We start from the raw sequence: 115,343 nt of genomic DNA, 5'->3' as shown, positions 1-115,343 counted from the left end.
CAGCGAGCCAGGGCACCCGAGGTGCGCGCCCGTCTCGACGAGACCATCGACGACGTCCAGGCGATCGTGCAGGACATCCGGCATTCGATCTTCGACCTGCAGTCCAACACCGCCACCGATTCCTCGACCTACCGCAAGCGCCTGCACAACATCATCGCCGAGATGACCGACGACACCGGACTACGCACCACGGTGCGCCTGGCCGGACCCGTCACGGTATTGGAGCCGCCGCTGTCGGACCATGTCGAAGCCGTGTTGCGAGAGGCACTGAGCAATGCCGTCCGGCACGCGAAGGCCACGACCGTCTCGATCGAACTGGTGGTGCGCGACGAGGTGACCATCGAAGTCGCCGACGACGGCGCCGGCGTCGACCCCGGCGTCACCCGGCGCAGCGGCCTGGCGAATCTGGCCGCCCGCGCCGAGGAATCCGGCGGCACGTTCACAGTGAACCCCCGTGACGGCGGTGGCACCGTCCTGCGCTGGTCGGCCCCGCTGGCCTAGGCCGTCAGGTGGTGGTCGAGGCGTGGACGTCGGCCATCACCCGCGCCGTGCGCAACGACCGCCAGTACAGCGCCGGCAGGGCCGCCGCGCATTCGGTGGTGCGATCGATCTCGCGCGTGCAGCAACAGCGTCCTCGATCGCGGCAGCCGACTCCCACGACCAAGGACCCTCCGGCGCGGGCCCTGTGACTCTGCCGCACGGCCTGTGACCGGCGCACAGTGACAGAAACGGAAAGGAAGCCACCATGACCACACCCGGAACTCCGAAGCAGCCGGTCGTCGTCGGTGTGGACGGATCGGAACAGTCGCGCCGAGCGCTGCGCTGGGCCGCCGAGTTCGCCGCGCGCCACCGGGTACCGCTGCAGCTCGTCTACGCCGCCGAGGTCCCGGTCGACTACGGACCAGGCATGGCGGGGCCTCTCTACGATCTCGAAGCGCTGCGCAAGCACGGCGAGTCCGTCGTCGACGCCGCCGCTGTGGAAGCGACCGAGGTCTCCACGCCGATCGCCGAGATCACCATCTCGACCGACGCCGTCCTCGGCTCCGCGGTCCAGGTGCTCCGGCTGCGCAGCGAATCTGCGCGCCTGGTGGTCGTCGGCAGTCGGGGACGCGGCGCCTTCCGTCGTACCCTGCTCGGCTCGGTCAGCACCTCGATCGCCCGGCACGCCGGGTGCCCGGTAGCCGTGATCCCGGAGTCGGAGACGCCGCCCGACGGCCCGGTGGTGGTCGGTGTCGACGGCTCACCATGCAGCGTCGAGGCGGTCGCCATCGCCTTCGACGAAGCCGCACGGCGCGGTGCCCGCCTGATCGCGGTCCACGCCTGGTCGGAGTTCTACCGCTACGAGGCCCGCTCGACGATGCAGACCGAGGCCGAGGCGGTGCTCGCGGAAGGACTCGCCGGGTACGCCGAGAAGTATCCCGAGGTCTCGGTCGAACGGAACGTCGTGGAGGACCGCCCGGCGAAGGCGATCCTCGCAGCCGGTGCCGGGGCCCAGCTGATCGTCGTCGGCAGCCACGGTCGCGGCGGCTTCGTCGGCATGACCCTCGGCTCAGTCGCCCAGACCGTCCTGCACGGCGCCGAGGGCCCGCTGATCATCGCCCGACCGACCACGAACCACTGATCGCCACGATCGACGGTGGGGCCGGTCATGGCACCAGAACCGCCGCACCGTCGAAGCGGCCGAGGGACAGATCGCTCAGCGCGCGATCCGCGTGATCGAGCGGGTAGCGGTGGGTCGATACCGCGAGCCGACGGTCCTGCGCCAGCTCGAGGAACTCCCTGGCCTGCGCCCGAGTGTTCGAGGTGACGCTGCGAATCTGGCGCTCCCGGAACAGATGTCGCTGATAGTTCAGCGGCGGCACATCGGTGAGGTGGATGCCGGCCACAGCCAGCGTGCCACCGGCGTCCAACGCCGCCATCGCCGGCAGTACGAGGGCACCGACGGGGGCGAACAGAATCGCCGAATCCAGCGGTTCCGGTGGTGCGTCGGCGGCACCCTGCACCGAATCCGCGCCCAAGGCCAGCGCCAGCTCCCTGGCCGCCGCGTCCCTGGTCATCACATGCACCCGTGCTCCCCGGGCGAGCGCGATCTGCGCGGTGAGATGGGCGCTGCCACCGAAGCCGTAGATGCCGAGCACCCCGCCTTCGGGGACTTCAGCCCGTATCAGCGCGTGGTAGCCGATGATGCCCGCGCACAGCAGCGGTGCCAGCTCGTCGTCGCGGTAGCCGGTCGGCAAAGGCAGTGCGAAATCAGTCGGGACGGTCGCGAATTCGGCATAGCCGCCGTCGGCATCCCAGCCGGTGTAACGCGACCGCGGACACAGATTCTCCGCACCACGCAGGCAATATCGGCACTCACCACACGTATACCGCAGCCAGGGGACACCGACTCGATCGCCGACCGCGACGCTCGTGCATCCATCCGGAACCGACACGACCTCGGCGACCACCTCGTGTCCCGGTGTCACATGCTGCCGGTGCACCGGCAGGTCGCCTTCGACAACATGCAGATCAGTCCGGCACACACCGCACGACAGCACCCGCACCAGCAGCTCGCCGGCGGCGGGGACCGGAATCGGTTCATGTCCGAGTCGCAGCGGCGCCGAACCGACCGGACCCGGATGTTCTACTCGCCATGCACGCATCATCTCGCTGCTCCCTTGATCCGCCGAGCCGTGCTGATGTCCACCCTGACACGCCCCAGGCGACGGCGCGTGGAGCCGCACAGTCTGGTGTCGCCATTCGACGGTCAGTTCGCTGTAGACGGCGGGCTCGAAGAGCGCCACTGACTCGACCGTTGATCGGCGAGCGCCCTCAGCCGGGCGCGATTGCCAGGTGTGTCCGAACAGACCGCCGCCGAGCGGGGCCGCCGCCTGCTGATCGTGCACGGACTCGACCTGGCCCGCGCCGCGGCAGTCACCCCCTACGCCGTCGGCACACCGGCGGTCATCGACGCAGTACGCGCCCACGGCGCAGCAGTCCTCGCCGCCGCCGAGCGCATGACCCGGGACGTAGCGCCCGGACTCGTGGTCAGTACCGAGCGCGTTGCGGGTCACCCGGCGCAGATGGTGGTCGTCGGAAGCCACGGAGGGGGTGGGCTGCGTGGTCTCGTCCTCGGTTCGACCGGCAATTGGCTTGTCCAGCATGCCCACTGCCGCCGAGGACCTGCGATGAGGAACACGACAGCTTTCGCGGTCGGTGCCGCGACCTACTTCGCCGGACTCGGACTGGGGTATTCGTTTTCTCCTGCGCAAACGGTTCGCGACTTGGGGCGCGACCCGCGACGAGGTCGAGCGCACGATGCCCGGCGACGAATTGCTCCCGGCCCCTGATATTCGCACAACCAGGGCGATCACCGTCTCAGCCGAACCGGCGGCGATATGGCGTGGCTCGTGCAGATCGGCCCCGGGCGCGGCGGCGCGTACACCTACGACTGGATCGAGAACCTGTTCGGCCTCGACATGCACAGCGCCGACGAGATCCTGCCCCGATTCCAGCATCCGGCGCTCGGCGACGTGATCGCGCTCGGCGCGCAGGGCCCCCGAATGCGTATCCGCGTGCTCGAACCCGACCGGTCGCTCGTGTTCGGCTCCGAGGACGGCGCCTGGGTCTGGTCGTTCAACCTCTACCCCGAACCCGCCGGTACCCGGCTGATCAGCCGCAATCTCATCTCGATGACCGGGTCATCGCTGCGGACACGGTTGTTCACCCGCCTCGTCGCTGAACCGGGCAGCTTGGTCATGGAGCGAAAGATGCTCTCGGGCATCCGAACCCGTGCCGAGTCACTCGCCCGCCCGTCGGCGATCTGAAAGGAGTCTTCGATGTTCGCCATGGTCTACGACGGCCCGGGACGTCCGCACCGTCGCGACGTACCCGATCCGAGGATCCTCGACAGCACCGACGCCGTCGTCAGAGTCGGCACGGCCACCATCTGCGGAACCGACCTGCACATTCTCCAGGGTGATGTGCCCGAGGTCGAGCGCGGACGGATCCTCGGCCACGAAGCCGTCGGAACCGTCGCCGCCATCGGCAGCGCGGTGCGCACCTTGCGGGTCGGGGATCGAGTTCTCGTGTCTGTATCTCCGCATGGGGAGCCTGCGCATACTGCCGAGAGGCCCGCTACGGGCAGTGCACCGGGCGGCGGATGGCTGCTCGGCCACGAAATCGACGGCACCCATGCGGAATCGGTGCGCGTGCCGTGCGCCGACATGTCGACCCATCGGATTCCGCCCGGCATCAGCGACGAACAAATGCTCATGCTGGCCGATATCCTGCCCACCAGCTACGAGGTCGGGGTTCGCAACGGCAGGGTGCGGCCGGGCGATACCGTGGTCATCGTCGGCGCGGGACCGATCGGGCTGGCCGCGGTGATGACCGCGCGGCTCTACAGCCCGAGCCGCATCGTCGTCATCGACCTCGCCGGCACCCGGTTGGCAGCCGCGTACGCACTCGGTGTCGATCCGGTGCTCAACAGCCGCCGCGACGATGTGCGTGGCCGGCTCGCCGAGCTCACCGGTGGCCGGGGTGCCGATGTGACGTTGGAGGCGGTCGGTGCAGTCGTAGGCAGGATCGTCATGACCACCGCCCAGCATGGGCCCGGATACCCGTCCTCGGATCGAACTCGCCCATGTCCTTCCTACCGCGCGCGTGCCAGTAGTTCCGCTATGCCGTCCTCGATACCGGCCGCGATCAGGTCGATGTCGGGTGTGGAGTCGTAGTCGCCGGTGATTCCGAAGACCAGATTGTCGCCGTAGCTCAGGATCGCGATCGTGGTGCGCAGGCGCATCGCGAGAGGAATGCAGGGCCAGATCTCCGCCACCGCACGACCGTCCAGGCTCAGTCGTCTGCGGGGTCCCGGCACATTGGTAGCCAGCGCGCCGACGCTGCGCTGCGGAAAGTGGCCGGCCAGCCGGAATGCCCACGCCCCGACAGCGAACGGCAGCAGCTCCGCCACCTCCAGAATTGACTTCTCGGCCTCGGCTTCGCCCCGCGCGCGGTGGCGCGCGACGCGCTCATGGACGGCGCTCAACCGCTCGACCGGATCGGCGAACTCCACCGGGAGATGCGGGAGAATCGCCGAAACACGGTTGTCCAGAGCGAATTCGGCATCGGTGGCACGCATGGACACCGGGACCAGAATTCGTACTCCGCCCGCCGTCGGATCCTCGCCGCGGTCGTGCAGAAGTCGCCGATAGGCCGCGGTGACGGCGGCCAAGGCCACGTCGTTGACCGAGGTTCCGAATGCCGTCTCGACGGCGCGGATATCGGTCATCGACACCCTCGCGACGGCATAGCGGCGCTGGCGACCGAGAGGTCCGTTCAAGGACGACGGGCTGCCCGGAGCCACCGCCGCGGACACCACGGGAACGAGCGCGCGCATCATCGAGAGGGCGAAGCGCGGTGCCGTGACCGGTAGCCGAATCGCCCTGGTCACCCACTCGACGAGACCGGCACCCGATGTGCTCGATGTGCGCGTACTCGCCGGTGCGACGCGGTCTGCGGCGGCATCGCACAGCTGCTCGAACAACGCGATTCCCGACATGCCGTCGACCATGCTGTGGTGGGCTTTCACGATCAATGCCCATCGATCGCCTGTCAATTGTTCGACGACCACGCACTGCCACAGCGGATGGTCCCGGTCGAGCCGTTGCTCCAGTTCGGTGGCGACGAGCTCCCGCAAGGCCGACTCGTCGTGCGGGCCGGGCACCGCGGTCCACCGGATGTGGTGCGCCAGGTCGAAATCGGGGTCTCGCTCCCACACCGGTGCGGACAGATTCAGCGGCTTTCTGCGTACTCGCCGGCGCAGAAGCTCGACGTGATCGATCCGCTTCTGCAGCCACGCGACGAACTCGGCGCGTGTCGGCGCCGGCCCGGCCACTATCGCGACGGCACCGATTCCCAGGCTGATGTGGCGATCGGTGTCCTCCAGTTCCATGAATCCCCAATCGAGGGGGTGTAGCTCTGTCATCGGTCGACCTCGACGTAGGTGCTGTGGTGGCCGCCCCGTTGCCGTGTACGCGCGACCGGTGATCTGATCCTCGCCGGTGCGGCCGGGGACGGCGAGAGAACATGGTCAACGATCACCGGCCGAACTGCCCTTCCTGCCCGACGGCCAGCGGTCCAGCCGGTGCCATTGGACCCTGCGTTACGGGCACCACGGCTCTGACCGGCGACGATTCTCGCGTGGGGACATGACCGAGCACAGCGTGCACTGCACCAACCCGGCCGCCGACCGAACACCACGCGGTGCTTACGACGCGTTCATCTTCGCCACGATGCAGGACATCCGGTCGGCCGACGAGCACGTGCTGGCCGCGGCCCGCGAGGACGCGATCATCGCGGCACCGTCGGTCACGGTGACCACTGAACTCGCGACCGGCAACCCCACCCGCACCCTCATCGATGCCTCGGCGCACGCGCATCTGCTGGTTCTCGGGGCGACAGCGTCGGTCGGTTCGATCGCCCACCTCGGCTCGACGCTGCTGTCGGTGACCGCGCACGCGCACGGCGAGGTCGTCATCGTGCGCGGGCCCGATCCCGATCGCAACAGCGGACCTGTCGTCGTGGTGTCGACGGCAGCAGCGTCGGCGAGCCTGCCGTCGGCGCCGCGTTCGCCGCGCTGGTCACGAACCGCGCAGCTGCTCGTCGTCGGCAGCCGCGGTCGCGGCGGATTCCGGGGTCTGATGCTCGGATCGACCAGCAACTGGCTCCTGCCCGCGGTCGGTCTGCCGGTCGAGAATCGCTGCGATGGCGTCGAGCCCCAGGTCCAGCTCCCGCAACACCAGGATTTGCTGCAGCTGTCCGGCACCTCGACGCTCAACATTGACGCAGCGTCAACCTGGCGACCTTCGGATGCCGAAGAGCGGCAGGCATTCCGCCAGAGCCCTGGTTGTCTTCGAAGGCGCCGGAGACCGCCGAGTTCGCTCCGAGATGGGCGAAGCCCAGCTCCAGGACCGCGGCACTCATTTCCGTTCCGATTCCTTGGCCGTGGTGGGTTCGGCCGAGCCAGGAGCCGGTGTTCACCTCGGCGCAGATCGCGAAGTTCTTGGCGGCGAGCGTGTCCACTCCGCGGTGAACGGTTGCACAGCCGGATCGTGCACCCCTCGGCGGCCAGCCCGGCCAGTGCACCCAGGTCCTCCAGGCCGGGCAATCTCAGTTCCAGTCGTGGTGTCGCACCTGCAATCCGGCCAGGGGCCGGTGCGTCCTCAGGCTCATACCGGTCATCATGACCATCGGGCGGCCGTCGCGGCCATCGATTTGTCTGGTGCTGGAAGTGCATCAGAGGGCGTTGATCCGGGCGAGCGCGTCGAAGGACAGGTCGCCTGCCTGCCACAGGGCGGTGACCTCCGCGCGCACGGCGGGCGCGAGGGCGGGGTCTTGCAGCGCAAGGCCATTGGTGAAGATGACGGTATTGGCGCCCAGGTCGGCGGCGATGAGCATCTGCTCGGTGGCGACGCCCGCGCCGAACAGCTGATCGAGTCCATCGCCTACGAAGTAGAACCGCCACAGTGGACCGAGGTCGGCGCCGTAGACCGCTTTGGTGCGGTCGATGATCACGTCGCCGACGGCGGCGATGCTCGCGACGATCTTGAAGTAGTCCGGGGTATTCTCGGTTCGACTGCGCACTGCCGCAACCGAATACGTCAGGTCGACGGTGAGATGGGCGTTGTAGCCCGCCATCGCGGTGCGAGCCCTGGATACGCCGCAGTCCTGGGCGAGGGCGAAATAGTGGGCCCAGTGGGGTTCGGTGACGCCGCCGGTGAATTCGGCGTGCAGATTGTCCAGGAACCGGCGCAGGAGTTCCGTGCTGATCGCGTGCGCGTATTCGCGGTTCGCGAACGCGGCGGGGTCGCGCTGTAGGGGCATGACGGCCGCGTATTCGACGCCGTCGAGGCCGATGGCGAACAGACCGCGCAGATCCCGGTGGGCGACGAGGATCTCGGTGATCCGGTCGTGCCGGTCCACCGCGTTCTCGAGTCGCGCGAGACTGTCGGCGCCGGCGATCGTCGAGGTATCCGACAGCCGTGCGATGTCGGCGATATCGGCAGAAGACAGCGTCGAACCGCACGCGGTGTCGCGAACAGCGCCGGTGGCCGGTGCCGCGACGACCGCGGGCAGGGTCATGATCAGGGCCGCAGCGACAGCAGCTATTCCGCTCGATACACGCACCCGCAGATTCCACCACCCGTGAGTGAGAACCGCAGCATACGACACGGCGCGAAGCGGGTCGTCGAACCGAGCGAACGGTGCGATAGCCTGGGCGAATGCCGGAAACCATTGCGATTTCAGGGACCGGCGGACACATCGGCGGGCGCGCCGCCCGGATTCTCGCGGACTCGGGCGCGCCGTTGCCGCTGCTGGGGCGCACTCTCGACGATCTGCCCTCGATCCAGGGCGCCACGGCGGCGATCACTGGTACACCGAGCAGGCCATCCGCGAGTCCGGCCTGGATTTCACGTGCCTGCGCGACAACCGGTATCAGGGCATCATCCCCCACTTCGCCGACGCCGACGGCGTGATCGCCGGCCCGGCGGGCGACGGCAAGGTCGCCGCCGTGACCCGCGCGGATGTCGCCGACTGCGCTGCCGCGGTACTCACTTCGACCACCTACACCGGTGCCGTCCCTCACCGATCACCCGGCCACCGATTCCACCGACTATCTGGCCACGCTCCCGAAACAGTCCTGACCGGGGCTCACACCAGGCGCAAGCTGGTGATGATCTTCTTGGCCTGGTCGGCAGTGAGTTCGCCGGTGGCGTTGCGGTCGACGAGGAGGGTCAGCACCAGCAACGTGTCGGCTGCGTTCTTGAAGGCGAAGGTGTACACCGAGTAGGAGTCGGCGGTGCAGCCGGCGATCGCGGGCTTCCAGGGTCCGGTGCTCTCGACGAACTGGCCGGTGACACCGCTCTGGGTCGTCAGCGCGGTCGGCGAGGTCAACTTTCCGCCGGTCGGATCCGAGTATCCGCCTGCCGCAGCGATTTTCGCGACAGCTTTGGCGGCGGAAGCAGGATCGGATTCGGTGGTCGTGGTGACGCCTGCCATGGCGCGATAGGCCGATCCGGGGCAGTAGCTCTCGCCCTCGGTCGCCTGGCCGCGGCCGTTCATCGAGCCGAGCGCCGTGGTGAAGGATATGGTGTCGTACTCGGCGGAGACCGACCATGCAGACGGCACGTCGTAGGCGACGCGGTAGGAGGCGACGAGCACGCCCTTCGAACCCGGCGTCGCCGGTGCGGTGGTCGTGCCGGTCAACGGTCCCGCTTTCACCGTCGTCGCGGTGGTCGAGGTCGCCGCGGCGGTGGTGTCGTCGGAGCTGCTGGCGCCGATCACGACGGCGGCGATCCCGACGACAGCGATCAACGCGACCACGACGACCACCGCGATGATCACCCCGGCGCCAGTGTTTCGGCGAGGCGGTCCCGGATTCGGTTGCGGCGCATACCCGTACGGCTGCTGCACATAGGGCTGCTGACCGTAGGGTTGTGGCGCATACGGCTGCTGACCATACGGCGGTTGCCCGTACCCGGGCTGCGGCGCACCGTACTGCGGCGGCGGATATCCACCCGGCTGCTGCGGGATGGCAGGCTGGGAGTACGGGTCGGCTCCGGTCTGCGGGGTCTCCCCCGACATCCCCGGCGCCTCCCACCAGCGATCGCTGTCGTTTGCCACGTCGAGTCCTCCCTCGCCACCTGCCTCCGCGACCGTCCTGCGGGTCAGGCCAGGTTCACCCGTCAGCGTAATAGTGAACCGTTCTCGACGGGCGGCGTGGGCTGGTCGGCTACAACGCGCTGATCCGGTCGGCGGCAGCGACGGTGGCGGAACCGAGCTCGCTCAGCGCCGCCGCCGACAGGCGGGTGTCGGGGCAGCTGACGACCGCGGCCACCACCGCGCCGCCCGCATCACGCACCGGCGCGGCCAGGGTGACGACGGCGTTCTCGGGTCCGAGCTCGTCGGGCAGATAGTCGATGGTGATCAGTTCGGTGATGACCGAGCCCAGCTGCGCGCGCAACGCGGCGGTGATCGGCGAATCACGCAGGCCCGCCAGCACTTCCAGCATCGGCGTCGAATCGTCGACCAAACGTTCGACCGAGTAGCCGCGGGCACGGATTTCCGCGAGGACGAGGGCCAGCCGGTCGCGGTGGACCGGATCGGCGGTCGCGAGCCACGCCTGCCGGGCCGGTTCGGGCGCCCAGGCGACGAATTCACGGCAAACAGGCGGCGCGAGTGGGAGCCTGCGGCCCGTGCGGATCCAGCCCGCGGACGGGTTCCCGACGACCTCGGTGACCACGATGCTGTCGCCGTCGCGTTCGGCGAGAAACACCGGATCGCCGGTGCGCTCGAACAGGGCACGCAGGTGCGGCGCAGCAGTGCGGCGCAGCGGAAAGGCGGCCTCGGCCCGGCGCGCGACGGTGAGCAGGCGCAGACCGATGCCGTAGCAGCCGTCGTCGTCGCGCACGGTCCAGCCGTCCGCGGTGAGCTGGGTGAGCACCGCGTGCGCGGTGGCCCTGGACAGTCCCGCTTCGCGAACGATCCGGGCCAGCGACAGCCGGTCCGTCGGGTGCCGCGAGAGCAGCTCGAGCACCTTCACGACCCGCTGCGTCGGCGGCGACGCGGCACCCACCTCGCCCACCGAATCAGCGGTCGCCTCTTGACCGGCGCCCACGGCCCGGCTTATCGTCGGTGTCACAATATCGAACAATAGCGTCGAATATTCGACAATGCAACCCGGCGGTGGAAGTCCGACCGCCGGAGCAGCGAACGAAGTGGGTGAACAGTGCAGACGGGGTACGAGCTGTCGCATCTGGCGGCCTTGGAGGCCGAGTCGGTGCACATCTTCCGGGAGGTGGCGGCCACGTTCGAGCGGCCGGTGCTGTTGTTTTCCGGCGGCAAGGATTCGGCGGTGCTGTTGCACCTGGCGCGACGGGCCTTCTGGCCCGCGCCGCTGCCGTTTCCGCTGCTGCATGTGGACACCGGGCACAATTTCGACGAGGTGATCGAGTTCCGCGACCGGACCGCCGACCGCACCGGCGCGCGGCTGCTGGTCGCGCGGGTCCAGGACGACATCGACGCCGGCCGCTCGGTGGAGCGCCCCGGCGGGACCCGTAATCCGTTGCAGACCACCACCTTGCTGCGGGCGATCGGCGAGCACCGCTTCGACGCCGTCTTCGGTGGCGCGCGCCGCGACGAGGAGAAGGCGCGGGCCAAGGAGCGGGTGTTCAGCTTCCGCAACCGTTTCGGCGAGTGGGATCCGCGGGCGCAGCGCCCCGAGGTGTGGAACCTCTACAACGGGCGCCATCAGAAGGGCGAGCACATCCGGGTGTTCCCGCTGTCGAACTGGACCGAGCTCGACATCTGGGAGTACATCGACCGCGAGGCCGTCGAGCTGCCGACGCTGTACTACGCGCATCGGCGCCAGGTCGTCGAACGCGACGGCATGCTGTTGTCGGCAGGCCGATTCATCACCCCGCAACCAGGTGAGCACACGTTCGAGGCGACTGTGCGCTTCCGCACCGTCGGCGACGCCACCTGCACCGGGTGCGTGGAGAGCGAGGCGGACACCGCGGCGAAGGTGATCGCCGAGACCGCCGCCACCCGGCTGACCGAGCGCGGCGCCACCCGCGCCGACGACCGGATCTCCGAGACCGGCATGGAAGACCGCAAGCGAGAGGGCTACTTCTGATGAGCCGCAACCTGTTACGCCTGGCGACCGCGGGCAGCGTCGACGACGGCAAGTCGACCCTCATCGGCAGGCTGCTCTACGACTCCAAGTCGCTGTTCGACGACCAACTGGCCGCGATCGAGCGGGTCAGCACCGAACGCGGCGGCGACTCGGCAGATCTCGCCCTCGTCACCGACGGGCTGCGCGCCGAGCGCGAGCAGGGCATCACCATCGATGTCGCCTACCGCTATGTGACGACACCGCGGCGCAAGTTCGTCATCGCCGACACCCCGGGCCATGTGCAGTACACCCGCAATATGGTCACCGGCGCGTCCACCGCCGACCTCGCGCTGATCCTGGTCGACGCCCGCACCGGGGTGTCCGAGCAGACCCGCAGACACGCCTTCCTCGCCACGTTGCTCGGGGTGCCGCACCTGGTGGTGTGCGTGAACAAGATGGATCTGGTCGACTGGTCGCAGGAGCGGTTCGAGGAGATCCGCACCGAATTCGCCGCCTTCGCCGCGAAATTGACGGTCGGCGACCTGAGCTTCGTGCCCGTCTCGGCTCTGCTCGGCGACAATGTCGTCGAAAGCTCCGAACATATGGACTGGTATCCCGGACCGCCGTTGCTGCGCCACCTCGAGGACGTGCACATCGCCTCGGACCGCAATCTCATCGACGCGCGATTGCCGATCCAGTACGTCATCCGGGCGCAGCAGGGCCTCGATCATCGCAGCTACGCGGGCACCGTCGCAGGCGGCATCTTCAAGCCGGGTGACGAGGTGGTGGTGCTGCCCGCCGGACATTCCTCGCGGGTGCGCGAGATCTGGGGGCCGGGTGGCACCAAGGTCGACGAGGCGTTCACCGGGATGGCGATCTCGCTGACGCTCGACGACGAGATCGATATCGGCCGCGGTGATCTGCTGGCCCGGCCGGGTAATCGCCCGCAGCAGGGCGCCGATCTGGACGCGATGGTGTGCTGGTTCTCCGAGACCACGCAATTGCGCGAAGGCGCACGGTATCTGGTGCGCACCGCGGCGCAGACCTCGCCCGCGGAAGTCACCGCCATCGAGTACCGGCTCGATGTCAACACCTTGCACCGGGTCGAGGACGTGGAAGCGTTGTCGCTCAACGACATCGCCCGGGTCCGGCTGCGCAGCAGGCAGCCGCTGCTGTTCGATCTGTACCGGGAGAACCGGCGGACCGGCAGTTTCATCCTGATCGACCCGGTGACCGATCAGACAGTCGCCGCGGGCATGGTCACCGGCCGCGATACCGGGGCGCACGCCGCACCGGCGACGGTGGTCTGGCACCGCTCGGCGGTGACCCGCGACGATCGCGCACACTCCGGGGCCACGATCTGGCTGACCGGCCTGTCGGGCTCGGGGAAGTCGACCATCGCGGTCGAGGTGGAACGTCAACTGGTCGCGGCGGGTCGCGCCGCCTATCTACTCGACGGTGACAATCTGCGGCACGGCCTCAACGCCGGTCTCGGCTTCTCCCCCGCCGACCGGGACGAGAACGTGCGCCGGGTCGCTGAGGTCGCGGCACTGTTCGCCGATTCGGGTGCGATCGCCATCGTGTCGGTGATCAGCCCGTTCGCCGAGCAGCGCACCCGCGCGCGCACCACGCACGCCGAGCGGACGTTGCCGTTCCACGAGGTCTTCGTCGACACGCCGCTGCCGGAATGCGAACGGCGTGACCCCAAGGGGCTCTATGCCAAGGCGCGCGCCGGTGAGTTGCCCGGTTTCACCGGCATCAGCTCGCCTTACGAACGACCCGAGCACGCCGATCTCGTCATCACCCCCGATCTCGGCTCTCCCGCCGACATCGCCGCCCATATCCTCCGAGAGCTAGGAATCGCAGACCGTTGACCCACTCCAGTACCGCCACCGAAGCCGGGAGCACCGCGCCACCGGAGCCACTCACCGCGCCGTTCACGGCCGCGGTGGCCCAGGCCGAAAAGCTCATCGCCGGCGCCGAATTCGTACGTAGCGAGGCCGATCTCGCCGAGGGCTACGACTACCTCGCCGCGAGTGTCGCCGCCTGCCTGCGGCTCTCCGGCGCGCACGGCACCAGCCATCCGTATTTCGTGTCCTCGACCGGGCCGTACGCCAAGATGGGCTTGGACAATCCGGACACGCTCTACTACCACGCCAACATCGAACCCGACGCCGAGTATGTGGTGAGCGGCGTGCGCGGCACCACCGTCGACCTCAGTTTCCAAGTGCTCAAGGGCGATTACACCGCGACCGATGTCCCCGGCGGTGAAGACGCCTTCGACGATCGGCGGATTCCGATCGCCGAGGACGGCAGCTTCTCGATCCGCTTCGGCCCCGCCAAGCCGGACGCGGGTCCCGGCTACTTCACCCTCGGCGAGGGCGCGTCGATGCTGGCCGTGCGTGAGGTCTACAGCGACTGGACCGAACGCAAGGGCTCGATCCGTATCGAGCGGGTCGACACGATCGGCACCGCGCCGGTCGAGCCGGATCTGGCGCGGATGCGCAAACGCTACGGTGCCGCCGCGAAGATGCTGCTCACGCGGGTGCACACCTGGTTCAACTTCCCGAAGTGGTTCTATCTGGACCTGCCGGTGAACACCCTCACCGCGCCCAGGTTGACCCCGGGCGGGCTGAGCACCCAATACTCCTCGGTGGGCCATTTCGATCTCGCCGACGATCAGGCGCTGGTGATCACCGTCCCGAAATCGGATGCGCCGTATCAGGGTTTCCAGCTGGGCAGCCTCTGGTACATCTCCCTGGACTACGTCAACCACCAGACCAGCCTCAATCACGCACAGGCGCAGGTGGATCCGGACGGCATGATCCGGATGGTGGTGAGCAAGCAGGATCCCGGCATCGCGAACTGGATCGAGACCACCGGCCGCACGCGCGGCATCCTGCAGTTCCGGTGGCAGCGCACCGACCGGCCGATGACCGAGGCCGACGGCCCGACCGTCGCCCTAGTGCCGGTCACCGAGGTCGCCCAGCACCTCCCCCATATCGAACACAACCGGATCGACGCCGCCGGCTGGCGTGACCGGATCGCCGCCCGGCAGCGGGCTTTCGCCGAAAGGATGTTGGGATGAGCGGGGCACTGTTGGATGGAAAAGTCGTCGTCGTGTCCGGGGTCGGCCCCGGGCTCGGCCGCTCGATCTGCCTCGAGGCCGCTGCCGCGGGCGCGACGGTCGTGCTGGCGGCGCGGACCGAATCGCGGCTGCTCGAGGTGGCCGCCGAGATCGAGGCTGCCGGTGGCGCCACGCTGAGCGTGCCGACCGATATCACCGACGAGGCGGCGGTCCAGAATCTGGTGGCGAAGACCGTCGAGACATTCGGGCGGGTCGACGCGCTGGTGAACAACGCGTTCTCCGTGCCGTCGATGAAACCGCTGGACCGCACCGACTTCGACCATATCCGCTCGAGCCTCGACATGACGGTGCTGGGCGGCCTGCGGATGACGCAGGCGTTCACGCCCGCTCTCGCCGAGTCCAAAGGCGCTGTGGTGATGATCAATTCGATGGTCGTGCGGCATTCCGAACCGCGGTACGGCAGCTACAAACTCACCAAGGCCGCGCTGCTGGCCATGTCGCAGACCCTGGCCACCGAGCTCGGCGGCAAAGGCGTGCGGGTCAACAGCGTGCTGCCCGGCTATATCTGGACCGATCAGCTGAAGTGGTACTTCGGTCAGGTCGCCGAGAAGTACGGCATCACCGTCGAGCAGGTCTACGAACAGACCGCCTCGAAATCCGACCTGAAGCGGTTGCCCGAGCCCGACGAGATCGCCCGTGCCGTGGTGTTTCTCGCCTCCGACTGGTCGTCGGCGATCACCGGTCAGACCCTCGACGTCAACTGCGGCGAATACCACAACTGAGCAAGGAGTCTCCTTCGATGACCGTGCGCACCGATGTCGGCACCGTGGCCGACCTGCACGCCTCAGCCACCAAACTCACCGGTCTCACCGATTTCGGGACCGACGACTACACCGAGGCGTTGCAGGTGCTGCTCGACTCGTATCGCGACGAGGCCGGGCTCACCGAGCTCGGCAGCAAGATGTCGCGATTCTTCCTGCGCGGCACGCTTGTCGCTCGCGCGTTGAGTGAGGCCGCGTGGGCGGCCAATCCCGGTTATGTCGACACACCGGTCACCCGGCCGATCTTCGTCACCGGTCTGCCCCGGACCGGTACCACCGCGCTGCACCGTCTGCTGGCGGCCGATCCGGCCAATCAGGGGCTGGAGATGTGGCTGACCGACTTCCCGCAGCCGCGTCCGCCGCGCGAAACCTGGGACAGCAATCCCGCCTACCAGCAGATCGACGCGGGCCTGCGGCAGCATCAGGTGCAGAACCCCGAATTCATGGGCCTGCACTACATGAGCGCCTCCGACGTGGAGGAATGCTGGCAGCTGCTGCGGCAGTCGGGCACCTCGCATTCCTACGAATGCCTGGCCTACGTGCCGAGCTACTCGCAGTGGCTGGCCGGCCAGGACTGGACGCCCGCCTACGCGCGCCACCGTCGCAACCTGCAGCTGATCGGCATGAACGACACCCGCCGCTGGGTTCTCAAGAACCCCAGCCACCTGTTCTGTCTGGATGCCCTGCTCGCCGTCTACCCGGACGCCGTCGTCATCCAGACCCACCGCGACCCGGCCACCATCATCCCGTCGGTGTGCAGCCTCAACGAACACGCCACCCGCGGCTGGTCGACCACCTTCACCGGCGAGACCATCGGCCGCACCCAGCTCGACCTGTGGGCCCGCGGCCTCTCCGAATTCACCGCGGCCCGCGCCCGCCACACCGACGCCACCTTCATCGACATCGAGTTCGACGACCTGCGCGCCGACCCGTTCGGTGTCGTCGAAGGCATCTACACCCGAATCGGCACCGATTTCACCGACGAGGCCCGCACCGCCATCACCGCCCTCGACAACGAGAGCCGCACCGGCGACCGCAAACCCACCCACCACTACTCACTCGCCGACTACGGACTCACCGAGGAGATGGTCGCCGAACGCTTCGGCGCCTGACCCACCGAAGGATCCGTGCCCACCCGCTCAGCCGATCAGCGGGTGGGCACGGACAGCGCTGTCACGATCACGAACGCGGTCCGAAGAACTCGGCTCGCGCGGCGTCGATGCGGGCTTGGGCCTGTGCGGCGCCTTGAAAACTCACCGCGGCCGATCCACCGCCGGCGAGCCCCAGTGCGATGAGGCCGCCGATCACCGAGAGCAGATCTGGCGCCGGGAGGACGTCCGTGTCGCCGGCGGGCCTGACATTTTGCACGGGAACCGACGCACCACCGGCCGGTATCTGCGCCGCGGGTGGATCACCTGCTCCGCCGGGCGCCGGTGCTGCGGGTGACTCACCGCCCGGTGCCGATCCCGCGGGCGGTGCACTGCCGCCGCCGGGTGAACTCCCCGGTTCCGACGGACCCCCCGGTTCGGTAGCCTCCGGGTCGGTGGTCTCCGGGTCGGTGGCCTCCGGTTCGGGTTGTGCCGGCGCGGACGGCGCATCGGGGGCCAGACCTTCGGGAGCAGGCTCTTCGGCAGGCGCTTCGGGCTCGGGTGCATCGCCCGGGTTCGGGTTGTTGCCCTGGTTACCGCCCCCGTTACCCTGATTACCGTTTCCGCTACCAGGGTTCTGATTCCCGTTGTTGCCCTGATTGCCTTTCCCGTTACCCTGATTGCCATTGCCGCTGCCGGGGTTCTGATTCCCGCTATTGCCGTTGTCTCCGCCCCCATTACCCTGATTACCGATGCCACTACCACCCCCATGGCCATGGTCTGGCGGGTCGGCAACCAACCGGGCACCGTCGCCGTTCGCGAAACGATCTCCGCCGGGAATCCCCGCCATGTTGATCTCGCCACTGGTAACGCGGGTCGGCTCAGCGTCCGCGACCCCGCCGTATCCGAGCAGGCCGAGGAAACCCGCGGCCCCTGCCACCACGACTGTTCGTCTCATTCGACCGACCATCACGCGCCCGCCGTCCCGTCCTCGATAGTCCAGCCCACACCATTGCGGTCGGCTCCGGCGTCCAGCACGTTACGCACCGCCCCTCCCCGCGCCCGGATGTATGCGGCGCGCACCCTCAGACCGAGCCTGATCAGGCTATCCAATAGCAACGTCCCGCGACCGCCTGAGTCGGCCCCATGGGGCAAGACCAGTTCCGACGCACCTTCAACGAATCAGAACCACCTGGGACACGGTCTCAGGCTGGTTCGGGTAGCTCAGCGACGGAACTGGGCGTACCAGTCGAGCAGGGCCGGGTGGTCGATGGCGGTGGTGTCGAGGACCTGGGATGGTGTGGCGCCCTGCAGGATTCGCTTGATGGGGACCTCCAGCTTCTTTCCGGTTTTCGTGCGAGGCACGCCGGGTGCGGCGATGATCTCGTCGGGGACGTGGCGAGGGGACACTTCGGTGCGGATGGTGGCGGCGATGCCGGCTTTCATCGCATCGGTGAGGGTGGCGCCGGTGGGGAGAACGACGAACAGCGGCATCCAGTAGCCGCCGTCGGGTTGTTCGGCGCCGATGACGAGGGAGTCGACGATGTCGGGGAGTTGTTCGACGGCCTGGTAGATATCGGCGCTGCCCATGCGGATGCCGTGCCGGTTCAGGGTGGAATCCGAGCGGCCGTGGACGATGACGCTGTGCCGGTCGGTGACCGTGATCCAGTCTCCGTGACGCCAGACATCGGGGTAGTCCTCGAAATAGGCGGCGCGATAACGGGATCCGTCGGGGTCGTTCCAGAAGCGGATCGGCATCGACGGCATGGGTTTCGTGACGACCAGTTCACCGACGACACCGTGGACGGGTTTACCCTGGTCGTCCCAGGCTTCCAGGGCGACGCCCAGATACGGCGCGGACAACTCGCCCGGCCGGACGGGGACGGTCGGTGCGCCGCCGGCGAAGGCCGAGACGACGTCGGTGCCGCCGCTGATCGAGGCGACCGGGATGTGGGCACCGACATTGTCACGCAACCAGATCGACGAGCTGGCAGGCAGCGCCGAACCGGTGATGCCGATCAGGCGCAACGCGGACAGGTCGTGGTCGTGCCGCGGGACCGCGTCGGCCTTCGCACACGCCAGGACATAGCCGGGGCTGGCGCCGAGCACCGTCGCGCCCAGCTGGGCGGCCAGCTCCCACAGCGCATCCGGCCTCGGGGCCGTCGGGCTGCCCGGATAGCAGACGATGGTCGCGCCGACCAGCAGCCCGGCGACCTGGAAGTTCCACATCATCCAGCTCGGGCTGGTGTACCAGAAGAAGGTGTCCTCGGGTCCGATATCGAACTGCAGCGCCATCGCTTTGAGGTGTTCGAGCAGCACCCCGCCGTGGCCGTGCACGATGCCCTTCGGCAGGCCGGTCGTACCCGAGGAGTACAGGACCCAGAGCGGGTGATCGAACGCCACCCGTTCGGTGCGCCACTGCGCGCCGTCGTCGGCACTCGCCTCGTCCCAGTCGAGCGCACCGTCGATGCCGCCACCCAGCCGCGACACCAGCACCGTCGCCCGCAGTCCCGGCAGACCCTCGCGCAGTGCCTCGATTTCGGCGACCTTGTGGTGCTCCTTACCGCCGAAGCGGTATCCGTCGGTGGTCACCAGCACGACCGGTTCCAGCTGACCCAACCGGTCCAGGGCGGCCTTTGCCGTGTAGTCCTGCCCGCAGGCGCTCCACACGGCACCGAGGCTCGCGGTCGCCAGGAACGCGATCACCGCCTCGGGAATGTCGGGCAGGTAGCCGACTACCCGATCACCGGGCCGGACACCTAGTTCGCGCAGCGTCCGCGCGAATCCGGCTGCCCGGCCCAGCATCTCGGCCCACGACAACTCCGTGACCGTGCCGCCCTCGTCGACCGACACGATCGCGGGCCGATCCGTCCGCGCCTGCCGGATCACCTGGTCGACGTAGTTCAGCCGGGCACCCGGAAACCACCGCGCCCCAGGCATGTCCGCGTCCGCGAGCACGACCGCAGGCCGCTCCCCCAGCGCGAAGTAGTCCCATACGGCGCTCCAGAACCCGGCCAGATCGTCGACCGACCACTGCCACAGCGTCCGGTAGTCCGGGAGCGAGACCGCGTGCCGCGACTCCACGAACCGTGCGAAATCGGTGATCCGCGCCTGGGCGATGTCCTGCGCGGTCGGCACCCACTGCGGCGCCACGGTCACGCTCGTCATCGCGCGCTCCACCCCCCGTCCATGACGTAGGAGGAGCCGGTGATCATCCCCGCCTGGTCGGAGGCCAGCCAGGCGACCAGGCGCGCGACCTCCTCCGGTTCGATCAGCCGTTTGATCACGCTCTCGGTGAGCAACACCTTCTCCACCACCTCCTGTTCGGGGATGCCGTGCGCGACGGCCTGCTCGGCGATCTGCTTGTCCACCAACGGTGTTCGCACATAGCCGGGATTCACGCAGTTGCTGGTGACACCGTGCGGGCCGCCCTCGAGCGCCGTCACCTTCGACAGCCCTTCCAGTGCGTGCTTGGCGGTCACGTACGCCACCTTGAACGGAGACGCGCGCAGCCCGTGAACCGACGAGATATTCACGACGCGGCCGAATCCCTGCTCGTACATGTGCGGCAGCGCCGCGCGGATGAGCAGGAACGGCGCCTCCACCATCAGCGTCTGGATGAGCCGGAACCGCTCGGGCGGGAAATCCTGGATCGGGCTCACGGTCTGCACGCCGGCGTTGTTCACCAGAATGTCGACCGACAGACTCAGCTCCGCCAGCGCGCCGACGTCGAGAAGATCCACCGCCCAGGCGGTTCCGCCGATCTCGGTGGCCACGGTCTTCGCGCCGAGCTCGTCGATATCGGCGACGGTGACCTCCGCACCGCGCGCGGCCAGCTCGCGCGCGCAGGCCGCGCCGATCCCGCCCGCCGCGCCGGTGACCAGCGCCTTGCGTCCGAGGAGATCGGTCATGCCGACACGACCTTCGCCGGCGTCGGCGCGGCCACGGTGGCGGCATCGGCGGCGTCGAGGGATTCGAGGTCGATGCCCTTGGTCTCCTTCGCGCACAGCACCGCGATCACCGTCACGACCGACGCCACCGCCAGATACACCGCGATCGGGACCGAGGAACCGTAGGAGTCGAGCAGCTTGACCGCGATGATCGGCGCGAGCGAACCCGCCACGATCGAGGTGACCTGATAGCCCAGCGACACACCGGAATACCGCATCCGCGTCGGGAACATCTCCGCCATGATCGCGGGCTGACCCGCGTACATCAGGCCGTGGAAGACCAGGCCGATTATGATCGCCGACAGGATCAGCGCGCTGTTGGCGGTGTCCATCAACGGGAAGGCGAAGAAGCCCCAGGTGCCGGCGGCCAGCGCACCGACCAGGTAGACGGGGCGGCGCCCGACACGGTCACCGAGACGGCCCGCCAGCGGGATGACCGCCATGTGCACGGCGTGCGCGGCCAGCAGCCACCACAGGATCGTCGTGGTGTCGGCGTGCACGTGCACCTTCAGATAGGTGATCGAGAACGTGACGACCAGGTAGTACATGATGTTCTCGCCGAAACGCAGTCCCATCGCGGTGAAGACGCCACGCGGGTAGCGGCGCAGCACCTCGAACACGCTGAACGACGTCGCCTTGGCCTGTTCCATGTGCCGCTGTGCCTCGACGAAGATCGGGGCGTCGGTCACCTTGGTGCGCACGTAGTAGCCGACCAGCACGACTACCGCCGACAGCCAGAACGCGACCCGCCAGCCCCAGCTCAGGAACGCGGCATCGGACAGCGTCGAGGTCAGCACGAGCAGCACGACGGTGGCGAGCAGATTGCCCGCGGGTACACCCGCCTGCGGCCAGCTCGCCCAGAACGCGCGGCTGCGGCTGGGACTGTGCTCGGCGACCAGCAGGACCGCACCACCCCATTCGCCGCCGATCGCGAAGCCCTGGATGAACCGCAGCGTCACCAGCATCGCCGGGGCCCAGTAGCCGATCTGGGTGAAGGTGGGCAGACAGCCCATCAGGAAGGTCGCGCCGCCGACCAGGACGAGACTCAGTTGCAGCAGCTGCTTGCGGCCGTAGCGGTCGCCGAAGTAGCCGAAGACGATGCCGCCGAGCGGGCGGGCCGCGAAGCCGACGGCGTAGGTGACGAAGGCCGCGAGGATGGCGTCGAGATCGCTGGTGCCCTTGGCGAAGAACACCTTGCTGAAGACGAGGGTGGCGGCGGTGCCGTAGAGGAAGAATTCGTACCATTCGACGACGGTGCCTGCCATCGAGGCGGCCACCACCCGGCGCAGACCACTGGGTGCCCCGCCCGGGTCGTCGCCTGCCTGCTTGGTCGCGTTGCTGACGCTCATCACTGCTCCTTGGTGATCACGACCACATCACCGCCCATATGTGACGTGGCCCACTAGCACTGGGGAGAGTATTCGTGCAGATCGAATTCGGTCGCAATGGCCAAGTTTGCACCGCGTATCTGCAAAGATGCAGAAATGAGCGCGACCTCGCCTGATCCGGGCCGACGTCCCAGCGCCGATGACCTGCTGGTACTGCTTGCCGTGGGCCGGTCGGGGCGCTATGTCACCGCCGCGGAGGAGCTGGGAATCAACCACACGACGATCTCGCGGCGGATCGCCGCGCTCGAGCGGGCGGTGGGCGGCCGGGTCCTGGCCAAGGCCACCAGCGGCTGGGAACTGACGGACCTGGGGCGCGCGGCGCTGTCGGCGGCCGAGACGATCGAGGCCGCGGTGCGTTCGCTCGGTGCGAGCGGTGGCGAGCGGGAACTCGAAGGGGTGGTTCGGCTTTCGGCCACCGACGGGTTCAGCGCGTATCTGGCGGCCCCGGCCGCCGCGCGGGTGCAGCGCGAGCATCCCCGGGTGGCGGTGGAGATCATCGCGACCACACGGCGCGCGTCCACGCAGCGCAGCGGGCTCGACATCGAGGTGGTGGTCGGCCGGCCCCAGGTCCATCGGGCCGAGGCAATCAGGCTGGGCGACTACAGCTTGGGCCTCTACGCCGCGCGCGACTATCTCGCCGATCGCGGAACACCGGAGACGATCGAGGACCTGCGTCGCTACCCGCTCGTCTACTTCATCGAATCAATCTTGCAGGTCGACGATCTCGACCTGGCCACCAGCTTCGCACCCGCCATGCGCCAATCCGTCTCCTCGACCAATGTTTTCGTCCATGTCGAGGCCACTCGGGCGGCCACCGGGATCGGCCTGCTGCCCTGCTTCATGGCCGACCGCCACGACGATCTGGTGCGCGTGCTCGGCGAGCAGGTGCGGGTGCAGCTCACCTACTGGCTCGTCACGCGCGCGGAGACACTGCGCCGCCCCGAGGTCGCCGCGGTCGTCGATGCCTTGCGCGCCACGGTCGACGAGCGGCGCGCGGAGCTGCTCGGGGATCAGCGCGGGTCGGGGCAGCGTCCGGCGTAGTGGCTCAGACCGAGGCCGTTGCTGCTCTTGCTGCGGCCGACCGGACCGTTCTTGGCCGAGCGCAGCCAGGTGCCCGCGGTGTCGAGGACCGGCATCTTCTCGCTGAAGGCGCGGCTGTAGCGGGTGGTGCCGTCGACGGTGAGGATGCCGTCACGGACATCGATGTGGGCGACGGTGGCCCAGAAGGAGTTCTTGCCGTTGCCGATGACAACGGTGATCTGGTCGGCGTCGGGGCCGGGGAACCCGTCCGGGCCGGGGCGGCCGTAGCGCACGCGCACGCGGGGCCGCCCGAAGGTGTCGATGGCGCCGGCACCGTTGTCGACGGACTGGTAGACGTTGAGCAGCAGATCGCCGTTCTCGGTGGGGCGCACGACGACCTGCTCGGTCGCGGGGAGGTTGCTCGTGCCGGGACCGCGGCTGTCGCCCTGGTGGTGGATGAACGGCCAGGCGGCGAGGTCGCCCTGGTGGCCCTTCTCGCCGCTGATCACCACGTAGTCGCCGGTGATCTCGTTGCGGCAGAAGAAGTACACGTCGAGGTCGCCCTTGCCGAACTTCGTCACGCGCCCGGACGGGTCGTACTGCGCGCCGCGCCCGTCCCATTCGAGACCGACGGTGAGTACGAAGCCGGGGTCGCCCTTGCGCAGGTCGATGCTGGCGCGTTTGTCGGGCGAGTCCTTGGTGAGGACCACGTCGACCTTGCGGAGGTCGACCGCGGGCGCGACCGGAACAGGTTGCGGCGCAACAGCGGGCGGCACGGTCGGCTCTTCGTCGACGACGATCCCGTGCTCGGTCGCGAAGGCCGCGAGCCCGGCGCTGTATCCCTGCCCGATCGCGTCGAGCCGCCACCCGCTCCCCCGCCGATACAATGCGACGGCCTGCAGCACGGTCTCCGAATCCAGGCCGGGTGGTAGGAAACTCAGCGTCTGCGCGGTGCCTGCGACCGACACCCGCAACCCGGTGACCTCCCCGAACCGGAGGCCCTGCGCTTCAGTGCTGCCCGCGATCACCACGCGATGGATATCGGCGGGAACGGCCGAAAGATCCACCGACACCACGGCATCGGACTCCAACCGCACGCCCGGCGCCGCCGGATTGTTGAAGAACACGAAATCGGCGTCGGAACGCACCCGGCCGTCGGCCGTCACCAGCACCGCCGACACATCGACCGCTCCGGCCGGGCCGTCGAGGTCGATGCGCACCGTGTACCGGCCGTCGACCAGATCGGTCTTGGACCCTTTGGCCACCTCGACCACCGTTGCGCTCCCTGTCATGACCCCGCCCTCCACCGGTCGATTGTCGCGCCGAGCAGCCGCTACCAGCGCGATCAGACCCACGGTACCCGCGCGGAGCGCGATCGACCCGGCATCCGCACTAGTGAGCTCGCAGCTCGTTGGCTGCGATCACAGGAATCTCGGAGAACGGTGGCGATGCGCAGATGTCTGTCGTTCACTGGTCTGTATGGACGTCCGTGAACTGATCGACCGCAAGCTGGGTCGCCGGATCTCGGTGGTGGTGCCCGCACTCGACGACGAGGACACTGTCGCCGGGGTGATCGCCGCCGCGCGGCCCTGGCTGGGCGGGCTGGTCGACGAACTACTGGTCCTCGACGCGGGCTCGGCCGATCGCACCATCGCGCGGGCGCGCGCGGCCGGCGCCACGGTCTATACCAGGGAGGAGGCGCTGCCCGCGGTGGTCCCGAGACCGGGGAAAGGCGAGGTGCTGTGGCGCTCGCTGGCGGTGTGCACGGGTGATCTGATCGTCTTCCTCGATGCCGATCTCGTCGAGCCGAACCCGTCGTTCGTGCCCGCTCTGCTCGCACCGTTGCTCGACGATCCCGGTCTGGCGCTGGTGAAGGGGTACTACCGGCGGCCGCTGGCGAGCGCGGCGGGCGTGGACGCCGACGGCGGCGGTCGGGTGACGCAGCTGGTGGCCCGCCCGCTGCTCACCGCCCTCGCACCCGCCCTGGCCGAGATCGTGCAGCCGCTGGGCGGCGAATACGCCGCCACCCGAACGTTTCTCGGCGACATCTCCTACGCCAGCGGCTACGGCGCGGAAATCGGGATCCTCATCGACTGCTGGCAGCGGCACGGGCTCTCGGCGATCGCCCAGGTCGACCTCGGCACCCGTGTGCACCGCAGCAGGCCGACCCACGAACTCGCGGTGATGAGCAGACAGGTCGTGGCGACCCTGCTCGACCGGCTCGGCATCCGCGACTCCGGGATGGGGCTCGTGCAGTTCCAGCCCGGCGAAACGGGCTGGGAGCGAACACCGTCCGAGGTCAGCCTCACCGACCGCCCACCGATGACACAGCTGATCGCGGCCCAGCGCGAAAGCGCCTGAAAACCATGAACGCCGGTCCGGCCCGTACGGACCGAACCGGCGTTCGTGGTGTGTGAACTACACGGCGACCAAGCCGAAATCGAGCTTCACCAACTGGTCGGCGCAGTCGAAGTACCGGTCGTCGTGGGTGATCACGATGACCGTCTTGCCGCGTCGCTTCAGGTCGGTGAGGATCTCGCGGTAGAAGACCTCGCGGAAGCGGGGCTCCTGGTCGGCGGCCCATTCGTCGAAGACGTAGATCTGGCGGTCCTCGAGCAGGGCGGTGAGCAGGGCCAGGCGCTTACGCTGCCCCTGCGACAGGTCGACGGTCGACAGGCGCCCGTCCTGCACGGTCACCTTGTGCGCGATCTGCAGCTCCTCCAGGTACCGCTGTACTTCGCCGTCGATGCCGGGACGGTCGAAGCCCAGGTAGTCCTCGAACAGATGGAAATCGGTGAACACCGCCGACGAATTCTGCCGGTACCACTCGATGTTGTCGTGGTCGATCCTCTCCCCGTTGAGCGACAACGACCCCGAGCGTGGCACATACAGACCGGTGATGAGCTTGGCCAGCGTCGACTTACCGCTGCCGTTGCCACCGACGATGAAGGTGATCTGCCCCGGTTCGAAAACCAGGTCGATCGGACCGAGGCGGAAGCCCGCGTCCTCGGACTCGTCGCGTCCCGGCGGTGGCGCCAGCGGCCGAACATCGTTGCCGCCGTGGTCGACCCAGGCCTTGCCGTTCACATCCAGCTGAGTGGCGCCCGGATGTGCACCGGGGTGCGCCGGATGCGGCCCACCGGGACCGGGGCGGCCGTTGCCTGCCCGCGGCGGCATCCCGGGACGCGGCGGATGCCCACCACGCTCGGGCGGCCCGTCCGGGTGCGAACCGGGCGGCGGCGGAACCGGCGACGGAGCCTCGGAGCGGTACACATAGCTGACATTGGTCAGTTCCAGCTTGGCCTCCCCTGCCGCTGGACGCTCGGTGTACGGCAGGAGTTCCTCGTTGTGCAGGGTCTCCATCGACAGGTTCATCGCCCGGATCTTGGCCAGCGCCACATCACCGCGCAGCAGATCGGGAATGCGATGCATGAAGTTCTGCATCGGCATCGCCAGGAACGTGGTGACCAGCACGTAGCCGACCATCGTGTCCCGCGGCAGATTCAGCGCCGCCGCGACGACGAACAGGATCAGCGCCATCGTCGCCAGCTGCAGCGCCTGGCCGAAGCCCTGCGCGTAGGAGAACTTCGAGCCCGCGTCGGTGTTCTGATCGCGCAGCGTGCCCGCCGAACCGAGCAGATGCCGGTCCATGAAGTCCCGGCGACGGCCGCGGTGCAGCTTCAGTTCCTTGATGCCGAGCGTGACGGCCTGGAACGAACGCAGCAGCGCGTCCTCGTTCTCGCGAGCCTCGCGGTAGATCCCACGCACCCGCTTGAGCACCAGTTCGACACACGCGATACCGATCAGCGTGCCCGCCACCGTCACCGCGAAGATCGGACCCGACACGATGAACAGGAACACGAAGCAGCCGATGATGGTCGCCACGTCGACACAGATCGACGGGATGGCGGTCACCGCCTGCGACAGCGAACGCACGTCCTCGGTGAGCGTCGCCATCAGGCGGTGCATACCGAGCCGTTCCAGGTGTTCCAGCGGCGCGGAGACGATGCCGGAACTCAGGTCGCTGCGCAGCCGGTAGATCGCGTCCTGCGACAACCGGATCAACAGCACCTGCGAGGCGACACCACTGACCAGGATCACCAGGCCGGTCAGCCCGAACCGTAGCAACAGCTGATCAGGCTGCGGCTTCGGCGAGACGACCGCGTTGATCAGCGTCACCAGGTAGGTGTTGGCCACACCGCAGATCAGGCCCGCGGCCACCACGGCAGCGATCCTGGCCGGCGAGAGCGCGGCGAGAAAACGGAGTAGATGCATGACGTGTGCTCTCAGCTGCGGATGACATCGAACACGATGCCCTCGAGGGTGACACCGGGCGCGAACGAGAACGCCACCCCGGTGGAAATCGGTGCCGCCGACTGCGCGTCGCGGATCATCCGCTCCAGCACGAAGATCAGCGAGACACTCAGCATGTTGCCGTGTTCGGCGAGTACGTCCCAGCTCGGCGCCGCCGCCTCGGCCGGGATGCCCAGCGAGTGGGCCGACTCCTCGATGATGCGGGGACCACCGGGGTGGATCGCCCACAGATCGATGGCGCTCTTGTCGAGCCCGTTGCGCGCGAGCACCTCGGTCACCACCGGATCCACCCCGCGGTAGATGTAGTCGGGCAGGCTGGTCGCCAGCTCGCAGGTGACGCCCGCGTCCTTGATGCCGAGCACGATGCCGTCCTCCGCGTCGTCGAACAGGTGGCTGAAGCTGTCGCGGATCACGATGCTGCCCGGCGCCAGCGGCTGGTGCACCTGGTTGGCGCCGATCACCACCGCGCCGCAGCCGTCACCGAAGAGGCTGTGGGTGATGACATCGTTGACGTCGTCGTCGAACACGGCGTTGACCGAGCTCAATTCGATGCACAGCACCATCGCCTTCTTGTCCGGGTTCGCCCGGACGTAGTCGGTGGCGGCCCTGATGCCGTTCATCGCGGCGGCGCACCCCATGAAGTTGATGACCATGCGGCCGACCTTGGGCGACAGGCCCAGCTGCTTGACGACCGCGACGTCGACGCCGGGGGCGATGAAGCCGGTGCTGGTCACGAAGATCAGCTGGCCGATGTCCTGCGCGGGGTTGTCCAGTCCGGCGACGGCGCGGCGGGCGACGTCGACGGCCAGCGGCACCGCGTGCTCGAAGAACAGGTTCATCCGCTCCCTGATGGTGCCGGGGCGGCGGCTGAACTCGAGGAACTCCGGATCGAGCGGATCGATCGCCAGATGTCGGGTGTCGATCCTGGTCTTCTGGTAGATCCGCGGAATCCGCTGGCGCTGAGCGGGATCGGAGAACAGCTCGGCGACCCTGCCGGCGTTCACGGACTGGTCCACCACGCGCTCGGGTGAACCGGTGGCGACCGCTTCGATCACACCGACCGTGGTCGGCGGGGCGGGCGGTAGCAGGTCGTGCCCGCGCTCGACGTCGGCCGTGCGGAGCAGGTCAAAGGAAACAGACACGGGCACAAATCCTTTCGAAACAGATGTAGACGTGGCAACGGAAGGTGGGTCAGACGGTTCCGATGCCGGTGAAGCCCTGCACCGTGTAGGTCACACAGGTCTTCAGCGCTGTGGGTGCGCAGTGTTCGCGCACGAATCCCCACCGGTTCTCCTCGGCGTCACGCGACGGCGCGAGCAGATAGGTCCGGCACAGCTTGGGGAAACGATCTCCGAAGAAACTCTTCGCGGGCAGCCACTCCACCCCGAACTTCGCGGCCTCCTCGCGCACCACGTCCTCGGTGGCGATATTGGCGAAACCGCTGCGCTGGAACGGAAGTACGTGATGCACCCGGTGTGAGCTCAGCCCGGCCGAGAGGAAGCAGTCGACGTACTTGTTGCCGACCACGGTCAGGTCGTAGGCCTGCTCGAGCTGGTTGACCGCCCAGTCCTCGGTCTCGGTGTGCAATTCCTCGGTCGGCACCTCGAAGTCGTGGCTTGCCACCACCATGAAGGTGCTGATCCACAGCGTGATCACGAATTGCAGTGCCCAGGCCCAGAAGTCGCCTGCGACGGTGAAGACGACGAACTCGGCCACCAGCAGGAACCGGACACCGAAGGAACCGATGAAGTGCGGCAGCGCCCCACCCCAGGTGCCGTACATGTCCTTGATGCCCACCTTGCGGGTGAGCCGGCAGACATCGAGCAGCCGAATGATCATGCCCGTCAACAGATGTCCGAACTTGTGCACCGTGTGCACCGGCACCCGGTACAGGCGCGGCACCTGCATCATCATCGTGAAGACGTTCTTCTTGATGTCGACTTCACTCTGGGTGTGCGGGTGGTGCAGCAGCGCGTGGCCGTCGGCGGTGACGAAAGACAGTGCGACATAGTTCATGTCGAACGCGTTCACCGCGTACTTGTTGAGCCCCTTCTGCGCCCGGTGGATCGCGTAGTGACCGAAGCCGGCCAGCGAGCTGCGCAGCAGCACCATCGCGATCACGAAGACCGGCAACGGCATCCAGCTGGTGTCCCACAGGCGCAGGCCCTGCACCGCGAAGTACAGGAAGATCAGCACCGCGACGACGATGTCGAACGCGCGGTCCATCCGCTTGAGGCGGGCCGCCAGCTCGGGTTCCTTGATCCGGGCCTTGACCTTGTGCAGCAGGTCGTTCTTGTTGTCGAACTTGTACTTCGGGGTGTCGTCCCAGCTGTTGAAGCCTTCCTTGAACAGGAAGTCGGGCGCGTTGTTCTTCGGGTGGATGTCTTCGGGAGTGGCATCGCGACCGAGGCTGTAACGCTCGATCATCCGCGCGATTTTTTCCGGATCACGGTGGTAGGAACCGATGATCGAGGTGATGTCACGGTTCTTCGTGCGGCCGATGAAGAATTCACCGCCTGGATGCTTGGAGATCCAGTCACTCAGGTCGTAGGCTCTGCCGTTATAAACCCATACGTTGTTGACGGGAGGCCGACCCCCAGGGCCGGGCGGTGGCGGGAGCTCGCGCTCCTCTTCATCAGGTCGATCATCGATCGTCATTTGTTCTTCCTCCGTGTCGATCGGCGTTCGATGCGTGTTGCCTGCCGACCAGCGTCCCGACACGTATAGTCCTTGTGGCGCCTTGCATCTCGCTGAACATTCTCTTATTGGTTGTGCGTGCGTGCGTTCGGAGCTCGAGTTGCCGAAGACGACACCCAGACGACACACCGGCCCGGGGCTGCGGACGGCACTGCGTGCCAGGTTCCGCGGTCCCCGGACCGGTGTGGGTTGAACCGGTTCGACCGGTTCGGATCAGCCTGCGGGCTTGACGATGTTGACCGGCTTGGCCCAGTTGGACAGTTCGACGGTGACCTCGCCCTGGTCCTTCTTCACCACGGCGCGAACAAGATTCGGGCCCTCGCCGGTGGACGCGGCGTCCGACGGCTTGGTCGAGTCGGAGGCGGGCGGGGCGGTGTCCTGGATCCACAGGGTGATCGGCATGGTGCCCGCGTTCTCACCGACGCGCGGCACGATCGGGTCGATCACGGCGGCGTCGATGGTGCCGGTGATCTTGACGGTGTTGATGCCGTCGATGACCTCACGGCTCTCGGCCTTGGGGTTCTGGACGTTGGCGATCACGTTGGCGATGCCCTTGTCCTTGTCCAGGATGACGCCCGGATCGTAGACCTTCTCGGCCGGGCCCGCGGGCACGTAGCGGCCGCCGGTCTGGGTGTACAGAACCTTGTCCACCACAAGGAACTTCGCCTCGGTGAACTGGGACTCCGGCGTGAGCTTGACCTTCGCCTCACCCATCGCGGCGCCGGAGCCCTGGGTCTCGTTGGTGACGTCCGCCGAGACGGTTTCCACCGGCAGGTTCGGCAGGTTCTTCACGTCGATGTCCAGGTGCACCGTGCGCAGGGTCTGCGTGGTCTTCGCCGACTCCTTCACGAGCTGCGCACCGTCGGGCAGCTGCCCGGTCGGCGGCGCAGCCGTGGTGGCGGCGTCATCCTTGGTGCAGCCGGTCACGAGGGCCGCGCAGAGGGCGGCGGCCGCGACGATCGAGGTGATGCCGGAGCGCCGCGAGAAGCGGCTCCGGGGGGTGGGGTGTGGTGTCATGTCGATCAAGTTTCATCCCCTGGAGATGTCGTGTATGGCGTTGGTGAGGCAGCCGAAGCTGCCGGTGCCTGCGACATACTAAGCAGACCATCGGACATCTCGCGCTCCCCCGACGGCGATAGTACCCGAGGTTCGCAGATTGCGACTTGCAAGGGGCGGTAGAGTTTTCAGCTCTGAAAAGGCCCAGGTAATCGGCCGTCCGCGCAGGTCAGCCGAGCGCGTGCACGCTCTCGATGTGCTGATCCATCGGTACCGGCCGCTGTTCCTCGGACATCGCGAGCAGTCTCGGCATCGTCTCAGTCGCCGCGGCGTCCGCCGGGGCACATTGACCAGATTCACCGGGACCGAGGGGCCGCGCCTGATTCCGCATCGGCCAGTACAGCAGCCAACGAACAGTGACACCGACGACATCGCGTATCGGAAGGTCGCCGGATTGAGCGGTGGCCGTCATTTCACCGTGCGAGGGGCAGCACTGTCGCCAGGGTGCGCAGGGCAGCGAGGTAGTCCTCGTTCAAGACCTGGATCGCGACGTGGCCTGCCCCCGCAGACAAGTGCTCGGCCAACCCCGCAGCGACCCTGCCGGGTTCGCCATGGAGCGCGAGCACGTCGATGAGCCGATCACTGCCCGGAGTTGCCAGGTCCTCCTCGGTGAAGCCGAGCCGGCGCAGATTGCTGACATAGTTCACCAACCCCAGATACATCGGGACCATTTGCCGGGCGAGGGCTCGTGCCCGGTCGGGGTCACCGTCGAGGACCACCTTCTGCTCTGCGACAAGAAGTGCGTCCGCACCGACGATCTCGTGGGCGATTCGGGTGTGCTCCGGCGGGGCGAGATAGGGCAGTGCACCGGCGGTCCGGTCGCGTGCCAGTTCCAGCACTCGCGGCCCGAGTGCCGCCAGTGCCCTGCCACCCTTCGGCACCCCCGCCGCGTCGAGTTCGTCCAAGTAGCTCACCAGGGCGTCATACGGCTTGATCGCATCAGCACCATCGGCCTCGCGATGACCGGCTCCGATGCCGAGCAGGAACCGACCGGGAAACCTCTGTTCGATCCGGTGGAAGGACTCCGCCACCTCATCGGCCCGCGCTGTCCAGATGTTGACGATGCTTGTTCCGACGATCAGCGATTCCGTCGATTCCAGCAGCGATTCGGCTGCCGACAGATCCGCCGGCGGCGAGCCTCCCAGCCACAGCGCCCCGAATCCCAGCTCTTCGATCTCCCGCGCGGCCTGCGGGGTGAACCCCTTGTATCCGCGCCACACACCGTATTTTCCGGCAACCTTTGTCATGCCGGACGCAACCGTCCGCCCGCCCCGTCCTATTCCCATCACTCCGGCAAGGTTCGGCGGAATCCGGGCAGCTGGTGAGGACGCCCTCGAGTCGGGATTCAGGGTCAGAAGCGGCGGGTCGGCAAGCGGCGGCGACCGTCAAGTTCGTCGCGCAGCGCCTCGCATCCGACGAGCAGGGCTTCGAGGTCCAAGGCGGCGTGCAGGTGCGCGGTGCTGTCGCTGACTCCGACGTCGGGTGGCGCGCCCGATTCCCGGCCGGCGGTCCCGCGAGCCGCGGCCTCGGGGAAGGGTGGACAGCCCTCCTGTGGACGTGGCTCGGCGACCGATCGGGGCACGACAGGCCCGCGGCGGCCACACTGGGCAACGCCGAGTTCCGTCCCCTCGGTGTCGCCCCGGGTGCCTACGTCATGGCCGACTGACCGTCGGCCGTTGGGCCTATGCCAGGCTCATCGCCCCTTCACGACATCGACCGCGACGCCGATGACCGCGACGTTGTAGAAGAATCCGATCACCGAATGGAGCAGTACCTGCGCCCGGAGGTGACGGGTTCTGGTCGTGACGTCGGAGACGGCGAACGAGACCCCGATGGTGAAGGAGAAGTAGGCGAAGTCCAACAAATTCGGCCGAGGGGTATCAGGGAACGACAGTTGTTCTTCTGGAAGCCGCCGGTAGTAGGCGCGGGCGTACTGTTCGGCGAACCCCAGGTGCAACAGGAACCAGGCCAGCAGCGCAACCGCCACCGCGATGACTTCCGTGGACACCGCCTGTTCCTCGTCGACGTCGCCTGCCACGATCGACAACACCGTAGCCAACCCGACGGCGCTCGTGACCACCGTCAAGACCAGTGCGGTCCAGCTATCGGGAATTTCGTCCAGCCACTCCGCGGGGTCGTCGGCGTGCCGGTTCCGCAGTAACCGCACCAGCCAAGCACCGATATACACGGAGGAAAGCAAACCCCAGCAGAGCAACCACCCACGAGGTTCACCTGCCCACAATGCGGCAACGCCGACCACAACCAAACTCGCCTCGAGTACTCGACCGGCGATCACCCTCATGCTGCTCATAGCGAAGGCTCCTTTAACGTTGGGATCCACCGACTGCGAGCAGCCGACCTCCCTCGATGAGTACGAGTTCGCCCGTTCCATCTCGACGCGTCGTCCTAGGAGACGAGGAGTGCGATCGCCGTAGCGATGTCGTCCAACTCGGCATGGCCGACTCGAATGCCGCCCTGCGCGAGAGCATTACCCCACGGACGGTGACAGATTCGACCGCCAACTGCTCGGCGTGTGGATCAGTGCTGCGTCGAACGAACTGTACAACCCGAGGTCGGCAGGCGACTCCTCACGTTCATCCCCGCGCGCACCAGACCCGCGGCCGCCACCGCCTGCACCGTTCCGTCCACACAGCCTGGCCCCGTGCCTGCTGACGCCCCTACGCCTGTTGACGCTGTGCCGCTACTCGCGCCGCGATCTGTGCGCCGTAGAGATCGGGGTAGCCACCCGCGGCCTGTATCGTCGCGCTCCACCGTCCGACGGTGCAGATCAGCTCGTCGGCGTCCTCCCCCAGCGCCTCGAGCGCTGGTCGCAGCTGACGGTCGGTGGCCGTCTCGATCTCCTCGCGCGCGGCCCGGCCTGCCGGTGACAGCAGCTCACCGTCGAGCAGGCGGCGTTCCTGCAGGCGACGCGTCGCGGCGTCGAGCTGCGCATCCGACCATCCCCTGGTGTAGACGTAGGTGCGCGGTGGCAGGTCCCATCGCTGCTCACTGAGCAACCCCATCTCCACCGCGTCGAAACCCGCCGCGATCCAGGCCGCGGTATGGGAGTCGCCGCGGTATTCCCGGAGCCGGTCGGCCAGCGCCCACGCGCGACCGAGCCGATCGTCGGGCAGGTCGATGGCACACAGTCCCGCGAACAGTGGCCGCCCCGCCACCTGCAGGGGTTCGGTTGCGCGAGTGAGTAATTCGACCACCCGCCTGAGGCCCTCCGGTTCCTCTCCGAGCATCCGGCGCAGCGAGTCCGTCGCCCCGCGGCGACGAGCGGCGGCGAGCGAGGCGGGATCGGTGACCGCCCAGCCGCGCTCGACCGCCGCGGCGACCATGCCCGGCTCGAACACCGCGAACGCGGCAGCGACGACCGCATCGCGCGCGTGCCCGAGTGCCGAGCCACGGCTGGCGTTGTAGGCATCGCGATTGGAGGTCTGTGCACCGCCGCCCAGCGACCCGCGACCCGCGCCGAAGCCGAGCGCGGTGTACTCGGCGTTCGCCTCGGTGGAGAAGTACACCTGTCCGGCGAACGGCTCGATCGCGGCCCACAGGGCGCGGGCACGGGCACTGCACACGGCGTCGGTGATCATCGGCTCACTTCCTTCGGGTAGTTGACGATGCGGGCCGCGTCGCACCGCTCCGCGATGGTCAGAGCGGGATAACTGGCCAACATCAGGGCCGCACTCCACGGTTCGAGCAAACCGATGAGCTCGTCGAGGTCATCGCCGAGTGCCGCGATCGCGCCACGCGATTGCTGGTCCGTCGCGACCTCGACAGCTTCTCGTGCCCACGTACCCTTCGCCGTGAGTCCCCTACCGTCGACGTGGCCGCGCGAGCGCAGTCGCTCCTGCGCCGCGTCGAGCTGTTCGGTGGTCCAACCTCGGGACCGCACATAGGTGCGAGCGGGCAGCCCGCGCGCCAACTCACCGACCAGACCGATCTCGGCGGCATCGTAGCCTGCCGCGTTCCAGGCGGCCGTGTGCGAGTCGCCACGGTACTCCCGCACGCAGTCGGCAAGGCGCCAGGCGCGGCCGATCGCGCTGTCGGGCAGATCGAGCGCACGCAGACCGGCGAACAGCGGGCGCCCTTCCGACCGGAGCGGTTCCAGCGCCCGCGTCAGCAGCGCGGTCACGCGCTCGGTCCCCGCCGGGCAGGGTCCCAGCACCCGTTCGAGGTGCGCGATCGCGCCCGCAGTGCGCGCGGCGGAGATCGTCGCCGCGTCGGTGAGCCGCCACCCGTATTCGACTCCGGCCTCGACGACGCCCGGCTCGAACACGGCGAAGGCCGCCGCCACCACTGGGCCGTGGACCTGACCCATCGCCGCGCCGCGACTGGTGAAATACGCTGCAGCATCCGGTGTCGCGACGTTGCCCAGCGTTCCGGGCGGCGCGAAACCGAGACGCTCGTAAGCGGCATGGCACTCCGGCGCGAAGTACACGTGCCCCGCCAAGGGTTCGATCGCCTGCCGCAGCGCCCGCGCGCGTCGGCTCGACTCGTCGATCACCATCTGCATCACTGTTTCGCCTTCCCTGACGTAATGGCTGTTCGTGCCGTCGAGCCCGATCACAGCGGGCCGCAGCCACGCGCCGCGTTCGAATCCGCGCTGCGCGCTGGTTACCTCTCGGCGCGCTCGGGAAGCCCGCCCGCCCACAGTGCCGCAGCGATCAGCACAGGCTGACCGAACAGCCGGAGCAGGCGCTTGGTGTCGGTGTCGAGGCCGAACGCGCTGGTGCCCTCGACGTACTGGGCGATATTGCCGGGGAAGATCGCGACGAAGAACGCGGCGAGCGCGAGCCCGACGATCCGCCGCTTGCGTGGCAGGGCGAGCAGTGCGAGGCCGAACCCCACCTCGGCGACACCGGAGCCGAGCACGGTGAAGTCGGCGTCGAGGGGGAACCAGTCCGGCACCTGCGCCTGGAACTCGCCGCGCGCGAAGGTGAGGTGCGAGACGCCGGCAACTGTCATGAGGCCGCCGAGCGCGAGCCGGGTGACACGCTGCGAGCGCCGCTCGGACGGCGGGCTGGTGAGCGAGAGCATGGGTGTCCTTCCAGGTAGATTGAGATTGCGCACAGGGGGCGACGGCGTCGGGACGCGCCGGTTGTGGAATCAGAGTTGATATCCGCGCCGACGCTGAAGCTCCAGCACAGTGCGACCACCGTTTCGGCCGCGTCGCTCTTGGAAATCGGTCGTCCGGCATCGAGCCAGTCTCTGGCCGCGAGATGGCTCGCGCCGACGAGGCCCGACGCGCACATGCCAGCTCGGGCCGGGTCGACACCAGCACCGCGCAACTGGTCACTCACCAGCGTCGTGCATTCCCTCATGGCACAACTCACCCGCCACGCGATGACTGGTTCGCTGGGCACCGGGGTCTCGAACACGAGCACGTGTCCACCCTCGTCCTCGTCGACGAAGTCGAAGTAGGCCATGACCGCACGCCGCACACGTTCGCCGTACCCGGCGTCCACAGCCACGCCTCGACGAACACCGGCCACCATCCGGTCCAGATACTGCTGCAGGACAGCGACATACAGATCGAGCTTGTCAGGGAACTCGGTGTAGAGCACCGGCTTGCTTATGCCCGCCCGGGAGCTGATGTCGTCCATTCGAGCACCGTGGTACCCAGCGGTCGCGAACACTCCGCGCGCCGCGGCCAGAAACGCCTCGCGACGACATCCTCGATCATCCACGTCACCGATGGGTGAAGTGCGCGGTGCGCTTGTCGACGAAGGCGTTCATGCCTTCCTTCTGATCCTCGATCGCGAACAGCGAATGGAAGACACGGCGCTCGAAGCGGATTCCCTCGGCGAGGGTGGTCTCGAAGGACCGGTTCACCGCCTCCTTGGCGATCATGGTGACCGGCAGCGACTTGGCCGCGATGGTCTCGGCGACCTCGGCGGCGGTGTCGAGCAGGTCGTCGGCGGGCACGATGCGCGAGACCAGACCCGCCCGTTCGGCCTCCTCGGCGCCCATGTTCCGGCCGGTCAGCACCAGGTCCATCGCCTTGGCCTTACCGACCGCGCGGGTCAGCCGCTGCGAACCGCCGATGCCCGGGATCACGCCGAGTTTGATCTCGGGCTGCCCGAACTGCGCGGTGTCGGCGGCGATCAGGATGTCGCACAGCATGGCCAGCTCACAGCCACCGCCGAGGGCGTACCCCGCGACCGCGGCGACAGTAGGCTTGCGGAACTGGGCCAGCCGGTCCCAGCGCGCGAAGAAGTCGTCCATGAACATGTCCATGTACGACTTGGGCTGCATCTCCTTGATGTCGGCGCCCGCCGCGAAAGCCTTGGCGGAGCCGGTGATCACCACCGCGCCGATCTCGTCGTCGCGCTCGAGTTCGTCCAAGGCGGCGACGATGTCGTCGAGCACCTGGGTGTTGAGCGCGTTGAGAGCCTTCGGCCGATTCAGCGTGATCCAGCCGACCCGGTTCTTGCGCTCGAGCAGGATCGTCTCGTATTCGGTCATTCGGTGCCCTCCCCGGAACGCTCCCGGATGTCGGTGACGATCGCCGAGAAGTCCCGGCGCGCGTCGGTCTGGTTGAACCGCGCGTAGAGCGCGGCAGCGAGCGTGCGGTATGTGGATACCGGAAACCGACGACACACTGACCGCCTGTACGGCCAGTATGTCACAGGCAGCGGGACACCACTAGCCGCCCAGCCCCCTCGAAAAGTTTCACGCCCGCCGATGCCCACCAATTTGCCCACCTGCTAATTGAACACATTGTATGTTTAGTGTTGTGATCCACGTAACACACCCCGATATCCCGGAGGCCCGGGCGGAGGTGCCCTCCTCAACCAGTCAGCGCGGTTCGAGACCACGACTCACCTGATCGCGAACAGGTCGCTCCGGCAACGGAACCGGCCCGCGCTCCTCACTCCACATACCGCCTGTCGACTCTCTCCCCGCATTCTCGAACGGCTGCCGTAACGCCGGTGCGGGCGAAATATTCAGGTCTCCGATTCCCCGCCGCACCGGCCCCTGTCCGCCCGGTTGCGATCAAAGGCCCTTCACCCTCGTGGGTCACCGCCTGCCACGCAGGCACCGCCCACAACTCGACGTTGCCGCTATCGCGCGGCCAGCACACTCAGCAACACCCGAGAACGGATCAAGATGACCACGAAACAATCCACCGCACCCACCGGTGTATCCGGGACCGATCCCGTCTACTCACACGCACGCGCCTGGGGCATCACCGCCACCGTCGTCGTGCTGTACGTCATCAACTACTCCGACAAGGCGATCCTCGGCATCGCCGCCAAACCGCTCCGGGATGAGCTCGGTCTCACCGCCTCCCAGATCGGCATGATCGGCAGCGCCTTCTTCGTCACCTTCGCCGTGGGCGGCCTGCTCGCCGGGCCGTTGGCGCGCCGGGTGAGCATGCGCTGGCTGCTGATTCTGATCGCGCTGTCCTGGTCTCTCGTCATGCTGCCCACAGTCGTTGCGGCATCCTTCGGCGTTCTGCTGGTGAGCCGAATGCTGCTCGGATTCTTCGAGGGACCGGCCCTCGCCGTTGTGTGCACGGCGATCTTCGCCTGGCACCCCATGGAGAAGCGGGCACTGCCCAGCGCCTGCCTCACCGCCAGCGCGCCGCTGACCAAGATCCTGGCGGCACCGGCCCTGGCGGCCATCGTGGTCCACTGGGGATGGCGCGCCGCCTTCCTCACCCTGGCCGGCCTCGGCGCCGCATGGGTGCTGCTGTGGCTGTCCACCTGGAAGGAGGGACCTTACGGCGCGAAGGCCGTAGCCGCCGCCGAGGCCGAGGCCGAGAACGCCCCAACCATCAAGGTCCCGTGGCTGCGCATCTTCCTCACCCCCACCTTCATCGCCGCGACACTCGCCATCTTCAGCGCCTACGCGCTGTCCACCACCGTCTTGACCTGGCTCCCCTCCTATTTCGAAGAGGGACTCGGCTACAGCCGACTGACGGCAGGCAGCCTGTTCGGTGTCCCCAGCATCGCGGGCCTCTTCTTCATATTCAGCACGACCTTCATCGCTGACCGGATGATGGCGAAGGGCACCTCAGGACGTGCCATGCGGGGCATTCTGCCCGGGTGCACACTGCTGGTCACCTGCGTGAGCCTGCTGGCGCTGCCCTTCCTGAGCACGCCCGCGCAGGCGGTGGCCGCGATAACCCTCGGTTACGGCATCAGCAACTGTGTCTACGCGTTGTTCATCGCTGGTGTCTCCCAGCTGTGCCCGCCGAGCCAGCTGGCGGGCACCCTCGGCCTGTTCACCGCCCTCATGTCGGTGGGCGGCCTGATCGCCCCCTACCTCACCGGTGTCATCGTCGACGCGGCGGAGACCAAAGCCGACGGCTACCTCCTGGCGTTCCAGATCTACGGCGTCACAGCCGGTATCGGCGGCCTCCTCGCGATCGCGTTGATCAACCCCGAGCGCGACGCACGTCGCGTCATGGGCTGACAACCCAGCGAAACGACGGCAGGCTCCGGTGGATTCATCCACCGGAGCCTGCCGCTGCTGCCGTTCGCCTCGCGGAGCCTCAGAACGCCGTATCGGCGAGGTCCATCACAGCATGATCGATACTGTCCAGCACGCCGCGCACTGCGGCGAGCCCGGGCAGGATGTCGGCGGCGAAGAAGCGCGCCACCGCCACCTTGCCCGCCCGGTAGTCGGGGTCGACGGTGCCCGATGCCAGCGCCACGCTCGCCTGCCACAACAGCAGCCAGCCGATGACCAGATCGCCCACCGCCATCAGGAACCGCACCGACCCGAGCCCGACCCGATAGACCTCGGCCGGGTCCGTACCGGTGGCATAGCCGGTCAGGACCGCCGCCATCGCTCGCGCATCCACCACCGCCGCGACCAGCAGATCGGCTTCACCGGCCAGCTCCGACGGTACTGCCGCCGCGAATTCGGTGATCTTGCCGAGCAGGAACTCGAACGCGACGCCCTTGTCCCGCAGGATCTTCCGGAAGAAGAAGTCCTGAGCCTGGATCGCCGTGGTGCCTTCGTAGAGCGAGTCGATCTTCGCGTCACGCAGGTACTGCTCGATCGGGTAGTCCTGCAGGTAGCCCGAGCCACCCAGGGTTTGCAGCGACTCGGTGAGCATCGCGAAGGCGCGTTCGGAGCCGACACCCTTCACGATCGGCAGCATCAGGTCGTTGACTCCGGCTGCCATCGCGGGGTCGGCGCCAGAGACGACCTGCGCCGCCTCCTCGTCCTGATGCGCCGCGGTGAACAGGTAGACCGCGCGCAGCCCTTCGGCGTACGCCTTCTGCATGAGCAGCGACCGGCGCACGTCCGGGTGGCGCAGAATGTTCACCCGGGGTGCCGATTTGTCCGCGATCGCCGTCAGATCCGCACCCTGCACGCGATTGCGGGCGTAGTCGAGCGCGTTGAGGTAGCCGGTGGACAGGGTGGCGATCGCCTTGGTGCCCACCATCATCCGCGCGGTCTCGATAATCTGGAACATCTGTGCGATGCCGTTATGGGTATCGCCGACCAACCAACCCTTGGCGGGCGTGCCGTGCCCGCCCAGGGTGACTTCGCAGGTGGCCGATACCTTCAGCCCCATCTTGTGCTCGAGGCCGGTGACGAATACCCCGTTGCGATCGCCCAGCTCGCCCGTTTCGGAGTCGAAGTGGAACTTGGGGACATAGAACAGGCTCAAACCCTTGGTTCCCGGCCCAGCGCCTTCGGGTCGGCCGAGCACCAGGTGCACGGTGTTCTCGAACAGATCGTCGGCGTCCGCGGAGGTGATGAAGCGTTTGACACCTTCGAGGTGCCAGCTGCCGTCTTCCTGAGGGATCGCCTTGGTCCGGGCGGCACCCACATCGGAACCGGCGTCGGGTTCGGTCAGCACCATGGTGGTGCCCCAACCGCGCTCCACCGCGAGTTCGGCCCACCGCTGCTGTTCCTCGTTGCCGATGCCGTACAGCACGCCCGAGAACGCGGGACCGGTCAGGTAGAAGAAGATGCCGGGCTGGGCACCGAGCAGGAATTCGGTGATCGCCCAGGCCACCATCGACGGGGCGGGGACACCGCCCACTTCCGGCCGCAGCCCCACCCGGAACCATTCGGCGTCCTGCCAGGCGCGCAGCGATCGCTTGAACGATTCCGGGATGCTCACTGTGTGCGTGGCGGGATCGAAGGTCGGCGGGTTGCGGTCGGCGTCGGCGAACGCCTCCGCCACCGGGCCTTCGGCCAGCTTCGCGGCCTCGGCGAGCATGGTGCGCACCGTCTCGCCGTCGAGATCGTCGAACGCGCCGGTGGCGAGGATCTTGTCCAGCCCGAAAACGTCGAACAGCGTGAATTCGAGGTCGCGAACATTCGCGCGATAGTGGCCCATCAGCGCGTCCCCAGCGGAAGGGACTTCGCGATGACCTCGTTCATGATCTCGGTCGCCCCGCCACCGATGCTGAGCAGCCTGCCGTCGCGGAAGAGCCGCTCGACTTCGTTCTCGCGGATGTAGCCCATGCCGCCGAAGATCTGCACCGCCTCGTTGACGACGTACTCGCAGGCGTTCGCCGCGGTGTTCTTGGCCATCGGCACCTCGGCGCCGAGGGCCTCGCCCGCGACGTAGCGGGACAGCACATCTCGCACGTAGACCCGGGCGACGGTGATCCGTCGCGCCATCTCGGCGAGCTTGTGCCGGATCACCTGCCGATCGGCCAGCGGTTGACCGAAGGTGACCCGGTCGCGCACCCACGGCAGGGTGAGGTCGAAGGCGCGCTGGGCGGTCGCGTACCCCTGCACCGCAAGATTGAGCCGTTCACCGTCGAGGCGAGTCATCAACTGCGCGAAGGCCGAGCCCTCCATGCCGACCAGATTCGCCACGGGCACCCGCACGTTGTCGTAGTGCAGTTCGGCGGTGTCCGAACACAGACAGCCCATCTTCTCGAGCTTGCGCCCCACGGAGAATCCCGGCGTGTCGGTGTCGACGATCAGCAGGGACAATCCCCGATGGCCTGCGTCACCGGTGCGAACCACCGTCGTCACGTAGTCGGCGCGGGTCCCCGAGGTGATGTAGGTCTTGGCGCCGTTGACGACGTAGTGATCGCCGTCGCGCACTGCCGTGGTGCGCACGGATGCCACGTCGGAGCCGGTGCCCGGCTCGGTGATCGCGAGGGAACCGATCCTCGCACCCCGGAGGGTCGGTTGCACGTATTCGACTACCTGGGCGGGATCGCCCGCGGTGGCGATGTGCGGCGCGGCGATGGTATGCGTCAGCAACGACCCGCACAGACCCGGACTACCGCCGTTGCCGATCAATTCCTCGATCAGGATGGACAGATCGATGTAATCACCCGCGCCACCGGCGGATTCGGGAAACGCCAGTTCGAGCAGGCCCAGCGATCCGGCTTTCCGGTGCAGGGAGCGCGGCAGCTGCCCGTCGCGCTCCCACTGGTCCATGTTCGGCGCGATCTCGCGGATCGTGAAGTCGGCGACCAGCTTTCGCAGCTCCAACCGTTCGGGAGTGGTCCAGAGGTTGCTCAATGTCGACCTTACCGTTCCAGCCGAACGGGCAGCTCGGTGATGCCGTTGACGAAGTTGGACCGCAGCCGGACCGGCGTGCCGGTGACCTCGACGGTGCTGAAGCGCTCGAACAGCTTGGTCAGCAGGACGCGGCCCTCCAGGCGAGCTACACCGCTACCGAGGCAGAAGTGAGTACCGAACCCGAAGGAGACGTGTGGGTTGGTCTTGCGCGTGATGTCGAAGGTGTCGGGATTCTCGAACACGGTGTCGTCGCGGTTGGCAGCGGCATAGGACAGCACGACCTTGTCGCCTGCCTTGATCTGCTGCCCGCTGACCTCGGTGTCCTGGACGCAGGTGCGCCGGAACTGGAGGATCGGCGGGAACATCCGCAGGATTTCTTCGACGGCCTGCGGCATCAGGCTGGGGTCGTCACGCAGCAGCTGGAACTGGTCCGGGTTCTGCGACAGCAGCAGGATCGCGCCGTTGAGCATGTTGCGAGTGGTTTCGTTGCCGGCGATGACCAGCAGCTGGAAGAACCGGTCCAGCTCGTCATCGGTGAGGCGGCGACCGTCGACCTCGGCATTGACCACCAGACTCCACACATCGTCGGTGGGTTCGGCACGCTTGGCCGCGGTCTGGGCGCGAGCGTAGGCGAACAACTCGAGGAACGCCGAGACGTAGGACTTCTTGTCCACGGCTTCCGGATCGTCGAAGCCGACCATGCGGTTGGTCCAGTCGAACAGCAGATGCCGTTCGTCGGAGGGGACGCCGAGGATGTCGGCCAGCACCAGCAGCGGCAGCTCGGAGGAGACCTGCTGGACCCAGTCGATGTCGCCGCCGTCGCCGAGCCGGTCGACGATCGCGTCGGCGTGCGCGCTGATGGATTCCATCATGCCGTTGACCACGCGCGGCGTGAAGGCCTTGCTGATGAGCTTGCGCATCTGGGTGTGCATCGGCGGGTCGATGTTCAGCATCGCTTGGCGCTGGATCTGAAGTTCCGCGCGAGACACCTCACGAACCCAGGTCCCGCCCTCATAAGAGCTGAACACCTCGGGGCGCTTCCCCGCGGCCATCACGTCGGCGTGCTTGGTGAACAACCAGAAGCCCGGGCCACCGGGGAAGTCACCCGAGGCCGGTTCGGGCACCCACACGACCGGCGACTCCCGGCGCAGTGCGGCGACCTCGTCGTACGGGAAGCCGTCTAGGTAGGTGTCGGGGTTCCCGAAATCGGGGACGGTGGTGATCATGCTTGCTCCTGTGGGGTGGAAACTGCGGCGGCCTTGGCCCAGGCATAGTCGGCTTTGCCGTTCGCGTGCCTGCCGACCCTGTCGACGCGAAGGAAGACCTTAGGGATCTTGTAGCCCGCCAGCGCTTCGCGGCAGCCGTCGCGCAACTGCTCGGTCGTGACAGTGTCGTCAGCGGGTTGGTACAGCGCGACGACCTCTTGCCCCCAGCGTTGGCTGGGGCGCCCGACGACCACGGCGTCGGCGACGCCGGGTAGCCCTCGCACCACCTGTTCGACCTCTTCGGCGAAGACCTTCTCCCCACCGGTGTTGATGGTGGTGGCCTCCCGCCCGAGGAATTCGAACTCGCCGGTGTCAGTGAGGCGGGCGCGGTCACCGGGGACCGAGAAGCGGCGGCCGTCCACGGTGACGAAGGTCGCCGCGGTCTTGTCCGGATCACCGAGGTAGCCCATGGGAATGGCACCACCCTGGGCCAGCCAGCCGATCTCCTCGCTGCCGGGTTCGACTATGCGGGTACGGGTTTCGTCGATCAGCGCGGTGTTGCCGCGCGCCGAGAAGGTACTCGAGCCGGAGCCGCGTTTGGCGTGCAAACCCGTCTCGGAGGAGCCGAGCATGTCGCTGATCCGCACGCTGGGGATGAGCTCACGCAGTTGGTCCTTGAGCGAGTCACGCAGCGCGGCACCGCTGTTGACGATGAGCCTCAAGGCGGGCGGGGTGCGCGGACGTGTCTGGAGCTCGGACACCATCGGCGCGCCGAACGCGTCGCCGACGATGGCGATCGAGGTGACCTCGTGCTGTACGCAGGTGTCGAGCAGCACGCCGGCATCGAACCGTTCCGGACTCGGCTGGAAGACGATGGTCGCACCGGAAAGCCAGCCGCCGAGGGCGATACCGGTCCCGGCGCCGTGCATGAGCGGCGGTGCGGGGAGCACCCGGCCGCGGATCCGCAGCGCCCGCTCGACGACTTCCTCCGTCGACGTCGCCTTGCGGACGCCGAGCGGACCGGCCACGAGATCGCCGACGCGCCAGATGACGCCCTTCGGCATACCGGTGGTGCCGCCGGTGTAGAGCAGGTGGCGGTCTTCCGGCCCGGATTCGGGGACACCCCGTTCGGGATCGGCTGCGGCCAGCGCGGTTTCGTAGTCCAGCGCGCCGTCGAGTAGCGGTGCGCCGCTGCCGTCGTCGACCTGGATCAGCAGCGGGGGTTCGTCCAGCTCGGTCAGCGCCGCCGCGAGGGTCTCGGCGAAGTGCCCGCCGAACAGCACCGCGTTTGCCTGTGCGTCGCGTAGCAGGTACGCCAGCTCGGTGGGCGTGTAGCGGTAGTTGATGTTGAACGGCGCGACCGATGCCTTGTGCGCGCCGAGAACGCCCTCCAGGTACTCCGCGCCGTTGTGCAGGTAGAGGCCGAGGTGGTCCTGACCGGTCTCCCAGGCGTTGTCGACGGGCTTGCGTCCGCCGAGCCCGTTGGCCCGCAGTACCGCGGCGAACCTGCGCGTCCGGTCGGTGGTCTCGCGCCAGCTGCAACTCCGCTGTGCGGTGATCACACACGGTTCCTCGGCGAGTGCCTCGGCGATCGCCTCGTGCAGTGTCGCCAGGTCGAATTCGGGCATGGTCATTCTCCGCTCGCTACGACCCACACCGGGTAGCTCTCGCCCTCGGACGGGTTGACGAATTCTGAGCGCAACGCGGCTCCCACCAGGGGCTCGCCTGTGATTCGCGCGTACAGCCACGGCCCCTCGGCCAGTTCGACGACGCCGACGGTGTACGGCACCAGGTCGGCGAAGGCGGGGTTGGGTGCCTTGTGCACCGTGGTCCACGTGATGAGCGTTCCCGTGCCCGAGGCGCTGGTCCACACCGGATCGCTACCACCGCAATCGGTGCAGACCATCGCCTCGGGCGCCAGCGAACGCCCGCAGCCTGTGCACTTCTTGATGGCCAGCTCCCCCCGGCCCGCCGCGTCGAAGAACTCGGCGCTCTTGGCATCACGCTTCATGGGCGGCCAGGTCACTGTTTCGCTCATCGGCCGGCTCCACTCAAGACCAGCGTGGCATGGTGTTCGAGGACGCCACCACTGCCGCTCACCATGATCACGTCCTTCTTGTCGACCTGTCGTGCGCCGGCCTGACCGCGTCCCTGCACGACCGCTTCCACGATCGGCGTGAATCCGGTGAGGTAGTAGCTCGACAGCTGGCCGCCTCCGGTATTGCAGGGCAAGCTGCCGCCGGGACCGAGTTTGCCGTCGGACACGAACGAACCGCCCTCGCCCTTGGCACAGAATCCGTAGTCCTCGAGGGTGACCAGCACCGTGAAGGTGTAGCTGTCGTAGAGCTCGAGCAGATCCACATCGCTGACCGAGACGCCTGCCATGCGCAGCGCCGCGGGCCCCGCGACTGCCGCACCGGTGCGCAGACCGAAGTCCGAACCCTGCCGCATCACCTGCCCGGGATGGGCTTGGCCCCAACCGAGGATGTCGACGGGTGGCTGTGCCAGTTCACGGGCCCGTTCGGCGGAGGTGACGATGACCGCGGCACCACCGTTGGAGACCAGACAGCAGTCCAGCAGGTGCAGCGGGTCCGCGATCAGAGGTGAGGACTGGTGGTCCGCGACCGTGATCGGCTTGGTGAACTGCGCGACGGGATTGTGGGCCGCCCAGCTACGCTGGCCGACCGCGACCGCGCCGAGCTGTTCGCTGGTCGTGCCGTAGGTCTCGAAATGACGACGGGCGGCCATGGCGTAGAACAGGTTCGGCGTGATCGCGCCGATGCCGAGGTGGTACGAGGCGAATCCGCTGGGCAGTGCGCGCTGTGTTCCGAAAGCATCACGGGCCGAACCCTTTTCGCGCAGTGGAGCATCCGCGAACACGCAGGCGACCGCAGTGGCTTCACCGCTGTTGATCGCCTGTGCCGCTGCTGCGATCATGGCGGCCGGGCTGGCACCGAGGGCGTGGATCTCGGCGAGTAGCCGCAGATCCCGCAACCCGAGCACTTTCTGCAGGGACAGCTTCGGGGAGCCCTTGGTTCCCGGGCTCACCAGCAGGCCGTCCAGGTCGGTGACCGCAAGGCCCGCGTCCGCCGCCGCGAGCCGAACCGCTTCGGCCGCGAAATCGGTCGCGCTACGCCCGTAGACCTTGCCGACGTCGGTGAGACCGAGCCCGGCGATAGTCGCGGTGGCCGCCATCACCGACCCTCCCACTTCGGCTTACGCTTCTCGGCGAACGACCGTGGCCCTTCCTTGGCGTCGGCGGTTCGCAAGATCGCCTTGGCCGCGTCGTCGCTCAGCTTCCACGACTCCGCCTCCCAGTCCGACATCGCCGCGGCCTGATACAGCACACGCTTGCTCACCTGCACGGCCAGCGGCGCGTTGCGCGCGATCTTGCCGGCCAGTTCGATCGCCGTGTCGAGCACCTGGTCGGCAGGCACTACACGGTTCACCAGTCCCCAGCGCAGTGCTTCCTCTGGCGAGATCGGCGCGCCGGTCATGACGGCTTCCAGCGCGATCGCCAGTGGTACGCGTCGCGCCATGCGCAGCAGCCCGCCGCCGGCGGCGATGATGCCGTGCCGCACCTCGGGCAGGCCGAGGGTGGCGGCGTCGCTCATCACCGCCAGGTCGCAGGCGAGCACGAACTCCGTTCCGCCACCGAGCGCATAACCGTTCACCGCCGCGATCAACGGCTTGTCGAGCAGCTGCTTCATGATGCCGCCGAACCCACGCTCGCGCTGGTCCGGTCCGATCAGTGACCGCTTCGCCGCTACTTCCTTCAGGTCCGCGCCCGCGCAGAACGCCTTTCCGGCGCCTGTGAGAATGCCGACCCGTAGCTCCGGGTCGGCGAGAAATTCGTCCACCGCCTCTTGCAGCGCGATCGACATGGCGGCGTTGACCGCGTTCATCGCGTGCGGGCGGTTCATCGTGATGATCGCGACGTGCCCGTCCTTGCGGAGGAATGCCGGTCGCTCTTCGTCGGGCTGAACCATGAACTCATGGTATGACCGTACGGGCGGTCAGTCAAGTTCCGATTCCCCAGGTAGCGAACTGGTTCAGCGCGGCGGGCGCCCCGCTGATCGCCACGAACGAGTGCCTGTGTGCATGCTGCACACGGCCACTCGCCGGAGGTCCGATCGTCGAGGGGTCAGAGGTTGCCGACGACCAGCTCCAGTTGCGCTTCGATATGGGCGGCGGCCTGTTCGCGCAGCGCCGGACGGTGTCCGGTCGGCCACAGCCCGGGAGCCGGGGTGTAGTCGCGCAGGACCTGCTTGGCCAGTGTCGTCTTGTGCACCTCGGTCGGGCCGTCGGCGATGCCCATGACCTCGGCGTGGATCAACATGTCGACGAACGGCATCTCCTCGGAGACACCGAGCGCCGTGCAGGTGCAGCGCGCGCTGGGCCACATCGTGGAGCACCCGCGGCATCGCCACCTTGATGGCCGCGATGTCCTTGCGCACCTTCAGGTAGTCCTGCTCCTTGTCGATGCGCCAGGCGGTGTGCAGCACCAGGAGCCGGAACTGCTGCAGATCGATCCAGCTGTCGGCGATCCGCTCCTGCACCGATTGCAGAGAGCCGAGGGTTCCGTCGCGCACCTGCCGCGAGACGGCGCGTTCGCACATCATGTCGAAGGCCTTGCGTACCAGGGCGACAGTGCGCATGGCGTGATGCACACGTCCGCCGCCGAGGCGTGTCTGGGCCACCGCGAACGTACCGCCCTCGGGACCGAGCAGATGGTCGACGGGCACCCGGACGTCGGTGTATCGGACATAGCCCTCGTGGTCGCTGAAGCCGTGTACCGCGACATTGCGCACGATCTCGAGCCCGGGCGTGCCCGCGGGCACGAGGAACATCGACATGCCCTCATAGGGACTGACCTCGGGGTCGGTGACCGCCATGACAATGAAGAACTCGGCGAAGGCCGCCACCGAGTTGAACCACTTCTCGCCGTTGATGACCCAGCAGTCCCCGTCGCGCACCGCCGTGGTGGTGAACAGGGTGGGATCGGCGCCGGCCTGCGGCTCGGTCATCGAGTAGCAGGAGCCGATCTCACCGTCGAGCAGTGGCTGAAGGTACTTCCCACGCTGCTCGGGCCCGCGATCGCCATCGCCTTCTCGTCCGAGCGGTCGTAGGGGCTGCCGAACACCAGATCCAATGGTTCGACCTCGGTGCGCACGAACTCGTCGGCCCAATCGAGGACCTGCTGGAACTCGGGGTCGGTCTGAAAATCCCATGCCATGGGTTGTTACCTCACTGAGTTCGGATGTTTGGATGGCTGATCGGTGATCAGCGGATGCCGCCGTCGAGGCGCAGAATCGAGCCGGTGCAGAACGAGGACGCATCGGATGCGAAATACAGCGCGGCGCCGATGATCTCATCGGGTCGCCCGGGTCGGCCCAGTGCGACCGCCGATTCGAACTGCGCCCGGAATTCCGCAGGCCACGCCTTGGCGATATCCGTCTCGAAGGGCCCGCACTGAATAGCGTTGACCCGAACCTTGGGGCCGAAGGCCTGGGCGAACCCCTCGGTCACATTGTTGAGGCCCGCCTTCGCCGCCGAGTAAGGCAGCGCGATCACGTCGGAGCGGGTAGCCGCCACCGAACTGATATTGATGATGGAACCGCCGTCGCCCGCGGCCATCCGGGTGCCGATCTCGGCGCACAGCCGGAACGGTCCCCGGAGATTGACCCCGATCACCTTGTCGAACAGCGACTCCCCCACCGCGTCCAGGCTCGGATACAGCGGTGAGATACCGGCATTGTTCACCAGGATGTCGACCCGTCCGAATTCGCCGTAGGCCGCCTCGATCAGTGCGTCACAGTCGGCCCAGTCGCCGACGTTGGCCGCCACCGGCAGAGCGCGCACGCCGTACTCCGCCCGCACCTTCGCCGCGGTCTCCTTACAACTGTCGATTTTGCGCCCGGCGATCACGACATCGGCACCCGCCGCGGCGAACGCCTCCACCACTTCCCGGCCGAGGCCCCGGCTACCGCCGGTGACCAACGCCACCCGGCCTGCCAGCAGCTCGCTCGTCTGCAACGTCACGTCATTTCCCTCGTTTCCACTGAATGCCTACGTCGATTATGCTGACCGTACGAGCGGTCAGTCAATGGCCGAAACATGCGACCTCCGAGGAACCCGCCATGGCTTATGTCATCACCCAGCGCTGCTGCAACGATGCGACCTGCATCGCCGAGTGCCCGGTGGACTGCATCCGGCCCACCCCGGATCAACCCGAGTTCGCCACCGCGGAGATGCTCTACATCGATCCCGATACCTGCATCGACTGCGGCGCGTGCGCGGACTCCTGCCCGGTGCAGGCCATCTTCCCAGAGGACGAACTGACCGAATCACTGTCCAGGTACCGCGACATCAATGCCGAGTATTTCCAGGCCAATCCACTGGAAGCGGATTTCACTCCGATCCCTGCCGAGCTGCGTCCCCCCAAAGAGCGGGGAACGCTGCGGGTGGCCATCGTCGGCGCGGGCCCGTCCGCCTGCTACGCCGCGCAGGAACTGCTCGAGCGCGGCGATGTCGAGGTCGACATGTTCGACCGCTTACCTACGCCATGGGGCCTGGTCCGCGCGGGTGTCGCGCCCGATCACGCGGGCACCAAGATCGTCACCGACGCCTTCGCCGCAGACTTCCGGCGCGACAATTTCCGGTTCCACCTCAATGTCGAGGTCGGCGACCATATCTCCCACGACGAGCTCCTGGCCCACCATCACGCCGTGATCTACGCCGTCGGCGCCTCCACCGACCGTCGGCTCGGCATTCCCGGCGAGGACCTGCCCGGCAGTCACTCCGCCACCGAGTTCGTCTCCTGGTACAACGGGCACCCGGACTTCGCCGACCGCGAATTCGACCTCAGCACCGAGCGCGCGGTCATCGTCGGCAACGGCAACGTGGCACTGGACATCGCCCGGATCCTGACCACCGATCCCGATCAGCTCGCCACCACCGACATCGCCGATCACGCGCTCGAGGCATTGCGCCACAGCGCGATTCGCGAAGTCGTCCTCCTCGGCCGCCGCAGTCCCGCCGAGGCCGCCTACACCTCGCCGGAGTTCCTGGCACTGGGGTACCTGCCGGATGTCGACGTGGTCGTCGACACCGCGGACCTCGAGCCAGGTGACGCACTGAAGGTCCGCCTCGCTCACGAATACGCCGAACGCCCCAGCACCCCCGGCAACAAGCGAATCGTGTTCCGCTACCTCGCCTCCCCGCTCGCGATCACCGGCTACGGCCACGTCGAGGCACTCGAGGTGAGCCGCAACCGGTTGGTCTCCTCCGAATCCGGCCCCGCCGCCGAGGCGACCGGCGAGACCGGGACACTGGCCACCGGACTGGTGCTGCGCTCCATCGGCTATCGCGGTGAGCCGGTCCCTGACCTGCCCTTCGACGACGCGCGCGGCATCGTCCCCAACGACCAGGGCAGCGTCGCGCCCGGCGTCTACGTGACGGGCTGGATCAAGCGCGGCGCACGGGGCGTCATCGGCACCAACAAGGTCGACGCGAAGGAGACGGTCGACAAGATCATCGGCGACTTCGCAGCCGGTGAGCTGAAGACACCGATCAACGACCGGGAGGCGCTGGCGGCGCTGGTCCGCGAACGTCAGCCCGAGGTCGTCGACCGCGACGGCTGGACGGCGATCGATGCCGCCGAACGCGCGGCGGGCGAGGCTGCGGGACGGCCCCGCGTCAAGATCACCACGGCGGTCGATCTGGTTCGCACCGCCGGTCGCTGAGCGGACATCGAAACAAGCGAATTCGGCCGGTGCCTACAGGCACCGGCCGAATTCGTTGTCCGCGCGAACCGCGGTAGCCGATCTAGTCGATCAGCGCCGCCGCATCGGCGAACAGCTGCAGAGTGATCCCGTGCAGATGATCGCCGGTGGCCTTGGGCGCCTTCCCCGCGATGGCACGCGCGTAGGTGCCCTCGAGGATGATGCCGAGCTTGAACCCGGCGAGCACCGTATACCAGGTGATCGAACTCAGATCGCGGTCGGAGAAGCGGGCATAGTGCTCGATCATCTCCGACGCGGTCGGAAGTCCGCCCGCCGCAGCCAGTTTCGGAGTGACAGCGGCACCGGCGGCACCGGCCGGGCTGGTGGCGATCTGCCAGCCGAGGTCGAGCAACGGGTCACCGATGGTCGACATCTCCCAATCCACCATCGCCGCCAGCTGCGGACCGTCGAACCGGAACATCATGTTCGCGAGGTGGCAGTCTCCGTGCATGATGCCCGGCCGCCACTGCGCGGGGCGGTTGGCCTCGAGCCAGGACGACACTCGATCCAATTCCGGAATGTTCGGCCCGATGTAGCCCTCATTGGCGCGGTAGCCGTCGAGTTCGCGAAGCCAACGCTGTACCTGCCGCTCCAGGAAGCCCTCGGGCTTGCCGAAATCGGCCAGCCCGAGCGCGGTGTGATCGAGCGCCCCCAGCCGGGCGATACCCTCGACGGCTGACAGCGACATCGCGTGGCGAACCGCCGCGTCCCCGGTATGCAGATCGGGAAGATCTGTGCCGGGGTTGAACCCGTCGACCGGGTCCATGAGGTAGAACGCCAGACCAGGCAGCACCGTCTCGTCTGCCGACACCGCGACGACGCGCGGTGCGCGCACATCGGTCTCACCCAGCGCTGCGAGCAGCCGCGCCTCACGACGCAAGACATTGTTGCTGACCGGGCGCGGATGTTTCGGCGGACGGCGCAGCACATAGTCGCGGCCACCTCGGGTGAACCGCAGCATGATGTTCTGGGTGCCGCCGCCGATCGGCGCGACACCGGTGATCTCGCCGGGCGCCAGACCCTCGGAGTCCATCCAAGCACCCACGGCGTCGATGTCGATGGCCTGCCATTCGGAGGCTGCGGATCTCGTGTCGATGGATCCCGTCATTCGGCGTACAACCCTTCGATCTCGTCGGCGTACTTGGCGTTGATGGGCTTGCGCCGCAACTTGCCGGTCGGGGTCAGCTCGTCGCTGCCCTCGCTCCACACGTCCGGAAGCAGCGCGAACTTCTTGATCTGCTCCACTCGGGCGAGTTTGCGGTTGCCCTCGTCCACGCCTTCCTGGATGGCCGCTAGCACGCGGGCGTCCTTGGCCAGCACCGCCGGATCGGGTTCGAGACCGAACTTCTCCGCGAAGGCCGGCACGGCGGCACCGTCGAGGGTGATGAGCGCGACGTTGTACGGCCGTCCGTCACCGATCGCGATCACCTTGTCGATGAGCATCGACGAGGTGGAGATGGCGTTCTCGATGTTGCTGGGCGACATGTTCTTGCCGCCCGCGTTGATGATGAGTTCCTTCTTGCGGTCGACGATGGTGTAGTAGCCCTCGTCGTCCACGGTCACCACATCGCCGGTGTGCACCCACCCGTCGGCATCCTTGGCCTCGGCGGTCTGTACCGGATCGTTGCGGTAGCCCTTCATGGTGAACGGAGCGCGGATCAGCAGCTCACCGTCCTCGAGCACCGTGCCTTCGTAGCCGGGCAGCAGGGTGCCGATGGTGCCGGGCTTGGCGAGTTCCGGCGGCGCGGCGGTGGCCAGGCCGATTTCGGACATGCCCCAGATGTCGGTGACCGGAATGCGCAGCTTCCGCAGGAAGTTGAAGACACCCAGCGGGCAGGGCGCCGCACCGGTCATCGCCCAGCGCACCTGGTCGAGTCCGAGCTTGGCGCGGATCGCGTCGATCACCTGCGGAACTTCGGCCTCGAATCCGGCCCGCAGTTGATCGTTGTCCGCGAGCTGCAATTCGACGCCGGCCTTGAGCTTCTCCCACACCCGTGGAACGGCGGAGAACACCGACGGCCGCACCTCCGCCAGCGTCTGTGGCAGCTTGGTGAGATCGTTGAGGGTGGTCAACTGCGCGCCGTTGGCGACGCCGAAGTAGTAGGTGACACATCGGTCGGCGGCGTGCGCCGACGGCAGGTACGAAATCACCTGGTCACCGCTTTCGATCGGGAAAGCGCTCGTGACCGCAGCGGCCATCGCCAGCACACCGCTGTGGGTGTGCTCGACGCCCTTCGGCGGGCCGGTGGTGCCGGAGGTGTAGATCATGCACAGCACGTCGTCGGGCAGTACCGCGTTCCATGCGGCTTCGTAGTCGAAATCCGGCGCGGGCTCGAGACGGTCCAGATCGCCGTCCTCCACCACGAGGATGTGCTCGATGTCGGCCCCGGACGCCTGCAACTTGGCAATGTACTGCTGCTCGGTCACGAGGACCTTCGCGCCCGAATGGGCGAGCAGATAGTTGATCTGGTCGGGGGCGGAGGTGTTGTAGATCGAGAAGGTGGTCGCGCCGAGGTGGTTGGCCGCCATCTCGGAGAGGTTGAACGCCGGCTGGTTGGTGAGCAGGCTCGCGAACACGTCACCTCGGCGGAGTCCGAGGGCCGCCAATCCGCCGGCGATGCGGCGTACTTCGGCATCGAACTGGGCCCATGTGTAGCTCTGCGTACCGTCGTAGCTGCGAAGCGCGACGGTATCAGGGTGGTTGGCCACCTGGCGCTGGAATGCCTGGGGCATAGTCTGCGGATCGGACACGGATACTCCTGGTGAATCACTGCATTGACGGAGGTGGTCAGTTCGGAGGGGTGCTGGGCAAGACGCCGTGAAGCCTGCCGAAAGGGTCGTTCGAGACGATGCCGCCTCGAACAGGTGTCGCCTACATCACTATGATAGCTGACCGTCCGTACGGTCTGCCATAGAATGTGGCTGTCAAAAACTGGTGAGGCCGATCGGCTGCGACGACAATCCGCGCAGGCGAACGATCTCCGCGTTGAACGCGTCGGCGTCCTGCATGTTGCTGCTGTGCCCGCTGTTGGGAAGGACGATTTCCCGGTCCAGATGCCCGGCCGCCCGGACCATTTCGGCGGTGCGCGCCGACTCGCTCGGCGGGAGCAGCCCGTCGCGAGCGCCGTAGAGCACGGTTGTCGGTACACGCAGCGCTTTCACACCTGCCGAAGCGTCGAGGCGTTGTATCACCTTGGCCCACTGCGACCGCACGCGCGGCGGACAGGTCGCGCTCACCCGCTGACCGAAGTCGGCCATGTACAGCGGCGCTTCCGGGGTCAGCGCGACTTTGCGGAACATCGACCTGCCCATTCGGCGCGGCGGCGCGGGCAGCGGCGCGACGGCGATGGCGGTCAGCCACCGGGACAACCGGTCCTGATGCCGGTTCACGCCCTCTCGCCCTTCCGACAGCCCAGCGGCCGAGTTGGCGAGAAGCGCGGAATCCGCGTAACGGGTGACCTCGTCGGGGAAATACTTCGCCCACGCGAGTATCGCTCCGCCACCCATACTGTGCCCGACCAGCGTGGCAGGCGCGTCGGGCGAGATCGTCGCCGCCAGCACGGCCGACAGATCCTCGGCGAGCACTCGTTCGCTGAACGGGCGCGGACCCACGTCGCTGCGACCGTGGCCGCGCTGATCGTAGGTGACCACCCGGTTGCCGCGTGCGAGCGCATTGATCTGGGGATTCCAGTACTCGAGGGCGACCGACCACCCATGAACCAGCACAATCGGATCCAGCACCGGATCTCCGTACTCACGAACGTGCAGCGCGGTTCCGTCCACCGAGAACACTGTTCGTGTCTCCCGAGGTTCCGGATGCGCCAACATTCCGGTCAATCCGGCATCCGGCGGGTTCTTCTTCTTGAATTTCGGCATGGCGCACTCCCTTGTACCCAGCATCACTCGACCGCGCTTGACGTGAGCGCGGTCACGTGGCCAGACTAAGACTAACCGCACGTACAGTCAACAAAGGGGAGTTTTCGATGTCCGACCCGGTATCGACACAGGGAAATGTCGTCCGAATCGAGCGGCCGACCGCGGAAATCGCGGTGGTCGTGCTGGATCGTCCGGCGCGACTCAACGCTATGAACCCGTCGAGCATCCCCCTTTTGACGCAGATGGTCCGCCCACTCGCCGAGGATCCGGACATCCGGGTGGTGATCGTGACCGGCGCCGGGCGCGGTTTCTGCACTGGCATGGATCTGAGCAGTCTCGATGAGATGGCACCGCGCGAGGTGGATGCCACCATCGCGTGGATGCAGGAGCTGCACAGCTTTTCGGTGGAACTGAATCGTCTGCCGCAACCGACGATCGCCGCGGTCAACGGACCCGCCATCGGCGGTGGCCTCGGCATGGCGCTGGGCTGTGACCTGCGCATCGCCGGTCCTCAGGCGAAGTTCGGCGCGACATTCGCCAGGATGGCGCTGGGCCCGGATTCCGGCGTCTCCCACACGCTGCCCGCCGCCATCGGGCACGCCGCCGCACTCGATCTGCTGCTGAGCTGCGAACCCATCGGCCCGGCCGAGGCATTGCGTCTCGGCTTGGTCAGCCAGGTCGCCGACGACGCGCTCGCGGCCTCGATCGAACTCGCCGAACGATGGGCACGCATCCCCGCTCATGCGTCGCGCACGATCAAGGAAACCCTGCGGCAGGCCGCGCGCACCGATCTCGAGACCACCCTGCTCGATGTCGAACCCCGCGCCCAGGCCGACCTGATCTGCCACCCGGACTTCTTCGCCAACGCCACGGCCTGGCTCGACAGCCACCGCTGAACCACAGGTAGTAAGCAGACGCGGCCGACGTGACGCACGAAGGGTGCGGTGCCGCCATACGGCACCGCACCCTTCTGCTCGCACCCAGGCGGTTGGGCTTACCGCTCCCCGACAGCCAACTCCCGGTAGGCGGCGACCACAGGTGCCAACTCGGTCGGCGTAGCACCGTGCATGATCACCGCATCCGCGCCCACACTCAATTGCGCGCGAACGCCCGCCGCGCACTGCCGCGCACTCCCCCGCGCCGCGACACCGAGCCACTCGGCGGGGAGCAGACCCGAGATGTGCTCGATCTGCTCGTCGGTCGCAACCGAGTCGATCGCCCCGCGGATTCCGGCGACCACCGGGTCGGCCCGGAAGCGGCCCAGGACATCGGGATCCCAGCGATTGGTGGAGACCAGCAGATCACCGTAGATCTGCAAGTAGGTCGCCAACCTGCCGACCGTCCCACGCAGGCGGCGGGACTCCGGAATGTGATCGCCGATGGTCGCGTAGCACGACCACACCCGCACCGACTCCGGATCACGGCCCGCGCGTTCGGCCGCCTCCTTCACGATCCCCACCGAACGCGCCAAGGTCTCATCGGTGAAGTACGTGTGCAGCACGACCTCGTCGAACGCCCGGCCACCCAGCGCGAGTGTCTGCGGGCCAAAGGCCACCAAGCCGAGGGGGATCGCCTCGTCGAAGCGCGAATCGAGCCGCAGCCGCGCGAAGCGGCCGGCCGGGCCGTCGTGATCGCGAACGGTCTCGCCGCGCCACAACCGGCGCATGAGTCCCGCGAAGTCCTCCAGCTGCGCGGTCGTGACCGCGGGCAGGTTCCAGGAGGCGAAGGCCTTGGCACCGCCGCGACCGAGTCCGAGCATGAAACGCCCCCGAGTGAGCCGGTGCATCGTGGTCGCGTACGCGGCGGTCACCATCGGATGGCGCGTATTGTGATTGGTCGCCGCCGTGGCGATCCGGATGCGCTCGGATGCCGCGCCCGCGGCCCCGGACAGTGTGACCGCTTCCTTGACGTCGAACCGCTCGGAGATGAAGGCGGTGCCGAGGTCCAGTTCCTCCGCGACACGGACCTCGTCGATGATCTTGCGCGGATCGTCGCTCGCGCCGGCGAGCAGGTAGCAGCCGAGTTCACGATTCATGACAGCGCCTCCGCCGAGTTCAGTTCGAGCACCTGGCGCGCATGCCGCTGCGCCATCGCGAGAAACATCTGATCCCCACGGTCCGTGCGCCGGGCGAGCATGGAGGCATTGATCGACATCAGCATTCCGTGCCACGCCCCACGGCGGTAGTCCAGCCAGCACTCGGCCCAGGAATAGTCGCCGACCCCCAGCTCGACGATCCGGTCGTAGTAGCGCCGGACCAGATCCCCCTCCAGCTCCCCCCGCTGTTCCTCGGGCAAACCGCTACCGAGGAAGTAGGCGACGTCCTCGGCGCCGGACCCGATGGCGCAGGTCTGCCAGTCGACGACAGACATCGAGCCCTGGGGTCCGATCAGGACATTGTCCAAGCGGAAGTCACGATGCACAACGGTTCGATGGTTGGACTCCCAGGACAGCCAGGAGTCGAGATGTTCAACGAAAAGCTGTCCAGCACAGCGGATCTCTTCGCTGAGCAGATCTGAGTATCGGTGTAGAAAGCTCGCCCATAGTCGCGGGGTCACCTCGGCGATACCCGGCCGATCACGGCGTAGCCACCGCAGTTCTCGCCATCGGTCCTCGCCCCAGCACGGAGCGTGCAGACCGGCGATCTCGTCCATCGCCGTGGCGGCCACCTCGGCGGTGCAGCCTGCCAGCTGATCGCCCTGGCGCGCGGGTGCCAGGTCTTCGAGCAGCAAGAGAAAATCGCCGGTCTCGGAGGAGAACTCTGCCGCGTACACGTCCGGTGTGCGCACCCGCACCTGCGGCGCGAGCTCACGGTAGAAGCGCACCTCGCGTTCGTACGCCCCCTCCCTCCGAACCTGTCGCCGGAGGTCCGGATCCGGATCGGCGAACTTCGCGATCATGCGCCGAGGCGCGTCGGTCGGCTGATCGTAATCAACAGTGAGTCGCGCACTCACCGCCACCTGACCGGTACCGACCGGGATGCTCGACAATCCGACGACCCTCGCATCGCCCCGAACGCCCGCGAGCACTTCGTCGAGCAGGCCTGCCGTCAGGCGGGCGGTGGGATCAAAGTTTTTCAGCACGCTCCCAGACTGTCACACTGACCGTCCGTACGGCCATCTCCCGGTCGAAATCACTTGTCGCGCAACACCTGCGATGGCCTGAGCTGCAGGGCATTCACCCACAGCTGAGTGAGAGTGATGGCGAGCTCGTCGACATCGATACGCTGCCCTTGCACGAAGACGATGGCTGCCATTCGGCTTACCATGCCCGACAACGCCTGTGCCGTAATCAAAGGATCGAGCTCGACCGAGGCAACCCCCGCTTGTTGCAGTTCGCGGATCAGCTTCGCGTTTCGGAGAACGAACGAGTTCGCGCGTTCGAGGCGCAGGCGGCGGAACTCCGGGTTGAAGTGCTGGGCCTCGTCGAAAACCGCCATCAGCCGGGCGTTCTTCTCATAGGCCACGAGGTATTCCCGATTGGCGGCATCGATCAGTGCACGCGGGTCTGTCACGCCGGTACGCGCCTTGATGTGCGGGTGGAGCATCTCCCGTCCCACCTGTTCGACCAACGCGGCGAAAACATCGTCTTTGCCATCGAAGTAGGTGTAGAACGATCCGGAAGACGCGCCGGCGGCCTTCGAGATATCGGCGATCTTCGCGTCGAGATAGCCGTCCCTTTCGAAGACCTCACGGGCCGCTGCGATCAACGCGGCACGCTTGCGCTCACCGCGCTCCGTGCGCGGAAGAACCCGACCTGGCGAGGACCCAGTCGCACCGCTTCCGGAATCAACACGATCACTCACAGTCGCTCGGCCAACCGTTCGACTTGCAAGACCAGCAGAGTGAGCAGCCAGCCGACACGGTCACTTCGCTGCGTCGGCTGCGAAGGTCTCGCGAACGACGGTGGCGACTTCGCCGTTCGGATCCGAGAGGGCAGAGAGGCCGAATCGGTCGACGAGAAGTCCACCGAGCAGAACGTCGACGAATGTAGACCCGATCGCCTCCGGTGTGTGACGACCCCCGGGCTGGAACCAGACCCACATCCATTGGACCGAGCCCCACAGCTGCAAGCTCACCACTTCGACATCGACTGGACGGAACAGGCCCTCGTCAATTCCGCGACGCAGCTCTTCCTCCGTCATACGCTGCAGTTCGCGACGGAGTTTGCGGACCTCCTGCATGCCTGGATCATCGGCGAGCTGCACGACCTCGCGCTGACTGGCGACCGTAGCGTCCCGCGCCACCACCTGCAGGATGGCCGAGGCGAAGACGATAGCGGCGATCCGTTCCTGGGGCTTGGCCAGCCGCTCCCACATCGAGCGCACCGCGTCGAGCTGGTGGTTCATGTAGTTTTCTTCCAGCTCGCACAACATCTGCGCCTTGGTACCGAAGTGGTGGACGATCGTCCCCTTGGACATCCCCAGCTCTTTGGCGATGTCGCCGAGATTGGTTCGCTCGTATCCATATTCGGCAACGTGCCGAATAAATGACTCGAGAATCTCTTTGCGCCTCCCGGCTGGTCTGACCACGAGCCCTCCCATTCATTTGCTAACCGTACGGACGGTTTATGTTACCGCCCATCTGGACGCTGAGTACATCGACGACGCGGTCTCACCGCTGTCAAGCGCTACGCTCGACGATCCCTCGTGGTGTCGCGCCGGCCACGTCGCGAAGGAACGCACCTCCGCGCGACAGCGCGGTCCTGGCCACGGGTAACACACGCGCCATGGTCTGGAAGACATGCACCTGCCCGCGCCACACCTGCACCTCACAGGGGACCCCCGCCGCATCGAACGTGGCAGCCATCGCCTCGGCTTCGGGAAGAAGGAACTCGGTCGATCCGATCTGGATCAGCGTCGGCGGCCAGCCCGACTTGTCGGCCGCCAGCACGTCGACCCGTGGATCCGAAGCGTCGGTCTCGCCGAGGAACGCGCGGATGCACGCGTTGCCGAAGCCCAAGGGGATCAACGGATCCCAGGTGCGGGCAGCCCGATCGATGTTCAGGTCGAACAGCGGCGACATCAGCAGCGCGCCGACCGGCATCGGCAGGCGCCTACGTCGCAGTTCACACAGCAAGGCGGCGACGAGGTAGCCGCCGGCCGAGTCCCCAGCGAGGCGGATACGGTCCGGCGAGTACCCCTCGGAGATCAACCACCGGTATGCCGCGAGGGCGTCGTCGACCGCTGCCGGGAACACCGCCTCCGGGGCACGCCGGTAGTCCGGAACCAGGATCGGCATCCCACTGGCCTCGGACAGCCGCTTCACGACACCGTAGTGGGACTGCGAAGACCCGACGACGAAGCCACCGCCGTGCAGGTAAAGGGTCACACCCGCCGAACTTCGCCCGCCCCGGCCGGTGCCCGCCACCCACATCCCCGTCATCGCCCCGATGCGGACACGATGGACCCGTGCTCCTCTCGGATTCCGGACCGCACCGACACAGTCCGCCGCGGTTCGCATCGCTTGCAACGGCAGTCCCGCGGGTCGCATCGGCCCCACTACCGCATGCACGGTTCGCGCAGCCAGCAAGGAGAGCGCGAAACGCTCTGCCAGCGACGACGAGCCTCCGGATTTGCTAGAGAACATGATCACCTCATTGTGGTCATTGGGCCCCACCCACGTTGGTCGAGAGCCTGCTACGAATATCTCTGGTGACCGTACGACCAGTCAAGAGCGCCTGGGCAGATACACCGATTTGTACTGCTGATACGCCGCCAGACCTTCCGGACCGAGTTCGCGGCCGAGGCCGCTGTCCTTGACTCCGCCGAAAGGAGCGCCGTGGTCCATCGTGTAGCCGTTGACACCGATGCTGCCGGTCTTGACCCGGCGAGCCAGGGCGATACCGCGGTCGAGATCGCTCGTCCACACCGTGCCGCCGAGGCCGTAGTCGGAGTCGTTGGCCAGGCGCAGCGCATCCTCGTCGTCGTCGAAGGGGATGACCGCGAGCACCGGGCCGAAGATCTCCTCGCGCGCGATGGTGGCATCGTTGCTCACATCGGCGAAGACGGTAGGCTCGACGTACCAGCCGCGATCGAAACCGGCCGGGCGCGAGCCACCGACCGTGATCCGGCCGCCTTCGGCCACGCCCTTGGCGATGTAGCCTTCGACGATCTCGCGCTGGCGGGCGGTCGCCAGCGGGCCGATGACCGTCGAGCGGTCCAGCGGATCACCGATGCGCAGCGTGCGCACCAGGTCGCTGAGTCCGTCGACGATCTCGTTGTAGCGGCTGCGCGGAGCCAGGATTCGCGTGCAGATGTAGCAGCTCTGCCCCTGGTTCATCAGGCTCACCGGGAACAGGCCCTGCACCGTGCCGGCCAGGTCGGCGTCGTCGAGAATGATCGCCGCGGACTTGCCGCCCAGTTCCAGGGTGACCGGCTTGAGCAGGCGCCCACACGTTTCCGCGATCGACCGGCCCGCATCGGTGGAGCCGGTGAAGGCAACCTTGTCCACACCGGGATGGGCCACCAGATGCGCTCCGGCGGTGCGGCCCGCGCCCGGCACGATGTTGAGCACACCGGCGGGCAGTTGCGCGGCCAGGGCAGCCTCGGCGATCACCATCGCGTCGAGAACCGTCTCCGAGGACGGCTTCATCACGACCGTGCAGCCCGCGGCCAGGGCCGGCGCGAGCTTGAAGAACGCCAGGGTCTGCGGGAAGTTCCACGGCACGATCGCACCGACCACGCCGAGCGGTTCCTTGCGCACCTCGGTCGACCCCACGACCAGCGACGGCCGGATCTCGAACTCGGGAAGCGCGCGAACGAGGTCGGCGTAGTAGCGCAGCACCGTGCCGGGCACGCCACCTTCGACCACCTTGGAAAAGCGGATGGGCATACCGTTCTGGCTGCTCACCCGGCGCGCGATCTCGTCGCTGCGGGTGGCGAGTTCGGCGGCGAAACGGTCGAGCACCTCTGCGCGCCGCTCCGGTGCCCAGCTCGACCAACCGTGCGGGTCGTCGAACGCCGCGCGGGCGGCGGAGACGGCCGCGTCCACATCGGCTTCGGTCGCCGAGGCAACACTGCCGAGCAGTTCCTCGGTGCTCGCCGAGAAGACCTCGATGCGTCGCTCGGACAGCGGCGCCGTCCATGTTCCGCCGATGTACAGCGCCGAGTAGTCCACCGTCATGACACGTCCTTTCGTGGGACCAGCACGGGTTTGACCACCGCGCCGGACTTCATGGCCCGCTCGGCCTCGTTGATCTGCTCGAGCGGGAAGGTTCGGATGAGTTGGTCGAACGGGAAGCGGCCCTGCCGCCACAGCTCAAGCAGCCGGGGAATCAACAGCTTCGGGACACTGTCACCTTCGAGAATGCCCTTGATCGTCCGGCCGAACGCGAGCTGATCGGGCCGCACGAGCAGCGGCTTCAACTGCACGCCGACACAGCCGCACACACCGCGCAGGCGGAGCACGTCGATGGCGTTCGAGACAACCGCGGGCACCCCGGTCGTATCGAGCGAGTAGTCGAGCCCGCCCGGCACCAACGCCTTGACGACCTCCACCAGATCCTCGGTGTCCGCGACGAAAGTGTTTGTCGCACCGAGCTTCTCGGCCAAGCGCAATCGATCCGGATTCACATCCACCGCGACGATGACCGCGGCTCCCGCAACCCGGGCGGCCATGACGGCCGACAATCCGACCGTCCCGGTCCCGAAGACGGCCAAGCTGGATCCCGCCTGGACGTCGAGCGAGGTGAACACCGAGCCTGCTCCGGTCAGCACTCCGCAGGACAGTGGTCCGAGCAGCTCGAGTGGTAGCGAAGGATCGACCTTCACCGCGTTGCGGGCGGCGACGACGCTGTACTCGGCGAAAGAAGACTGACCGAACCAGTTCCCTTTCACCGGTTGCCCTTGCGCGTCACGGACGTTCGTCGGCCGTCCGGGCCGGAATCCCGACATGTTGCGCGGCCAGAAGCTCGTGCAGTATGCGGGCTGAGCGTCCAGGCAGTTGCGGCAGTCACCACAGGAATCGAACGACAGCACGACGTGATCGCCGATCGCGAGGTCGGTGACGCCGGCGCCGAGCGCCGCTACGACACCGGACCCTTCGTGTCCGGTGACGATCGGCGGCTTCGCCATCGGCGTCCGCGGCAGGAAATCGCTGTGGCAGATGCCGACGCCGGCGATCCGCACCAGGACCTGTCCGGGGCCGGGGGCGTCGATTTCGACGTCCTCCACCTGAAACGGTCCGTCTGCCGCGCGTAGGACCGCGGCTCGTGTTCGAACAGTACTCATGCTTCCTCGAATATCAGAACGGGTTTGGTGGCTTTGCCTGCGCGGACCGCCGCGATCGCGTCGTCGATCCGCTCGAACGGGTATCTCTGGATCAACCGGTCGAAGGGAAAATCGCCGGTACGCCACAGCTCGATCAGCCGCGGGATCAGGTCGTGTGGATCAGCGTCGCCCTTGGGTACGCCGATGAGCTGCCTGCCCGCTGGAGGAATTGGCCACCACGATCACACCTTCCGAGGATTTCCGATTTTGAGAACTTTTTGTCGTTGTGAGGTATAGCATACGACGCTGACCGCCCGTACAGTCAACTATCAAAATATGAACCACGGTCGAGAGTGGTGAAAGGGGGTGCGCTCAGTGGGGAGCACACCGGATTCGACCGACGAGTCGGAGAAGGACACCGCGACGCGGGTACTGCGCGCCAATGTTTCCGATACCGTGCTGTCCGGCCTGGCTACATTCGGGCGCTCCCTGCGCTTGGGGGCAGAAGCGGCGAGCGCGGGGGCATCGGACGCGGCGCGGTTCCGTTTCCATTGGCGGGAATCGATGCGGCAGGCGTGGTTCCTGATCACGGTGACCGCGATTCCCGGAGTGCTGGTGGCGATCCCGTTCGGCGTGATCGTATCGGCGCAGGTCGGCAACATCGTGCGCCAGATCGGCGCGGACTCGCTGATCGGCGCCGCGGGTGGGCTCGGCGTGATCAAACAAGGCGCCCCGCTGGCGACCGGCCTGTTGCTGGGCGGAGCGGGAGCCGCGGCGATCGCGGCGGATCTCGGGGCCCGCACCATCCGCGAGGAAGTGGACGCCATGCGGGTGATGGGCATCGACCCGGTCCGGCGTCTCGTGGTGCCACGCATGGCCGCGATGCTGGCGGTCGCACCGCTGATCAACATCCTGATCCTCGTTGTGGGCGTCACCGCGGGATACGTCATGGCTGTGGTCGCGCTCGGAGTCACCCCCGGTAGCTATTGGGAGTCGTTCGGGGCCTTCACCACTTCGTTCGACGTGTGGGTGTCGGTGATCAAGTCGCTGATCTTCGGTCTGCTGGTAGTCCTGATCGCTTGCCAGCGCGGGCTGGAGGCCAGGGGCGGGCCACGTGGCGTGGCCGACGGTGTCAACGCGGCGGTGATCCTGTCAGTGGTCTCGATCGCTGTCGCCAACACCGCGATCACCCAGGTGGTCACCATGTTCTTCCCGACAAGGATGGCGTAATGGCGGCGAGTTCCTATGTCCCGGCACCGATTCGGCCGCTGGCCTGGCTGCGGCGGCGCGTCGACGTCTGGGCGCCGTTCGACACGGCCGGATTCGCGCTCAGTTTCGCCTGGCAGGTCCTGGCGGCCATCCCGCTGACCATGCGGCACTACCGGGCCCAGGTGATGCAGACGATCACGAACATGACGTGGGGGCGCGGCTCGATCATCGTGGGCGGCGGCACCGCGGCCGTCATGGTCGTCATGGGCGGCTCGGTCGGCGCGTCGACGGCCATCGAGGCCTACAGCGCGCTGAACATGGTGTCGCTGGGACAGATCACCGGCCTGATCTCGGCGTTCGCGAACACCAGAGAGCTGGCGCCGATCGCCGCCGGGGTCGGTTTCGCCGCGCAAGCCGGCTGCCGCATGACCGCCGAGATCGGCGCCATGCGGATCTCCGAGGAGATCGACGCCATCGAATCGCTCGGTATCCGGTCGGTCCCGTTCGTCGTCACCACGCGCGTCATCGCGGCCATCGTCTCGATTGTGCCGACGTTCCTGATCGCGCTGGTCCTCAGCTACACCGCCTCCGCTCTCATAGTCACCGTGCTACACGGCGAGCCGAACGGTGTGTACACGCACTACTTCACCGAGTTCCTCGTCAGCTGGGATGTGCTCTTCGCCGTGATCAAGGTCGTCGTGTTCGCGGTGGCGGTCATCCTCATCCATTGCTATCAGGGCTTTTTCGCCTTCGGCGGACCAGAAGGCGTCGGTATCGCCTCGGGTCGCGCCATCCGGGGCAGCCTGGTCGCCATCATCACACTCGACATGATCATGACGTTGGTGATGTGGGGTTTCACCTCGCCGATCACCTTCTCCGGATAGAGGTCAAGCAATGCCCGCATTTGGAATGCCCGGCGTGGCGGTCAGTCCCCGCGCCGCTCGGCGCACCGGCCTCGCGACGGCGGCGATCGTCGCCGTCGGAGTGCTGGTCTGGCAGTTCACGCCAGCGAAAACCGACCCGAACCTCATGCCGGTGACGGTCCTCACCGAGAAGGTCGGCAGCGGTGTCCAGCAGGGCACCGACGTGCGATACGACGGTATCCGCATCGGCAAGGTCGAGGGCATCGAGCGAATGAACGAGGGCGGACAGCGCCTGATGTTGAAGCTCGACAGGACCCACTCCGCCGAACTGACCGACGCGCTGACGATGGACTACGCGCCGGGCAACCTGTTCGGCATCAGCGAGGTCATCCTGAAATCGGGCAAGGGCGGTACGTCGCTGGACAAGGCCCGAACCGTGGATCTGACCGGCGCCAACGCGGATCGAACCGTCGACGCCACCATCACCGCCCTGCTGAATTCGCTGGGTGATCTGACCAACGATGTGCTGACACCCGAACTGACCGGACTGCTGCACCGGCTCGCCGACGACACCAGCGCATTCACTCCGCTGATCGAGACCATAGTCGCGGTCTCGCAGGCTGTCGCCGACACCCAGCGGCTGCCCGCGCCGTATCTGCTCACCCAGTACGGCAACACGCTGAAGGGCCTGCCCTCCACCGTCGACGGTCTGGTCTCGGTCCTGTACGCACCGTTCTCCAACCCCTATCTCGCGCAGCCGGGCAAGGTCGAGAAGTTCAACGCCAACGTGAACATGCTCAAGGACGACCTGCTTTCAGCCCTGGTCGCCACCCTCGACACCACGGGGAAGTACTACTCCGAGTACACCGCCATGCTGACGCCGATTCTGTCGGCGCTGGCGGCCACGCTGCCACGCCCGGAACAATCCGACGCCGAGCTCGGTGAACTGCTGCGCCGGTTGAACGCGGCATTCGCCGACACCCCGCAGGGACCGACGCTGCAGGTGTCGGTCGCACTGCAGGGCGTGCCCGGTCTGGCCGGCCCGCTCGCGGCCCTGGCAGGCCCGAGCGCCCTCGGCACGGAAGGACCGCGATGAAATCGGCAACCTCCCTGATCATCCGGCTCGCGGTGTTCGCCGTCGCGATGCTGCTACTGCTGGTCGGCGTCCTCCAGGCGCTGTCCAAGCCGATCGACGACACCATTTCCTACACCGCTGAATTCACCGACGCCAACGGCCTGCGCAGCGGAAACGACGTGCGGCTGTTCGGTGTTCGCGTGGGCAAGGTGAAGAGCGTCGAGCTGCGCGACGCCCGCGCGGTGGTGTCGTTCGACATGGAACAAGGCCACCCGATGTACGCCAACAACACCCTCGCGATCCGCTTCCTGAACCTCACCGGGCAGCGGTATCTCGATGTGCAGCAGGCCGATGTGCCCGCAGGGAACGTCGACCCCGGCACCACCATCGGCACCGACCACACGGTGCCCGCCTTCGACATCACCACCCTGTTCAACGGCCTGCAGCCGGTACTGGCCGAATTCACCCCCGCTGATCTGAACCAGTTCGCGACGAGCCTGCTCGCCGTGATCGAAGGCAACGGCACCGGCCTCGGCCCGGCCCTCGACGCGATCGAGACGCTGAGCAAGTACACGACCGACCGCCAGGCGATGCTCTCGACCCTCGTGCGCAACCTGTCGATGCTGGCCGAGCAGATCGGTGGCCGCTCTGGCAACGCGATGGTGATGGTCTCCCGGCTCACCGACCTGTTCACGACACTGCAGGAACGCGTCGGCGGCCTGATCGACTTCTCCCTCACCATTCCCCCGGTGCTGCGACCGACCACGAGCATGCTCACCACGCTCGGTCTGACCGGGCGGCCCAATCCCGATATCGACAACCTGATCCGCAACGCGATTCCCGACAAGCGGCAGGCGGTCGAGACGATGAACCAGGTTCCGGCACTGCTGCAATCGCTGTCCGATCTCATCCCGGCCTCGGGTAGTTCGACCTGCAGCCACGGGGCCGCTCAGGCACCGCAACCACTGCAAGTGCTCATCAGCGGGCAAAGGATCACACTGTGCAACGGATGACCATGCAGACCATGCGCTCACGGCTGACACGCAAGGGCAAGCCCGCACCCGACGACGCGACGCGGCGGCGCAGCGATATCCGCTGGGGCGCCATCGGATTGGTGGCCATGATCGTGGTCGCCGCCGGTATCGCGGTGGCCTCCACCCTGCAGACCGGGGTGCGCACCTACACCGCCTTCCTCACCGACGCCGCCTCGTTGCGCGTCGGCGACGACGTCCGGGTCGCCGGCGTGCCATCGGGCACGGTGAAGTCCCTCGACCTCGAATCCAACCGCGTGCGACTGCAGTTCACGGTGGATCGCAAGGTGTTCGTCGGCGACCAGACCACCTTGTCGATCCGGATGCTCACGATCGTCGGCGGTCACTACCTCGCCGTCATCCCCGCGGGCACCAAAGCCCTTGGCAGCACAGTGATTCCCGCTGATCGGGTCAAACTCCCCTACAGCTTGCCGCGACTGTTCCAGGACGCCATCAAACCGGTCCAGGAACTCGACGGCGATGTGCTGCGGCAGAATTTCGGCGCGCTCACCGCGGCAGTCGAGGGTGGCCCGGATGGCTTCCGCCGCATGGTCACCGCGGTCGACACCATCGTCGGGATCCTCGACCAGCAGAACGCGCAAGTCTCCCAGGCACTGACGTTCTCCGACGAATACATTTCCGCCCTGGCCGCGAACAAGGCGGTGGTCGGTAAGTTCATCGACCGCTTCCGCATTCTGGAGACGCTGGTCGAGAACAACAAGATCGCGGTCGGCGACGCGCTTGCTGACCTGGCCAAGGTGATGACCCAGGTCAGCCCGCTGGCCGTGGCGTGGAACACCACGCTGAAGGACCCCGCACAGCCGTTGGCCGATTCGATCGCCAAGCTCGACGAGCTCGGCGGCAAGCTCGGTGCGCTGCTCACCTCGCTGAAGTCGTTCAGCGCCCGGTTCGACACGCTGACCGGCCCGGACGGCGCGCTCACCGTCGACCGCTCCGGCCAGACGATCACCGCGCCGCAGCTGTGCATCCCCGTTCCTGGAAGGACCTGCTGATGCTCACCCGCTTGCTCGGTTCCCGGGGCTTCCTGTCGGTGGCGGTCGTCCTGATCGTCGGCCTGGTGGCCGTCGGTGCCTACAAAATCGCGAAACCGACCCCGACGATGCGCTCGTACTGCGCCGATATGCCCGATGCGATCGGCCTGTACGAGGGCAGCGCGGTCACCATCATGGGAATCAAGGTCGGCTCGATCACCCGTGTTTCCCCGCAGGGCGCGACCGCCCGGGTCGAATTCACGGTCCCGGAGTCGCGGAAGCTGCCCGTCGACGTCGGTGCGACTACCATGGCCGACTCGCTCGTCGCCGACCGTCAGCTCGCGCTGATCGGCGCCGAACCCGAAGGGGCGGGTTGGGATTCGTCGCACTGCATCACCAAATCGGTGACGCCGAAGAGCCTGAGCCAAACGTTCGCGGCGCTGGCCGATCTCGCCGACCAGCTCAACGGCCCCGACGGTCCCGGGGAGGATGTCCTCGAGCGCGGTATCGCCGCGCTGGACAACACCACGGCGGGCACCGGTGAGCAGGTCAACACGATCATCCACAAGCTCGGCTCGGCGCTGAACTCGCCCGACGCCGCGATCGGTCACATCGGCGCGCTGCTGGACGCGCTCAGTTCCCTGGCCAGCAGTGCCGCGCACTACTGGCCCGAGGTCAAGGACTACCTGACCCGCCTCACCCCTGCGCTGGTCACGGTCAGCGACCAGGTGGTACCGCCGGTGATCACCACGGTCCGGGAGCTGATCGATGTCCTACCGGCGCTCAACGACCTCACCGTGATGTTCGGCGGGCCGCTGCTGGCCAAGCTCGAGCGGGTGGAGAACCTACCCGAGATGCTGCAGGCCGGCGTGGCCGGACTCAGCGAGCTGATGACGATGGTCCCCTCGCTGACCAGCGCGTTCACCAACACGGTCGATCCCGCCACCGGTGCGATCTCGGTCGCCTACGCGACGCCGAACGTCACCCTGCCCGGTGACCCCGCGCAAGTGTGCGCGGCGATCAATGTCCTGACGCCGGGCGGATGTCTCGACCCGGTCAGTGGAACTACGAAGATCTCGATGGCACACATCATTCTCGGAACGGTGGGCGCACGATGACTCGACTACGCACACGTACCGCCGCGGCAGCGGCCGCCCTGTCGGTGATGGCAGTGAGCGGCTGCGGCTTCGATCCCGCTGCTGTCCCGTTGCCGGGCACCTCGGTCTCCGGCGAGACCTACCCGCTGCACCTGGAATTCGCCGACGTGCTCAACCTGCCGCCCGGTGCCAAGCTGATCGCCGACGGCGTCGAGGTCGGCAAGCTCACCGGCGTGACGGTGACCGACGTGACCAAGCGCGACAGCGGCATCGGCCGCGGGTTCGTCGTCGCCGATGTCGCGGTGCAGCGCAATATCAAGCTGCCCGCCGATATCCAGGTCGAACTGCGCCAGACCACCCCGCTCGGCGATGTCTACATCGCCGTCACCACTCCGCCACGCACCAGCGCACCCGCCCTGGCGTCGGGCGCGACCATTCCGATGACGCAGACCACGCGTGCCCCGCAAATCGAGGACACCATGGCGGGGCTGGCGACCTCGCTCGGCAGTGGCATGGTCACCGACCTGCAGGACACCGTCCGCCAGCTCAACGCCGCGCTGCCGCAGAATCCGGCCGACACCGCACGGGTCTTCGGCGTCATCGGCACCGACCTCTCCGACGTCGCGAACGACCTGGGCAGTCTGGATGCGCTGCTGGACGGCCTCGACACCACCGTCTCCGCAACGGTGGATATGCTGCCGACCCTGCGGCCGATGCTCACCGACGAGGGCACACCGCACCTTGTCGAAACCGTCCAGGCGGTGATCGGGATCATCTTCATCTTCGCGAACTTGGGCCCGGTCGCGCACTCCTCGCTCTTCCTCGCACCGATGATCTCGGCCTCCAACGACCTGATGAAGGCCACCGTGCCGATGCTGTTCGGCAACCGGCCGTTGGATTTGTCCTCCCGGTCGAACATGTCCACGCTGGTGGACCTCATTCAGAACAAGATCATTCCGTTCGTCCGGCAGGGACCGAAAGCGAACATCACCGCAGCGGCGGTGGGCGATCCGGCGGAAGTGGGGTCCGCCGAGCAGACCACCCGCATCGTCGACAGCCTGCGGATGATCGGAGTCGTTCGATGAGTGCCCGATTCTTCGACATCAGTCGCGTCAAGCCGAGCTCGATCGCGTCGCTGGCCGCCATCGCGGCCGTGCTCCTGATCGGCAGTTCCTACGTCGCCTTCGGCCTGCTGAAGCTCAATCCGTTCGCCGAGCACACGACGGCCCGGATGCTGCTGGCCAACTCGGGCACGTTGGGCGTCAACACTCCCGTGCTGCTCACCGGCATCCAGGTCGGCAAGGTCACCGAGATCCAGAAGGTCACCGGTGGGGTGGAGATCCAGTTCCGGATCAACGCTCCCTACCGGATTCCGGCGGCCAGTGAGGTGCGGATCGAGAACCTCTCGGCGCTCGGCGAGCCCTACCTCAACTTCAAGCCCACCGCCGACCAGGCGCCTTACATCAGCGACAACCAACTGCTCGACGCGCGCAGCGCACCGGCCCCGACGCTGATCCCCGACCTGGCCGCGAAAGCGGTCGCCGTCATCGATCAGCTGGACCCGAAGGCCATCACGAGCCTGGTGACCACCTTCGACAAGGCGCTGACCGGGATCGAGAACGAAGTGCCGCGCCTGGAGCGGGCGAACACACTGCTGGCCGCCACGATTCTCAGCCGCACCACCCTGCTGCGCGGTCTGCTCAACGACCTGCAGACCATGGGGGACGACATGTCCTGGTCGGGCCCCGCGCTCGCCGAGTCGGGGCCGGCCTGGAAAACCCTCGCCGCGAGCCTCGACGAGGTCATCGAGGTCTCCTCGCAGCTGTACGAAGTCGGCGACGCACCGAACGACTACCTCACCGGCGACGGGCTGATTCCCTTCCTCCACCGGACCGAAAAGTTGCTGGCCGAACTCGGGCCGGGAATGGCCGAGCTGGCGCCGATCCTGCGGCCGATGACCACACCGATTCCCGCAGCGCTGGCGCCGCTGGATATCTCGGCCCTGATCAGCACCGCGCTGGCCACGGTCGGCGCGAACGGCACTGTCCGCCTGCAGGTCACCGTTAAATAGATCCCCTTTCACAGCCGAACCGGAGTCCTCATGAACACCACTGACGAAAAGCCCGCCGAGACCGAGAAGAAGGCCGGCGAGGCCACCGAGAAGCCGACGGGTGCCGCGGAGCCGCGCCAGATCAGTGTGCGCCTGTCCACGGTCGCTACTGTCGCCTGCGTCGCCGGGTTGGCGGTGACCACGGTGACCTTCGGCGCGCTGTACTTGTCGGAGCGCGGCGAACTATCCGATCGGGATGCGCGCGCCGCCGCGGACAAGCAGGCCGAACAGGCCGCGATGGACTATGCGGTCGGCGCGTCCACCATCGACTATCGCGATCCGAAAGCGTGGCTGGCCAAGCTCAAGGCCAACACGACCCCGCAGCTCTCGGCGAAGTTCGATGCCACCGCGACGCAGCTGGAGCAGATCATCCTGCCGTTGCAGTGGACGTCGAAGGCGACACCGGTCCAGGCCGCGGTGAAGTCGGAGTCCGGTGGCGTCTACAGGGTCAACGCCTTCCTCGATGTCGATTCCACCAGTGCGCAGTCACCCCAGGGCGGGCGCACGACGGTCACCTACACCGTCACCCTCGACAAGAACGACGGCTGGAAGATCACCGAGGTCGGCGGCGGCCTCGACGCACTACCAGCCAAGTAGCGCGGTAGGTCACAACTTCAGCAAGGATGAGCAATTGGACTGGTCAGGCATCGTCGCTGACGTTCAGCAACATTGGTACCTGTACGCCGCGATGCCGTTCATCGCCGCGGCGATCGGTTACCTGACCAAACTCGTAGCAGTCGAAATGCTGTTCCGGCCGCTGGAATTCGTCGGAATACCGCCCTATCTCGGGTGGCAGGGCCTGATTCCGCGCTATTCCGCCCGGATGGCCACCGTGGCGGTCGATCTCATGCTCTCGCGACTGGTCGACCCGCAGGAGATCATCGACCGCATCGATCCAGCCGAGCTGGCCAAGCATGTCCAGGGACCGCTGCTGGCCACCGTCGAGGAACTCGTCGACGAGATCATGATGCGGCACCGGCCCGGCCTGTGGGAGCTCGTCCCGCCCGCGGCCCGGCGCCTGCTCCTGCAGCGTATCCAGGCCGACGCGCCCAAGATCATCGCCGAGATGATGGACGACCTCAAAGCGAACGTGAACGTCGTTTTCGACCTGCGCACGATGGCCATCAACGCCCTGATGAAGGACAAGGCGTTGTCGGTGCGGATGATCCGCGATCTCGCCGCGCCCGAGATGCGATTCATCGTCAGGTCGGGCCTGTACTTCGGTTTCGCACTCGGCATCGTCCAAGCCGCGGTCTGGGCGCTCACCCACTCGGCCCTGATCATGCCGCTGTTCGGCGCGTTCGTTGGATACTCGACCGACTGGCTGGCCCTGCAGATGGTCTTCCGCCCGATCGAACCTCGCCGGTACCTCGGCATCTTCCGCTGGCAGGGGATGTTCCACAAGCGCCGTGAGACCGTCGCCGTCGACTACGGAAGCTTGATCGCGACCGAAATCCTCTCCCCCGCCAACATGATCGACGCCATGCTCACCGGGCCACAGTCCGACCGCCTCTTCTCCCTCGTCGAGCACGAGATCGACCGTGTACTCGACCAGCAGATGGGCATAGCCAAGCCGCTGGTCCAGCTGGCGGTCGGCAACCTGGACTTCATCAAGAAGGACATCGTCCACACGGTCCGCACCCGCCTGCCCGAGGAGACGCAGAGCATCGAGCACTACACGATGCACGCCCTCGATGTGAACTCCCTCATCGTCGAGAAGATGAAGCTGATGACTTCCGACGAGTACGAGGGCCTCCTACGGCCCGCCTTCAAGCAGGACGAGTGGAAGATCGTGACGGTCGGCGCCATCCTCGGCTTCCTGATCGGCGAACTCCAGGTTCTTCTTCTGCTGCATTGACCGAACGCCGTTGCACTAATTGAACACAATGTATATTTAAGGTGTGCACGAAAACACATTCTCTGAACTGACACCGACCGCGTGACACCATCGAGCCGGCGACGAACGACCACCGAACGCCGCGTGTTCGAGGCCGCGGCCACCCTGCTCCGGGGCGGCACGCGATTCTCGGATCTGACGGTGGAATCGATTATCGAACTCGCCGATGTATCACGCGCGAGTTTCTATAAGTACTTCACCAGCAAAGGCGTTCTGGTCCAGCGCATCGCGGTTCCCAGTCTCGCCGAGTCGACACAGGAGTCGGCGAACTTCTGGTTGACGGAACCGGCTACATCCTGGAAGGGACTGGCCGAGACGATCGGCCGAATGCTGCGCATCGGGCGTGCGAACGCGGAACTGTGGCAAGCGTATTTCGACGCGACCGCCGCCCACCCGGAGATCGAGGATGCCCTGCATCGCGCCATGGAAGGTCACGTCGAGGTGATCGGCCAGCGCGTCGCCACATTGCGGCAGGCCGGCTCGATCAGCACCGATATGGACCCGATCCACCTGGCCCGATTCATGATTCGCGGCACCTACGACGCGTTGGTCGAACACTTGCAGCACGGCAGTGCGGACGACGACGACGCCTTCACCCGAACCCTCGGACGCGCGCTCTGGTTCGGCGCGTTCGCCCATTGAACAGGAGTGCGAACGTTGTATCGCAAGAAGTCCACCGGCGCCTGCATGGCAGTGTGCGCGAGTCTCGGGGTATTGCTGGCCGGTCCGATCGCGGCGTCACCGCTGGACAACCCAGCGGTGACCGTCCCCGACGCTGACCCGTTCTACGCTGTACCAGGCGATATCGCAGGGTCGGCCAACGGCACGGTACTCGATTCGCGGCCGATCACCGCCTCTGCCGGCCCCGTCCCGCTCGACGCCAAGGCCTGGCAGGTCAAATACAAGACCACCGACCACACCGGCGAGGCCACCGCCACCGTGGTGACCGTGCTCGTACCGAACACCCCGTGGACTGGTCCCGGTCCGCGCCCGCTGGTGTCGTTCCAGTCCGCGGAAGACGGTGTCGGTCTGCGGTGCGCGCCATCGCTGGCACTGCGCGGCGGCGGGCTGCTCGGCGGCGCGGTCAGCGATGTCGTCACCTCGGTGCCGCAGCTCCTGCACACCGGCTGGGCCGTCGCTGTTGCCGACTACCAGGGACCGGATTCGCTGTTCACCAACGCGAAGATGACCGCACACGGCGTCCTCGACGGCATCCGCGCCGCGCGGTCCTTCGCACCGGCCGGTATCGACCCGAATGCCCCCATGGGACTGACGGGATACTCCGGCGGTGGTTATGCCAGCTTGATCGCGGCCATGTACCAACCCACCTACGCACCGGAGCTCGACTTCGCCGGGTTGGCCTACGGCGGTACGGGCAGCGACTCGCGCGAGGTCTACGACACGGCCAACGGCGGCCCGTTCGGCGGCGGCGTGCCAATCCTGTTCGTCGCGCAATCGCGGGCGTATCCGCAGGCTCAGCTGGAGTCTCACCTCGATGACACCGGTCGGCGCATCATCGCCGAAAGCCAGGCCGACTGCATCTTCGATGGCACCGCGCGCTATCCCGGACTCGATTTCGGCAAACACCTCAGCACCGAGGGCGCCGACAAGCTCGAGAGCCTGATGTGGCAGAACAGCCCGCTGACACAACCGGGTCTGCCCGCGCAGCCGGTGTTCTACTACCACGCCACCGGTGACGAGCTGGTCCCGTATTCGTCGGGCATGTCGATGGTCGATCGCATGTGCGCCAACGGAGTTCGCGTCGAGCACCTGGCGATTCCCGGCAGCGAGCACCTCGTCGAGGCAGCGCGCGGCATCGACTACGCGATCCCCTACCTCGCTGACCGGTTCGCCGGAAAGGTCGCGCCAACCACGTGCTGAGCCGATGCCGACAACCCGCAATGCGTTGAGGCGATGCATCGATTCCCCGCATGTATATTGACCGCCCGTACGGTCACCCTGCTAACATGACATGCGATCCGGACCTTGCTGCCGTTCTTCGGCCGAGGGTGTCGCCCCGCGCTCCCCGCAGAATCGCCACCGGGCGCGCGGCAGGGAGATGCATCACGAAAGGAACTACGACGTGCCGACTGAGGCATTCATATTCGACGCGCTCCGTACGCCGCGCGGCAAAGTCAAGAAGGGCTCGCTGCATTCGGTGAAACCCGTCGATCTCGTCGTCGGACTTATCGACGAACTCCGTAGCCGGTTCCCCGATCTGGACGAGGATCGCATCTCCGACGTTCTGCTCGGCGTCGTCTCCCCGATCGGCGACCAGGGTGGCGACATCGCGCGCACCGCGGTCCTCGCCGCGAAGATGCCCAACACCGTGGGCGGCGTGCAGCTCAACCGCTTCTGCGGGTCGGGCCTCGAGACAGTCAATCTGGCCGCGCAGAAGGTCCGTTCGGGCTTCGACGAGCTCGTGCTCGCCGGTGGTGTCGAATCCATGTCGCGGGTCCCGATGGGCTCCGACGGCGGTGCCATCGTGGCCGATCCGGCGACCAACTACGACATCGGTTACGCCCCGCAGGGCATCGGTGCCGACCTGATCGCCACGATGGAGGGCTTCAGCCGCGAAGACGTCGACGCCTACGCGGTGCGTTCGCAGCAGCTCGCCGCCGCGGCCTGGACCGGCGGCTACTTCGCCAAGAGCGTGGTTCCGGTCAAGGACGTCAACGGCCTGGTCGTGCTCGATCACGACGAGCACATGCGCCCCGGCACCACCGTCGCGGATCTGGGCCGGCTCGAGCCGTCGTTCGCCGCGCTCGGCGAGGCAGGTGGCTTCGACGCGGTGGCGCTACAGAAGTACCACTGGGTCGAGGACATCACCCACGTGCACCACGGCGGCAACAGCTCGGGCATCGTCGACGGTGCGGCGCTGCTGCTGGTCGGTTCCGAGGAAGCGGGTCGGGCCTCCGGCATGACCCCGCGCGCCCGCGTCGTCGCGACCGCGACCAGCGGCGCCGACGCCACCATCATGCTGACCGGCCCGACGCCGGCCTCCGAGAAGGCCCTAGCGCTGGCGGGGCTGACGGTCGACGACATCGACCTGTTCGAGATCAACGAGGCGTTCGCCGCCGTCGTCCTGAAGTTCCAGAAGGATCTGAACATCCCGGACGAGAAGCTCAACGTCAACGGCGGTGCGATCGCGATGGGCCACCCGCTCGGCGCCACCGGCGCGATGATCACCGGCACCATGATCGACGAGCTCGAGCGCCGCAACGGCCGGTACGCGCTGCTCACGCTGTGTGTGGCCGGCGGCATGGGCGTCGCGACGATCATCGAGAGGGTGTGATTCTTCCGATGACCGAGAACATGATCGGTTGGGAGCGCGATGCCGACGGCATCGTCGTGCTCACCATGGACGACCCCAACCAGGGCGCCAACACCATGAACGCCCTGTACAAGGCGTCGATGACCACGACCGTCGAGCGCCTCGAGGACGAGAAGGACGACATCATCGGTGTCGTGCTCACCTCGGCGAAGAAGACCTTCTTCGCCGGCGGCGACATCAAGGACATGATCTTGACCACGCCGGATCAGGCGGAGTCGTTCATGGCCGAGCTCGACCAGATCAAGGGCGCGCTGCGCCGGCTCGAGCTGCTCGGCAAGCCGGTCGTCGCGGCCATCAACGGTGCTGCCCTCGGCGGCGGCCTCGAGATCGCGCTCGCCTGTCACCACCGCATCGCGGCCGAGGTGAAGGGCAGCCAGATCGGTCTGCCCGAGGTGAGCCTGGGACTGCTGCCCGCGGGCGGCGGCATCACCCGCACCGTGCGCATGCTCGGTATCCAGAACGCGCTGATGGGTGTGCTGCTGCAGGGCCAGCGCAACAGCCCGGCCAAGGCCAAGGAAATCGGCCTGGTCGACGAGCTGGTCGGCTCGATCGCCGAGCTCGTGCCCGCCGCGAAGGCGTGGATCGCCGCGAACCCGCAGGCGTGCGTGCAGCCGTGGGATGTCCAGGGTTTCAAGATCCCCGGCGGCAGCCCGTCCTCGCCCGCGCTGGCGTCGAGCCTGCCCGCGTTCCCGGCCAACCTGCGCAAACAGCTCAAGGGCACCAACATGCCCGCGCCGCGCGCCATCATGGCGGCGGCGGTCGAGGGTGCGCAGGTCGGTTTCGACGACGCGTCGCTGATCGAGTCGCGCTACTTCATCTCCCTGGTGACCGGTCCGGTGGCGAAGAACATGATGCAGGCGTTCTTCCTCGATCTGCAGTCGATCAACAACGGCGGCTCCCGTCCGAAGGACATCCCCAACCGCGAGATCCGCAAGATCGGCGTGCTCGGGGCAGGCATGATGGGCGCGGGCATCGCCTACGTCTCCGCGCAGGCCGGCTACGAGGTCGTCCTCAAGGACGTCACCATGGAGGCTGCCGAACGCGGCAAGAACTACAGCGAGAAGCTCGAAGCCAAGGCGCTCTCACATGGCAAGACCACCGAGGAGAAGTCCAAGGCGCTGCTGGACCGGATCACCCCGACGGCCTCGGCGGACGACTTCGCCGGCGTCGACTTCGTGATCGAGGCCGTCTTCGAGAACACCGAGCTCAAGCACAAGGTGTTCCAGGAGATCGAGGACATCGTCGAACCCGACGCGCTGCTGGGTTCCAACACCTCCACCCTGCCGATCAGCGGTCTGGCGACGGGGGTCAAGCGCGAGCAGGACTTCATCGGCATCCACTTCTTCTCCCCCGTAGACAAGATGCCGCTGGTCGAGATCATCAAGGGCGAGAAGACTTCTGACGAAGCGCTGGCCCGCGTCTTCGACTACACCCTGTCGATCCGCAAGACGCCGATCGTGGTCAACGACAGCCGTGGCTTCTTCACCTCGCGGGTGATCACCACCTTCATCCACGAGGCGATCGGGATGCTCACCGAGGGCATCGAGCCGGCGACCATCGAGCAGGCGGGCGCGCAGGCCGGCTACCCGGCGCCTCCGCTGCAGCTGGCCGACGAGCTCAACCTGAAGCTCATGGAGAAGGTCGCCAACGAGACCCGCGAGGCCGCCGAGCGTGGCGAGGTCACCATGCCGGTGGACCATCCCGCCTACCGCGTCATGGAATTCATGCTGGCGCAGGGTCGTCCGGGTCGCCTGGAGAAGGCGGGCTTCTACGAATACGACGAGAGCGGCAAGCGGCTGAAGCTGTGGCCGGGCCTGCGCACCGAGTACGACTCGGTGGCGGGTGAGACCGTGCCGATCCGCGATCTGATCGACCGGATGCTGTTCATCGAGGCGATCGAGACCCAGAAGTGCTTCGACGAGGGTGTGCTCACCACCTCGGCCGACGCCAACATCGGCTCGATCTTCGGCATCGGTTACCCGGGTTGGACCGGTGGCGTGCACCAGTTCATCGCCGGCTACGAAGGCGAGGGCAAGGCCGCGTTCGTGCGGCGTGCCGATGAGCTCGCGGCAAAGTACGGCGAGCGATTCCACGTACCCGCGTCGCTTCGCGAGTGACGTCCGGAGCGGAGCCGTGCCCCTCACCAAGGCTCGGCTCCGCTCGGGGTACAGCGCGCTGCGCTGGAGCAGTACGGATTGAGAGGATCACATCATTGAACAGCGTATTGCAGTACGCTGCAATGATTCTCGGAGCCATCGCCGTGGTGGTGACACTCTCGTTCGCGACATCGACCATCGTGCACTACCGCGTGGCCAAGGAAGCTGCCGGACGGAAAGCCGCCCAGGATACGACCGACGACATCCATCACGCGCCGCTCGTCGGATTCACCGTCGCCCAGGCACACTGGCAAATGCGCGAACACGTGCGATGCCGACGTGAATCCTGCGAGCGCAAGGCCATGGCGTTCCACATACTCGTCGAAGCCGGACGAATCGTGCCCGTCGCGGATATCAGCGATTCGGCCCCGCACTCTCCCAGGCCAGGAGAATGAATACGGTTCGATCGGGCGCTCATCACCAGGCAGCCGGTTCGCTTCGCCTGCCGCTCGATTCGCCCTGCGAGCAAGCTGACCCTGCCGTGATCAGGCGCGCCGCCGCGAGTCCGTCGGCGCGCCGTGAGTAGGGTTGGACGCGCGCGGGGCGACCGTCTGGCCCCGTAAGTGACGAACCGAGGTGACTGATGACCACGCGCCGACCGCCGCTGCGCAAGGACGCGACGCCGGAGCAGCAGGAAGCGGCCATCGTTGACGCTGCGGCCCGTGAGTTCGCCGAGGTCGGCTTCCGGCGTGCCAGCATGGACCGGATCGCGCGACTCTCCGGCGTGAGTCGGAGCACGCTCTATCGGCGGTTCCCCAACAGGGACGAGCTGCTGTCCGCGGTTGGCGCTCGGGAGCGAGAAGTGTGGATGGCTCGCCTGATCGCGAGCGCAAAAGGCTTGAACGCACGAGACGCGTTCGTCGAAGCGTTCTGCGAGGCGTTCAAGCAGTTGCAGGAGGTTCCGCTCCTGCGGCGGATGCTGGACATCGAACCGGACGTCGTGGAGCGGCTGCTCGGTGTGCGCTCCGACGACTCCGGGATACTGATGAATCAGTTGATCGACGCGATCTCCGATACTTTGCAGTACGCGGGAGCGACGATGCCCCGTGACCAGCTGCGCATCGTTGTCGAAACCTACATCCGGATCATCGCGTCGTTCGTCAATCTCCCGTCGATCACCCTCGATCTCACTGACGACGCTCAGATGCGGGAGTACGCCGCGCGGTATCTGGCACCCATGATTCACTAGTCGCACTGATCGGGCGCGGCGGTGGTGGTGCGGGCCCGATCTACAGATTCGGGCGGAGTCGGCCGGATCGAGCGATCCGGCCGGCTCCGCCCGTTTCGGCCTATATCGTGCGGCCGGGAGGCACCTTCTCAGAGATCGCCGAGACCGGGCTCGGCGACGTCCGTCCTACGTGAAATCGACGACTCCACGGATGTTCTTCCCGGCGAGCATGTCGCGGAAACCATCGTTGACATCGTCGAGCTTGTAGGTGGTGGTCACCATTTCGTCCAGCTTCAGGTGACCTTCTGTGTAGAGCCGCAGCAGCGTCGGGATGCTGGTGTGCGGGCTCCACGCCCCGGCCAGCGTGCCCGTGATCCGCTTCTGGGACATGGTGATATCGCTGGTGGGGAGCTCGACCTGCAGGTTCCCCGCGCCGGCGGCGGTGAGCACCAGAGTGCCCGCCTTACGGATCGCCGCGATACCGCCCGAGATCTCGGCAGCAGTGAGCACGCCGACCGTCACCACGACCGAGTCCGCGCCCTGCCCGTTGGTCAGCGACCGCGCGAAATCGGCGGCCTCATCGAGCGAGGAGTAGGTGTGCGTCGCACCGAAATTCAGCGCTTGCTCGCGCTTGAACTCCACCGTGTCCACGGCCAGCACGTGGCTGGCACCGGCGAAGCTCGCACCCTGGACGGCGCTCATGCCGACACCGCCGAGACCGACGATGATCACGGTGTCGCCCGGCCGGACCTCGGCCGAGTTGACCGACGAGCCCCACCCTGTCTGCACGCCGCAGCTGAGCAGGCAGATGCTGGTGGGCGAGAGGTCCCTGGGGACCTTCACCGCGCTCGCGGTGCTCACGGTCGTGTACTCGCTGAGCGTGGAAATCCCGCAGAACTGGCTGACCGGTGTGCCATCGAGCGACATGCGGAACGAGGTCTCGTCGTCGAATCGGGAGCCGACGACCACGAAGGCCCCGAGGTCGCAGAGGTTCTGCATGCCCAGTGCGCACCAGCGACACCGGCCGCACGCGGGGACGAAGCCGAATACCACGCGGTCGCCGACTTCCCAGCCCGGCGTACCGGGACCGACCTCGACGACCTCGCCGGCACCCTCATGACCGACGCACATCGGCACGGTGCCGGGGACGACGGAGCCGTTGATGATGTGATCATCGGAGTGGCAGAGCCCGCTGGCGAGCATCCGCACCGTCAGCTCGCCCTGGCGAGGCGCGTCGAGATCGACCTCATGAATCTCGAGCTTGCCCGGCGTCGGCATCACCAGCGCGGCACGGGTCTTGTAGACCATGAAATACCTTTCGTTCGATCGCTGGTATCAGCCGATGATGAGCTTTGTCTCCAGGTAGGGCAGCAGACCATCGTTGCCGCCTTCGCGACCCATACCGGACTGGCGGAACCCACCGAACGGGGCGTACAGGCAGACACCGGCGGTGTTGACGTTGATCTGACCCGTGCGGATCCGTCGCGCGACAGCGGAGGCCGCGGCGTGATCGGCCGAGTACACCGCGCCGGACAGGCCGTACTCGGAGTCGTTGGCGATGGCCACCGCGTCGTCGACGTCGGTGTAGGGGATCACGACGATGACCGGGCCGAAGATCTCCTCGCGGGCGACCCGCATGGAGTTGTCGACATCGACGAGCAGGGTCGGCTCGACGAACCAGCCACGATCCTGATCCTTCGGCACACCGCCACCGACGGCGACCCGGGCGCCTTCCCGCACACCGAGCTCGATGTAGTCGAGCACGCGCTTCTGCTGACGCTGCGCGACCAGCGGGCCGATGGCGACCTCGGGATCGACCCGCGGGTCGCCCACCTTCAGGGTGCCGATGGCCGCCGCCAGCGCGCCGCAGATCTCGTCGTAGCGCGAACGGGGGGCGAGCACGCGGGTGATCGCCGCGCACACCTGGCCGCTGTGGCCGACGCCGGCGGCGAGCAGGGTGGGCAGCACCTCCGACAGGTCGGCGTCTTCGAGGATGATGCCGGCGGACTTGCCCCCGAGCTCGAGGGTGACCCGGGCGATGCGGTCGGCGGCCGCCGCCATCACCGCTTTACCGGCGCCGGTGCTGCCGGTGAAGGAGACCTTGTCGATGTCGGGGCGCGTGACGAGGTACTCGCCGACCTCACGGCCGCCGGGCAGGATCGACACGACGCCTTCGGGCAAACCGGCGGCCTCGATGGCCTCGGCCATGATCATCACCGACACGGGCGCCTCGGGCGCGGGCTTGGCGACGACGGTGCAGCCGGCCGCGAGGGCAGCCGAGATCTTGAGGCTGTTGAGGACCACCGGCCCGTTCCACGGGCTGACCGCGGCCACCACACCGACCGGCTCGCGGAAGAGCGTGCCCGATCCCTCGCCCCACTCGGTGGCCTCGGAGAACTCGAAGGTGGTCAGCAGCGCGGCGTTGCGACGCCACACTTCGATGGCGATCTGGTGGAAACGGGTGGCGACCGCGTCGGGGGCACCGAGCTCGAGGGCGAAGGCGCCGGCCATCTCGGGCAGCCGCTTTTCCATCTCGTCGGCGATCCGGTTCAGGAATACAGCGCGCTCGGCCGGCGTGGTGGAGGACCACTCGCCCTTGTCGAACGCGGCGCGGGCCGCGGCGACCGCCGCATCGACATCGGCATCGGTCGCGTCCGGAACGGAGCCGAGCAGCTCCTCGGTGGTGGGCGAGACGATATCGATGCGGGCGTCACCGGCAGGGGCGACCCAGCGACCGCCTACGAACAGTTGATCAAAAGAACGCAGGGACCCAGGGGTCTGTGTCGCGGTCATTGGTGCTCCTGATGAATGTCTGGTCGCGCCGTTCAGGAGAAACCCGCTGAGGCGCAGATGAGCTGACGCCCCGATCGTATCGACGCCATGTGACCCAGGACATGTCCCAATACGACACAGACCGCGGCCCGCCGGACGCCACCCTCCTAACGTCGAGCAGTGCAAACAGTTGATCTATGAGGAGCGATCTGGCCGTGACAGAAGCGTTCATCTACGACGCCATCAGAACCCCGCGAGGCAGGGGACGCTCCACCGGCGCACTCCATTCGGTCAAGCCGATCACGCTGGCCACCGATGTCATCCGCGGAATCGTCGACCGCAACCCCACCCTCGACCCCGGCGAGATCGTCGACGTCGTGTTCGGCAACGCGACCCCGGTCGGCGAGCACGGCGCCGACCTGCCCAAGGCCGCGGCCATGAGCGCGGGCCTGCCCGACCACGTGACCGGCATGCAGATCAATCGTTTCTGCGCCTCGGGGCTCGAAGCGGTGAATCTCGCGGCGCAGAAGGTGCGGTCCGGGTGGGAGGACTTCGTGATCGCCGGCGGCGTCGAATCGATGTCGCGGGTGCGGATGGGCTCTGACGGCGGGCCGATGATGTCGGACCCGGCGACCGTGCTGGACAACCGGCTCGAGCCGCAGGGCATCGCGGCCGACCTGCTCGCGAGCCTGGAGGGGTTCACCCGCGACGACGTGGACGCGTACTCGGTGCGCTCGCACCAGCGTGCCGCCGCCGCGTGGGACGCCGGTCGGTTCGACCGATCCGTGGTGCCCGTGGTCGACCAGAACGGGATCGTGCTGCTCGAGCGCGACGAGGCGATCCGGGCGGAGGTGACCCAGGAGGCGATCGGCTCGCTGGCACCGTCGTTCGCGACCTACGGCTCCTACGGCTTCGATGCGATGGCGCTCGCGCGCTACCACTGGGTCGAGAAGGTCGAGCACGTGCATTCGGCCGGTTCTTCCTCCGGCATCGTCGACGGCGCCGCGGCGGTCCTGGTCGGGACCGAGGAGGCGGGCCGACGGTTCGGCCTCACCCCGCGTGCCCGGATCACCTCGGCCGCGCTCTCCGGTGTCGACGGCACGCTCATGCTCACCGGGCCGACCGCGGCCACCCGCAAGCTGTTCGAGCGAACAGGGCTCACGGTCGACGACATCGACCTGTTCGAGCTCAACGAGGCATTCGCGGCCGTGGTGCTGAAGTACCAGAAGGACTTCGACATCCCGGACGAGAAGCTCAACGTCAACGGTGGCGCGATCGCCATGGGCCACCCGCTCGGCGCGACCGGTGCCATGATCGCCGGCACCGCGCTCGACGAGCTGGAGCGCACCGGTGGCAGGCGGGCCCTGATCACCCTCTGCGTCGGCGGCGGCATGGGCGTCGCCACCCTGATCGAACGCGTCTGACGACCGAGATGGAGCACACTGCCTTGACCACCACCGACGTGATCACCCGTACCGCGAGCGACGGCATCGTCACCCTCACCTTCGACGACCCGGCTTCCGCCGCGAACACGATGACCCCGGCGTTCCGGGCCGCCTTCGGGCAGGCCGTCGCCGACCTCGAGGCCGACGCCGACCTGCGCGGCGTCATTTTGACCTCGGCCAAGAAGTCGTTCTTCGCCGGCGGCGACCTCACCTCACTCATCAAGGTCAACCCGGACGACGTGACCGAATTCCACGCCGAGGTGACCGAGATGCTCGGTTACCTGCGCCGCCTGGAGCGCCTCGGCAAGCCGGTCGTCACCGCGCTCAACGGTGCCGCGATGGGCGGTGGCCTCGAGATCGCGCTCGCCACCCACCACCGTGTCGCGCTGCGCGGGGTCACGGTCGCGTTCCCCGAGGTGAGCCTGGGTCTGCTGCCCGGTGGTGGAGGGATCGTGCGCTCGGTGCGGATACTGGGCCTGCAGAAGGCGATCGAGCTGATTCTGGACGGGCGAACGCTCGCCGCGGACGCCGCCCAGAAGCTCGGTCTGATCGACGAACTGGCCGACTCCCCCGAGGAACTGGGCGCGGCCGCTGTCGCGTGGATCGAGGCCAACCCGGCCGCCGCGCAGCCGTGGGATGTCAAGGGCCACAAGATCCCTGGGCCCGACGCCGAGACGCTGGGCAACGCGCTCTCGGGCGCCGTGCACCTGCGTACCAAGGGCGCGCCCTACCCGGCGCCGCAGGCTGTTGTCTCCGCCGCGGTGGAGGGCAGCCGGGTGGGCTTCGATGCCGCCCAGCTGATCGAGACCCGCTACTTCCTGTCGCTGGCCGCCGGTCAGGTCGCCAAGAACATGATCCAGGGCAAATTCCTGGACCTGCGCGCGGTCGCCGCCGGTGCGGGCCGGCCGAAGGTCGGCGAGACCGCTCCGGTCGCCACCCTCGCCGTGATCGGTGCGGGCATGATGGGCGCGGGCATCGCGTACCAGGCCGCCAAGAACGGGATCTCGGTGCGGCTCAAGGACGTTGACGAAGCCGCCGCCGAACGCGGCAAGGACTACAGCCGCAAGCTCGTCGCCAAGGGCATCGACCGCGGGCAGCTCAGCGCGGAGAAGGGGCAGGCGCTGCTCGACCGGATCACGGTCGTCACCGATTACGCCGCGTTCGAGGGTGCCGACGCCGTGATCGAGGCGGTGTTCGAGGATCCGGCGCTCAAGAGCCAGACCTTCCGCGACGCCGAGCCGCACCTGCCGGGCGCCCTGCTGGCGACCAACACCTCCACGCTGCCGATCAGCGAGCTCGCCGCCGCCGTGCAGCGACGCGAGGATTTCGTCGGGATGCACTTCTTCTCCCCTGTCGACCGGATGCCGTTGCTCGAGATCGTCGTCGGCGCCGAGAGCAGCCCGGAAGCAGTCGCGCGGGCGTTCGATCTCGGTGTGGCGCTCGGCAAGACGAATATCGTCGTCAACGACAAGCGCGGCTTCTTCACCAGCCGGGTGATCACCAAGTTCACCGACGAGGCGCTGGCGATGCTGGGCGAGGGCATCAGCGCCGCGTCCATCGAGCAGGCCGGGCTGCAGGCGGGCTATCCCGCGCCGCCACTGCAGCTCTCCGACGAACTCACCATCACGCTGCCGCACAAGGTGCGCATGGAGACCAAGGCCGCGGCGCTGGCCGCCGGTGAGGAATGGGTCGTGCACCCGGGCGAGCCGGTGATGGCCAGGATGATCGAGGAGTTCGGTCGCTTCGGCCGGACCAGCGGCGGCGCGTTCTACGAGTTCGAGAACGGCAAGCGGACCCGGCTGTGGCCCGGGCTCGAAGAGCACTTCCGCAAGCCCGGCTACGAGATCCCGTTCACCGACATCGTCGAGCGGATGCTGTTCGCCGAGACCATCGAGGCCCTGCGCACCTTCGACGAAGGCGTGATGACCTCGATCCCGGACGCGAACGTGGGCTCGCTGCTCGGCATCGGATTCCCGGGCTGGACCGGCGGTGTCATCAACTACGTGAACGGCTACGCCGGCGGGCTCGAGGGCTTCGTCGCGCGTGCGACGGAACTCGCCGAGCGCTACGGCGACCGGTTCCAGGTTCCGGCGGCCATCGTCGCGCTCAGCGAGACCTCCGACCGCTTCGAACTGTCGTGACCACGGCATTGTCGGAGGAGATCCGGGCCTGGCTGGCGGCCAACGCCCCGGGTCGCGACGAAGTCCCCGCGCCCGGCACGCCGGAGTTCGTGGCCTTCGCGCAGGCGTTCCTCGGACGGGTGTACGACGCGGGCTTCTCGGGCATCTCCTGGCCGGTCGAATACGGCGGCCGTGGTCTGGGTCAGCCGGAGGAGAAGGCATTCTGGTCGGAGGCCGCCGCCTACGATCTGCCGCTGGGCGCGGTCTTCGGGATCGGTCTGGGCATGTGCGGGCCGATCGTGCGCGAACTCGGGACCGAGGAGCAGAAGCAGCGTTATCTGCGGCCACTGCTGCAGGGGCGCGAGGTGTGGTGTCAGCTGTTCTCCGAACCCGCGGCCGGGTCGGACCTGGCGGCGCTGCGCACCCGCGCGGTGTCCGATGGCGACGACTTCGTGATCACCGGGCAGAAGGTCTGGACGACCGGCGCGCACTACTGCGATTTCGGAATCCTGTTGGCGCGCACCGATCCCGACGTGCCCAAGCACCGCGGGCTGACGATGTTCATCGTCCCGATGCGCGAGCAGGGCGTGACTGTGCGTCCGCTGCGCGACATGACCGGGGCATCGGACTTCAACGAAGTGTTCTTCGACGGGCTGCGGGTGCCGGCGAGTGCCGTGGTCGGCGGGGTGGGCGGCGGCTGGAACGCCGCGCGCACGCTGCTGGTGCTCGAGCGGCTGGCCGTCTCGGCGGGTCTCGGTGTCGACAATGCGGCCGAGGGTCCGCTGTCGTTCGGCGGCCTGGCCGGTCGGGTTCGCGCGCGGGGGCTGCTCGACAGTCCGATCGTGGCCGATCAGCTGGTCGACCTGTACCTGGCCGCTCGCGCGGCCGATCTCACCGACGAGAAGCTCGCCCAGGAGATCGACGCCGGAATCGACCCCGGTTCCCGTGGCTCGATCGGCAAACTGCTGAAGGCGCGGCTGAACTGTGTTGCCGCCGATCTCGCCGTCGATCTGCTCGGCGACGCCGACCTGGACGAAGACTTGCGCCACGACATCCTGCAGTCGCGCAAGCTCGCGATCGGTGGCGGCACCGACGAAATCCAGCTCACGATCATCGGTGAACGAGTACTCGGCCTGCCCCGTGAACCGCAAGCCGATCTGGCTGTGCCGTTCCGGGACCTACCTGCGAATTGAGGAAGCGCCGATGACTCGCGTGCTGACAACTGAACCCGAACTGAGCCAATTCGCCGGCTCCGTGCGCGCGATGATCGCGGCGCACTCCCCCGTCGACGCGACGCGGGCCGGTGCCGGTGCGCCGATGGATCCGGCCTGGTGGCAGACCTGGGCGGCGGAGATGGATCTGCCCGGCCTGCTGGTCGGCGAGGCCGACGGCGGCGCCGGGGCCGAGCTGGACGCGGCCGCCATCGCCGCGACGGAACTGGGCGCGGGACTGGTTCCCGGCCCGCTCACCTCGACGATGCTGGCCGGGCTGGCGTTGTCGCGGGCCGGTGCGAGCAAGGCGGCCGGGCGGATCGCGGCGGGGACGGCACCGGCTGCGCTGGTACTCGCCGATGCCCACGATCTCACGGCTGGCGAGCAGGTCAGCGGCACGATTCCGACACTGGATCACGCCGCGGATCTCGCCGTGGTGGTCGCGGTGATCGGCAACCGGCTGGCGGTGCTCGAGACCGGTACGGCGACGGTGACCCCGGTCGAACATCCGCTGGACGAGACCCGTCGTGCGGGCCGGATGACCTTTGCCGGGGCCGATGCGAAATTCTTCGACATCACCGCCGAGCTCGCCACCGAACTGGTGGTCGCGGCGACGGTGCTGGCTGCTGCCGAACAGTTCGGGCTGATGCGCCACGCGCTGGCCGAATCGGTGGAATACCTCAACGCCCGCACCGCCTTCGGGCGGGTCGTCGGCTCGTTCCAGGGTCTCAAACATCAGCTGGCCGAGCTGGCCTGCGAGGTTGCCCAGGCCGACGCGCTGCTGGCCGATGCCGTTGCGGCAGCGATGAATCGGGATGCCGACGCGGAACTGGCAGCGGTGGCGGCGTGGTGCCGGATCGCGGCGGCGGGCACCCACGTGGTGTCGGAATGCCTGCGCCTGCACGGCGGTATCGGCTACACGTGGGAACACGACGCGCATCTGTGGTTCCGCCGCGCACGGCACAACCAGTCGGCCCGTGGGCGACTGGTTGTGCAGCGGCAGCGGTTGGCCGAACTTCTCGGCCTGGGGTGAGCCGGGGGTTGGCTCGCTCAGTCGCGAAGCGCTGTGCGAGCCAGCTCCAGGTAGGTCGCGACCGAATCGCCCGCGGTGTCGTGCCCGGAACCACCGGCTCCGGCCTGGCGACGGTGCTCGATGCCGGCGGCGATCACGCCGATCTTGAAATACGCCAGCGCCATGTGGAACGACCAGTGCGCCAACGGAACTCCGCCCGCGCGCTCGTAGGCCTCGGCCAGTGCGATCGGCTTGGGCAGCCGCTCGCTGGTCCACGCGCTGGGCTGACCCAGGATCAGATCCAGCGCCGGGTGCCGGTAGGCGCACATCATCGCCACGTCCGCCACCGGGTCGCGGATCGTCGACAGTTCCCAGTCGACCACCGCGACGACCTTGCGCGCGGCCACATCGATCAGGGTGTTGTCGATGCGGTAGTCGCCGTGCACGATGCCGGTCGAAAGCTGTTCCGGCACACGGGCCGCCAGCTCGGCGGCCACGGCGACACCGTCGGCCTGCAGGTCGGGGGTGCCGACCATCTCCCACTGCCCGCTCCAGCGACGCAGCTGCCGTGCGGCGTACTCGTCGGGACGGCCGAACCGCTCCAGCCCGACGGCCACGTGGTCGACCCGGTGCAGCGCGGCCAGCGTGCCTGCCAGATCGTCGACGATGCCGGCCAGCGCCGTGTCGTCGACGGCGGCGAAGTCATCGCGCGTCTGCAGCGAGGCGCCATCGACGAACTCCGCGATCGCGAACGCGCCGCCGCGCACGGACTCGTCCTCCTCGAGCAGCACGGCCCGCGGCACCGGAACGCCGGTGCCGGAAAGTGCTGCGGTGACACGGTATTCGCGCGCGACATCGTGGGCCGACGAGCTCGAGCTCGTCGGCGGTCAGGTTCGCGGTGCTCATCGGCGCCCGCTGGTGATGTCGCGCACGGCCCGCTTGGCGATGGACCAGCGGTGGACCTTCGAGGGACCGTCGTAGATGCGGAACGGCCGCAGCTCACGGGCGATCTTGGCTGCCCTGCACCAGCGGCTCGAGGTACTGCTCGCACTGGTCCTGCGAGGCGATGTGGGCGAGCATGTGGATGTTGCCCTTGTCTGGGGCGTTGATGTTCATCGCCATCGGGCCGAACAGCGAGTAGCCGGACTCCTCGAAGACCGGCGCCCTCTCGGTCATATCGAGTCCGAGCCCGCCGTACTCGGTGGGACCGTGCGGGGTGAGCAGCCCGGCCTCGCGCGCGGCGGCCTGCAGCCGGTGCCGCAGGTCCTCGCCGCCCGCGGCGTGTACATCACCGTCGAACTCGTCGTCGATCGGCAGGACTGTGCTCCGAATGAACGATCGGGTGGCGGCGACCACGTCCTCAGTCGACATTGATGTGCTTCTCGTGCGCGATAACGATGTGGATCACCTGCGCGACGCAGGCGGGTTTGTCGACGCCTTCGATCTCGACTGTCACCGACAGGGTGACCTTGTGTCCGGCGGTGGCCGGCTCGACGGCGGCGAGCACGATCCGGCCGCGTACACGCGCGCCGCTGATCACCGGGTGTGGGAAGCGCACCTTGTCGAGTCCGTAGTTGAGGATCGAGGCGACCTGGCCGATGGTGTACACCTGCTGGAGGAAGACCGGGACCATCGACACCGTGAGGTAGCCGTGGGCAATGGTGCCACCGAACGGACCCTCGGCCGCGCGCGCGATGTCGACATGGATCCACTGGTGATCGCCTGTCGCCTCCGCGAAGAGATCAATGCGTTCCTGGACGACCTCGACCCAATCACTGACGCCGAGCTCGGTGCCGACCTGGGCCAGGAAGGACGGTACGTCGGGGAATTCGTGCATAACCATCCTCATTCTCCCGGCGATGACTGCCGGATCACCCGGGCGTAGGTGCAGGGCCGGCCGTCGGCGTGGCCGACGACCTCGATGACGCGCATCGTCCGGCCGGCGTGCAGCAACCGCGCGTCGAACCGCAGGGTGCGGTCCGCCGTCATGGCACGGGCGTACGCGACCGTCAGCGACGTGGTGCGCAACGACGATTCGGCGCTCATGCACGTCGCCGCGGCTTCGGCGGCGCAGATCGCGATCCCGCCGTGCAGAGCGCCCAGCCGGTTGGCCCAGCGGGTGCCGTCGGCAAGTCGCAGGCTGCCGACGCCGTCGGTTTCGGTGAAGGTCGCGCCGAGCAGCGTGAGCACGTCGCCGCCGCGCAGCGGTGCCGGGTGCTGCGGCCCCTCCGAGTCGAGCGTGGGACCCTCGACGAACCGGCCGTGCACGCTGGCGGTGACCAGCAGACGCCCAGCGCCGTCACGGACCGTTCCCGTGGCGTGCCCGACGATGCCGTCGACATCGGTGCCCGTCGCCAGTGCGAGCAACACGCCCTCGGTGGGCAGCGGTGCCACGAAGTCCATCGAGATCTCGACCGAGACAGAACCCCTGTGCTCGGTGGAAGCCCCGAGCAGACACAGGCCGTTCACGTCGTCGACCAGGACACCGAGCGCGCCCGCGGCCGGACGGCCGTCGGCACCGCTCGGCAGAATATCGACCGGCTGCGTGCCGGTCACCGAATGGGAGTTGGTGCGCAGGTTCACTGCCACGCCGAACGCATTCTCGGCAGGGCTGCGGCCACTGTTGATCAGGGCAGCGGTATCGGCCGCCCGGTCACCGGTGATGATCATGCGCCGACCGCCAGGAACACGGTGGCCGAGCCGGCGATCGCCCGCCGACCGCCGACGACGTCGGCCCAGACCTCGACATCGACCAGCGCTCCGTCGGTGGTCGGCTCGACCGCCGTCACCCGACCGCCGACCGAGACGTCGTCACCGGCCGCGACATTGCCGCGGAAGGAGCACTCGATGCTGCGCAGTGCCTTGCGCGAGCCCGCCCACTCGGTGAGCAGGTTCATCACGTAGGCCATCGTGGCGCCGCCCTGATTGATCGCGCGGTCGCCGAGCCCGGCCGCCTGGACGGCGGCGAGGTCGTAGTGGATCGGGTTCGGGTCGCGCAGGATGAGGGCCACCATGCGGATGTCCTCTGCGCGGACGGCCGTGACCAGCCGCTCGGGGAGTTCGTCGCCGACCGTGGGTGTCGCTGTCATCAGGCCAGTCCCCTCTTGAAAAGATATGTGCTGGTGATAGTTCCGGCCGGGGTGCCCGCCTCGGAAAGCTCCACGACGACCTCGACCGAATCCAGCCGGGAGCCGTCGCGGGCGTGGCGGGAGCCGACCTCGCCGATGTGGGCCTGCGCCGCGTAGGTCGCGCCGGCCCGCAGCGTGTTCGTCTGATCGATCCGGCAGCTGCCGAACAGCAGCGTGTCGCCGCTGTCCTGGTGGGCCAGCGCGCACAGCTCCTCGACGCTGACTCCCATGCAGCGCAGCGAGGCGATGATGAACCAGGCCGGATGCGCGGCGTCGGTGCCGTCCGGTTCCGCGCGCAGCGCATCCTCGGCGATCGCGGTCTCATGCCGCTCGAGGGTGATCTCACCGCCCGGCAGCCGGCGTCCCCGCAGTTCTCTCTGCAGGGTCTCGACGGGAACACTCATGCGGTTGACTCCTTCGTCAGTAGACGGTGTAGCCACCGTCAACGATGACTTCGTTGCCGGTGTGGAAGGTGAGGGACGGCTCGGCGAGGAAGGTCGCGACCTCGTGGAACTCCTCAGGCGTGGCCCAGCGCCTCGCGGGCGTACGCGCGGTGGTCGCCCGGACGAAGGCCTCGTTCTCGCGCAGGTAGTCGTTCATCGCGGTGGCCGTCCAGCCCGGGATGAGGATGTTGACGCGGACCTTGTGCCGTGCGAGCTCGACCGCCAGGGTGCGGCCCAGGCCGACCAAGCCGCTCTTGCTTGTCCCGTACGCCGCCATTCCGACGCCGCCGTAGCGGGAGATCGTCGAGGACACGACCACCATCGAGCCGCCTTCGCCGCGCTCCACCATGTGGCGGGCAACGGCCCTGGTGCACAGGAAGGTGCCGTCCAGGTTGGTCCGCATGACGTGGTGCCACTGTTCGAGGGACGTGTCGAGGAAGGGTGCGTCGTCCGAGATCCCGGCGTTGGCGAACAGCGAGTCGATCTTGCCGTGCCGCTCGAGCGTCCGCGCCATCGCCTCCTCGACACCCGCTTCGTCGGCGGTGTCGCAGGCGACCGACGAGGCGTCGATTCCCGCTGCACGAAGGTCGGCGACCGCGGCGTCGTTGCGCGAGGCGGTCCGCGACCAGATGGCCACCGACGCGCCGGCACGGCCGAGGCCGTGCGCCATGCCGAGACCGAGTCCACTGTTTCCGCCGGTGACGACGACCGTGCGTCCGGTGAGGTCGATCATCAGTAGGACCTCGGCAGACCGAGCGTGTGCTGGGCGATGTGGTTGAGCACCATCTGCGTGGAGACCGGTGCGATCTGCTGCAGCCGCAGGATCGACCACAGGTCGGCGAGGCCGTACTCCTCGGCCAGACCGTTCCCGCCGTGGGTCTGGATGGCGGTGTCCAACGCCTTCATCCCCGCGCGGGAGGCCAGGAACTTGGCCATGTTCGACTCCTCGCCGGCCGGGCAGCCCGCGTCGAAGAGCGCCGCGGCGCGCCACAACATGCCGCGGGCGGCCTCGAGTTCGATCTCCGCCTCGGCCAGCGGATGCTGAACGCCCTGGTGGACGCCGATCGGCACGCCCCACACGGCACGGGACTTGGCGTAGTCGACGGCCTTTTCGAGTGCGTAGCGACCCACCCCGGTGCAGATCACGGCACTGAGCACCCGCTCGGGGTTGAGACCGTCGAACAGTGGCCGCAGCCCGTGGCCGATCTCACCGACAACCGCGTCGGCAGGCAGCCGCACATCGTCGAAGAAGAGCGTGAACTGGCGCTCGGGGGCGCGCAGCGCGGTCGGCAGCAGCTGCTTGCTGAAACCGGGGACGTTCAGGTCATCGATGATGAACAGCGTCAGCTCACCGCGACCGGTGCGTTCGTCGGTCCCGGTCCGGGCCACGAGCAGCATGTGATCGGCGTGGTCCACACCGGAGATGTAGTACTTGGTGCCCTTGATGACCCACTCGTCGCCGTCGCGGCGGGCGGTGGTGGAGACATTGTGGGAGTTGGAACCCGCGTCCGGCTCGGTGAGGGCGAAGACGAACTTCTCCTCGCCGCTCGCGATCCCGGGCAGGTAGCGCTGCTTCTGCTCGGGCGAGCCGTGTAGCGGCAGAACCGAACCGACGATGCCCTGGGACAGCACCATCGCCAGTTCGGGGCAGCCACCGGCGGCCATCTCCTCCATCACGATGGCCAACTCGGTCAGTCCGGCGCCACCGCCGCCGTACTCCTCGGGGATGTTGAGTCCGAGGAAGCCGGACTTGCCGAGGGTGTCCCAGAGTTCCTGCATGGGCTCACCGGTGCGGGAACATTCCTGGAAGTAGCTGTGGCCCCAGCGCGACACGATGTCGCGGACGGTGCTGCGCAGGACGCGTTCCTCTTCGGTGGGTGCCAAGGGCAAGCTGGGTGCACTCGATCCGCTGGTCATGTTCTGCCTTTCTGAAACGTCAGCGCGCGACGAGGTCGACGAGTCCGCCGAGGCGGGTGCGATGCCAGGTGGGGGTGCCGTACGCGAGTGCGTCGGCCCGGGCCCGCTTGAGGAACAGGTGCGCGGGGTGTTCCCACGTGAAGCCGATGCCACCGTGTAGTTGCACGCATTCCTCGGTGGCGAGCAAGGCGGCGTCGCCGCAGATCGAGGCAGCGACCGAGGCAGCGATAGGCAGGTCTGTGCCGGTCGCCGCGCAGTCGGCCGCGTAGCGAGCCACCGCGCGGGCCTTGGCGATCTCGGTCCACACGTCGGCCAGGCGATGCTTGAGGGCCTGGTAGGAGCCGATGATCCGGCCGAACTGGCGGCGCTGGCCGAGATATTCGACCGTCATCTCCAGCGTCGCCTCGGCGATGCCGAGCTGTTCGGAGGCCAGCAACGCGCAGGCGATATCGGCGGTCCAGCTCAGGGCTTCGGCGGTGTCGTCGGCCAGGACCGCAGCGGTGGCCTGATCGAAGGTGACGTCGCTGATCCGCCGCGTCATGTCGAACGACAGCACCGGCTCGACGGTGGCCTGATCGCGCTGCACGAGCAGCACCTGATGTCCGACCGGGACCAGCAGGACGGTGGCCTCGAGCGCGCCGGCGACAGTGCGGACCGTGCCGGAGAGCTTGCCGTCGGTGTAGGTGACCTCGGCGTCGAGCGCGCGCAGCGGCGCGCCGTAGGGCGTCACGATCGTGCCGATTGCCTCGCCGCTGACGAGTTCGCACACCAGGGCGTCGGCGCCGAGCTGTACGGCCAGGGAGGTGGCGGCCACAGCGCTGGTCAGGTACGGGACGTCGGCGACCGCGCGGCCGAGCTCCTCCATGACGACGGCGACCTCGCGCCAGGATGCCCCGGCACCACCGAGTTCCTCGGGCACCGCGAGACCGACGACTCCGAGCTCGTCGACGAGGCCACGCCACGCCTGCTGGGCGTCGGCGGTAAAAGCGTCGGCTTCGTCGGTGCGCCGCAGCACCGTCTCGAGCGGGGTCCGGCCGGCGAGCAGGGCGCGAACCGCGTCGCGCAGGTAGCCCTCGTCTTCGCTGTAGAGCAGCGAGGGCACCGTGGTAGACGTGCTCACTTGGGAAGGTCCTTCCAGGCGATGTCCTTGTCGACCCGCGGCTCGGCGGGAAGTTTCAGCACGCGCTCGGAGATGATGTTGCGCATGATCTCCGAGGTGCCGCCCTCGATCGAGTTGGCCCGGCGGCGCAGGTACCAGTAGCCGCTCACGCGGTCCAGCGGAACCGACAGATCCGGGCGGCACAGCGTCCAGTCGTCATAACGCAGGGCGTCCGACCCGAGCAGATCCAGTTGCAGCGACGCCGAGTCCTGGGCCAGCGCCGAGTAGGCCAGCTTCAGACCGGAACCCTCGGGGCCGGGGGCGCCGACCTCGAGCTGCTGGGTGAGCCGGACACTGGCCAGGCGCAGGGCCTCGGCGTCGGTCCACAGCCGCATCAGTTCGTAGTGCGCCTCGGGGCGCCGGCACTCGGGCCGCGTCCGCCACAGGTCGGTGAGGTCGCCGATCGGGCCCGACTCCCTGGCGACCGCGCTGCCGCCGATGGCGACCCGCTCGTTCATCAGGGTCGCCTGGGTGACGGCCCAGCCCTCGCCGACGGCGCCGAGCCGGTTCACATCCGGCACCCGCACATCGTCGAGGTAGACCTCGTTGAACTCGGCCTCGCCGGTCATCTGGCGCAGCGGCCTGATGTCGACACCGGGGGTCCGCAGATCGAGCACGAAGTAGGACAGTCCCTGATGCTTGGGCAGCGACGGGTCGCTGCGCACCAGCAGCAACGCCCAGCGGGCGTCGTGGGCCAGCGAGGTCCAGACCTTCTGCCCGTTGACGATCCAGTCGTCGCCGTCGCGGACCGCGCTGGCGCCGACACCCGCCAGGTCAGATCCGGCGCCGGGCTCGCTGAAGAGCTGGCACCACACCTCTTGGCCGGTCCACAGCGGCGGAATCCAGGTCTTCTGCTGCTCGGGGGTGGCGTACCGCAACAGGGTCGGGGCGGCCATGCCGAGGCCGACCACGTTGGCCCGCGGGTGGTTGTCCGGGGCGCCCGCGGCCGCGAACGCCGCGTCGACGGCCGACTGCGCGGACGGGTCGAGACCCAGCCCGCCCAGGCCGACGGGGTAGTGCACCCACGCCAGGCCGGCGGCGAATCGGGCACGCAGGAAGTCCATCCGATCCATCTGCGCGGGTGGGTGCTCAGCCAGGAACTCCGTGACGCGCTCGAGCAGTGCGGACGGCGCCTCTGAGGTTTCGACGTCGATCATGCTTTCGACGGTGCCACGGCCGAGAACTCCGGCGATGTCTCACTCTGGGTCAGTGTCGCGATCCGTGCACCACCCGGCCGGTGATCGTGTCGCGCGATGGGACACGAGGCAGGTCGAGGGCGGCTCTAGCGTCGTTCCCATGTCTACACACACACCATCGGGCGGAACGCGGGTAGCGCCCGTGCACGTGGTGGGCGCCGCGTCGACGGCCTTCGCGGTCGAACACGATGCGATGCTCGACGAACTGGTCTTCGAAGCGGTCTCCGCCGCGCTGCGCGAGTGCGGGTTGCGCAAGCAGGATCTCGGACTCTCGGTGACGGCCTCCATGGACGTCCTTGACGGCCGCAGCATCTCCTCCGGGCTCACCAACGCGGCGGCCGGCGGCTACCTCAACGACTCCTTCCGCGTCGAGGGCGATTCGGGGCTGGCGATCATCAATGCCGCCCAGGCGATCGCGGCAGGCGATGTCGAGGTCGCGGTGGCCGTCGGGGTGCACAACCCCGAGATCTCCGGTTCCACGCAGCGTCGGCGCGCCTTCCTCGACCAGGTGTCCAACCTCGGCTTCGACCCCCACTTCGATCGCCCCGTCGGCATGACGGGCACCGCCGTCTACGCCATGCATGCCGGTGCGGCGCTGGGTGAGCTGGACGCGCTCGCTGCCGCGGCCGCCGGTGACATCAACCGCGGCGCAGGCCTGGCCCGTTCGGTGCGCCGCAACGCGGTGACCGCCGCCGACGTGCTCGAGTCCGAGCCGATCGCCTGGCCGCTGCGCGAACTGATGCTGCCCGCCGAGTCGACCGGCGCGGTCGCGATCGTGCTCGCCTCGCCCGCCAGGGCCGGGCGCTGCATCGGCCGCAACGTCCGGCTCACCGGCTTCGGGCACGCCACCGGCGGTTACACCTGGGACGGTCAGTGGCTGACCGCACCGCAGGAGACCACCCGCCGCGCCGCCGACATGGCACTCGCCCAGGCCGGCCCCCAGCGAGAGTCGATCACGCTGGCCGAGGTCTCCGCGGTCACCCCCGCGCTGCAGGACGCCTACGTGCAGGCCCTCGGCCTCAACGACAGGGCCGTGATCAACCCCAGCGGTGGGCTGCGCAGCAACTACCCCGGCCTGGCCAACGGCGCCCTGCGGCTGCTCGAGGTCATGGACCGGATCGGCGAGGTCGCACCCGGCCAGGCCGCGCTCAGTCATTCCATCGATGTCGAGACCGGATTGGTCTCCGAAGACGTCACCGTTCTCGTGGTGGAGGCCGCCTGATGTCCCAACGCGCAGCGATCGTCGGCGTCGGTCTGACGCCGGCCACCTCTCCCAGCAAGCAGACCTACTCCACCAAGGAACTGTGCCAGCAGGCTGTGCACGCCTGCATGGAGCACAGCGGTGTCGCGTTGTCGTCGGTCGACGCGGTCGTCACCGGCAACATCGACGGCTTCGAGGGCACCGTCCTCGGTGCCAAGCACCTCACCCGGCTGCTGGGCCTGGGCCCGCACGTCCCGGTGATCGTGATCAACACCGGCGGCACCACCGGCGGCAACCTGATGCAGGTCGCGGCCCGTATGGTCCGCGCTGGAACGCACCGGCGCGTGCTGTGCCTGGGCGGCCCGACCTTCTACGGCTCCTCGGATCTGCAGTCGGCGATCAACACCAACTCACCGATGATCATCGAGCAGCCGCTGGGCATGGGCGCCTACCACATGGGCGCCTTCGCCGCCTCGGCCTACCAGCAGCGCTATGGGCTCACTGTGGAGGACCTCGCCACCGTCGTGGTCTCCGACCACACGAAGGCCGCGCGCAACCCGTTCGCGCACCTGCGCTACCAGGTGACCCCCGAGGACGTGATCAACGGCCGGCGTCTGTCGTCGCCGCTCACCATGCCGATGGTGTGCCCGGTGTCGGTGTCGGCGGTCGCGATGCTGGTCAGCACGCCCGACGATGACGACGTCACCACCACCCCGGCGCTGATCCGGGCGATGGGCATGTCCGCCGATCCGTACCTGGGTGGCGGCAAGGGCGACTTCTCGCAGATCACCAACCTCGCCAACCTCGCCCGCCGGGTGTACGCCCAGGCCGATATCCGCGAGCCGCTCGACGATTTCGACGCGGTGGAGATCTTCGCACCGTACGCGCACATGCAGCCGATGCAGCTCGAAGCCCTCGGCTTCGCGCCGTTCGGCGGCGGCGTGGACCTGATCCGCAGCGGCGCGACCGATGCAGGCGGCGTCCTGCCGACCAACATGTCGGGCGGACCCAAGTGCACCAACGCCGGTGTGGCCGGTGAGCTGGCGCCCTACGCCTACGCGGCCCTTCAGGTGATGGGTGACGCCCCCGAGGAGGTCCAGGTGCCCGGGGCCCGCCGCTCGCTCGGACACGGCACCGGCGGCACCTTCTTCCAGTTCGACAACCTGGCTATCTTCGAGACCTACGGGAGTAAGTGACATGACGACGACTCCGATCACCCCCATCACCCAGGCCGTCCACTGGGATCTGCACTACGACATCCACCTCGGCCAGACCTGGAGCCGGTTCATGGACGGCCTGCGCCAGGGCAAGATCCTGGCCAACGAGTGCGGCAGCTGCGAGCGCGTGTTCGTGCCGCCGCAGGACTACTGCGAGTCCTGCTTCGAGAAGACCGACGGCTGGCGCGAGCTCTCCGGCGAGGGCACCCTCGAGGTCTTCACGGTGGCCTGGCACGGCTTCACCGGTGGCCCCAAGCCGCCGTACGCCATCGGCGGCGTTCGCCTCGACGGTGCCAGCACCCTGCTGATGCACTGGATCACCGGCGTCGACTTCACCCCTGGCGCCGACGTGCGGGCGGCACTGCCGTTCGGCACGCGGGTCCGTGCTGTCTGGGCACCGGAGCGCACCGGTTCGATCCTCGACATCGCGCACTTCGAGCCGATCGAGTAGTTCGACAAACTAGGAAGGCCTGATCCGCTCGAGGCGGATCAGGCCTTTCTGTATCGGTACCCCTTACATCGCGAGGCCACCGTCGACCGGCAGAACCACACCGGTGACATAGGCACTCTCGTCCGCGGCCAGGTAGCCGACCGCCGTCGCCATCTCCGAGGGATCCGCGAAGCGCCCGACGGGCACGGTCGCGGTCATCTCGGCGAGCCGCTCCTGGCCGACCGCCAGGACCATCGGCGTCGCCGCGTTGGGGGAGATCGCGTTGACGGTGATGCCGAAGCGGGCGGTCTCCTTGGCAACGGTCTTCGTGAAAGCGATGATGCCGCCCTTGGCCGCCGCGTAGTTCGACTGCCCGATCGTGCCGTGCAGACCGGTGTAGGAGGTGACGTTGACGATGCGACCGAAGCCGGCCGCACGCATGTGCGGCACCACGGCACGGGTCATCGCGAAGGTCCCCTTGAGGTGAACGTCGATCACCGCCTGCCACTGGTCGTCCGACATCTTCCACACCACCGTGTCTCGGGTGATGCCGGCATTGTTGACCACGATGTCGAGCGAACCGGTCTCGGCGACAACGGCATCGACCGCGGCGGAGACCGCCGAGCTGTCGGTGACATCGACCGCGTGCGCGAACACCCGTTCCTTACCGTCCCAGGCGGCCTTCAGGGCCACGGGGTCACGGTCGACGACGGCCACCTGCGCACCGGCGTCGTGGAACATCGTGGCGATGGCGTGACCGATGCCCTGGGCTGCACCGGTCACCAGGGCGGTACGCCCGCTGAAATCGAAGGTGATGCTCATCCGAGGCGCTCGATGATGGTCGCATTGGCCATGCCGCCACCCTCACACATCGTCTGCAGGCCGTAGCGGCCACCGCGTGCCTCGAGGTTGGTGAGCATCGTGGTGAGCAGACGGGTGCCCGAAGCGCCGAGCGCGTGCCCGAGAGCGATCGCGCCGCCGGCGGGGTTGACCTTGGCCAGGTCGGCCTTGACGTCGGCAGCCCACGCCAGCGGCACCGGCGCGAACGCCTCGTTGACCTCGAAGGTGTCGATGTCGTCGATCGACAGACCGGACCGCGCCAGCACCTTCTGGGTCGCGGGGATGACGCCGGTGAGCATGAGCAGCGGGTCGCTGCCGGTCACGGCGAAGGAATGGAAGCGAGCGCGCGGGGTGAGGCCGAGCTCGGCGGCCTTCTCCTCGCTCATGATCAGCACCGCGGAGGCGGCGTCGGTGAGCGGCGAGGAGTTTCCGGCGGTGATCGACCAGTCGATCTCGGGGAACCGGGCGCTGAACTCCGGGTTCTCGAACGAGGCGCGCAGACCGCCCAGGCCCTCGGCGGTGGTGGCCGCACGCACGGTCTCGTTCACCGTGTGCTGGGTGCCGTCGGGCCGGGTGATGGCGATGGTCTCGCGGTCGAAGCGGCCCGAGGCCGCAGCCTCGGCGGCGAGCTGGTGCGAGCGGGCCGAGTACTCGTCGAGCTGCGCGCGGGAGAACCCCCACCGGGCCGCGATGAGTTCGGCCGAGATGCCTTGGCCGACAAGGCCTTCGGGGTAACGACGCGAGAGCGGCGCCATCGGCTTCTCGCCCTGCGAGCTGGCGCCCATGGGGACCCGGCTCATCGACTCCACACCACAGGCGATCACGACGTCGTAGGCGCCGGCGATCACGCCCTGCGCCGCGAAGTGGGCGGCCTGCTGGCTCGAGCCGCACTGGCGGTCGACGCTGGTGGCGGGGACGGACTCGGGCAGGCCCGCGACGAGCGCCGCGGTGCGGGCGATGTTGAGGGCCTGCTCACCGGTCTGCGAGACGCACCCGGCGATGACGTCATCGATCAGCGCGAGATCGAAGTCGTTGCGGGCAAGCAGGGCCTGCAGCGTCTGGGCGAGCAGGTCGACCGGCAGAACGCCGGACAGCCCGCCTCCGGGTTTACCCTTCCCGGAGGCGGTACGGACGGCATCGACGATTACGGCATTGGGCACGGTGTCCACTCTTCTCACACAGGTGACAGGGTCATTCCTGACGCTAGAGCGATCCAGTGCCGTCGCAGTGTCCTGATTCGCGACGTTCTACTCATCGACGCGACGCCGGTGTCAGGCGCGCCAGAGATGCGGTCCGGGACGGGTGAGCACCAGTTGCGGGATCACCGTCCGGCTGCTCAGCCGGGTCACCGACACAATGGCCTCCGCGACGTCCTCGACAGGAAGCATGTCGTCCCAGTCGACCTCGCTCGGCATGTGTTCGGTCATCGCCGTGCGCACATAGCCAGGGCACACAGCGGTGGCGATGACCCCGCCGACCGACTCCTCCGTCGTGACCGTCTCGCACCAGGTGATCAGGCCGGCCTTGGTGGCGCCGTAGGCCGAGTTCAACGGTTCACCGACAACACCGGTGGTGGAGGCGACGGCGATGATCTTGCCGCCGGCCTTCGTGGTCCGGCCGGCCTCCCGCAGCAAGGGCAGCAATTCCTGGCTGAGTACATAGGCCGAACGCAGGTTGATGGTGAACAGCAGGTCCAGCTTGCGGACCGGGAAGTCCGCGAATGCACCCATCGCGCCCATCGCCGCGTTGAGCACGAGGACGTCGGCACGGCCGTACGCCTCGCGGTGCGCCGCGGCCAGCGCGGTCACGTCCTCGGACTTGGACATGTCGGCGCGCACCACCGTCACCGCGACGCCGCACTTCTCGCGCAACTCGGTGGCCAAGGTCTCCAAGCTCTCGGTCCCACGGGCTGAGATGGTCAGGTCGAAACCCTCGTCGGCCAGCCTGCGCGCGACCTCCTCACCGATCCCGCGCGATGCGCCGGTGACCAGGGCGGCCGGACGCCCGCTCATCGGGGTGCCATCCGAATCGCGCCGTCGAGCCGAATGGTCTCGCCGTTGATCATCGGGTTGCTGACGAGGTGTTCCACGAGCGCGGCGTACTCGTCCGGGTCGCCCAGTCTCTTGGGATGGGGCACCTGGCCGGCGAGCGAGGTGCGTGCCTCGTCCGAGAGACCGTTGAGGATGGGGGTGGCGAACATCCCCGGTGCGATGGTGTTGACCCGGATGAGCGCGTCGGCGAATTCGCGCGCCAGCGGCAGCGTCATCGAGTGCAGGGCACCCTTGGACGCCGAGTAGGACGCCTGGCCGATCTGGCCGTCGAAGGCCGCGACCGAGGCGGTGCAGACGATCACACCGCGCTCCCCCTCCACCGGCTCGTTGGCGTACATCGCCGAGGCCGCCAGGCGGATCACGTTGAAGGTGCCCAGGAGGTTGATGTCGATGACCCGCGTGAAACGGTCGAAATCGACGGGATCACCGTTGCGCGACACCGTGCGTACAGGATCGCCGATGCCCGCACAGTTGACCAGCACCCGCAGCGGGGCAAGGGTCTGCGCGAGCGCGACCGCTGCACCCACCTGCTGCGCGTCGCGGATGTCGGCGGCAGCGAAGTGGGCGCCCGCGCCGATCTCCGCGGCGCGGGCGGCGCCCTCGGAGGTCGGCAAGTCGACCAGGACGACCTCGGCTCCGTCGGCGTGCAGCCGACGGGCGGTCGCCAAGCCGAGACCAGATGCGCCACCGGTGATGATCGCGGAGGTGCCTTGGGGGTTCACATATTCTCCTTTGTTGGCTTTGTTGGCGCCGCACCCTCAGATGGTGCGGTCGCGGCCTTCCCAGTACGGCCGACGGATCTCGTGCTTGAGCACCTTGCCGGAGGGATTACGCGGCAGCAGATCCATGAACTCGACCCGGCGCGGGCGGCGGAATCCGGCGATGCGGGGGCGTGCCCACTCGACCAGTTCGTCCTCGGTAAGGGTGTGACCGTCGCGGACGACCACGATGGCGGTCACCGCCTCACCCCAGACATCGTGCGGCGTGCCGATCACGGCGACTTCCTGAACAAAGGGGTGATCGACGAGGACGCGCTCGACCTCGGCGGGGTACACGTTCTCACCACCGGTGATGATCATGTCCTTGATCCGGTCGGTGATGAACAGGTACCCGTCCGCGTCCAGGTGGCCCGCGTCGCCGGTGCGCAGCCACGCACCGTCACCCGGACGCAGCTCCGCAGTCGCCTCGGGACGGCGCCAGTACTCTTCAGCGCACTGACCGGAGCGGATCCAGATCTCACCGAACTCGCCGGCGCCGAGCGGGCGCTGGTCGGCGTCGCGGATCTCGACCTCCACCCACGGCAGCGGCCGTCCGACGGAAGTGAGCAGGTGGTCGTGGTGGTCGTCGGGCTCGAGCTGCACAATGCAGCCCGTGGTCTCGGTGAGCCCGAACATCTGCAACAGCGGCGCGTCGAACGTGGCCAGCGACTGCCGCAGCAGGGGTCCGGTGATCGGGGCGGCGCCGTACGCGATCAGGTCCAGCGAGCTGTAGTCGCGTTCGGTCGCGCCCGGGGTGTCCAGCATCATCTGCAGCATCGCGGGGGCGACGAGAATTGTGCTGATCCGGTCCCGTTCGATCGCTTCGAGCAGCGGCACCGGAGCAAACTCGGTGAACAGGACGCAGTGCGCACCGGAGAAGAGACCGACGAACGCCCACGCGGACCCGCCCATGTGGAACAGCGGCATCACCACCGCCACGGTGGCGTCGGCGTCCATCCGCCATCCGGCCGCGCATTGGTTGAGGTAACCAAAGTTGCGGTTGCGGACGACCACGCCCTTCGGGAGCCCGGTGGTTCCCGAGGTGTAGAACTGGATGAAGTGGTCCTCGGGCCGGGAGACGCGATCGGGTTCGGCCGCCGGCCACCGGTCACGCCACGCCTCGTAGTTCTCACCGATGGTCAAGTGCAGATCCGCCCGCGGAGCGGCGGGTGCGAACTCGGCGTCGGTGACGACGATCCGCACGCCGGCGTCGGTGGCCAGCTCCGCGACATCGGACGGTGTCAGACGCCAGTTGAAAGGCGCCATCACGGCGCCGATGCGAGCGCAGGCCAGCGCGACCTCGAAGAACTCCGGCCAGTTCCGGCCCACGTACCCGACGCGGTCCCCCTCCTTGACACCGATGGCCTGCAGGCCGTTGGCCACCATCAGAATCCGGCGATAGAGCTCGGCGTAGGTGAGGGTGTGCTCGCCCCCGGTCAGCGCCGGAGCGTTCGGCGCACTCGCCGCATAGCCCTTCACGACCGCGAGCGGATCAAACGTCGTGGGGTCGTAGGTCGGCGACTGCGGGTCCGTCGGCTGCTGCGTCATCGTTCCCCTCCTCTGAGGTACCTGGCCCAAATCGGGGCAGGCCCCAGCCTGACGGGTCGAACGAGGGCGAGTGTGTCCGAGATCGCAACACCGGTCCCGGGGGCGCTTCGGATCACGGAAGGCACTGTCGCGTACTGAGACACCGATCGGGCGCGCTTCGCTGTGATCGTTGTTACTGCGGCGACGATCCGCCGGCCCCTGTGTCTCCCGAGAGCGAGTAGCGATGATAACTCCCGAACGCCTGAGCACCATGTTCCGACCGCGGTCGGTGGCCCTTGTCGGAGCGGCGGACAAGTCCACTTTCTCCCGCTACGCGTTCGAGAACCTCGTCCGCTTCGGCATGCTCGACCGCAGCTTCGTGGTGAACCGCCGTGGCGTCGACGTGCACGGCCACCCGAGTGTGAAGACGTGCCAGGACATCGGCGAGCCGGTCGACATCGCCCTGCTGATGGTGCCCCAGGCGGGCACCATCGACGCGCTCCACGACGCCGCCGCCGCCGGGATCCGCAATGCCGTCGTGCTGTCGAGTGGCTACGGCGAGGCCGGCGAGGCCGGGCGCGCCGCCCAGCAGGAACTCGTGGACGTCGCCAACTCGCTCGACATGACGCTGCTCGGTCCGAACATGCTCGGCTTCGCGAACTTCGTCGATCGTGCGGCCGTCGCGGCGATCCCGCGGCTGCCCACGTACACCGGCTCGGTGGCACTGCTGTCGCAGAGCGGGGCGAGCATCATCTCGATGATGGACTACGCCAAGATGTCCGGTGCCGGCCTGTCGTACATGGTCACCCTCGGCAACGAGTCGATGATCACGGCCGGCCACATGCTGGACTACCTCGTCGACGACGACGCCACCAAGGCGATCGCGATGTTCCTCGAGACCATCCGCGATCCGGAGACCTTCGCCCGGGGAGCGCGACGCGCCGCCGCGGCAGGCAAGCCCGTGGTCGTGCTCAAGGCAGGCAGCAGCCCCTTGGCCGCGCGGACCGCCCAGGCCCACACCGGCGCGCTCGTCGGCGACGACAAGGTCACCGATGCCGTGCTGCGCGAACTCGGCGTCATCCGGGTGAAATCCATCGAGGACATGCTCGCGACCGCTGGAATCGCCGCGACCCTGGGTCGTCTGCCGCGCTCGGGCGCAACCGCGGTGTCGATCTCGGGTGGCGCGTGCGACATCCTCGCCGACGTCGCGCAGGACGCGGGCGTGGTGTTCCCCGAATTCGCACCCGACACGCTCGAGCAGCTCAACGCGGTGATGCCCGAGTACGGCACCGCGCACAACCCGGTCGATGTCACCGGCGCGGCGATCATCGACACCTCGATCTGGACCGCGGCGATCAAGGCGGCCGGCAACGACCCCTCGGTCGGATCGGTGATGGTCGTCTCGACGATTCCGATGGCCGAGAGCACCGCGGCCAACTACCAGCGCGCGACGCTGGAGGCGATCTCCGAGGGACTGCGGCAGTCCGCCGCGCCGGGGATCCTGGTCAACCAGGTGTCCCAGCAGATCACCAAGTACTCGCGTGACATGCTCGACGAGGTCGGGATTCCCGCGGCGATCACCGGCCTGTCCCAGGCCGTTTCCACCGTGTCCCACCTCGAGTGGTGGTCCTCGGTCGTCGACGGCGTGAACGCCGACCGCGAGATCACGCTGCCCGACATCGAGTCGACCGAGCCGCGCACCGGGGCGTGGTCGGAACATCAGGCCCGCGCGCTGCTGTCCGCCGGCGGCGTCTCAGTCGTGCCGTCGGCCCTGGCGACGAGCGCGGACGACGCTGTGGCCGCCGCCGCGGGCATGGGCGGACCGGTCGCGATGAAGATCGTGTCGGCGCAGATCCTGCACAAGAGTGACATCGGCGGCGTCGCACTCGGCGTCACGGGCTCCGACCAGGTCCGGGATGCCTACGCGCGGCTGATGACGGCCGGCGAGAGCGTGGAAGGCGCGGTACTCGACGGCGTCCTCATCTCGCCGATGCGCTCCGGCGGCACCGAACTGCTCGTCGGCGTCGTCCGCGACGAACAGTGGGGTCCCGTGCTGGCGGTGGGATTCGGCGGCGTGCTGGTCGAAGTCCTGCAGGACTCCGCCCTGGCCACCCTCCCGGTGACGCCCGCGAAGGTCACCGAGATGCTGCTGTCCCTGCGAGGTCGCAAGCTGCTCGAGGGCGTGCGCGGAGCCAAGCCGGCCGACTTGGACGCGCTCAGCCGGGAGATCGCCCGGATCGGCGACCTGGCGCTGGCGCTGGGCGAGGATCTGGCGTCGCTGGAGGTCAACCCCCTGCGGGTGGACGGCTCGACGGTGGAAGCTCTCGACGCCGTGGTCGAGTGGCGCACCGCCGGCGACAAGTGAGGAACCCGTGAACCCCATCGATCCCCGCACCCCCGTCCTGATCGGCGTCGGCCAGATCAACGACCGGCTGGGCAGCGACGACTACCAGGCGCTCTCGGCGGTCGGTCTCGCGGCGGCCGCCGCCGAACGCGCGGTCGCCGATGCGCAGGCATCCGCTGACCTGATCTCGGTCATCGACACGGTGGCCGGTATCCGGCAGTTCGAGAACTCCAAGCCGGGCCTGCCCGCCCAGCTCGGCCGGTCGAACAACTACCCGCGCTCGGTCGCCCAGCGCCTCGGTGCCGAGCCCGAGCGGGCCATCCTCGAGGTCACCGGCGGGCAGGGCCCCCAGCACCTGCTGACCGAGCTCGCGGGCGAGATCGCCGCGGGCCGGGGCCGGGTCGCCCTGCTGTTCGGTTCGGAGGCCATCTCCACCGCTCGTGCTCTGATGGCCAGCGAGGACCGGCCCGACTTCACCGAGACGGTCGACGGCTCGCTCGAGGACCGCGGCTTCGGTCTGCGGGGCATCGTCTCGCGTGAGTTCATCGGCCACGGCCTGGTCGGCGCCCCGGCGCAGTACGCGTTGCTCGACAACGCGCGCCGGGCCAAGCTCGGGCTCGGCCGCGCGGCGTACGCCGAGGCCATCGGCGCCCTGTTCGCCCCGTTCACCGAGGTCGCCGCGACCAATCCGTACGCGGCGGCCCCGACGGTCCGCGGCGCCGAGGAAATGGTCACCGTCACCGAGGCCAACCGGCTGATCGCCGACCCCTACACCCGCTACGTGGTGTCACGTGACCAGGTGAACCAGGGTGCGGCGCTCATCGTCGCGTCGGTGGAGGCCGCGCGCGAGCTCGGCGTGCCGGAGGACCGGTGGGTGTACCTGCACGGTCACGCCGACCTGCGCGACCGCCCGATCATGGACCGCCCCGACCTGGCCGACAACCCGGCCGCCCGGCACGCGTGCGAGCTGGCCCTGAACATGGCAGGCCTCACCACCGAGCAGGTGGCCTCGTGGGACTTCTACAGCTGCTTCCCGATCGCGGTGTTCATGGCCGCAGTCGACGGACTCGGCCTCTCGACCGACGATCCGCGCCGCCTCACCGTCACCGGCGGTCTGCCGTTCTTCGGCGGCTCGGGCAACAACTACTCCATGCACGCCATCGCCGAAACCGTCGACCGGGCTCGCAAGGCGCCCGGCAGCTTCGGTTTCGTCGGCGCCAACGGCGGTATCGCGCACAAGTACTCCACCGGCGTGTACTCCACCACCCCGGTCGAGTGGCGGGCGAACCCGCTGGCCGAGCGGCTCGCCCAGCAGGCCATCGACACCGCCGGGCCGGTGCCGCAGGTCACCCGGGCCGACGGCTGGGCGCGGATCGAGTCGTTCACGATCAGCCACGGCAAGCGGAGCAGGACAGGCATCATCATCGGCCGCCTGGAGAGCACCGGTGAGCGTTTCGTGGCGCGTACGGACAAGGACGACGACGCCCTGCTCGCGCTACTCACCGATGCCGAACAGCCGGTCGGTGAACGGTTCTGGGCCTTCAACGTGTCCGTGGGCAACCGGGCGACCACCACGCCCGAACGCGCGGCGGAACTGGCGCGGCCCGTAACCGGGCTACGCGAGTCCTACGAGCACATCCTCGTCGAGCGCGACGATCACCTGCTGGTCATCACGATCAACCGGCCCCAGGCCCGCAACGCCCTGTTCCCGGCGGTGCACGAAGAGCTCGACTCGGTGTTCAACGCCTTCTTCGCCGACCCGGAACTGTGGGCCGCGATCATCACCGGTGCCGGTGAGCGGGCGTTCTGTTCGGGCAACGATCTGGTCTACACGGCCAGCGGCAAGCCGACCTATCTGCCCGCGTCCGGCTTCGCCGGGCTCACGCACCGGCGCGACATGCACAAGCCGGTCATCGCCGCGGTCAACGGTTTCGCCCTGGGCGGCGGATTCGAGATCGCGCTGGCCAGTCACCTGTGCGTGGCCGACGAGAACGCCCAGTTCGGGCTCACCGAGGTGAAGGTCGGGCTGATCGCGGTCGCGGGCGGGATCGTGCGGCTGCCCCGCGTGATCCCGGAGAAGGTCGCGCTGGAGTTGCTGCTGACCGGACGACGGATGCGCCCGGACGAGGCGCAGCGCCTCGGCCTGGTCAACCGCATCGCCCCGGCGGGCAAGGCGCTGGAGGTGGCCAAGGAGCTGGCCGTCGAGATCCTGGCCAACTCGCCGACCTCGGTGCGGCTCACGCTGGAATTGCACGAGACCACCCGGGCCAACCCCGATGTGGTCGACGCGGTCGGCGCCCGCACCCCCGTGATGGACGACCTCTTCGGCACCGCCGACCTGATCGAGGGCATGGCCGCCTTCGGCGAGAAGCGGCCACCGCAGTGGCGTAATCAGTAGCCGACCCAGCCGTAGTGGTCGCCGAGCCCGGATCGCCAGGAAAGGAGCTGTCGCCACCATGACCACGCCGTCACGGCGCAGCGATGTCGCATCGACCTGTTCTCCCCGCACACGCCTGGACCACGACGAGCGCCGAGCCACCATCCTCCGTGCGGCGCAGCACCTGTTCGCGCATCAGCCCTACGAATCGGTCTCGATCGGCCAGATCGCGGAAGCGTCCGGCACCACTCGCACCAACCTGCACTATTACTTCGGCAGCAAACAAGACCTCTACCTCGAGGTCGTGGAACAGTTCGCCCACCTGCCGTTGACCATCCCGCCCGCTACGTCGAGCCGGCCGAAGGAGGAAGTCCGGCTCCTACTCGGCGCCTGGCTGGACCTCGTCGAGGCCAATGCCGAGACGTTCCGCGCACTGATCAGAACCCGTGACCAGCGCGAGCACAGCGAGGTAGGGGGTGTCCTGGTTCAGAGCCAACTGCGGTGGGAGCAGCGCCTGCTCGAGGCTGCCCGGATGGACGCCGACAGCGAGGCGGCCCACGCCGCCGTTCGGGCGTACCAGGCCTTCTTGGCTTCCGCCTGCGAGCACTGGCTGGGCGACCACTCCCTCACCAAGCAGCAGGTTCTCGACCTGCTGACAGCGACCTTGACCGCGATCGCCGAGTCGCTCTCCTGATCGGCTGTCCACTCCACTGGTCGACGCTTCGCCACGCCTCTTGACACCCTGTCAGTAGCACTGGAAGATGGGTGACACAGATTTAGTTTTCTGTGTCACCCGGAGGTGTGCCGACTATGGAGCCAACCACATCCACCGTTGTCGAGGCTCGTGAGCTGTTCCTCACCGGCGAGCTGACCGACGTCGAAAACCTCGCCCTTCGCGGCGTACGACCCGAGATCGCCGAGTCGTGGCGCCGCTCGGCGCTCCATGGCCTTACGCCCGCGCGCGCCCTTCCGCGCAACAGCCAGGGCGCGGACGCCGACGGCCGCCTGGCCCGAGGCGCGGACATGGTGATCGTCGGCCGGAACGCGGCACTGAACGACCTGGATGCCGCACTGACGCTCACCGACAACGAAGGACGACTCCTGCGCCGCTGGGTGAAGAGCGCCCGCTTCGAACGGCGCCTGGACGCCCGTCACGTCGTCGTCGGTGCCTCCATCGCCGAGGAATCCGTCGGCACGTGCAGCAGCGGCATCGCCGCGGAGGTCGGACGACCGGTCATGGTCATCGGGCACGAGCACTACTCCGAAGGCGCGCTCACGATGACCACTGCCGGCGCGCCGATCCGGCACCCGGTCACCCGCAAACTGGTCGGCACCATCAACTACACCTGCGATGCGCGCGACACCCACGCGCTCATGCTCGCCTGGGTCCAGCGGCTGGCGATGGAGATCGAGGAAGCGCTCCTCGACGCCAGCACGCTCACCCAGCGCGCGCTGCTCGATGCCTACTTGAAGTCCGGCGCCGACGCCCGTCATCCGGTCGTCTGCCTCGATGACCACACTCTCATCACCAACGCCGCCGCGGCGCGGATGTTGGGGACCGGCGATCAGGCACTGCTGTGGGAGATGGCCGCCAAGCGCATCACGAGCCCGGACGTGTCACCCGACGCGCAAACCCTGCGGCTGGAGAGCAGTCAGACCGTCAAGGTCGACGTCCAGGTCGTGGAACACGGCGCCAAGCCGGTCGGTGCACTGCTCCGCCTGACGCCCACCTCGCCTCGCCGAGCCGCCATCGCGGCATCCGACCGTGCGACGGGGCTCGGCCGCCTGCACGGACGTAGTCCGGCGTGGCACGACTGGAGCGCACAGGTCCGCGAGTCCGCCGCGAACGGCGCGCCGTTGCTCCTGTGGGGCGAACCCGGCACCGGGAAAACGGCCACCGCGCGAGCGATCGCCGACGACGGCATGAACGCTGTCGTCGAACTGGACGCCGCACTATTGGGCGATCGGTGGATCGAATGCCTGACCACCGCGCTCAGCTCTGACAGCCTGTCGTACGCCATCCTGCGGCGCCTCGATCTCCTCGATCGATCGGCCGCGGTCGCGACCATCCGACTGGTCGAGAATGCCGCGGTACAGGTGATCGCCACGGCCACATCGTTCGACGTGCCGCAGGACGACCGCGAACTGGTCAGCACCCTTGGCGCCTGGCCTGGCCCCGTCCTCGTCGCACCTCCACTGCGCGACCGGATCGAGGACCTGCCCGACCTTCTGACGGCCATCGCCGTCGACCTGTGCGGCAGGTCGCCGCGCTGGGCCGGTGACGTGGTGCAGTTGCTCGGTCGACACTCGTGGCCGGCCAATCTGCACTCGCTCACCAACGCCGTCCGCGCGATCCTCGAGCGGAGCAAGGGTCACGAGGTCACCGTGGCCCACCTGCCGGCCTATCTCTCAGCCTGCACCACACGCCGCTCGCTCACCGGGTTGGAGAACATCGAGGCACACGCTCTGGTCGCCGCGCTGCGCGCGTCGAACGGGAACAAGCGTGAGGCGGCCGACAAGCTGGGGATCGCCCGATCCACGCTCTACCGCAAGGTGCGCGCCCTCGGTTTGGATCTCACATCCGCGGCCTTCTGAACACTGACAAACAAAAGTCCCATCGGCACTCTTCGGATTCCAGGGCCGCGACCATTACCTGGCCCGCCCCAGTGACGACTTCTGCCCGATCCCAGACCGGTCGGTGATAACTCCGTCAGAATACGACGATACGAACATCTTCGGCCCATGAGCGACGATCAGATCGCGGTCCACGCGATAATTCTTGCCGCGGGGCTGGCCCCACAGGCGCACAAGACCGCATAACACCGCTGCAGGGGATCCCCCGCGCGGCAGCAGCTTCTATTGCCGCATTCGGCCGCGGCCCCGGAAACGACGCGGTCGTCGCAACCTCTCATGGAGAGTGTCACGACGACCGCTGGAACTCGCCCTCGGGCGTAACCGGGCCCAGGTCTATACGCCGGCCGGTGGGGTGACCGGGCACGTTCGCGGTCCAGGTCAGCTCTCGGCGATCCGCTTGTCGTAGGCGGCACGCCCGGACTTGTCGAAGTCGAGGAAGACCCGGTCGGCGCCGGCCGCCCGCGCGATCGCCCGGCCGACCTTGACCGGCAGCAGCGTATTGGCGACGTAGTGGGCTTTCAGCGATTTCGGGACGTAGACGTGGGCCTCATCCTTCCCCAGGGCGGCCATCACCGCGGCGGCGATGTCCTCGGGCTCGCTGGCCTTAGTCCCCTTCGGCACGTCGGTGCCCGCGATCAACTCGGTCTTGGTGAACGACGGCAGGACGGCAGTCACCCTGATGCCCTGGGGATAGAACTCCTCACGCACGCCGTCGGTGAAGCCGACGACGCCGTACTTCGACGCGGAGTAGATCGATCCGCCAGGCACTGCGACACGGCCGGCGATGGAGGCGACGTTGAAGATGTGTCCCCGACGCCGCGCGACCATTCCGGGGAGCACAGCACGGGTTCCGTTGATGACACCCCTGAGGTTGATCGCCAACGCCCGGTCGATGCTGTCATCGGAGAATTCGAGCAGTGGTCCGATCGGCATGATCCCTGCGTTGTTGACCAGGACGTGGATCTCGCCGATCTTTTCCTCGACGTGTGCGACGAGGGCCCGGAACGCGGCGCCGTCGGTGACATCGAGCTGCAGACCTGTCCCGGAAATGCCGGCTGATGCCTCGATCGCGGCATTCTCGTCGATGTCGGCGATCACGACACGAAAGCCGGACTCGGCCAACGCGGTCGCGATCGCCTTGCCGATTCCCCGCGCACCTCCGGTAACAACAGCAACCGACATGAAAGCCTCGATCCAAAACGGTGACACAACTATCAGGACGTGTTTCACTGTATCGGTGTCCTAGCGCAGTGTCCATAACTGCTCGCCAACAAATCCGAGGTGCACGTTGAACCAGAAGCTGAACAAGCTCGTGTGCGAATTGCAAGGGCTTCGCCACATGAAGCAGGCGGGTATTTTTCCTCCGCTCGCCAAGATTCCAGGCACCGTCGCGATCAAGCGTCAGCAAGGTGCCAGTGGATTGGCGAGCAGCCTGGCTCATCTCCACGGTCACCGAGTCGCGATCATCGATCCGCAGGGGGTTGTGTCCTATCGCGAGCTCGCCGACCTGGTGGCCCGATACATCAACGGGGTCGTGACCCAGGTGGACCCCCGATCTGGGGTACGTCCCCGGATCGGCGCCCTGGTCCGCAACAGCCGATACGCGGCCGTACTCTGTCTCGGTGCCCTGGCATCGGACTCCCGGGTCATCCTGCTCAACACCGACATGGGTCCGCGGCATGTCGCCGAGGTGATCGAACGCGAGCAGATCGATGTCGTGGTCTACGACGGCGAGTTCGCCGATCGATTCGAGCAGGTCGATCCCACGGTCACCCGCCTGATCGCCGCCCACGAAGGCGACAGCCCGTCGAACGCGTTCGATGCCCACATCGCGTCCGCGTCGACGACTCCCCCGTACGCGGAAAAGGGCGGATCGTTGGTGCTGCTCACCAGCGGCACGACCGGCGCACCGCGTGGCGCCGAGCGTGGCGAGGTCAGCATCAAGCCGTCGATGCTCGGCGGCTATCTTGCCAAGATCCCGCTGCGCGGCACCGACCGCACCCTCATCGCCGCACCGCTGTTCCACGGCTGGGGTCAGATCAACCTGCTCAACATGCTCACTCTCGGCGGCACGGTCGTCCTCGCGGGCCGGTTCGACGCCCAGCGCACGGTCGACATGATCAAGCGCCAGCACGTGAACGTGCTGATCGCGGTGCCGACGATGATCCGCCGGATCCTCGCCCTGCCCGAAGACCAGGTGGCCCGCCTCGGCGGTGGCCAGCTGCGGATCCTCGGCACCGGCGGCGCCAAGATCGACCCGGCCACCGTGCAGTCGGTCTTCGACCGGATCGGCCCCATTCTCCACAACCTCTACGGCACATCGGAGTGCTCCTACATCACGATCGCCACCCCCGACGAGCTCGTGGACGCCCCGACGACGGCCGGTTCGCCACCGCTGGGCAACCGCGTCGAAATCCTCGACGAGGCCGGCAACACGCTGCCGACCGGCACCGTCGGCCGCATCTTCGCCGACACCGGACTACAGATCCGCAAATACACCGACGGCTCCGAGAAGGAATGGGTCCGCGGGATGATGAGCACCGGCGACACCGGCCGATTCGATGAACGGGGACGCCTCTTCATCGAGGGCCGCAGCGACGGCATGATCGTCTCCGGCGGTGAGAACGTCTTCCCCGAAGAAGTCGAGGAGTGCCTGCTCCAGCACGCCGAGATCGACGACGCCGTGGTCATCGCGGTCCCGGACGCCGACTTCGGCCAGCGTCTGCGCGCCTACGTCGTCCCTGGCGAGCAGTCGTCCCTCGACGCGGAGATGGTCAAGAACTACATCGCCGCCGAGCTCTCCCGATCGCGGGTGCCCCGCGATGTCGTCCTGATCGCCGATCTGCCGCGGACCCCGGCGGGCAAGGTCATGCGCGCGACGCTCGACGCCCTCGACGCCGAAGCGGCCAAGGTGGCCGAGGCGCCCAAGAAGCGCCCCGCGCGGCGACGATCGGCCACGAGCCCGTCCTGATCTGACCCACTGACACGAGAGGCGCCCGACCAACCGGTCGGG

At 67.7% G+C, this 115,343-nt stretch carries 104 protein-coding genes and 3 pseudogenes (1 of these 107 cut by a window edge); 45 read left to right on the top strand and 62 right to left on the bottom strand.

What is annotated here, in order from left to right; translation table 11 throughout:
* Both IEY60_RS15390 and IEY60_RS15385 read left to right on the top strand, forming a co-directional pair.
* Nucleotides 1-501, top strand: partial view of a sensor histidine kinase gene (locus IEY60_RS15390; RefSeq protein ID WP_189028560.1) — the 3' end only. It extends 1,236 nt beyond the left edge of the window; the window shows 501 of its 1,737 coding nt (coding positions 1,237-1,737); the start codon falls outside the window, past its left edge; the stop codon is at nt 499-501.
* A 244-nt stretch (nt 502-745) separates the two neighbouring features.
* Nucleotides 746-1,621, top strand: a complete 876-nt coding sequence (locus IEY60_RS15385; protein ID WP_189028558.1) for a universal stress protein — start codon at nt 746-748, stop codon at nt 1,619-1,621.
* Between the two features lie 25 nt (nt 1,622-1,646).
* Here IEY60_RS15385 and IEY60_RS15380 read toward each other — a convergent pair whose 3' ends face one another.
* Nucleotides 1,647-2,645 carry a zinc-binding alcohol dehydrogenase family protein gene (locus IEY60_RS15380; RefSeq protein ID WP_189029428.1) on the bottom strand — a complete coding sequence of 333 codons (999 nt, stop codon included), beginning with the start codon at nt 2,643-2,645 and terminating at the stop codon, nt 1,647-1,649.
* Between the two features lie 192 nt (nt 2,646-2,837).
* Here IEY60_RS15380 and IEY60_RS36520 point away from each other — a divergent pair, with 192 nt between their 5' ends.
* From IEY60_RS36520 to IEY60_RS15365, 3 genes are read left to right on the top strand one after another with little or no spacing between them, the layout of a single operon-like run.
* Entirely contained in the window at nt 2,838-3,332 is a 495-nt protein-coding gene (locus tag IEY60_RS36520) for a universal stress protein (protein WP_373291717.1), read from the top strand.
* A 48-nt stretch (nt 3,333-3,380) separates the two neighbouring features.
* Nucleotides 3,381-3,809 (top strand): hypothetical protein, encoded by a 429-nt coding sequence (locus IEY60_RS15370; RefSeq protein WP_189028556.1) that lies wholly within the window; start codon nt 3,381-3,383, stop codon nt 3,807-3,809.
* A 12-nt stretch (nt 3,810-3,821) separates the two neighbouring features.
* Nucleotides 3,822-4,718, top strand: a complete 897-nt coding sequence (locus tag IEY60_RS15365; protein WP_229739853.1) for an alcohol dehydrogenase catalytic domain-containing protein — start codon at nt 3,822-3,824, stop codon at nt 4,716-4,718.
* Here IEY60_RS15365 and IEY60_RS15360 read toward each other — a convergent pair.
* From IEY60_RS15360 to IEY60_RS15335, 6 genes are all read right to left on the bottom strand, one after another.
* Complete coding sequence (locus tag IEY60_RS15360) at nt 4,637-5,968, bottom strand: wax ester/triacylglycerol synthase family O-acyltransferase (protein WP_189028554.1); 1,332 nt, start codon at nt 5,966-5,968, stop codon at nt 4,637-4,639. The genes IEY60_RS15365 and IEY60_RS15360 overlap by 82 nt on opposite strands.
* Nucleotides 5,969-6,623: 655 nt before the next feature.
* A complete protein-coding gene (locus IEY60_RS35770; protein WP_229739852.1) occupies nt 6,624-6,782 on the bottom strand; it encodes a hypothetical protein in 159 nt (52 codons plus the stop codon).
* A 34-nt stretch (nt 6,783-6,816) separates the two neighbouring features.
* Nucleotides 6,817-7,065, bottom strand: a complete 249-nt coding sequence (locus IEY60_RS35765) for a GNAT family N-acetyltransferase (RefSeq protein ID WP_229739851.1) — start codon at nt 7,063-7,065, stop codon at nt 6,817-6,819.
* A 213-nt stretch (nt 7,066-7,278) separates the two neighbouring features.
* On the bottom strand, nt 7,279-8,169 hold the full coding sequence (locus IEY60_RS15345) for a DUF5995 family protein (protein ID WP_189028552.1): 891 nt from the start codon (nt 8,167-8,169) through the stop codon (nt 7,279-7,281).
* Between the two features lie 525 nt (nt 8,170-8,694).
* Nucleotides 8,695-9,666, bottom strand: a complete 972-nt coding sequence (locus tag IEY60_RS15340) for a DUF8017 domain-containing protein (RefSeq protein WP_189028550.1) — start codon at nt 9,664-9,666, stop codon at nt 8,695-8,697.
* A gap of 109 nt (nt 9,667-9,775) precedes the next feature.
* Complete coding sequence (locus IEY60_RS15335; protein WP_229739850.1) at nt 9,776-10,684, bottom strand: IclR family transcriptional regulator; 909 nt, start codon at nt 10,682-10,684, stop codon at nt 9,776-9,778.
* A gap of 87 nt (nt 10,685-10,771) precedes the next feature.
* On the opposite strand from IEY60_RS15335, the gene cysD reads away from it, so the two are divergent.
* Genes cysD through IEY60_RS15310 form a run of 5 tightly spaced genes read left to right on the top strand, consistent with a single transcriptional unit; the run spans nt 10,772 to nt 16,677 of the window.
* A complete protein-coding gene (gene cysD / locus IEY60_RS15330; RefSeq protein WP_189028548.1) occupies nt 10,772-11,677 on the top strand; it encodes a sulfate adenylyltransferase subunit CysD in 906 nt (301 codons plus the stop codon).
* Nucleotides 11,677-13,530: an adenylyl-sulfate kinase gene (gene cysC / locus IEY60_RS15325; RefSeq protein WP_189028546.1), complete on the top strand. Its 1,854-nt coding sequence runs from the start codon at nt 11,677-11,679 to the stop codon at nt 13,528-13,530. The genes cysD and cysC overlap by 1 nt, the downstream gene beginning before the upstream one ends.
* Nucleotides 13,527-14,744 (top strand): hypothetical protein, encoded by a 1,218-nt coding sequence (locus IEY60_RS15320; protein ID WP_189028544.1) that lies wholly within the window; start codon nt 13,527-13,529, stop codon nt 14,742-14,744. The genes cysC and IEY60_RS15320 overlap by 4 nt, the downstream gene beginning before the upstream one ends.
* Nucleotides 14,741-15,526: an SDR family oxidoreductase gene (locus IEY60_RS15315; RefSeq protein ID WP_189028542.1), complete on the top strand. Its 786-nt coding sequence runs from the start codon at nt 14,741-14,743 to the stop codon at nt 15,524-15,526. Before IEY60_RS15320 ends, IEY60_RS15315 begins: the two co-directional genes overlap by 4 nt.
* A gap of 17 nt (nt 15,527-15,543) precedes the next feature.
* Complete coding sequence (locus tag IEY60_RS15310; protein WP_189028540.1) at nt 15,544-16,677, top strand: sulfotransferase family protein; 1,134 nt, start codon at nt 15,544-15,546, stop codon at nt 16,675-16,677.
* Between the two features lie 67 nt (nt 16,678-16,744).
* Here IEY60_RS15310 and IEY60_RS15305 read toward each other — a convergent pair whose 3' ends face one another.
* From IEY60_RS15305 to IEY60_RS15290, 4 genes are all read right to left on the bottom strand, one after another.
* Nucleotides 16,745-17,611: a hypothetical protein gene (locus IEY60_RS15305; RefSeq protein ID WP_189028538.1), complete on the bottom strand. Its 867-nt coding sequence runs from the start codon at nt 17,609-17,611 to the stop codon at nt 16,745-16,747.
* Nucleotides 17,612-17,877: 266 nt separating this feature from the next.
* Nucleotides 17,878-19,821, bottom strand: a complete 1,944-nt coding sequence (locus tag IEY60_RS15300) for an acetoacetate--CoA ligase (protein WP_189028536.1) — start codon at nt 19,819-19,821, stop codon at nt 17,878-17,880.
* Complete coding sequence (locus IEY60_RS15295; RefSeq protein ID WP_189028534.1) at nt 19,818-20,564, bottom strand: 3-hydroxybutyrate dehydrogenase; 747 nt, start codon at nt 20,562-20,564, stop codon at nt 19,818-19,820. The genes IEY60_RS15300 and IEY60_RS15295 overlap by 4 nt, the downstream gene beginning before the upstream one ends.
* Nucleotides 20,561-21,952, bottom strand: a complete 1,392-nt coding sequence (locus IEY60_RS15290) for an MFS transporter (RefSeq protein ID WP_189028532.1) — start codon at nt 21,950-21,952, stop codon at nt 20,561-20,563. The genes IEY60_RS15295 and IEY60_RS15290 overlap by 4 nt, the downstream gene beginning before the upstream one ends.
* A gap of 135 nt (nt 21,953-22,087) precedes the next feature.
* Between IEY60_RS15290 and IEY60_RS15285 the strand changes: the two genes are divergently transcribed.
* A complete protein-coding gene (locus IEY60_RS15285) occupies nt 22,088-23,032 on the top strand; it encodes a LysR family transcriptional regulator (RefSeq protein ID WP_229739849.1) in 945 nt (314 codons plus the stop codon).
* Here the strand turns inward: IEY60_RS15285 and IEY60_RS15280 are convergent.
* The gene (locus IEY60_RS15280; protein ID WP_189028528.1) at nt 23,002-24,303 is read right to left on the bottom strand and encodes a TerD family protein; all 1,302 of its coding nucleotides are present in this window, start codon (nt 24,301-24,303) and stop codon (nt 23,002-23,004) included. The two genes, IEY60_RS15285 and IEY60_RS15280, sit on opposite strands and share 31 nt — an antisense overlap.
* Nucleotides 24,304-24,490: 187 nt before the next feature.
* On the opposite strand from IEY60_RS15280, the gene IEY60_RS15275 reads away from it, so the two are divergent.
* Nucleotides 24,491-25,372 (top strand): glucosyl-3-phosphoglycerate synthase, encoded by an 882-nt coding sequence (locus IEY60_RS15275; protein WP_189028526.1) that lies wholly within the window; start codon nt 24,491-24,493, stop codon nt 25,370-25,372.
* A gap of 57 nt (nt 25,373-25,429) precedes the next feature.
* Here the strand turns inward: IEY60_RS15275 and IEY60_RS15270 are convergent, their stop codons facing one another.
* The 13 genes from IEY60_RS15270 to IEY60_RS15210 form a co-directional block, all read right to left on the bottom strand.
* Nucleotides 25,430-27,286: an ATP-binding cassette domain-containing protein gene (locus IEY60_RS15270; RefSeq protein WP_189028524.1), complete on the bottom strand. Its 1,857-nt coding sequence runs from the start codon at nt 27,284-27,286 to the stop codon at nt 25,430-25,432.
* Between the two features lie 11 nt (nt 27,287-27,297).
* Complete coding sequence (locus IEY60_RS15265) at nt 27,298-28,467, bottom strand: type III polyketide synthase (RefSeq protein ID WP_189028522.1); 1,170 nt, start codon at nt 28,465-28,467, stop codon at nt 27,298-27,300.
* 49 nt (nt 28,468-28,516) lie between these two features.
* The gene (locus IEY60_RS15260; protein WP_189028520.1) at nt 28,517-29,983 is read right to left on the bottom strand and encodes a cytochrome b5 domain-containing protein; all 1,467 of its coding nucleotides are present in this window, start codon (nt 29,981-29,983) and stop codon (nt 28,517-28,519) included.
* 252 nt (nt 29,984-30,235) lie between these two features.
* Nucleotides 30,236-31,039, bottom strand: a complete 804-nt coding sequence (locus IEY60_RS15255; RefSeq protein ID WP_189028518.1) for an LppX_LprAFG lipoprotein — start codon at nt 31,037-31,039, stop codon at nt 30,236-30,238.
* 452 nt (nt 31,040-31,491) lie between these two features.
* Nucleotides 31,492-32,325 (bottom strand): LLM class F420-dependent oxidoreductase, encoded by an 834-nt coding sequence (locus IEY60_RS15250; RefSeq protein ID WP_229739848.1) that lies wholly within the window; start codon nt 32,323-32,325, stop codon nt 31,492-31,494.
* A 104-nt stretch (nt 32,326-32,429) separates the two neighbouring features.
* Nucleotides 32,430-32,660, bottom strand: a complete 231-nt coding sequence (locus IEY60_RS15245; protein WP_189028508.1) for a hypothetical protein — start codon at nt 32,658-32,660, stop codon at nt 32,430-32,432.
* A 111-nt stretch (nt 32,661-32,771) separates the two neighbouring features.
* A complete protein-coding gene (locus tag IEY60_RS15240) occupies nt 32,772-33,470 on the bottom strand; it encodes a DUF1345 domain-containing protein (protein ID WP_189028506.1) in 699 nt (232 codons plus the stop codon).
* Nucleotides 33,471-33,756: 286 nt separating this feature from the next.
* Complete coding sequence (locus IEY60_RS15235) at nt 33,757-34,677, bottom strand: SCO6745 family protein (RefSeq protein ID WP_229739847.1); 921 nt, start codon at nt 34,675-34,677, stop codon at nt 33,757-33,759.
* On the bottom strand, nt 34,674-35,594 hold the full coding sequence (locus IEY60_RS15230) for an SCO6745 family protein (protein WP_189028504.1): 921 nt from the start codon (nt 35,592-35,594) through the stop codon (nt 34,674-34,676). Before IEY60_RS15230 ends, IEY60_RS15235 begins: the two co-directional genes overlap by 4 nt.
* Nucleotides 35,595-35,701: 107 nt before the next feature.
* Nucleotides 35,702-36,052: a DoxX family protein gene (locus IEY60_RS15225; RefSeq protein ID WP_229739846.1), complete on the bottom strand. Its 351-nt coding sequence runs from the start codon at nt 36,050-36,052 to the stop codon at nt 35,702-35,704.
* Nucleotides 36,049-36,774, bottom strand: coding sequence for a TetR/AcrR family transcriptional regulator (locus IEY60_RS15220; protein ID WP_268241475.1), 726 nt, complete (start codon nt 36,772-36,774; stop codon nt 36,049-36,051). The genes IEY60_RS15225 and IEY60_RS15220 overlap by 4 nt, the downstream gene beginning before the upstream one ends.
* Nucleotide 36,775: 1 nt before the next feature.
* The gene (locus IEY60_RS15215; protein WP_189028500.1) at nt 36,776-37,552 is read right to left on the bottom strand and encodes an enoyl-CoA hydratase; all 777 of its coding nucleotides are present in this window, start codon (nt 37,550-37,552) and stop codon (nt 36,776-36,778) included.
* Nucleotides 37,549-37,689 (bottom strand): hypothetical protein, encoded by a 141-nt coding sequence (locus IEY60_RS15210; protein WP_229739844.1) that lies wholly within the window; start codon nt 37,687-37,689, stop codon nt 37,549-37,551. The genes IEY60_RS15215 and IEY60_RS15210 overlap by 4 nt, the downstream gene beginning before the upstream one ends.
* Before the next feature lie 508 nt (nt 37,690-38,197).
* Between IEY60_RS15210 and IEY60_RS15205 the strand changes: the two genes are divergently transcribed.
* Nucleotides 38,198-39,508, top strand: coding sequence for an MFS transporter (locus IEY60_RS15205; RefSeq protein WP_189028498.1), 1,311 nt, complete (start codon nt 38,198-38,200; stop codon nt 39,506-39,508).
* A gap of 79 nt (nt 39,509-39,587) precedes the next feature.
* Here IEY60_RS15205 and IEY60_RS15200 read toward each other — a convergent pair whose 3' ends face one another.
* The 9 genes and pseudogenes from IEY60_RS15200 to IEY60_RS15160 form a co-directional block, all read right to left on the bottom strand.
* Complete coding sequence (locus tag IEY60_RS15200) at nt 39,588-41,396, bottom strand: acyl-CoA dehydrogenase (RefSeq protein WP_189028496.1); 1,809 nt, start codon at nt 41,394-41,396, stop codon at nt 39,588-39,590.
* Nucleotides 41,396-42,544 carry an acyl-CoA dehydrogenase family protein gene (locus tag IEY60_RS15195; protein WP_189028494.1) on the bottom strand — a complete coding sequence of 383 codons (1,149 nt, stop codon included), beginning with the start codon at nt 42,542-42,544 and terminating at the stop codon, nt 41,396-41,398. Before IEY60_RS15195 ends, IEY60_RS15200 begins: the two co-directional genes overlap by 1 nt.
* A gap of 8 nt (nt 42,545-42,552) precedes the next feature.
* Nucleotides 42,553-43,770 (bottom strand): cytochrome P450, encoded by a 1,218-nt coding sequence (locus tag IEY60_RS15190; RefSeq protein WP_189028492.1) that lies wholly within the window; start codon nt 43,768-43,770, stop codon nt 42,553-42,555.
* A complete protein-coding gene (locus tag IEY60_RS15185) occupies nt 43,767-45,383 on the bottom strand; it encodes an AMP-binding protein (protein WP_229739843.1) in 1,617 nt (538 codons plus the stop codon). Before IEY60_RS15185 ends, IEY60_RS15190 begins: the two co-directional genes overlap by 4 nt.
* A complete protein-coding gene (locus tag IEY60_RS15180) occupies nt 45,380-45,787 on the bottom strand; it encodes a Zn-ribbon domain-containing OB-fold protein (RefSeq protein WP_189028489.1) in 408 nt (135 codons plus the stop codon). Before IEY60_RS15180 ends, IEY60_RS15185 begins: the two co-directional genes overlap by 4 nt.
* Nucleotides 45,784-46,944 carry a thiolase family protein gene (locus tag IEY60_RS15175; RefSeq protein WP_189028487.1) on the bottom strand — a complete coding sequence of 387 codons (1,161 nt, stop codon included), beginning with the start codon at nt 46,942-46,944 and terminating at the stop codon, nt 45,784-45,786. The genes IEY60_RS15180 and IEY60_RS15175 overlap by 4 nt, the downstream gene beginning before the upstream one ends.
* On the bottom strand, nt 46,944-47,738 hold the full coding sequence (locus IEY60_RS15170; RefSeq protein WP_189028485.1) for a crotonase/enoyl-CoA hydratase family protein: 795 nt from the start codon (nt 47,736-47,738) through the stop codon (nt 46,944-46,946). Before IEY60_RS15170 ends, IEY60_RS15175 begins: the two co-directional genes overlap by 1 nt.
* 155 nt (nt 47,739-47,893) lie before the next feature.
* A pseudogene (locus tag IEY60_RS15165) lies at nt 47,894-48,985 on the bottom strand (acyl-CoA dehydrogenase family protein).
* Between the two features lie 47 nt (nt 48,986-49,032).
* Nucleotides 49,033-49,770, bottom strand: coding sequence for an SDR family NAD(P)-dependent oxidoreductase (locus tag IEY60_RS15160; RefSeq protein ID WP_189029418.1), 738 nt, complete (start codon nt 49,768-49,770; stop codon nt 49,033-49,035).
* A gap of 119 nt (nt 49,771-49,889) precedes the next feature.
* On the opposite strand from IEY60_RS15160, the gene IEY60_RS15155 reads away from it, so the two are divergent.
* Nucleotides 49,890-51,494: an FAD-dependent oxidoreductase gene (locus IEY60_RS15155; RefSeq protein WP_189028483.1), complete on the top strand. Its 1,605-nt coding sequence runs from the start codon at nt 49,890-49,892 to the stop codon at nt 51,492-51,494.
* 82 nt (nt 51,495-51,576) lie between these two features.
* Here the strand turns inward: IEY60_RS15155 and IEY60_RS15150 are convergent, their stop codons facing one another.
* The 3 genes from IEY60_RS15150 to IEY60_RS15140 form a co-directional block, all read right to left on the bottom strand.
* Nucleotides 51,577-52,641 (bottom strand): phosphotransferase family protein, encoded by a 1,065-nt coding sequence (locus IEY60_RS15150; protein ID WP_229739842.1) that lies wholly within the window; start codon nt 52,639-52,641, stop codon nt 51,577-51,579.
* A complete protein-coding gene (locus IEY60_RS15145) occupies nt 52,638-54,266 on the bottom strand; it encodes an AMP-binding protein (protein WP_189029414.1) in 1,629 nt (542 codons plus the stop codon). The genes IEY60_RS15150 and IEY60_RS15145 overlap by 4 nt, the downstream gene beginning before the upstream one ends.
* 192 nt (nt 54,267-54,458) lie before the next feature.
* Complete coding sequence (locus IEY60_RS15140; protein ID WP_189028481.1) at nt 54,459-55,409, bottom strand: alpha/beta fold hydrolase; 951 nt, start codon at nt 55,407-55,409, stop codon at nt 54,459-54,461.
* A gap of 107 nt (nt 55,410-55,516) precedes the next feature.
* Between IEY60_RS15140 and IEY60_RS15135 the strand changes: the two genes are divergently transcribed.
* Nucleotides 55,517-56,305 carry an enoyl-CoA hydratase/isomerase family protein gene (locus IEY60_RS15135; protein ID WP_189028479.1) on the top strand — a complete coding sequence of 263 codons (789 nt, stop codon included), beginning with the start codon at nt 55,517-55,519 and terminating at the stop codon, nt 56,303-56,305.
* A 98-nt stretch (nt 56,306-56,403) separates the two neighbouring features.
* Here IEY60_RS15135 and IEY60_RS15130 read toward each other — a convergent pair whose 3' ends face one another.
* The 7 genes from IEY60_RS15130 to IEY60_RS15100 all read right to left on the bottom strand — a co-directional run bounded on the left by IEY60_RS15130 (nt 56,404) and on the right by IEY60_RS15100 (nt 63,580).
* Nucleotides 56,404-57,444 carry a TIGR03857 family LLM class F420-dependent oxidoreductase gene (locus IEY60_RS15130; RefSeq protein WP_189028477.1) on the bottom strand — a complete coding sequence of 347 codons (1,041 nt, stop codon included), beginning with the start codon at nt 57,442-57,444 and terminating at the stop codon, nt 56,404-56,406.
* Nucleotides 57,441-58,490, bottom strand: coding sequence for a phosphotransferase family protein (locus tag IEY60_RS15125; RefSeq protein ID WP_189028475.1), 1,050 nt, complete (start codon nt 58,488-58,490; stop codon nt 57,441-57,443). Before IEY60_RS15125 ends, IEY60_RS15130 begins: the two co-directional genes overlap by 4 nt.
* A 50-nt stretch (nt 58,491-58,540) precedes the next feature.
* Complete coding sequence (locus tag IEY60_RS15120) at nt 58,541-59,116, bottom strand: TetR/AcrR family transcriptional regulator (protein ID WP_229739840.1); 576 nt, start codon at nt 59,114-59,116, stop codon at nt 58,541-58,543.
* 156 nt (nt 59,117-59,272) lie between these two features.
* Nucleotides 59,273-59,938, bottom strand: a complete 666-nt coding sequence (locus IEY60_RS15115) for a TetR/AcrR family transcriptional regulator (protein ID WP_189028470.1) — start codon at nt 59,936-59,938, stop codon at nt 59,273-59,275.
* 91 nt (nt 59,939-60,029) lie between these two features.
* Nucleotides 60,030-60,737 (bottom strand): alpha/beta hydrolase, encoded by a 708-nt coding sequence (locus IEY60_RS15110; RefSeq protein WP_189028468.1) that lies wholly within the window; start codon nt 60,735-60,737, stop codon nt 60,030-60,032.
* Nucleotides 60,738-61,076: 339 nt separating this feature from the next.
* Complete coding sequence (locus IEY60_RS15105; protein WP_189028466.1) at nt 61,077-62,531, bottom strand: aldehyde dehydrogenase; 1,455 nt, start codon at nt 62,529-62,531, stop codon at nt 61,077-61,079.
* On the bottom strand, nt 62,528-63,580 hold the full coding sequence (locus IEY60_RS15100) for an NAD(P)-dependent alcohol dehydrogenase (protein WP_229739839.1): 1,053 nt from the start codon (nt 63,578-63,580) through the stop codon (nt 62,528-62,530). Before IEY60_RS15100 ends, IEY60_RS15105 begins: the two co-directional genes overlap by 4 nt.
* A gap of 38 nt (nt 63,581-63,618) precedes the next feature.
* Here IEY60_RS15100 and IEY60_RS15095 point away from each other — a divergent pair, with 38 nt between their 5' ends.
* The 17 genes from IEY60_RS15095 (at nt 63,619) to IEY60_RS15015 (ending at nt 80,569) form a co-directional block, all read left to right on the top strand.
* Nucleotides 63,619-63,906, top strand: a complete 288-nt coding sequence (locus tag IEY60_RS15095) for a hypothetical protein (protein ID WP_189028462.1) — start codon at nt 63,619-63,621, stop codon at nt 63,904-63,906.
* Between the two features lie 85 nt (nt 63,907-63,991).
* A complete protein-coding gene (locus IEY60_RS15090; RefSeq protein ID WP_229739838.1) occupies nt 63,992-64,846 on the top strand; it encodes an ABC transporter permease in 855 nt (284 codons plus the stop codon).
* Nucleotides 64,846-65,709 (top strand): ABC transporter permease, encoded by an 864-nt coding sequence (locus IEY60_RS15085; RefSeq protein WP_189028460.1) that lies wholly within the window; start codon nt 64,846-64,848, stop codon nt 65,707-65,709. The genes IEY60_RS15090 and IEY60_RS15085 overlap by 1 nt, the downstream gene beginning before the upstream one ends.
* Nucleotides 65,710-65,719: 10 nt before the next feature.
* Complete coding sequence (locus tag IEY60_RS15080; protein WP_189028458.1) at nt 65,720-66,784, top strand: MlaD family protein; 1,065 nt, start codon at nt 65,720-65,722, stop codon at nt 66,782-66,784.
* Complete coding sequence (locus tag IEY60_RS15075; RefSeq protein WP_189028456.1) at nt 66,781-67,776, top strand: MlaD family protein; 996 nt, start codon at nt 66,781-66,783, stop codon at nt 67,774-67,776. Before IEY60_RS15080 ends, IEY60_RS15075 begins: the two co-directional genes overlap by 4 nt.
* Nucleotides 67,773-68,807 carry an MlaD family protein gene (locus IEY60_RS15070; RefSeq protein WP_189028454.1) on the top strand — a complete coding sequence of 345 codons (1,035 nt, stop codon included), beginning with the start codon at nt 67,773-67,775 and terminating at the stop codon, nt 68,805-68,807. Before IEY60_RS15075 ends, IEY60_RS15070 begins: the two co-directional genes overlap by 4 nt.
* The gene (locus tag IEY60_RS15065; RefSeq protein WP_189028452.1) at nt 68,807-69,904 is read left to right on the top strand and encodes an MlaD family protein; all 1,098 of its coding nucleotides are present in this window, start codon (nt 68,807-68,809) and stop codon (nt 69,902-69,904) included. The genes IEY60_RS15070 and IEY60_RS15065 overlap by 1 nt, the downstream gene beginning before the upstream one ends.
* Nucleotides 69,901-70,968, top strand: coding sequence for an MlaD family protein (locus IEY60_RS15060; protein WP_189028450.1), 1,068 nt, complete (start codon nt 69,901-69,903; stop codon nt 70,966-70,968). Before IEY60_RS15065 ends, IEY60_RS15060 begins: the two co-directional genes overlap by 4 nt.
* Entirely contained in the window at nt 70,965-71,954 is a 990-nt protein-coding gene (locus IEY60_RS15055) for an MlaD family protein (protein ID WP_189028448.1), read from the top strand. Before IEY60_RS15060 ends, IEY60_RS15055 begins: the two co-directional genes overlap by 4 nt.
* 30 nt (nt 71,955-71,984) lie before the next feature.
* Entirely contained in the window at nt 71,985-72,590 is a 606-nt protein-coding gene (locus IEY60_RS15050; protein WP_189028446.1) for a hypothetical protein, read from the top strand.
* Between the two features lie 34 nt (nt 72,591-72,624).
* Nucleotides 72,625-73,851: a DUF445 family protein gene (locus IEY60_RS15045; RefSeq protein ID WP_229739837.1), complete on the top strand. Its 1,227-nt coding sequence runs from the start codon at nt 72,625-72,627 to the stop codon at nt 73,849-73,851.
* Between the two features lie 81 nt (nt 73,852-73,932).
* Nucleotides 73,933-74,532 carry a TetR/AcrR family transcriptional regulator gene (locus tag IEY60_RS15040; RefSeq protein WP_189028444.1) on the top strand — a complete coding sequence of 200 codons (600 nt, stop codon included), beginning with the start codon at nt 73,933-73,935 and terminating at the stop codon, nt 74,530-74,532.
* A gap of 15 nt (nt 74,533-74,547) precedes the next feature.
* A complete protein-coding gene (locus tag IEY60_RS15035; protein WP_189028442.1) occupies nt 74,548-75,771 on the top strand; it encodes a lipase family protein in 1,224 nt (407 codons plus the stop codon).
* Between the two features lie 202 nt (nt 75,772-75,973).
* Nucleotides 75,974-77,185 carry an acetyl-CoA C-acetyltransferase gene (locus tag IEY60_RS15030; protein ID WP_189028440.1) on the top strand — a complete coding sequence of 404 codons (1,212 nt, stop codon included), beginning with the start codon at nt 75,974-75,976 and terminating at the stop codon, nt 77,183-77,185.
* Between the two features lie 8 nt (nt 77,186-77,193).
* Complete coding sequence (locus IEY60_RS15025) at nt 77,194-79,341, top strand: 3-hydroxyacyl-CoA dehydrogenase NAD-binding domain-containing protein (protein ID WP_189028438.1); 2,148 nt, start codon at nt 77,194-77,196, stop codon at nt 79,339-79,341.
* A 95-nt stretch (nt 79,342-79,436) separates the two neighbouring features.
* Nucleotides 79,437-79,775 (top strand): hypothetical protein, encoded by a 339-nt coding sequence (locus tag IEY60_RS15020; protein ID WP_189028436.1) that lies wholly within the window; start codon nt 79,437-79,439, stop codon nt 79,773-79,775.
* Between the two features lie 188 nt (nt 79,776-79,963).
* Nucleotides 79,964-80,569 carry a TetR/AcrR family transcriptional regulator gene (locus IEY60_RS15015; RefSeq protein WP_189028433.1) on the top strand — a complete coding sequence of 202 codons (606 nt, stop codon included), beginning with the start codon at nt 79,964-79,966 and terminating at the stop codon, nt 80,567-80,569.
* Between the two features lie 165 nt (nt 80,570-80,734).
* On the opposite strand, the gene IEY60_RS15010 is transcribed toward IEY60_RS15015, so the two are convergent.
* The gene (locus IEY60_RS15010; RefSeq protein WP_189028431.1) at nt 80,735-81,856 is read right to left on the bottom strand and encodes an NDMA-dependent alcohol dehydrogenase; all 1,122 of its coding nucleotides are present in this window, start codon (nt 81,854-81,856) and stop codon (nt 80,735-80,737) included.
* A 27-nt stretch (nt 81,857-81,883) separates the two neighbouring features.
* Nucleotides 81,884-83,341, bottom strand: a complete 1,458-nt coding sequence (locus tag IEY60_RS15005; protein ID WP_189028429.1) for an aldehyde dehydrogenase family protein — start codon at nt 83,339-83,341, stop codon at nt 81,884-81,886.
* A 194-nt stretch (nt 83,342-83,535) separates the two neighbouring features.
* On the opposite strand from IEY60_RS15005, the gene IEY60_RS15000 reads away from it, so the two are divergent.
* The 4 genes from IEY60_RS15000 to IEY60_RS14985 are packed head-to-tail and all read left to right on the top strand — an operon-like array spanning nt 83,536 to nt 89,129.
* Nucleotides 83,536-84,744, top strand: coding sequence for an acetyl-CoA C-acetyltransferase (locus IEY60_RS15000; protein WP_229739836.1), 1,209 nt, complete (start codon nt 83,536-83,538; stop codon nt 84,742-84,744).
* An 8-nt stretch (nt 84,745-84,752) separates the two neighbouring features.
* Nucleotides 84,753-86,906, top strand: coding sequence for a 3-hydroxyacyl-CoA dehydrogenase NAD-binding domain-containing protein (locus tag IEY60_RS14995; protein ID WP_189028424.1), 2,154 nt, complete (start codon nt 84,753-84,755; stop codon nt 86,904-86,906).
* Nucleotides 86,903-88,078 (top strand): acyl-CoA dehydrogenase family protein, encoded by a 1,176-nt coding sequence (locus IEY60_RS14990; protein ID WP_229739835.1) that lies wholly within the window; start codon nt 86,903-86,905, stop codon nt 88,076-88,078. Before IEY60_RS14995 ends, IEY60_RS14990 begins: the two co-directional genes overlap by 4 nt.
* 10 nt (nt 88,079-88,088) lie before the next feature.
* Entirely contained in the window at nt 88,089-89,129 is a 1,041-nt protein-coding gene (locus IEY60_RS14985) for an acyl-CoA dehydrogenase family protein (RefSeq protein ID WP_189028422.1), read from the top strand.
* Nucleotides 89,130-89,146: 17 nt separating this feature from the next.
* On the opposite strand, the pseudogene IEY60_RS14980 reads toward IEY60_RS14985, so the two are convergent.
* Nucleotides 89,147-89,917: pseudogene (locus IEY60_RS14980) on the bottom strand (phosphotransferase family protein); the annotation flags it as partial.
* Between the two features lie 22 nt (nt 89,918-89,939).
* On the opposite strand from IEY60_RS14980, the gene IEY60_RS14975 reads away from it, so the two are divergent.
* Nucleotides 89,940-90,089 (top strand): hypothetical protein, encoded by a 150-nt coding sequence (locus IEY60_RS14975; RefSeq protein WP_189028420.1) that lies wholly within the window; start codon nt 89,940-89,942, stop codon nt 90,087-90,089.
* Between the two features lie 36 nt (nt 90,090-90,125).
* Here IEY60_RS14975 and IEY60_RS14970 read toward each other — a convergent pair.
* The 9 genes and pseudogenes from IEY60_RS14970 to IEY60_RS14930 form a co-directional block, all read right to left on the bottom strand.
* A pseudogene (locus IEY60_RS14970) lies at nt 90,126-90,479 on the bottom strand (acyl-CoA dehydrogenase family protein); the annotation flags it as partial.
* On the bottom strand, nt 90,469-90,951 hold the full coding sequence (locus tag IEY60_RS14965) for a MaoC family dehydratase (RefSeq protein ID WP_308426102.1): 483 nt from the start codon (nt 90,949-90,951) through the stop codon (nt 90,469-90,471). The pseudogene IEY60_RS14970 and the gene IEY60_RS14965, both read right to left, overlap by 11 nt.
* Before the next feature lie 2 nt (nt 90,952-90,953).
* A complete protein-coding gene (locus tag IEY60_RS14960; RefSeq protein WP_189028416.1) occupies nt 90,954-91,778 on the bottom strand; it encodes a PaaI family thioesterase in 825 nt (274 codons plus the stop codon).
* Nucleotides 91,775-92,197, bottom strand: coding sequence for a MaoC/PaaZ C-terminal domain-containing protein (locus IEY60_RS14955; RefSeq protein ID WP_189028414.1), 423 nt, complete (start codon nt 92,195-92,197; stop codon nt 91,775-91,777). Before IEY60_RS14955 ends, IEY60_RS14960 begins: the two co-directional genes overlap by 4 nt.
* On the bottom strand, nt 92,197-92,640 hold the full coding sequence (locus IEY60_RS14950) for a hypothetical protein (RefSeq protein ID WP_189028412.1): 444 nt from the start codon (nt 92,638-92,640) through the stop codon (nt 92,197-92,199). The genes IEY60_RS14955 and IEY60_RS14950 overlap by 1 nt, the downstream gene beginning before the upstream one ends.
* Nucleotides 92,641-92,656: 16 nt before the next feature.
* Nucleotides 92,657-93,412, bottom strand: a complete 756-nt coding sequence (locus IEY60_RS14945) for an SDR family NAD(P)-dependent oxidoreductase (protein WP_189028410.1) — start codon at nt 93,410-93,412, stop codon at nt 92,657-92,659.
* Nucleotides 93,412-94,569 (bottom strand): acyl-CoA dehydrogenase family protein, encoded by a 1,158-nt coding sequence (locus IEY60_RS14940; protein WP_189029404.1) that lies wholly within the window; start codon nt 94,567-94,569, stop codon nt 93,412-93,414. Before IEY60_RS14940 ends, IEY60_RS14945 begins: the two co-directional genes overlap by 1 nt.
* Before the next feature lie 46 nt (nt 94,570-94,615).
* Nucleotides 94,616-95,716 (bottom strand): acyl-CoA dehydrogenase family protein, encoded by a 1,101-nt coding sequence (locus IEY60_RS14935; RefSeq protein ID WP_229739834.1) that lies wholly within the window; start codon nt 95,714-95,716, stop codon nt 94,616-94,618.
* Entirely contained in the window at nt 95,713-96,912 is a 1,200-nt protein-coding gene (locus IEY60_RS14930) for an acyl-CoA dehydrogenase family protein (protein WP_189028409.1), read from the bottom strand. The genes IEY60_RS14935 and IEY60_RS14930 overlap by 4 nt, the downstream gene beginning before the upstream one ends.
* A 139-nt stretch (nt 96,913-97,051) precedes the next feature.
* Between IEY60_RS14930 and IEY60_RS14925 the strand changes: the two genes are divergently transcribed.
* The 3 genes from IEY60_RS14925 to IEY60_RS14915 are packed head-to-tail and all read left to right on the top strand — an operon-like array spanning nt 97,052 to nt 99,820.
* A complete protein-coding gene (locus IEY60_RS14925; RefSeq protein WP_189028407.1) occupies nt 97,052-98,173 on the top strand; it encodes a beta-ketoacyl-[acyl-carrier-protein] synthase family protein in 1,122 nt (373 codons plus the stop codon).
* Complete coding sequence (locus IEY60_RS14920) at nt 98,173-99,348, top strand: thiolase C-terminal domain-containing protein (protein ID WP_189028404.1); 1,176 nt, start codon at nt 98,173-98,175, stop codon at nt 99,346-99,348. The genes IEY60_RS14925 and IEY60_RS14920 overlap by 1 nt, the downstream gene beginning before the upstream one ends.
* A 1-nt stretch (nt 99,349) precedes the next feature.
* Nucleotides 99,350-99,820 (top strand): Zn-ribbon domain-containing OB-fold protein, encoded by a 471-nt coding sequence (locus tag IEY60_RS14915; RefSeq protein WP_189028402.1) that lies wholly within the window; start codon nt 99,350-99,352, stop codon nt 99,818-99,820.
* 63 nt (nt 99,821-99,883) lie between these two features.
* On the opposite strand, the gene fabG is transcribed toward IEY60_RS14915, so the two are convergent.
* The 5 genes from fabG to IEY60_RS14890 form a co-directional block, all read right to left on the bottom strand.
* Nucleotides 99,884-100,621: a 3-oxoacyl-ACP reductase FabG gene (gene fabG, locus IEY60_RS14910; protein WP_189028400.1), complete on the bottom strand. Its 738-nt coding sequence runs from the start codon at nt 100,619-100,621 to the stop codon at nt 99,884-99,886.
* Nucleotides 100,618-101,799, bottom strand: a complete 1,182-nt coding sequence (locus tag IEY60_RS14905; protein WP_189028398.1) for a thiolase family protein — start codon at nt 101,797-101,799, stop codon at nt 100,618-100,620. Before IEY60_RS14905 ends, fabG begins: the two co-directional genes overlap by 4 nt.
* Nucleotides 101,800-101,910: 111 nt before the next feature.
* Entirely contained in the window at nt 101,911-102,651 is a 741-nt protein-coding gene (locus IEY60_RS14900) for an SDR family NAD(P)-dependent oxidoreductase (protein ID WP_189028396.1), read from the bottom strand.
* Entirely contained in the window at nt 102,648-103,412 is a 765-nt protein-coding gene (locus tag IEY60_RS14895) for an SDR family NAD(P)-dependent oxidoreductase (RefSeq protein WP_189028394.1), read from the bottom strand. The genes IEY60_RS14900 and IEY60_RS14895 overlap by 4 nt, the downstream gene beginning before the upstream one ends.
* A gap of 36 nt (nt 103,413-103,448) precedes the next feature.
* Entirely contained in the window at nt 103,449-104,996 is a 1,548-nt protein-coding gene (locus IEY60_RS14890) for a long-chain-fatty-acid--CoA ligase (protein WP_189028392.1), read from the bottom strand.
* 223 nt (nt 104,997-105,219) lie between these two features.
* Here IEY60_RS14890 and IEY60_RS14885 point away from each other — a divergent pair, with 223 nt between their 5' ends.
* From IEY60_RS14885 to IEY60_RS14870, 4 genes are all read left to right on the top strand, one after another.
* Nucleotides 105,220-107,340 carry an acetate--CoA ligase family protein gene (locus tag IEY60_RS14885; RefSeq protein ID WP_229739833.1) on the top strand — a complete coding sequence of 707 codons (2,121 nt, stop codon included), beginning with the start codon at nt 105,220-105,222 and terminating at the stop codon, nt 107,338-107,340.
* A 7-nt stretch (nt 107,341-107,347) separates the two neighbouring features.
* On the top strand, nt 107,348-109,717 hold the full coding sequence (locus IEY60_RS14880; protein ID WP_189028390.1) for an acetyl-CoA acetyltransferase: 2,370 nt from the start codon (nt 107,348-107,350) through the stop codon (nt 109,715-109,717).
* A gap of 58 nt (nt 109,718-109,775) precedes the next feature.
* Nucleotides 109,776-110,390, top strand: a complete 615-nt coding sequence (locus IEY60_RS14875) for a TetR/AcrR family transcriptional regulator (protein WP_189028389.1) — start codon at nt 109,776-109,778, stop codon at nt 110,388-110,390.
* A 116-nt stretch (nt 110,391-110,506) separates the two neighbouring features.
* Nucleotides 110,507-112,291 (top strand): sigma-54-dependent Fis family transcriptional regulator, encoded by a 1,785-nt coding sequence (locus IEY60_RS14870; protein WP_189028387.1) that lies wholly within the window; start codon nt 110,507-110,509, stop codon nt 112,289-112,291.
* Nucleotides 112,292-112,708: 417 nt separating this feature from the next.
* Here IEY60_RS14870 and IEY60_RS14865 read toward each other — a convergent pair whose 3' ends face one another.
* Nucleotides 112,709-113,512 carry an SDR family oxidoreductase gene (locus tag IEY60_RS14865; RefSeq protein ID WP_189028385.1) on the bottom strand — a complete coding sequence of 268 codons (804 nt, stop codon included), beginning with the start codon at nt 113,510-113,512 and terminating at the stop codon, nt 112,709-112,711.
* A 106-nt stretch (nt 113,513-113,618) separates the two neighbouring features.
* Between IEY60_RS14865 and IEY60_RS14860 the strand changes: the two genes are divergently transcribed.
* Nucleotides 113,619-115,301, top strand: a complete 1,683-nt coding sequence (locus tag IEY60_RS14860; protein ID WP_189028383.1) for an AMP-binding protein — start codon at nt 113,619-113,621, stop codon at nt 115,299-115,301.
* Nucleotides 115,302-115,343: the final 42 nt, after the last annotated feature.

It is taken from the genome of Nocardia rhizosphaerihabitans, from assembly GCF_014646295.1.
In the GTDB taxonomy this organism is placed as follows: domain Bacteria; phylum Actinomycetota; class Actinomycetes; order Mycobacteriales; family Mycobacteriaceae; genus Nocardia; species Nocardia rhizosphaerihabitans.
Note: the sequence above shows the minus strand (reverse complement) of the source record. Positions and strands in the feature narration are given on the sequence as shown.

Coding starts and splice junctions, on each gene's coding strand:
- IEY60_RS15385 (WP_189028558.1), top strand. CDS start 746: ATGACCACACCCGGAACTCCGAAGCAGCCGGTCGTCGTCGGTGTGGAC.
- IEY60_RS15380 (WP_189029428.1), bottom strand. CDS start 2,645: ATGCGTGCATGGCGAGTAGAACATCCGGGTCCGGTCGGTTCGGCGCCG.
- IEY60_RS15370 (WP_189028556.1), top strand. CDS start 3,381: ATGGCGTGGCTCGTGCAGATCGGCCCCGGGCGCGGCGGCGCGTACACC.
- IEY60_RS15365 (WP_229739853.1), top strand. CDS start 3,822: ATGTTCGCCATGGTCTACGACGGCCCGGGACGTCCGCACCGTCGCGAC.
- IEY60_RS15360 (WP_189028554.1), bottom strand. CDS start 5,968: ATGACAGAGCTACACCCCCTCGATTGGGGATTCATGGAACTGGAGGAC.
- cysC (WP_189028546.1), top strand. CDS start 11,677: ATGAGCCGCAACCTGTTACGCCTGGCGACCGCGGGCAGCGTCGACGAC.
- IEY60_RS15315 (WP_189028542.1), top strand. CDS start 14,741: ATGAGCGGGGCACTGTTGGATGGAAAAGTCGTCGTCGTGTCCGGGGTC.
- IEY60_RS15310 (WP_189028540.1), top strand. CDS start 15,544: ATGACCGTGCGCACCGATGTCGGCACCGTGGCCGACCTGCACGCCTCA.
- IEY60_RS15305 (WP_189028538.1), bottom strand. CDS start 17,611: ATGAGACGAACAGTCGTGGTGGCAGGGGCCGCGGGTTTCCTCGGCCTG.
- IEY60_RS15300 (WP_189028536.1), bottom strand. CDS start 19,821: ATGACGAGCGTGACCGTGGCGCCGCAGTGGGTGCCGACCGCGCAGGAC.
- IEY60_RS15295 (WP_189028534.1), bottom strand. CDS start 20,564: ATGACCGATCTCCTCGGACGCAAGGCGCTGGTCACCGGCGCGGCGGGC.
- IEY60_RS15290 (WP_189028532.1), bottom strand. CDS start 21,952: ATGAGCGTCAGCAACGCGACCAAGCAGGCAGGCGACGACCCGGGCGGG.
- IEY60_RS15285 (WP_229739849.1), top strand. CDS start 22,088: ATGAGCGCGACCTCGCCTGATCCGGGCCGACGTCCCAGCGCCGATGAC.
- IEY60_RS15280 (WP_189028528.1), bottom strand. CDS start 24,303: ATGACAGGGAGCGCAACGGTGGTCGAGGTGGCCAAAGGGTCCAAGACC.
- IEY60_RS15275 (WP_189028526.1), top strand. CDS start 24,491: ATGGACGTCCGTGAACTGATCGACCGCAAGCTGGGTCGCCGGATCTCG.
- IEY60_RS15270 (WP_189028524.1), bottom strand. CDS start 27,286: ATGCATCTACTCCGTTTTCTCGCCGCGCTCTCGCCGGCCAGGATCGCT.
- IEY60_RS15260 (WP_189028520.1), bottom strand. CDS start 29,983: ATGACGATCGATGATCGACCTGATGAAGAGGAGCGCGAGCTCCCGCCA.
- IEY60_RS15255 (WP_189028518.1), bottom strand. CDS start 31,039: ATGACACCACACCCCACCCCCCGGAGCCGCTTCTCGCGGCGCTCCGGC.
- IEY60_RS15250 (WP_229739848.1), bottom strand. CDS start 32,325: ATGACAAAGGTTGCCGGAAAATACGGTGTGTGGCGCGGATACAAGGGG.
- IEY60_RS15240 (WP_189028506.1), bottom strand. CDS start 33,470: ATGGAACGGGCGAACTCGTACTCATCGAGGGAGGTCGGCTGCTCGCAG.
- IEY60_RS15235 (WP_229739847.1), bottom strand. CDS start 34,677: ATGATCACCGACGCCGTGTGCAGTGCCCGTGCCCGCGCCCTGTGGGCC.
- IEY60_RS15230 (WP_189028504.1), bottom strand. CDS start 35,594: ATGGTGATCGACGAGTCGAGCCGACGCGCGCGGGCGCTGCGGCAGGCG.
- IEY60_RS15225 (WP_229739846.1), bottom strand. CDS start 36,052: ATGACAGTTGCCGGCGTCTCGCACCTCACCTTCGCGCGCGGCGAGTTC.
- IEY60_RS15215 (WP_189028500.1), bottom strand. CDS start 37,552: ATGACCGAATACGAGACGATCCTGCTCGAGCGCAAGAACCGGGTCGGC.
- IEY60_RS15205 (WP_189028498.1), top strand. CDS start 38,198: ATGACCACGAAACAATCCACCGCACCCACCGGTGTATCCGGGACCGAT.
- IEY60_RS15200 (WP_189028496.1), bottom strand. CDS start 41,396: ATGGGCCACTATCGCGCGAATGTTCGCGACCTCGAATTCACGCTGTTC.
- IEY60_RS15190 (WP_189028492.1), bottom strand. CDS start 43,770: ATGATCACCACCGTCCCCGATTTCGGGAACCCCGACACCTACCTAGAC.
- IEY60_RS15185 (WP_229739843.1), bottom strand. CDS start 45,383: ATGACCATGCCCGAATTCGACCTGGCGACACTGCACGAGGCGATCGCC.
- IEY60_RS15180 (WP_189028489.1), bottom strand. CDS start 45,787: ATGAGCGAAACAGTGACCTGGCCGCCCATGAAGCGTGATGCCAAGAGC.
- IEY60_RS15175 (WP_189028487.1), bottom strand. CDS start 46,944: ATGGCGGCCACCGCGACTATCGCCGGGCTCGGTCTCACCGACGTCGGC.
- IEY60_RS15170 (WP_189028485.1), bottom strand. CDS start 47,738: ATGGTTCAGCCCGACGAAGAGCGACCGGCATTCCTCCGCAAGGACGGG.
- IEY60_RS15155 (WP_189028483.1), top strand. CDS start 49,890: ATGGCTTATGTCATCACCCAGCGCTGCTGCAACGATGCGACCTGCATC.
- IEY60_RS15150 (WP_229739842.1), bottom strand. CDS start 52,641: ATGACGGGATCCATCGACACGAGATCCGCAGCCTCCGAATGGCAGGCC.
- IEY60_RS15145 (WP_189029414.1), bottom strand. CDS start 54,266: ATGCCCCAGGCATTCCAGCGCCAGGTGGCCAACCACCCTGATACCGTC.
- IEY60_RS15140 (WP_189028481.1), bottom strand. CDS start 55,409: ATGCCGAAATTCAAGAAGAAGAACCCGCCGGATGCCGGATTGACCGGA.
- IEY60_RS15135 (WP_189028479.1), top strand. CDS start 55,517: ATGTCCGACCCGGTATCGACACAGGGAAATGTCGTCCGAATCGAGCGG.
- IEY60_RS15130 (WP_189028477.1), bottom strand. CDS start 57,444: ATGAATCGTGAACTCGGCTGCTACCTGCTCGCCGGCGCGAGCGACGAT.
- IEY60_RS15105 (WP_189028466.1), bottom strand. CDS start 62,531: ATGACGGTGGACTACTCGGCGCTGTACATCGGCGGAACATGGACGGCG.
- IEY60_RS15085 (WP_189028460.1), top strand. CDS start 64,846: ATGGCGGCGAGTTCCTATGTCCCGGCACCGATTCGGCCGCTGGCCTGG.
- IEY60_RS15080 (WP_189028458.1), top strand. CDS start 65,720: ATGCCCGCATTTGGAATGCCCGGCGTGGCGGTCAGTCCCCGCGCCGCT.
- IEY60_RS15075 (WP_189028456.1), top strand. CDS start 66,781: ATGAAATCGGCAACCTCCCTGATCATCCGGCTCGCGGTGTTCGCCGTC.
- IEY60_RS15070 (WP_189028454.1), top strand. CDS start 67,773: ATGACCATGCAGACCATGCGCTCACGGCTGACACGCAAGGGCAAGCCC.
- IEY60_RS15065 (WP_189028452.1), top strand. CDS start 68,807: ATGCTCACCCGCTTGCTCGGTTCCCGGGGCTTCCTGTCGGTGGCGGTC.
- IEY60_RS15060 (WP_189028450.1), top strand. CDS start 69,901: ATGACTCGACTACGCACACGTACCGCCGCGGCAGCGGCCGCCCTGTCG.
- IEY60_RS15055 (WP_189028448.1), top strand. CDS start 70,965: ATGAGTGCCCGATTCTTCGACATCAGTCGCGTCAAGCCGAGCTCGATC.
- IEY60_RS15050 (WP_189028446.1), top strand. CDS start 71,985: ATGAACACCACTGACGAAAAGCCCGCCGAGACCGAGAAGAAGGCCGGC.
- IEY60_RS15025 (WP_189028438.1), top strand. CDS start 77,194: ATGACCGAGAACATGATCGGTTGGGAGCGCGATGCCGACGGCATCGTC.
- IEY60_RS15015 (WP_189028433.1), top strand. CDS start 79,964: ATGACCACGCGCCGACCGCCGCTGCGCAAGGACGCGACGCCGGAGCAG.
- IEY60_RS15010 (WP_189028431.1), bottom strand. CDS start 81,856: ATGGTCTACAAGACCCGTGCCGCGCTGGTGATGCCGACGCCGGGCAAG.
- IEY60_RS15005 (WP_189028429.1), bottom strand. CDS start 83,341: ATGACCGCGACACAGACCCCTGGGTCCCTGCGTTCTTTTGATCAACTG.
- IEY60_RS14995 (WP_189028424.1), top strand. CDS start 84,753: ATGGAGCACACTGCCTTGACCACCACCGACGTGATCACCCGTACCGCG.
- IEY60_RS14985 (WP_189028422.1), top strand. CDS start 88,089: ATGACTCGCGTGCTGACAACTGAACCCGAACTGAGCCAATTCGCCGGC.
- IEY60_RS14965 (WP_308426102.1), bottom strand. CDS start 90,951: ATGGTTATGCACGAATTCCCCGACGTACCGTCCTTCCTGGCCCAGGTC.
- IEY60_RS14960 (WP_189028416.1), bottom strand. CDS start 91,778: ATGATCATCACCGGTGACCGGGCGGCCGATACCGCTGCCCTGATCAAC.
- IEY60_RS14955 (WP_189028414.1), bottom strand. CDS start 92,197: ATGACAGCGACACCCACGGTCGGCGACGAACTCCCCGAGCGGCTGGTC.
- IEY60_RS14950 (WP_189028412.1), bottom strand. CDS start 92,640: ATGAGTGTTCCCGTCGAGACCCTGCAGAGAGAACTGCGGGGACGCCGG.
- IEY60_RS14945 (WP_189028410.1), bottom strand. CDS start 93,412: ATGATCGACCTCACCGGACGCACGGTCGTCGTCACCGGCGGAAACAGT.
- IEY60_RS14930 (WP_189028409.1), bottom strand. CDS start 96,912: ATGATCGACGTCGAAACCTCAGAGGCGCCGTCCGCACTGCTCGAGCGC.
- IEY60_RS14925 (WP_189028407.1), top strand. CDS start 97,052: ATGTCTACACACACACCATCGGGCGGAACGCGGGTAGCGCCCGTGCAC.
- IEY60_RS14920 (WP_189028404.1), top strand. CDS start 98,173: ATGTCCCAACGCGCAGCGATCGTCGGCGTCGGTCTGACGCCGGCCACC.
- IEY60_RS14915 (WP_189028402.1), top strand. CDS start 99,350: ATGACGACGACTCCGATCACCCCCATCACCCAGGCCGTCCACTGGGAT.
- fabG (WP_189028400.1), bottom strand. CDS start 100,621: ATGAGCATCACCTTCGATTTCAGCGGGCGTACCGCCCTGGTGACCGGT.
- IEY60_RS14900 (WP_189028396.1), bottom strand. CDS start 102,651: ATGAGCGGGCGTCCGGCCGCCCTGGTCACCGGCGCATCGCGCGGGATC.
- IEY60_RS14890 (WP_189028392.1), bottom strand. CDS start 104,996: ATGACGCAGCAGCCGACGGACCCGCAGTCGCCGACCTACGACCCCACG.
- IEY60_RS14885 (WP_229739833.1), top strand. CDS start 105,220: ATGATAACTCCCGAACGCCTGAGCACCATGTTCCGACCGCGGTCGGTG.
- IEY60_RS14875 (WP_189028389.1), top strand. CDS start 109,776: ATGACCACGCCGTCACGGCGCAGCGATGTCGCATCGACCTGTTCTCCC.
- IEY60_RS14870 (WP_189028387.1), top strand. CDS start 110,507: ATGGAGCCAACCACATCCACCGTTGTCGAGGCTCGTGAGCTGTTCCTC.
- IEY60_RS14865 (WP_189028385.1), bottom strand. CDS start 113,512: ATGTCGGTTGCTGTTGTTACCGGAGGTGCGCGGGGAATCGGCAAGGCG.